Source organism: Arthrobacter sp. TJ-170 (assembly GCF_058269305.1).
The window spans coordinates 57,672-172,389 of sequence record NZ_JBZCNL010000007.1; the positions used below are offsets into that span (position 1 = coordinate 57,672).

A 114,718-nucleotide genomic window follows, 5' to 3' on the forward strand; every position below is an offset into this window, starting at 1 on the left:
GCCTCTATTCCGTCCATCACCGGCATGCGGACGTCCATGAGTACGACGTCGGGAGCCAGCCGTTCTGCCAACCGCGCCCCTTCGGCGCCGTCGGAAGCTTCCCCGACTATCCGCATGTCCTCTTCCCCTTCGAGAATGAGACGGAACCCCATGCGGAGCAGCGGCTGGTCGTCCACCAGGAGGACTCTGGTTGGTTCGCTCACGCGGATTTCTCCTGACGGTTCTCAACAGGGGTATGGAGTTCGGCCGTGACAATCCACCCACCGGACGGGCCCGGCCCGCAACTGACGGTGCCGCCGTAGATGGCGGCACGCTCGCGCATGCCGGCGATCCCCTGTCCCGTGCCCACTGACTGTACGGGCTCCATGGCTCCGCGGCCGTCGTCGGACACGCGTACTTTGACGGAGTCGCCCAGCCTGGCAATCAGGACGTCAACCGTGGTCACAGCTTTGGCATAGCGCAGGACGTTGGTGAGCGACTCCTGAACGATGCGGTAGATAGTCACCTCGAAGGCGGCGTCTTCGGGCAGCCCGGGGCCACTGAGCTGCACCCGGATGGGCAGTCCGGCGGCTCGGAACCCTTCAAGGAGGCCCGCGAGCGAACCACCGGCCGGCAACGGGGCAAGCGGTGCGGAGTCGGGCCCTTCGCGGAGGACACCGAGCACTCTCCGCATGTCCGCGAGGGCGGTTCGCCCGGTGGCGGAGAGTTCGGCCAGAACGTCCCGCGCACGGTCCTGATCGCGTTTCATGACGACGGCGGCTCCGTCCGACAGCGCGATCATTACCGACAGGGAGTGGGCAACGACGTCGTGCATTTCACGTGCAATGCGGTTCCGCTCAGTGGCGGAGGCGAGTTCGGCGTTGCGCTCAGCCCATTCGCGCAGCTCGTGTTCGTGCAGTCTCTCGCGGCGGATTGTCACGCCTACTCCGACGGCGACCACGTACCACATCACCGCGAAGCCCATGATTACCCAGATTACATACGGCGCCTCCTCCGGCATCGCGGCGGGAATGAAAGCGAGCGGGAAGACCGATGTCACCACCGCTCCCGCGAAGGCCCAGACCGCCGTGCGGACCGGGAAGGCGACGGCCACCGCGTACAGCGCGAACCAGATGCCGATGCCCACCGTTGATCGGGCGTCAGAGATCACCAGGGCAACGGGTTCAATGGCGCACAGCAGTGCGAGAACAATCAGCGGACGGCTACGCCGGAAGAAAAGGATGACGGCCGCCACGCCGATCGGCAAGAGGCTCCATGGGCCTGCAGCCCGCTCAAGGGGCAGGAGGATGTTGGGTACGCTGCTGAGCAGGAACAACAGAACGACGACGAGGTCCATCATCCGCGGGTGCGATCGGAAGTACCGGCGGATGGGGCCTAGCCGTCGTGCATTGATCTCGGTGAAGGAGACGGCAGCCGTTCGTTCCGCCGCCTCCCTCAACGAGGCTTTGTCACTCATGGAGTGAGCATATTGGGTGTGCTGATCAATCCCGCCTAAACGTCGCGCTTCTTCGTGACAACCAGCGAAACCAACAGCAGCACGAGTGCCCAAGCGCCCAGTACCAGGGCTCCCTGCCACTGGTTCAGGGCATCATCGGCAATGGAAATGGCAACCATCTGCTCGCCGGCGCTGCTCGGCAGGAACCGCGCGGCGTCGGGGATCCAGTCAGCGAGTCCGGAGAAGAGCTGGATGATGATGGGCAGCACCATCAGCAACCCGATTGCCGTCACCACACCGCCGGCGGTGTTGCGGAGCAAGGTGCCGATGGACATGGCGATGACGGCCATCAGCGCCAGCACGGAACCCGTATTGATGATGCTCAGCAACACCCCGTCCGTGGTGATGGCGAAGTCAATGTCCTCTGGCGCGAGGAAGGGCTGTGCAACGAAGTAGGAGATCAGGGCGGCCCCTGCCCCCACCACGAAGGCGACGGCTGCGATGATGAGGTTCTTTGCGAGGAGTGCGGGGATGCGCTTGGGGACCGCGACCATGGTTGAGCGGATCATCCCCGTTCCCCATTCGGACGCGATCAGCACGACGGCGAGGGAAGCGATGAGGAGCTGCCCGAAGATGATCCCGGCGCTCGGCGAGTTCAGCGCGAGTTCGCCGTAATCGGTAGCTGCGAGTTGAGCGGCAATCTCGGGATCAGAAGACGTGAATGACTCGGCCGAGGCCTGGCTGGATGCCATGGACCATGCGAAAAGCGCGGACAGGCCGATCATCACCACCAGCGTGATCGACAGCAGAATCATGGTGGAGGGGATGGTGGTTACCTTGATCCACTCTGATCTGAGGACACGGAAGAAGCTGACTCCAGGGCCGGAGGTCTCGCCCCGGCTGGTTGTGCCGGCTGGTTTCGCTGCGGTGGCTGTGTGTGCCATGGCTACTTGCCTTCCTTGAGGCCGGCCCCGGCAGGAGCCTGCGGAAGAGTTTGTGAGTGGTACTCGACCTCGTCGGTAGTGAGCTGCATGTACGCGTCCTCCAGGGATGCCTGGAGCGGCGTCAGTTCATACACGAGGATGCCGCCGGCGAGTGCAACTTCGGCGATACGGCGGGAGTCTGCGCCGGTGATTTCGAGAAGCTCCGGCTCGAGGTGCTGGCTGGAAACACCATCCGCGGCCAGGGCCCTTACCAGGTCGGCCGGACGGTCGGTGCGCACGCGTGCCCGGGTCTGGCCGTGTCCGTCAAGGATCTCGCGGATCGGAGCGTCGGCGATGATACGGCCGCGGCCGATCACTATGAGGTGGTCCGCGGTGAGCGCCATTTCCGACATCAGATGCGAGGAGAGGAAGACGGTGCGGCCCTCGGACGCCAGGCCCTTGGCGAGGTGCCGTACCCACTGCACACCTTCCGGGTCCAGCCCATTGACGGGTTCGTCCAGGATGACGGTGTGCGGGTCTCCCAGCAGCGCACACGCAATGCCGAGCCGCTGGCCCATTCCGAGGGAGAACCCCCCGACGCGCTTCTTGGCGACCGGCCCCAGGCCGGTCATCTCGATGACTTCCTTGACCCGACTGTTGGGGATGCCATGGGTGGCGGCCATCGCCCGGAGGTGGCTATAGGCGGTGCGCTTGGTGTGGACAGCTTTCGCATCGAGCAGCGCACCCACTTCACGCAGCGGCGCGGAATGCTGTGCGTAGTGCTTGCCGTTGACTCGGACGTCGCCGCCCGACGGATTATCGAGTCCGACGATCATGCGCATGGTGGTGGACTTGCCGGCGCCGTTGGGTCCGAGGAACCCGGTGACGCGGCCTGGTTTCACGCTGAACGAAATCCGGTCTACCGCCGCTTTGGCGCCGTAACGCTTGGACAGATCCGTTGCCTCAATCATGATGGGCGTCCTTGGGGAAGGGAGTTCTTGGGATACCTCAACACTACGGAGCAACTGCCTGCGCGGCGCCGACCGGCGGGATGATCTTGCCCCTGCCCCCGTACGTCAAAAGGATGATGCCTTCCAGGGTCCATCAGCCGGCACGACGGCGCGGCGGCTGATGGTGACTCCCCCCCCCCCGCGGGATGACGACGGCAGCCACACGGGCCGCCGCCGTCGTCTTCTGTTGCTAGCGGGAGCTGACGGACTTGAACTTCTTCACCGAGAGCGGCACGAAGATCACAAGCATCACGATGATTCCGAGGATCACGGTGATGATGGGATTCTGCAGTGTCCAGGCCGTGGGCTCCGGGAAATCGGGGTTGGTGTTCCCGAACAGCAACCTCGCCGACTCCACGAGGGCGGACACCGGGTTCCACTCCGCAATGTTCTTCAGCACCTCCGGCAGGGTATGGATCGGGACAAACGCGTTCGAGATGAAGGTCAGCGGGAACAGGATCATGAAGGACGCGTTGTTGATGACCTCCGGACTACGGACACTCATCCCAAGGAGGGCCATGACCCAGCTGAAGGAGTAGGAGAACAGAAGTAGAACCGCGACTCCGCCGAGGAAGCCCCAGAACGACGTGGTCACGCGCCAACCGACCAGCCAGCCGGTGCCCATCATGATCATCATCGAGATGCTGTTGATCACGAGGTCGCCGTTGGTACGCCCGATCAGCACCGCCGCCGAGCTCATGGGAAGGGTGCGGAACCGATCAATGATGCCGTCCTTCAGGTCCTGTGCCATTGCAGCTCCCGAAAAGGTGGAGCCGAAGATGACTGTCTGGGCAAAAATGCCGGCCATCAGGAAGTTCACGTAGTCAGGAACGTTCATTGCACCGGCATAGACCTGGCTGAACAGGAGTACGAACATGATGGGCTGAAGGATGGTGAAGACAAGTATCTCCGGGACCCGCTTGATCTTGATCAGGTTGCGGCGGGTCGCGATCCAGCCATCTGAAAGCAGCTGAGCGAACGGTGAACCTACGCTCTCGTAGGCGGGTTGGCTGACCGCGGTCATTGGGCTTTCTCCATCTCGGCATCGCTCTTGCTGGTCTCATCCTCGGCTTTGTGGCCGGTGAGCTTGAGGAACACGTCATCAAGGGTTGGTCGGCGCATGCCGGCGTCGTGGAGCTGGATCCCCGCCTGTCCCAGGTCTGAAAGCACATACTGCAGCGCCCGCGGACCTTCGACGACGGACACCTCCACGGTGCGGTCGTTCACCGCAGGAGCACCGTCCCCGTGGCGTGCGAGGATCTCGCGTGCCGCCCCGGCATCGGCCTGGTGCACCAGCGTGACAACCACCCGGTGGCCACCGATCTGCGCCTTCAGCTCATCCGAGGTGCCCTCGGCGATCACCTTGCCGCCGTCGATCACCGCAATGTCATCCGACAAGTGGTCCGCCTCTTCCAGGTACTGGGTGGTCAGGAGGAGCGTGGTGCCGTCGTTGACCAGCTGTTTGATGATTTCCCATAGGGCGAGCCTGCTGCGCGGATCCAGTCCGGTGGTCGGTTCGTCGAGGAACAGGATCTTGGGGTTGATCACCAAGGCACCGGCAAGGTCAATACGACGGCGCATGCCACCGGAGAAGCCCTTGACCGGGCGGTTGCCGGCTTCCGTCAACTCGAACTGATCAATCAGTTCCTGTGCACGCTTTCGCGCCCTCTTCGCACCCAGGTGATAGAGCCTGCCCACCATCTCCAGGTTCTCGAATCCGGTCAGATTCTCATCGACCGCCGCATACTGGCCGGATGCGCCGATGATCCGCCGGGCTGCCTTCGGGTTGCGGATCACGTCGATTCCGTCGATGTGGGCCGTACCCTCGTCCGGCTTGATGAGGGTGGTGAGGACCTTGACTGCCGTCGTCTTACCCGCCCCGTTGGGACCCAGCAGTGCCTTCACGGTCCCCTGGGGAACGGAAAGGTTGAGGCCCGCGAGTGCATGCACCGGGCCGCTCTTCGATGTGTATGTTTTCTTCAGACCTTCGGCCTGGATGATCGTCATGGGTCAACCCTAGGTTTGGCAAGTTGTGGGATGAAGGGCATTGCGGACAGATTGGGTCCGCTAATCACCGGGGTGTTCCGCGTAGGACGGGAGCCGTGGACGGACGGTCCAAGTGCGCGGCTTTATGTATGTAGACACCGTATACATCATTGTCCGTCAGGGCAATGGTTTTGTGCGGCCCAGCCCCCTACCGGGACTGCAAGGCGTCCAGTGCCACCGCCATCGCTGCAGCCACCCGCCAGTCGATACGTGCCCCCGGGACAGTGACGTCATAACGGTCGCGCAGGGACCGCCGCCGTTCCGAGGTCAAGACTACCTGGCCGGACGGGTCGCGAAAGTCGAAGTGGAACAGGAAGGGCACCGGTATGGCGTCGAGGAATGGGACGAACTCCCAGATACGGCGGGCGATCGCAACAGCCTGGCTGCGTTCACTGCCAACCGCCTGGATCCCCGGCGCATCCAGTTGCCAGGTTGAGCGCAGCAGTGAAGCACCGAAGTTCTTCCGAAAGCTGCCGATTGAATTTCCCTGGGCGTCGCGCACGTCGTAGGTGGCCCCCAGGTCCAGCCTCTGACGTGCCTTGAAGGAGAAGATCACCGTCTTCTTCGATTCATCAGAGAAGAAGCGGACCTCTTCCTTGAAGGCAGCCCGCTTCTGCTGGGCGAGGGCCAAGAGCTCTCCCGGCTCCCCGTCGGAGTCAACTGAGCGCACTTCATACCGGTTCACCATCATGGTGATCTTCTGCGTCACCGAGAACTGTTCGATCGGTCGGGTATGCTCCACTGGTTTTCCTCCGGCTTTCCTCGCACCCGGATCCGGGCAGCATTTCCGAGCCTAGCGACCCGGCCGGCGGCCGGCGTCGTCCTAAAGGACGATCTCCGCAAGGGACGGCACACAAGAGCGGCAGGCGCGGGCAGCCAGGCGGGCTGCCCGCCCCCTGCCGGCGTCCGCTAACCCCAAATAACGACGGCGTCAGGACGGAACGCGGGTGCCTTCCGACTCTTCCGCTCGGCGCTCCGCAGCAGCCGGTGCCACGATGAAGGAAGCCAATACGGCCACACCAACAGCCAGCAGGGCGTTACGGATGCCCACCTGGTCGCCGAGGAAGCCCAGCAGCGGTGGTCCCGCCAAAAACGCCGTGTAGCCGATGGTCGAGACAACCGATACGCGCGCGGCCGCGAACCGCGGCTCATCGGCGGCGGCGGACATGCCCATCGGGAAGCCGAGGGCTGCACCTGTCCCCCACAGGACCGCTCCGACACCTGCGAGAAACACGGTGGGCGCGAAGACGAAGAGCACCAGGCCGGCAAGGGAGGACGCGAGGCTCACCTGCAGCACCCGCACCCGGCCGAACCGGTCGATGAAGCCGCCGCCGATGAACCGGAAAATCGTCATCGAGGCAACGAACACACCGAACATCAAGGCACCGACGGCCTCACTGGCACCGAGACCGTCGACGGTGGCCTTCGCTACCCAGTCATTGGCTGCGCCTTCGGTGAGCGCGGCACCAAGGACCACCAATCCGATGAGGAGAGTGCGAGGCTCCTTCCAGGCGGCGAATCCGCCCCGGCGCGGGGCGGCGTCGTCGTACGTTTCGGCGTGAGGTTGCTCCGGCAGGAAGTAGCGCGGAATCCACAGTGAAATGACCAGCACCAGGGCGGCCACCACCACCAGGTGTGTCGAGAGCGCTACACCGCCGGCGGCCAGGGCGGCGCCGGCAACCGCACCGACAAAGGCACCGCCGCTGAAGGCTGCATGGAACTTCGGCATAATGGTGCGCAGGAGCCGGCGTTCGACGTCGGCTCCTTCAAGATTCTGCGCAACATCCCACAGGCCGATGCCCAGGCCGAAGATGAACAGGCCTGCCGCGGCGAGAGTTACCGATTGAGTCATGAGGCCACCGGCAATGACGGATGCTGCGATTGCGGAAGCAACCCCACCAACCCTCACGGTGTTCGCGGTGCCGATCCGGGCCGCGATTCCTCCGGACAACGGCAGGGAAATCATGGAGCCGATGGCCGCGACCAGCAGCAGCGCACCCGTCTGACCGTCGCTCAGTCCCAGCACGTCCGACGCGGACGGAATCCGCGCCGCCCAGCTGGCGAAGATGAGGCCATTGAGCCCGAAGATTGCGAAGGTAGCCCACATGGCCGGATTGACTTTGCTCTGCACCCATAAACCCTATGCGCAGGTTCAGGCCGGGTCTACACGCGGCGCCAAGTGTGATGGAACCGACAGTGAAGCTGAGAGTCAACCCCACCCCACCGGGGACTTAGCGCGCCCGCTGCACCCTGCCCTCGTCCCAGACGGGAGTCTCGGACTCGTACACCTTGCCGTCCTCGCCGAAGACCAGGAACCGGTCGAAGCCGCGTGCGAACCAGCGGTCGTGGGTCACTGCGAGTACGGTGCCCTCAAATGCGTCGATGGCGCGTTCCAATGCCTCGGCTGAATGCAGATCGAGGTTGTCCGTGGGCTCATCCAGCAGCAGCAGCGTGGCGCCGGAAAGCTCGAGCAGGAGGATCTGCAGCCGTGCCTGCTGTCCGCCGGAAAGCGAGTCATACAGCTGCTCCGACTGGCCAGCGAGCCCGTAGCGGTCCAGCACAGCGGACGCCGCTTCCCGCCCGAGACCGGACCGGTGGTCATCCCCGCGGTGCAGGATGTCGAGGAGCGTCCGGCCCAACAGATCCGGGCGGCTATGCGTCTGGGCGAAGAATCCGGGCCGGATGCGGGCACCCAACTTCACGACGCCGGTGTGCGGCACCGGATCGATGCTCACCTCGGACACGGGTTCGTGTTCCTTCTCCGGGTCCGTACCGCCGGCTGCGAGCAAGCGGAGAAAGTGGGACTTGCCGGATCCGTTGGAACCGAGCACCCCCACCCGGTCACCGAACCAGATCTCGGTGCTGAACGGCTTCATCAGTCCTGTGAGTTCGAGCTTCTGGGCAACGACGGCCCGCTTCGCTGTGCGGCCGCCCTTGAGCCGCATGTTCACGTTCTGCTCAATCGGTATCGCTTCGGGCGGTCCTGCTTCCAGGAATTTCGCCAGCCGCGTCTGGGCGGCGTGGTACCGGTTCGCCATGTCCGAGCGGAACGCCGCCTTGTTCTTGTACATGTTCACGAGCTCTTTGAGCTTGATGTGCTCCTCGTCCCAGCGGCGCCGCAGTTCCTCGAACCGCGCGTTCCGGTCGGTCCGCGCCTGCAGGTAGGTGCTGAAGCCTCCCCCGTGCACCCAGCTCGACGCACCAAGGGCGCCGGGCTCAAGCGTGACGATCCGGGTGGCCGCGTTGTCGAGAAGCTCCCGGTCGTGACTGACGAACAGCACAGACTTGCTGGATTCATTGAGCTTTGCTTCCAGCCAGCGCTTGCCGGGGACGTCGAGGTAGTTGTCGGGCTCGTCGAGGAGGAGCAGTTCGTCAGATCCCGAAAACAGCGCTTCCAGCACCAGCCGCTTCTGCTCGCCTCCGGACAACGACGACGCCGCGCGGTACTGGGCGCGGTCATAGGGCACGCCGAGCGCCGCCATCGTCACTTCGTCCCAGGTGGTTTCCAGCTCGTACCCGCCGACGTCTCCCCAGTCGGCAATGGCTTGTGCATACCGCATCTGGGTGGGTTCGTCGTCGTGCTCCATCATGGCCAGCTCGGCGTCATCGATGCGCTTCGCGGCTGCGGCGAGCGCCGGCGGAGCGGCGGAGACGAGGAGATCACGAACGGTGGTGTCGTCACGGACCTGGCCGACGAACTGGCGCATGATGCCCATGCTGCCGGACCGGGTGACGGCTCCCTCGTCCGCGGTGATGTCACCGGCGACAATGCGCAGGAGGGTGGTCTTTCCGGTTCCGTTGGGCCCGATCAGCGCGGTCTTGTGGCCCTCACCGACTTTGAAGGTGACGCCGTTGAGCAATTGACGGCCGTCGGAGAGGAAGTAGTCAATGTTGGATACGTCAAGATGTGCCACCGCTCAAGTCTTTCACGGTTGAAGACAGTAACCGTGCCGCTACTCCATACCTCGATAGGCTCGCTCCCGTAAATCCTCCCGCTGCTGGTTCGTTAGGATGAGCCACTCCGCCGTCGTGAGTTTCAGCAGGTGCAGCAGGCGCCGATCCTCAGCCGATAGCAGCGTCCCGGCGGGGATGCCACGTGGTCGTTCCTGTGTGTCGAGCCGGACCGCCACTACCACCAGAGTCAGGACCGCCGCCATCACGACGGCGGCGATGATTTCCACGCCCATCAATCCTCCTGCACACGGTTGCCTCGCCGGCCGCTGCCGGGAAGGAATGCTTGATGATTGCCTCCCCGCCTTGGGGAAAAGTTGGTTGATGCGCCCGTATCTGTGCAGGAGGATGAGACGACCATGGAAAAGGTCAGCCCCACCTACATAAACTTCGCGAGCATTCTGGATCCCAGGACGCGCGAGCAGAATCTGAAGACCGCGTCTATGCCGTTCATTTATCCACATCTCGCGAGCATGCCTGACGCCCACCTGGGCAAGGGGGCTGCGGTCGGTTCCGTCATCCCCACCCTGGGCGCCATCATCCCGGCGGCGGTGGGCGTGGATATTGGCTGCGGGATGATCGCCGTGCGCACCCAGCACAGGGCCGGTGACCTGCAGAGGCTGGACCGCAAGACTCTTCGCCAGTCGATCGAGCGGGCGATTCCCCTCTCGGCCGGGCACAGCAACAAGAAAATCCTCGAGTCGGCGGAGCCACGCGTCGAGCGGCTGGCACGGGATGCTGACAACGCAGGGTTTGATCCGTCGTCGTACTCGAAACACTGGGCGCTGCAACTGGGATCACTCGGATCCGGCAACCACTTCATCGAGGTGAGCCTCGACGAGAACGACGACGTGTGGCTCTTCCTCCACAGCGGATCACGCGGTGTGGGGAACCGGATCGCGCAGCATCACATCCGTGTGGCTCTGGATCTGTGCGACAAACGCCGCATCGCCCTTCCGGACAACGACCTCGCCTACCTCAACGAAGGTGATGACGAGTTCGAGAAATACATCCGCGAGCTGCGATGGGCTCAGGACTTCGCCCTGCTCAACCGGGAGGAGATGATGGACCGCGTGATCGGGTGCTTCGCCCGGTGGACGGGCGACGAGGTGCAGGAACTGGAACGCATCAACTGTCACCACAACTACACAGCCCAGGAAACCCACTTCGGCAAACAGGTCTGGCTCAGCCGCAAGGGTGCGATCGACGCCTCCCCCGGCCGGCCGGGGCTCATCCCGGGGTCAATGGGGACGGCGTCCTACGTGGTCGAGGGGTTGGGCTACCCGCCGTCGCTGAACTCCGCTCCGCACGGTGCGGGCCGGGAGTACAGCAGAACCGCCGCGCGGCGCACCTTCACCCGCGACGAACTGAGGCGGGCAATGCGCGGCATCGAGTACCGCGACACCGACGCCTTCATCGATGAAATCCCGGCAGCCTACAAGGACATCGACGTCGTGATGGAAGACGCCCGCGACCTGGTCCGCATCCGGCACACGCTGCGCCAGATCGTAAACGTCAAGGGCGACTAGCTTGAAGCCTCGGCGAGGGAGGCTTGAGGTCCAAGCCGGCGAGCAGCGGCGAGGTAGGGCGCCGTCCGGCTCTCGTTGGAGCGCGCAACTTCGGCAGGGGTGCCTACGGCGATGATCTGTCCGCCGCCGTCGCCACCGGCGGGACCCAGATCGATCACCCAGTCAGCGGAGGCCACGACATCCATCTTGTGTTCAACCACGATCACTGTGTTGCCGGCATCGACCAACCCGTGCAGCTGCGCCATTAGAAGCTTGACGTCGGCCGGGTGTAGCCCCGTCGTCGGCTCATCCAGCACGTACAGGGTATGGCCACGGTGGGCGCGCTGCATTTCGGTGGCCAGCTTGATGCGCTGGGCCTCGCCTCCGGAGAGTTCGGTGGCGGGCTGGCCGAGCCGGAGGTAGCCAAGGCCCACTTCCAGCAACGTTTGGAGGCTGCGCGCTGCTGCAGGTACGTCGGAGAGGAACTCTGCGGCAACGCTCACCGTCATTCCCAAAACGTCAGCGACATTCCGTCCGCGGTACTCAACTTCAAGAGTTTCGGGGTTGAACCGCGAACCATGACACTCAGGGCAGGGCCCATAACTGCCGGGCAAAAACAGCAGTTCCACCGCTACGAAGCCTTCCCCCTGGCAGGTCTCGCAGCGGCCGCCTGCCACATTGAAGGAGAACCGTCCGGCGCCGAAGCCCCGCGACCGGGCTTCGTCTGTGGCGGCGAACGCCTTGCGGACGGCGTCGAAGAGTCCGGTGTAGGTTGCGAGGTTGGAGCGCGGAGTTCGGCCGATCGGCTTCTGGTCGACTTTCACCAGCCGGTCAAGCTGGTTCAGCCCGGGAAAGGACCCCACGCTCAGTGCTCCGGCCTGGGAGGCGGCGGTGCCATCCTGGATTTCCGGGATCGGCTCTTCCGGCGCCTCGCTCCTAGGGTGCAGCCGTTCACTGACGACCTCGGCAAGAACCTGGCTGACCAGAGTTGATTTGCCTGAGCCGGATACGCCGGTGACTGCCGTCAGCACACCCAGAGGGAAGTCCACATCGAGCCTGCGCAGGTTATGCCGGCTGATATCCCTTATTTCGAGCCAACCGGCGGCTTCCCTGCCGGAATCGCCACGGGCATCTTTGCTGCCATCATCCTCGATGTTTGAATTGCCGCTGTCCGGCCCGCCGGAATGCTCTGGAAACAGGAAAGGCCTCGTAACCGAAGCGGCAACCTCGCGGAGGCCGTCCACCGGTCCGCTGTAGAGCACCTCTCCTCCACCCTCACCGGCGCGCGGTCCCACGTCCACTATCCAGTCCGCGCGATGCACCACGTCCATGTTGTGTTCCACGACGAACACCGAATTGCCGGACACCCTGAGTTGGTCCAGCACTGCGAGGAGAGGTTCGGCGTCGGCTGGGTGTAGCCCAGCCGAGGGTTCGTCGAGCACGTAAATCACACCGAACAGCCCGGACCGAAGTTGAGTGGCAATCCGGAGTCGCTGCAGTTCACCCGGGGACAGCGTGGGTGTGGATCGCCCGAGGGCGAGGTAACCCAGCCCCAGGTCCAGGAGCACGGTGATCCGAAGCAGTAGATCCCTGGTCAGGGCGACGGCCACCTCATCATTCTCGCCTGAAGTCCGCCCGCGCGAGGCGGTCCCGGGTGACGTGAGTTCTGCGGTGGGCCGGATGATTTCGGCCAGATCGTTCAACGGTAGGGCGTTGAATTCGGCGATGGTCTTACCGGCGAACGTCACGGCGATGGCTTCGGGCCTCAGCCCGCTGCCACCGCAGCGTGAGCATGGGCCAGTATGCATGAACTGCAACACCCGGTTACGCATGGCGGTACTTTTTGAGTCGGCCAGGGTGTGCAGAACGTAGCTCCGGGCGCTCCAGAACCGTCCCTTGTACGGCTTGGCAACGCGGTCGCGCTGGGGCGTTACTTCCACCACGGGCTGCTCTTCGGTGAAAAGAATCCAGTCCCGGTCCTTCTTCGGCAGCTTCTGCCAGGGAGTTTCGACGTCGTAGCCGAGGTGCGTGAGGATGTCACGCAGGTTCTTGCCCTGCCAGGCGCCCGGCCATGCGGCGATGGCTCCATCGCGGATGCTGAGGGAGGGATCCGGTACCAGGGAGTCCTCACTGACGGTGTGCGCTATGCCCAGGCCATGGCACTCCCGGCAGGCGCCTGCCGCGGTGTTCGGGGAAAAGGCATCCGAATCAAGTTGCTCGGCGCCCTCCGGGTAACTGCCGGCGCGGGAAAAGAGCATACGCACGGAGTTCGACAGGGTGGTGACCGTGCCGACAGTGGAGCGGCTGCTCTGCGCGCCGCGTCGCTGTTGAAGGGCTACGGCTGGAGGCAGACCGGTAATCTGTTCCACTTTGGGGTTGTGCCCCTGCTGAATGAGCCGGCGGGCGTACGGTGCCACCGATTCGAAATAGCGTCGCTGGGCTTCGGCATAGATGGTCCCGAAGGCCAGCGAGGATTTGCCCGAGCCGGATACTCCGGTGAACGCCACGATCGCATCACGCGGGACGTCCACATCCACGTTGCGCAGGTTGTTTTCACGAGCGCCCCGAACACGCACAAAGCCATCAGTAAGATGAGAGGGGTCAGGCGCCGGCAGGATGTGCTCCGGGAGATCGGAAGCATGCTGTTGATGTTGCATTACTCCGACCCTATCGCCGGACAGGATTTCGGCCACCATTCCGAGAAGGAGTGCGACTCGGTCTGAGCCGCAACAGTTAGCGGCCCTCGATCCCTCGGAAGTCGTTGAAGCTGTAGATATGCATCCCGGCGAATGCGTTGGTTTTCTCTATGGAGCGCACCAACCGCGAAGGATCGTACGACGACGGCGCCAGCATCGTGCGCAGCAGCGTACCGCTGCGCCTGGCGAACTTGAGCGATGGGCCCACGCCGATGCGTCCGGCGAGCGAGACGAGGCGGGTGCGCCGGACCCTCCCGGGGACACCGGCCCACACGGGCACCGTCAAGCCGTGGGACCTCAGCCGGGTGACGTAGTCGCCAAGCACCTGCCCGGAGAAGCACATCTGCGTGACTGCCCAACCACCGAGTTGCTGCTTCTTCAGCAGCAGCTCTGTGAGCTCGGGTTCAGGAACGGTGGGATGGCCTTCGGGGTAGGCGGCGAAGCCCGTCTCAAACCCGCCGATGTCGGCAATATCCTCCATGAGCGGCAGGCTCCAGGCGTACGGCCCTTCTGCCTCGCGGGCATCCCCGGCGATCACGAAAATATCGCGCACGCCGGCATCGGCGAGACGCGAAGTGAATTCCGCGAGTTGCTGCCTGGAGCCAATCGATCGTGCGGCCAGATGCGGGATCGCGCGGTACCCGAGCCCGGCAAGCTCAACCGAGACCTCCACCGTCTTCGCCGCACCGTGGTGCGGAAGGCACGTCACGGCTACCGTGGCCGGCGGGGCAAGATGGCGTTGCAGCCGGACGACGACGTCGCCGCCCGGCACGATCTCAACCCGGCTCGGGAAGCCCACTCAGCATTCCACGACGTTCAAGGCAAGCCCGCCCCGGGCCGTTTCCTTGTACTTGTCCATCATGTCCGCGCCGGTCTCGCGCATCGTCTTGATCGCGGCGTCGAGCGAGACGAAGTGCTGCCCGTCGCCGCGGACGGCCATCCGGGCGGCCGTGATCGCTTTGATGGCTCCCACCGCATTGCGCTCGATGCACGGAATCTGGACCAGACCGCCGACGGGGTCGCAGGTCAAACCCAGATTGTGTTCAATGCCGATCTCCGCGGCGTTCTCCACCTGTTCAGGAGTACCGCCCAGCACCTCGGCCAGCCCGGCGGCCGCCATTGCGCAGGCTGAGCCCACTTCGCCCTGGCAGCCTACTTCGGCTCCGGAGATCGATGCATTCTTCTTGAACAGGGCACCGACGGCAGTGGCGGCAAGCAGGAAACGGATGACGCCGTCGTCGTCGGCTCCTGGAACAAAGTCCGTGTAGTACTTCAGGACGGCCGGGATGATGCCGGCCGCACCGTTGGTGGGAGCCGTAACCACCCGGCCACCGGCTGCGTTCTCCTCGTTCACCGCGAGCGCGAACAGCGTCACCCATTCCATGGTGCTCAGGTGGTCGTCGGGGTCTGCTTCCTTGCGGAGCAGTTCGAGCTGCCGGGCAGCGCGGCGACGGACATGCAGTCCGCCGGGAAGGATGCCGCTGTTGGTGGATCCGCGCCGAATGGTGTCCTGCATGACGTCCCAGATTTCGAGGAGGCCGGTGCGAACCTCCTCCTCAGACCGGACTGCCAGTTCATTCGCAAGCACTATCTCCGAGAAGGACTTTCCGGTGCCGGCCGCAATCCCGAGCAGCTGCTCGCCCGACTCGAACGCATAGGGAACAGCGACGGCGGGGCCACCGGAGAGGTCCGCGCCGATCTGGTCCTGATCCAGCACGAATCCGCCGCCCACCGAGTAGTACTCCCGCGCACAGACGAGTATTCCATCAGCGTTATATGTCGAGAAGCGCATACCATTCGTATGGTAATCGAGCCTCTGTTTGCGGTGCAGGATCAGGTCCTCCGTGACATCGAAGGCGACCTCGTGCGTCCCAGCCAGTCGGAGGACCTTGGACTCACCGATCTCCTCGACGCGCGGTTCGGCGCGTTCCGGATCGGTGAGGTGCGGCTGCTCACCCTCGAGACCGAGGATCACGGCCTTGACGGTACCGTGCCCATGACCGGTCACGCCGAGCGAACCGAACAACTCCGCCTCGACGCGGCTCACCTGTTCGAGCAGACCCTGCTCGGCCAATATCCGGGTGAACAGGTACGCGGCTGTCATCGGTCCGCCTGTGTGCGAACTCGACGGACCTATTCCGATCTTGAACAGGTCGAAGGCGCTGATTGTCATGATCGGCCCGGACGCTTGTAGAACGGCAGTCCGACCACGGTGAACCCCTCAGGACGACCCCGCAGATCCACCTGAAGTTCGGTGCCGGGTTCGCTCAGCTCCGTCTCGACGTACGCGAGCGCAACCGGGTACCCGAGGGTTGGGCTTGGGAGGCCGGACGTGACGGTACCGACGGTCCGTCCGTCCCGGACGACGTCGTAACCGGCGCGGGCTGATCGCCGTCCCGCACCGCGCAAGCCGACAAGCTTCCGGGCAGGGGCTTCCCCCTTGAGCGGCTCAAGCGCCGAGCGGCCCACGAAGTCCCCGGTCTTTTTCAGGCTCACCACACCCCCCAGACCGGCTTCGAAGGGATTGGTGTCCAGGCCAAGCTCGTGTCCGTAGAGCGGCATACCCGCTTCGAGGCGTAGCGAATCCCTGGAGGCCAGGCCGCACGGCGCCAGGCCGTGTTCTGCACCGGCCTCGGTTGCGGCCTTCCACAGCTGCACGGCCTGGCCGTTCTCGATGAAGAGTTCGAAACCGTCCTCTCCGGTGTAGCCCGTGCGGGCCAGGAGAACGGACTGCCCGGCGAGGTCCACGTGGACAGCCGAGTAGTACTTCAGCGAGGTGATGGCCCCCCGGCCCGTGCCACCGCTCATCCCCAGCAGGATCGCCTCGGCGTTCGGTCCCTGGACCGCAATGAGCGCCGTGTCCTGGGACTGGTCCTCGACCTTTACAGTGAAGTTCCCGGCACGCCGCTGAAGTTCAGCGGCGACGGTGTCGGAATTCGAGGCGTTGGGAACCACAAGGAAACGGTCCCCGGCGAGGCGGTAGATGATGAGGTCATCGATCACTCCACCGTCTTCGTTGCAGATGAGGGAGTACTTCGCCTTGCCTACCGCCGTTGATGCGAGGTCGCTCACGAGCGCGTAGTTGAGGAAGTCCGCTGCCTGCGGTCCGCTGACCGTCACCTCCCCCATGTGGGATAGGTCGAAAATACCGGCCGCCCGGCGGACGGTGTGGTGCTCCTCCAGCTCGCTGCGGTACTTCAGGGGCATCTGCCACCCGCCGAAGTCGGTGAAGGCGGCGCCGAGTTCCTGGTGCTGCGCATAGAGCGCTGTCTGCTTTGTCATGGCGGCTTCCTTAGGCGTTGACATCGGCTGTGGTGTCCTCGACGGATGCCGCGCTTTCCTCGAAGGCTTCAAGGGGAGGGCACGAACACACAAGATTCCGGTCTCCGTGCGCGCCGTCGATCCGGCGAACCGGCGGGAAATACTTGTCGTGGCGCAGCGTGCGCAGCGGGAAAGCCGCCAGTTCGCGGGAGTAGGCGAAGGACCACTCGTCGCTGATGAGTGCCTGGGCGGTGTGAGGAGCCTGGCGGAGCGGGCTATCCTCGAGTTGCCACTCACCGGAGCCGACACGGTCGATCTCGCTCTTGATGGCGATCATCGCGTCCACGAAACGGTCCAGTTCCCCGAGATCCTCCGACTCAGTGGGCTCAACCATCAGCGTGCCCGCAACCGGGAAGCTCAGGGTGGGAGCGTGGAAGCCGTAGTCGATGAGGCGCTTGGCGACGTCCTCAGCGGTAACCCCGGTCTTGGCCGTCAGTGCGCGAAGGTCGAGGATGCATTCGTGGGCGACGAGTCCGTTCTCGCCCGAGTAGAGCACCGGGAAGTGCTCGTTCAAGCGGGCGGCCACGTAATTGGCGGCCAGCAGCGCGGACTTGGTTGCCGCCGTCAGGCCCTCACTGCCCATCAGGGCGATGTACGCCCAGGAAATCGGCAGCACACCTGCTGAACCGAAGCGGGAGGCGGAAATGGGGACGCCAGTATGGATGTCGCTCTTCGACACGTCATTCGCGTCTCCTGGCAGGAACGGCACGAGGTGCTGCGCCACCGCAACCGGGCCAACGCCTGGCCCGCCGCCGCCGTGCGGGATGCAGAAGGTCTTGTGAAGGTTCAGGTGGGAGACGTCGCCGCCGAACTCACCCGGCTTGGCGAGCCCAACGAGGGCATTGAGGTTGGCGCCGTCGATATAGACCTGGCCACCGGCCGCATGTACCTGGTCGCAGACCCAGCGCACATCTTCCTCGAAGACGCCGTGCGTGGATGGGTAGGTGATCATGATCGCGGACAGCGAGTCCCTGTTCGCCTCAATTTTGGCCTGCAGGTCGTCGTGGTCGATGTAACCGTTCTCGGCGGTCTTCACAACCACCACTTTCATGCCGGCGAGCACGGCCGACGCGGCATTGGTGCCGTGCGCTGAAGACGGGATGAGGCACATTTTGCGCGCCTCATCGCCGCGTGACAGGTGGTAGTTCCGGATTGCCAGGAGCCCGGCGAGTTCACCCTGCGACCCTGCGTTGGGCTGGATCGAAACCTTGGCATAGCCGGTGATTTCAGCGAGGCGGTCTTCAAGGTCGCCGATCAACTGGCGCCACCCCTCGGTCTGATGGTCAGGAGCAAACGGGTGGATGGTTGCAAACTCCGGCCAGGAGATCGGCTCCATCTCAACGGTGGCATTGAGTTTCATGGTGCAGGAGCCCAGCGGGATCATCGTGCGGTCCAACGCCAGGTCGCGGTCGGACAGGCTGCGCAGGTAACGCATCATCTGGGTCTCGGAGCGGTGCAGCGAGAAGACGGGGTGGGTCATGTACGACGACGAACGCTGCAGTTCGGCGGGTATCGTCGTCTCAACATCCGCTTCGTCCGGAAGGCCGGCGCCAAAAACCTCTGCGATCGTCTCAAGATGAGCGTCCGTGGTGGTTTCGTCGCAGGAAATGCCTACGTGATCCTCGTCGACCAGGCGCAGGTTGATGCCGCACTCTTCGGCCTTGCTGACGAGGTCCGCGGCCGCGCCGTCCGCCTTCACGAGGAGAGTGTCGAAGAACTGGCCGTGGACGGTTCCGGGAAGAGCCGCGGCGAGCTTCGCGGCCTTGCCGTGGACGCGTTCAGCGATAGCCCTCAGTCCGTCCGGCCCGTGGTACACGCCGTACATGCTGGCCACGATCGCGAGTAGCGCCTGCGCGGTGCAGATATTCGACGTCGCCTTCTCACGGCGGATGTGCTGCTCACGGGTCTGCAGCGCAAGCCGGTAGGCGGGAGCGCCGTCTGAATCCTTTGACACACCGACCAGGCGGCCGGGAAGCATCCGCTCCAGCCCCTTGCGGACGGCCATGTACGCGGCGTGAGGTCCACCGAAGAACAGCGGCACACCGAAACGCTGGACGGAGCCGACGGCGATATCCGCGCCCTGCTCACCGGGCGGGGTGATCAGGGTCAGCGCCAGCAGGTCGGCCGCGACCGTGACCAGCGCGCCGGCGTCGTGCGCTTTGGCGATGAGGTCGGTGGAGTTGCGCAGGACGCCGGACGTGCCGGGCTGCTGGAGGACGACGCCGTTGATGTCGCCGTCGGGCAAACCGTTGGAAAGGTCAGCAATCTCGATGTCGAAACCGAGCGCTTCGGCGCGGCCCGTGACGACGGCGATGGTCTGGGGCAGGCAGTCGGCGTCCAGGACGGTGCGGCCCTTGTTCTTGCCGGAGCGTCGCATCAGCAGGACCGCTTCGGCCACGGCGGAAGCTTCGTCGAGCAGGGACGCGTTGGCAATCGGCAGTGCGGTGAGATCCTGGACCATCGTCTGGAAGTTCAGCAGTGCTTCCAGCCGGCCCTGGGAGATCTCCGGCTGGTACGGCGTGTAGGCGGTGTACCAGCCGGGAGATTCGAGGACGTTGCGGCGGATCACCGGGGGCGTAACGGTGTCGTAGTAGCCCTGACCGATCATCTGGACGGCGGCCTTGTTCTTCGCCGCGATGCTGCGCAGTTCTGCGAGAACCTCCGACTCGCTCAGCGCAGACGGAAGGTCGAGACCTTCTTCAATGCGGATGCTCTCCGGCACCGCTACGTCGACGAGCTTGTCCAGGCTTGGGTATCCGAGGACCTTGAGCATCCGCTCCGCGTCATTCGAGCGCGGACCGATGTGGCGGTCGGAGAAGGTTGATTCCGTCTGGTGGGTCATGGGAACTCCGTAGATCGGGCCCGCTCGGGGTGTGCGGACGATTATCGGGTTCCTCCCCACTCTGTATTGGACCTGAGAGATTTTGCGGACGAGACGCTCGCATTGCACCGTCGGTGAGCACAACCACGCTGTGGTTGTACTGCTTTCCAGAGTTGCCTTTCCGCTGCGGTGCTGGGCCTGAGAGATTCCTGGGGAGGGTTTGCTCCTACGGCGCCTGCCGGACGTGAGTCAACGGCAGAACTCTCCCGCTGCGGGTCATTGGCTGGTTATGGCTATTCAATTGTGTGATCGTGAGCAATCTTACTCTTCGGCAACGCACGCCGGAAATGGTTGACGTCAGCCCGCGAGTTCTTCCTGCTGATCCACGATTCTGAGCTGCCTCACTGCCTGAATCGCTGCCGCCCGTCCGGCCCTGGTGGCTCCGAGGGTTGATGCTGATGCGCCATAGCCCACCAGCAGCACGCGATCATCCTTCAGGACCTTCACGCCGTCCATCCGGATGCCGCCCCCCGGCTCCCGCAGCTTCAGCGGTTTCAGGTGGTCGAGTGCGGCACGGAACCCGGTGGCCCACAGGATGGCGTCGGCTGCGACCGTCCTGCCGTCGGCGAGCTCTATGCCGGTTTGTGTGATCCTCCTGAGCGGCCCCTCCGACCGGAGGATGCCTGCGTCAATGCCCGCCCTGTATTGGGGTGTCAGCGGAAGTCCGGTCACCGACACAACGCTCGACGGCGGAAGCCCGGCCTTGGTGCGCTCGTGCACCCTGCGCTCGACGTCGCGGCCCCACTCGGAGTCGAACGTCCGGTCGGTGAAGAGAGGTGGGCGGCGGGTCACCCAGGTGGTTCTCGCGCCGGCTTCGTGGAGCTGGAGAAGGAACTGGACGGCCGAAGTTCCCGCACCGACCACCACAACGCTCCTGTCGCGGAACTCCTCCGCGCTGACGAAGTCGTGGGTATGCAGCTGCCGGCCGCGGAACTGTTCCCGGCCTGGATAGTAGGGCCAGTACGGGCGGTCCCACGTGCCCGTGGCGTTGATGAGGAGGCGGGTCTCCCATGTTCCTGCGTCAGTGTGGACGGTGAGCGTTCCCGATGTTTCCTCGGTGACCTTTTCGACCCTGACTGGGCGGCGAACTCTGAGCTCGAACTCCCGCTCGTAGGAGCCGTAGTAGCGGGCAACAACGGACGAGGACGGCTCGGTCGGGTCAGGTGTGCCCAGTTCCATGGCGGGCAGATCATGAATGTTGTGCGCTGCGCCGAAGGTCAGTGAGTCCCAGCGGTGCCGCCACGCGCCACCGGGGCCCCCGTTCGCGTCGAGGACCAGGAAGTCACGTTCCGGTCGGAGACCCTGCCGCTGCAGGTGGTACGCCGCGGAAAGCCCGGCCTGCCCCGCACCAATGACTATTACTTGCAGCACCCGCGCATCTCCTTGCTTCCGTTCCTCGTGATGGAACGCGATTCGCGGTTCTGATGTTCCTTCTAGGAGGCCGGAGACAGATCCGGTACCGACAGACCGAACACATCCTTCAACGCCAGCTTCGCAGCGTGATACCCGCCCATGCCGTGAACGCCCGGCCCCGGCGGAGTGGACGCCGAGCACAGGTACAGACCCTTCGCAGGCATCCGCCACGGGTTCGGCCCGAACGTGGGACGCGCCAGCAATTGCGGGATGGTGACAGCACCGCCGCCGAAGTCTCCCCCCACGTAGTTGGCGTTGTACTGTTCCAGATCGGCCGCCGTCATTGTGTGTGAACGTACGACGACGTCACGGAAGCCGGGCGCGAAACGCTCGATCTGCCGCACTATGGCCTCGGTCATATCTTTCGTGGATCCGTTGGGTACATGACAGTACGTCCAGAGGATGTGCCGTCCGTGCGGGGCACGGGAGGAATCGAACAGTGAAGGCTGCGAGATCAGGACGTAGGGCTTGTCCGGATGCTGTCCCGCCGCCACTTCGGCTTCGGAAGCCGCTACTTCCGCCCGTGTACCACCCGCGTGGACAGTGCCCGCGGTCCGTACTTCCTCGTTCACCCAGGGCACCGGCCCTGAGAGGATGAAGTCGACCTTGCAGGCGCCGCCGCCGTACCGGAAACCCTCCAGCGCCGAAAGGTATCCCGGAGGCAGACGATGGCCCGCAAGGCTTCCGACAGCGCTAGGGGAAACGTCGAGCAGGACTGCACGGGCGTCGTCGAACTCGGCGATCGACTCGATCCGGCGAGCAGTGTGGATCACTCCTCCGTGCGCCCGGATGTCCTCCGCCATGGCATTTGCCAGTGCCTGCGACCCTCCCAGTGGAATGGGCCATCCCACCGCGTGGGCCAACGCACCAAGGGTAAGTCCGGCACCGGCAGCAGCGAGGGTCGGCAATGGAGATACCGCGTGCGCGGCAACGCCGGTGAACAACGCTGCCGCCTCTTCCGTTGAAAAGCGCAGGTTCCACAGCGGCGAACCCTGCTCCAGGGTCCCCAGACCCAGCCGGGCCGCAGCCACAGGGCGGCGAGGGATACGAAGGAATTGGTTCAGCCCGGTGTCCACCACACCGTCAATATGTTGCACGAGCGGACGCATCAGTCGTCGCCAGGCTTGTCCGTCCTTGCCGAGACTCATAGCCGTGCGCCCGAGGTCCCGGTAGGCAAGGCCGGCCCGCCCGTCGTCGAGCGGGTTCGCATAGGACAGCTCAGGCACCGCGAACGGGACCCGCTCGGAGAGGCCGAACTCCCGGAAGAACGGCGAGGCCAACGCCATCGGGTGAACTGCAGAGCAGGTGTCATGGAGATGGTCCGGTTCGAGCAGCTCCATGGTGCGCGATCCGCCGCCGACAGTCTTCCCGGCCTCGAAAACCTCGACGCTCAGTCCTGCACGTGCCATCACGACGCCGGCCGCCAGCCCGTTGGGCCCGGCACCGACAATCGCGACGTCGGCCATGACTAGTTCCTGACCTCGGTGCGACCGGCCCGCAGCTTCGACAACCGCGCCGCCGCCCCCATCAGCAGCGCACGGCCCTTCGCCGGTGCCGTCCTGCGGAACGACAGCAATCCGGCCACTACCCGATACTTTCCGGGGTTCAGCGGGATGTCGTACGTGGTTGGGATGTCCACGACGTTCTTCGAGAAGTTCCGTTTGAACGTTGTCACGTTGACCAGTTGCGGGTAGTTCTCGCTGACGATCCCGGTGAGACCGCAGGCTGTGTTTCCCGCAGCCTTGAGCTGTTTGAACGCTTCCCACAGCAGCAGGTAGGGGGCGAAGGTCTTACGGGCATCGAGTGTGCTGCCCGCGAAGTAGTAAACCGAATACCCGCGGTACTCCGTGGTGATAAGCCAGCTCACCGCCCGGTTGTCCACGTAAGCCACCATGAGCCGGAGGTAGTCCCCCAGCTCCGAGAGGAGTTTTTCGTAGTAGTCGGTGCTGAAGCTTGAGAAGCCATCGCGTTCGGCTGTTTCCTGCAGGATGGGATAAAGGTCCTGACGGAAAACATCAACCCAATCGGCCCGTTCGATGGCTCGGACCTCTACGCCTGAGCGTTCCGCACGCCGGATGCTGTTGCGGGCGTTCGGCCGGAAGGACTTGAAGATGGCGTCCTCGCTGGGCGTCAGGTCCACGACGATCTCGCGCTCATACCAGCCATGCTCAATCGGACCATCAGCCGGAGGCTGGGGAGTCCTGACCTGCATACGGACGTAGAGCGGATCCGCGCCCGGGTCTTCGGCGAATTGCTCCTGAACCGTCCGCATCAGGCGAAGTTCAGCGGCAGGTGAACGGTCGGCGAACCAGACGGGCCCATTGATTGCTACCAGCGATTCACGGAACTTTCGCCGCACCCGCAGGAGGCTCATCAACACAACGGGCGCGCCGCCGTCGTCGTAGTAGGCCCACAGGCCATAGGGCTCCCGGCCCAGGCTCCGCTCGAAAAGTGCCCACTGCGGCGTCTGCTCGAGGGGGATGATGACGTCGGGATGAGCCGACGCCAAGGCCTCGAAAGCTTTAGGCGTAAGGCGCTCGCTGCGGAAGACGGATTCTGTCACTGGGAGTCTTTCGGTGCGGGGATTTTCGGGCCCGGACGGGGCTCGCTCAAGCCTACCGGAGCGTAAGCCTTTCGATCAGGAGCGCCGTTGAAAGGACCGCCCGCAGGGTCATCGATGTCCAGACGCCGTACCGGATCATATGCCGGTTCAAGTACATGTTGTGCGACCCGGTAGAGGAGATAACCCGTGACTAACAGTCGAACAACGGTTGCGGCCACATAGTAGACGGCGTCGATGTTGTTCTCAACCACGCCCGCTGAAACCTCCCGGGCGACGAACATCCAGTACGCCCACCAGTGAAGGACTTCTACGAGCTGCCAGGTGAGAAATATTCTCCAATCGACATATGAAAGCGCCAGGAACGGCAGCAGCCACAGACTGAATTCCGGCCGGTAGTCCGGAACAACGAGCACCAGCGCCCCAATCAGGAGAAACACCACCTGCGGAAGCCTCGGCCGTCGAGGTGCCCGCAACACCAGCAGAACGATGAGCGCCGTCAGTATCCCGAAGCCGGTTAGCGCCGCAATCCCCGTTGCGTTGGGTGTGAGGCTCGGCAGGCCCGCCTGCTGTGCGATGAGATTGTAACCGGCCCAGAGCGACGATGAAACCTCGAGGCGCGCCGGATCGTACTCCCACGGAAGGGCCATTCCCCGTCCCGGACCGAACGGAAGAACGGTGAGAACCCACACCGCGGCCAATGAACTACCCGTCATGAGCGCGGCGCGAAAACGGCCGGTGCGCAGGGCCAGCAGAATCACGGCACCGAAGACCAGGAGCACATGGATGCTGAACCATGCGCCTAGCCCCAGCAGGACACCGGACACCACATAGCGCTGGTGCGCGAATCCCCATACGGCGAAGACACTGAGCAGAACGGACAGCAGGGCCCAGCTTGAGGTCACGGTCAGGACGGCGATCGGCGCCATAGCAACGATTGCCGCATCCCAGGGCCGCCGGCTGGCCAGCCGCATCGTCGCGACAACCGTTCCGATCCAGGCAGCTGCGATCAACACGGCGTTGACATCGAAATACTGCACCACGGACTGCGTCTGGATTATCCCGGCTTCCGACGTCGGCACCAGGAACGCAACCAGGCCCGCGAACACTCCAACCAGCACCGGACCGTCAAAAGTGGAACCCTCCGCAAAGGGGAAAAGTCCGCTTCCAAGGCCCTGGAACTGGAACGCTTCCGTCCAGTCGGAATAGCAGGCCCGATAGAACTGGACGGGCCGCACCCACCCGTCAACCCGGCAGGGAGCCTTGATCAGCACCGCGAGAACGGCAGCCGCCGTCGTCATGAGAATCAGAACCCGCTCCACGGTGAAAACCGCCGGGCGGACAATCCCTGGGGCAGCATGTCGGCCCAGCGGGCCTCCCACGACCTCAGTCAGATGCCTCAGCAAAGAGTCCTTGCGGGTGGGCACGGAGATGCTCGCGGGGCGGCGCGGGCTCTCTTCGTGCTCCATGTGTCGAAGCCTAGCGAAAGGGCACGACGGCGGTACCCCTCCTCTGCTGATGCGTCCGGGAATCGAACTTTCAGGGGAGTACAAGGAATGTGTGGGCAATAATGTGTGTTCCCATTAAGAAGTAGACTGTGTGAGCTGTGGATTTGGCCGTGGACATAAGGCGAACAGAGACCTCAGTCCGAGCGGTTACAAAAGCGCGTAAAGAGGAGAACAGTGGGAACTAACCCCATTCGGGTAGCAATTGTCGGTGTCGGAAACTGTGCCGCGTCGCTGGTACAGGGCGTTCAGTACTACAAGGATGCGGACGCAACGGCGACCATCCCCGGCCTGATGCACGTGCAATTCGGCAAGTACCACGTCAATGACGTGCAGTTTGTTACGGCGTTCGACGTTGACGGCAAGAAGGTCGGCTTGGACCTTGCAGAGGCCATCGGCGCCAGCGAGAACAACACCATCAAGATCGCCGACGTTCCGGTCACCGGCGTAAAGGTCCAGCGCGGCCACACCCTCGACGGCCTGGGCAAGTACTACCGCGAAACCATCGTCGAGTCGGACGCTGAGCCGGTTGACGTCGTGGCAGAGCTCAAGGCCTCACAGGTCGACGTCATGGTCTGCTACCTGCCCGTCGGTTCCGAAGCCGCTGCCAAGTTCTACGCCCAGTGCGCAATCGACGCCGGAGTCGCATTCGTCAACGCCCTTCCCGTCTTCATTGCGGGCACCAAGGAGTGGGCTGACAAGTTCACCGCGGCCGGCGTCCCGATCGTGGGGGATGACATCAAGAGCCAGATCGGCGCAACCATTACGCACCGCGTCATGGCCAAGCTGTTCGAAGACCGCGGCGTCACGCTGGACCGCACCTACCAGCTGAACGTGGGCGGCAACATGGACTTCAAGAACATGCTTGAGCGGGATCGCCTTGAGTCCAAGAAAATCTCCAAGACCCAGGCTGTTACGTCCAACGTTGAGGCTGAAATGCACGCCGACGACGTCCACATCGGCCCCTCGGACTACGTCGCCTGGCTCGATGACCGCAAGTGGGCGTTTGTCCGCCTCGAAGGCCGCAACTTCGGCGATGCCCCCGTCTCTCTTGAGTACAAGCTCGAGGTGTGGGACTCCCCGAACTCGGCCGGCGTAATCATCGACGCCATCCGTGCCGCAAAGATCGCCTCGGACCGCGGCATCGGCGGTCCGATCCTCTCGGCATCGAGCTACTTTATGAAGTCGCCGCCGGAGCAGTACAACGACGACATCGCCCGCGACAAGGTCGAGGCCTTCATCCGCGGTGACATTGAGCGCTAGACACGTTCATTTTCACGAAACGCCCCTGGCTCTGCCGGGGGCGTTTCGTTTCTGGCGGACACGCCGGCTGCCGCTGGTCCCTCCTACCGCCCGGCCATGACGGAACGACCCTTCGGCCGAATCCTGCCGATCCTTCCCGGGCTGGGCGTTTGCCTCGCCGCTGCGACGCTGGCCTGGCTCGTGAGCCGCGTGCTCCCGGGAGCGAGTCCGCTGCTGATAGCTATCCTGCTGGGAGCGGTATGGGGAAACCTGTGGCCGATCCCCACCCGCTTTTTCGGAGGTATCGCGGTCTCCTCCAGAAACCTGTTGCGGGCCGGGATCGTACTGCTCGGTCTCCAGCTCTCACTGTCGGCAGTCCTCGAACTGGGGCCCGGTGTACTGCTGATTGTCCTGCTGTCGGTTGGCCTTACCTTCGCTGCGACGCTCTGGCTCGGCAAGCTCCTGGGCGTCAGCCTTGCGCAGCGCCTCCTCATAGCGTCCGGGTTCTCGATCTGTGGCGCCGCGGCGGTGGCCGCGATGGAGAGCGCAGCCGGAGCCAAGAAAACTGAAGTTGCCACAGCCATCGGACTGGTGGTGCTCTTCGGAACCCTGATGATTCCGGCCGTCCCCTTCTTCGGTGAGCTCCTGGGACTTCCCGAGGGGACACTGGGGATATGGATCGGGGCTTCGACTCACGAGGTAGCACAGGTCGTTGCGGCGGGTGAAGCGGTGGGCGGGTCCGCGCTTGCCGTGGCTGTCACGGTCAAGCTCGCCAGAGTTCTCACCCTGGCCCCCATCACCGCGGGCATTGTGATGCATATGCGCCGCACCCGGCCGAGGGCCGGCGGGAAGATGCCGCCGGTGGTCCCCCTCTTCATTGTGGGGTTCGTAGGAGCGATGCTCGTGCGTACCTCGAACCTGCTGCCTCAGGACATTCTGGAACTGGCACAGGTCCTACAGACACTGCTGCTCTCAGCAGCGATGTTCGCGCTCGGGCTCGGCGTCCAACTGAGAAGCCTGTTGAGGGTAGGCAGGCGCCCGATTCTGCTCGGTCTGCTCTCCACGCTGGTCATTCTCGCGGTATCCCTGGTCGGTACGATGGTCCTGCCGCTGTCCTGAGGAACCGAACGGCCCACCGAACCTACTCCTCGTCCGCATCACGTAGGCGCCGGATACTCTGTGACGCCTGCGCAAGCGCCACCAGGCTCAGGAGCAGCTTGCTATAGGCGCGGACGCCCACTGCCACGGCCAGCACCGCCCGGTCCCGCGAGTGAGCGTCGAACACGGTGCCCAGATCCTGCCGGGCCACCAGATCGGCCGCACGCGCATACCCGAGGACGACGTCGGCACTCACCGAAAGGCCCATCGCCTCCATATCCTCCAGAGTCCTGTTGAGCAGCGCACGTGCATCGGAGGAAGTATCCGGCCAATCCTGGGCTTCCATTAGTTCGGCCACAAGCGGGTGATCCGGTACGTTCTGCTCCGAGGCCCCGAGCACCATCGCCTGGGTCCTGCCGAGCAGCTCCAGCCGGGAGACGCCACGATCCTCAACCAGCCCTATCAGGGTGCGAATCTGGTCAATGCGTAGCCCCACAACGGAGCGCAGCCCCGCAATCAGCTCGAGGCGTTCGACGTGTCTGGCACCGTACTCTGCTCGCGTGGGGTGGATCTCATCACCGCGCTGAAGGATGCCCTCGCGCAGGTAGAACTTGATGCTGGCCGCGCTTATCCCCGTTGCCGCGCTCAGTTCCTTCAGCTGCATCGGGAACTCCTCATCGGATAGTAGAACAGCGGCAACTATCCTGATGTACACCATGGGATAGTAGGCCTATCTTATAGACATGGACTGGAGCCCGCTCTTAGCCGCCCACGTAATCGCCGCACTGTACGTGCTTGTGCTGGGACCCCTCAATATCTTCCGACGCCGCCGTGATCGGGCTCATCGGATCATTGGCTATACGTGGGTGGGCGCCATGTACTTCGTCTGCGTCAGCAGCTTCTGGATTGTCACCGACGGACACTACAGCTGGCTGCACGGCCTCTCAGCCTTCACGATCATCACCGTGACGCTCGGCCTCGTGTCCGCCATCCGGCGCAACATCACAGCGCACCGGGCGAACATGATCGGCAGCTACATCGGCATCTCGATAGCGTTCGTGTTCGCCGCCACCGCACCCGGGCGGGCAATACCAAGACTGTTGGCTGACGACCCGGCTACCGCCGTCGTCGTTACTGTGCCGGTGCTGCTGACAGCAGCCGGTCTGTACCTTGCGGTCAGACCGGCACCGCGAAAGGTGCCGACCAGAACCATCCGGACAACCAGGACTCCGGTCTAACCCCTAGCGTTGCTACCAGCGTCACACGGGCAACTCCAGCGGAATGAAGCTGGTCTCGAGTAGTGGCACGGCTGCAGCGAGGCCCTGGCCGGTGGCGGCGGCGGGCTGGTTCCCGTGGGCGATGATGATGTCACCGTTTTGCGCCCGTGTGATCTCCTGGGTCACGATGTGTGCCGGGTAAGTTGCGCCGGCATCGCCGTTGATGCTGAAGCCGGTCGGCGTCTGACCGAGGGCAAGGCAGATCTGGGACGCCAGCTCGTCGAGGTGCGCCGTGCCGGACCGGAAGAAGCGTGGCGGTTTCCCTGTGAGCTCCGCGATCATGTCCGTGTTAACCATGATCTCGTCATACACCTCTCCCGGCCCGGTTGTGCCCGGTATGCCGTACGCGCTTTGCCCCATCACGCTCAACGGCAGATGTTGAGTCCCGTGGTTGGCGATCTCGAAGAGCGGGTCTTCTGCCAGTTCCTTCGCAAGTCCCCGGTTACTGGCGATCCACCGGGAATTGAGGAACAGGGTCGCGGGCATCCTGTGCTCACGCAGGAGGTCCAGGATTGTATGGTCAGTCTGACTCCCACCTGGCCCGCCGCAATAGTCAAGGGTCAGTACGGTGCCGCCGGCAGTAGCAGGCAGTTGGCTGACAACACCGGGAACGTCCAGTCCCCAGTGTTGTGGGACGTGCCCGGTGAACCTATCGATGATTTCGTCCCGGGTAGGCAGCACCGGCGGCTGGAAGGACGGCGAACCGGTCGGGGCGGGCTCCGACGTAGGCGACGGCGTTCCTGAAGGCCGCGGGCTGGGAACCGGCCTCTCGGCCGGCCTTGTTTGCGGCGTCGCCGCCGCGCACCCGGTCAGGGTTATCCCCAGGCCCGCCAGAATGAGTGCCCTGCGGCCGGCATCGAATTGCACGCGTCCCCCTACGACGTACGTACGTCCCCACGCCGGACCTACGTCGCCCAGTGTAGACGGCAACGCACCCGTAGCGGCCATCCGGGCGTCCAGGGCCGCCATGTGTCGACGGAGTGAGCAGCCGCCGCGGGTAGGGTTACGCCACAGAATCGCGGGCCGTGACGAAAGCCCCCACACACGCCTCGATGTCCTCTGCACTGTGCGCTGCCGACAGCTGTACACGGATCCGCGCGGCGCCTTTGGGAACCACGGGGTAGCTGAAGGCAATCACGTAAACGCCGTGCTCCAGCATGCTGTCAGCCACCCGGGCAGCCAGGGCGGCGTCACCGAACATCACCGGGATGATCGGGTGCTCTCCCTTCAGCAGGTCGAATCCTTCCTCGGTCATGCGGCGCCGGAAGAGGGAGGCATTCTCAGCCAGCCGGGCACGGAGCTCAGCGCTGTTCTGAACAAGGTCCAGCGCCGTGAGGGTCGCCGCGACAATCGACGGCGCGAGGGAATTCGAAAACAGGTAGGGGCGCGCACGCTGCCGCAACAGCTCCACAATCTCCCGCCGCCCCGACACATAGCCGCCCGATGCACCACCCAGCGCCTTGCCGAACGTTCCCGTGTAGATGTCAACGCGGTCGGAAACCCCGGCGTGCTCAGGCGTTCCGGCGCCTGTCGCTCCCATGAATCCCACGGCATGAGAATCATCCACCATCACCATGGCGTCATACCGTTCGGCGAGGTCGCAGATCTCCTTCAGGGGAGCGAGATAGCCGTCCATCGAGAAGACGCCGTCAGTGACAACCAAACGCCGGCGAGCGCCGGAGGCTTCCTGCAGCCTGGCCTCAAGATCCGCCATGTCCCGGTTCGTGTAGCGGAACCGCTGCGCCTTGCTGAGCCGGATGCCGTCAATGATCGAGGCGTGATTCAGCGCGTCGGAGATAACGGCATCGTCGGCGTTCAGCAGTGATTCGAACACTCCACCGTTTGCGTCGAAGCACGAGGAGAAAAGGATGGTGTCCTCAGTTCCCAGGAACTGCGACACACGCTGTTCGAGCTGCAGGTGGAGGTCCTGGGTTCCGCAGATGAACCGGACGGACGCCATTCCGAAACCGCGATCGTCCAGTGCCCCCTTCGCCGCGTCGATGATCGAGGGGTGGTCCGCGAGGCCTAGATAGTTGTTGGCGCAGAAGTTCAGGACCTGCGCTCCCTCCGCGTTTCCCAGCGCCGCACGAATGGTGTTGGACTGCGGCGACGAGATGGTCCGTTCGCGCTTGTACAGGCCGTCGTCCCGGATTTCCTGCAATTCGGACTGAAGCTGATCCCTCACCGATACAAACATTTCAACTCCTCTAGATCGCCGACCAGTCGAGCACTACCTTGCCGCTGCGCCCGTTGCGCGCAATGGTGAAACCTTCCTGCCAGTCCGACGCCGGCAGCACGTCGGTCACCACACTCGCCACAGCGTCACGCAACCGGTGATTGGACTGCAGCATGGCGCTCATGGCGTACCACGTCTCGAACATTTCGCGCCCGTACACGCCCTTCAGGGTGAGCATGTGCGTCACGACCTTCCCCCAGTCGATCGTGATGTCCTGGGACGGCAGGCCGAGCATCGCAATCCGGCCGCCGTGATTCATGTTGTCGATCATTTCGGGCAGCGCGGTGGGATATCCGGACATCTCAAGTCCAATGTCGAAGCCTTCCACCATGTGCAGTTCGCGCTGCGCCTCCGTGATCCTCATCCTGCTCACGTCAACGGCGAGATCCACTCCGATGGCACGGGCAAGGTCCAGCCGAGGTTCGGAAACGTCCGTGATGGCGATGTTCCGCGCACCGGCGTGACGGGCGACGGCGATCGCCATCAGCCCGATCGGGCCTGCTCCGGTGATGAGCACGTCCTCGCCCACAAGCGGGAAACTCAGTGCCGTGTGAACGGCGTTTCCGAACGGATCGAACACTGCTCCAAGCTCCGGAGTCACACCGTCATGGTGCACCCACACGTTGGTCTCGGGAACCACAATGAACTCAGCGAAGGCCCCGTCGCGCTGAACACCGACGCTGACGGTCCGGATGCACATCTGGCGGCGCCCGGCACGGCAGTTGCGGCAGATGCCGCACACAATGTGACCCTCGCCGGAGACCCGGTCTCCCACCCGGACGTCATGCACGCCGTCACCGAGCTCAACCACCTCGCCGTAGAACTCGTGCCCGGGAATCAGCGGTGCCTCGATGATGCTCGCCGCCCAGGCATCCCATGACTCAATGTGCAGGTCCGTCCCGCAGATGCCGGTTGTGATTACGCGGATCTTCACGTCGCCGAGCCCCACGGTGGGCTCGGGCCGGTCCACGAACTCGAATCCGGCCATGGCTCCGGGTTTATAGAGCGCCTTCACTCAGGTGTCCTCTCGTTGGAATCGCCGGACGGTGCTCAGAAAAGTCCTACGGCGCCGCCGTCGTCGTCCACGTCCATGCGCAGGGCTCCCGGCTCCTTGGGCAGGCCGGGCATAGTCATGACGGCGCCCGTCAGGGCGACTATGAAGCCTGCCCCGGTCTTTGGAATCAGGTCGCGCACATGGAGGGTGAAGCCCTCGGGCGCACCGAGCCTGGTGGCGTCGTCGGAGAACGAGTACTGCGTCTTCGCCATGCACACCGGCAGCTGATCCCACCCGTTCGCCTCGATTTCCGTCAGCCGGCGCAGGGCAGCCGGAGAGAAGTCGACGTCGGAAGCTCCGTAGATCTCCTGAGCGACCATCCGGATCTTTTCCTCCACCGGCAGCTCCAAGGGGTACAGGTGCCGGAAAGAACGGGGTGCCTCAAGCGCGGCCATGACTTTCGCAGCAAGCTCGTCACCGCCCGGTCCGCCGCCGCCCTCACCCCAGATATCCGCGACGGCGGCGCTGATGCCTTTGGAGGCGCACCACTGCAGCAGCCAGGCGAGTTCTTCATCCGTGTCTGTGGCGAACTTGTTGATCGCCACCACGGGCGTGATTCCGAACTTCTTCACGTTCTCCACGTGCCGCTGGAGATTCACGACGCCGCGTTCCACCGCCGACACATCCGGCTGCCGTAAACCCTCTTTCCCCACTCCGCCGTGCATTTTGAGCGCGCGGATGGTGGCAACCAGTACGACGGCGTCAGGCGCCACCTCCGCTGCCCTCGCCTTGATGTCCATGAACTTCTCGGCGCCAAGGTCCGCACCGAAACCGGCCTCGGTCACCACGATGTCAGCGAGGCTCTGCGCTGTCCTTGTGGCAATGACCGAGTTACAGCCGTGAGCGATGTTGGCGAACGGACCACCGTGCACCAGGGCGGGCGTGCCGGCGATGGTCTGCACCAGGTTAGGCTTGACCGCATCTTTCAACAGAAGCGTGAGCGCTCCCTCGACCCCGAGATCCGCAACGGTGACGGGCTTCCGGTCGTAGGTGTAGCCGACGGTCATTGCGGCAAGCCGCCGCCTGAGATCAGCGAGATCGGTTGCAAGGCAGAAGACGGCCATCACTTCCGAGGCGACCGTGATGTCGAACCCGTCCTGGCGTGGAATGCCCTGGGTCAGTCCGCCCAGACCGATCACTACTTCCCGCAGCGCCCGATCGTTTACGTCGAGCACACGCCGGAACGTAATCCTGCGTGGATCGAGGTTGAGGGGATTGCCCTGATACATGGAGTTGTCCACCAGGGCCATCAACGTGTTGTTCGCACTCGTGATTGCGTGGAAGTCACCGGTGAAGTGGAGGTTGATGTCCTCCATCGGCAGCACCTGCGAGTAGCCGCCCCCCGTGGCACCGCCCTTCATGCCCATTACCGGGCCCAGGGAGGGTTCGCGCAGTGCAACCATCACCTTCTGACCGGCGCGGGCCAGCGAATCCGACAGCCCCACCGTGCAGGTGGATTTGCCCTCGCCGGCAGGCGTGGGGCTCATGGCGCTTACCAGCACCACCTTTCCGGGCTTCTTGCCCGGGACGTGAGGCAGCCGCGCAGTATCGATCTTTGCCTTGTACCGCCCGTACAGTTCCAGCGCCTCGGGTGGGATTCCCGCAGCGGCCGCGATCTCCCCGATGGGACGGATGCGGGCTGCTCGAGCGATGTCGAGGTCGGACACAGGGGCGTGGATAGACGTCATCGTCTGAATCCCTCCGGGGTGCTGGCTGGACTACGGTGGCTCGGGTGTGAGCTCAGGTCCAATCTACCAGCGCAGGCGACGGCAGCTCCGCCGGCAATTCCAGCTGTTCAGGACAGTCCTGCACGCTCGAGAATGTAGCGTGTCATCGGCTCGTACAGGCCCGGACACAGGTTGTCATCCAGCGGCACCGCGACCTCCAGATGGCCCTGGGCCTCGGAGACAAACAAACCGGGGTCATTGCAGTCCGCGAAGCCCAGTGAAGGGATTCCTTCCGATGCGGCATGCCCTGCCCAGCCGTGATCGGCCACCACCAGCTGCGGAGGCAGGGCGCCCTGCGATGCGAGGAGCTCGAGGCTGAGCCGCATCGGCTCGGGGTAATGCGTGTGGACCAGGCCGCCGTACTGGTGCCACGCGAGGACGCCGAAAAGCTGCCGGATGTCACCGTCCCTGAAGGGTTGCCCCTCCGGGACCTTGACCAGAGTGGCCCCACCCCGCTCGGCGGCGGCGGCGAGAGCGGCGTGGACGGGCAGCAGCCCGGCGGGATGACCCGTGGCGAAGAGTATGCGGTGTCCGGCACGAACAGCCTCACCCAACCGGTCGGCGAACCTGTCCAGCGCGGCAACGCACTTGGCGGCATCGATCGTGTCCTGGCCCTCGAGGTGGTCCCGGTCGGCGCTGGTGCCCACACGCTCATGCATCAGGTCGAAAACCTCGTCGAACGTCCATTCCCGCGTGAGACGAACCCCGAACTCAAGGTGCTCGTTGCCTTCGAGGAACAGCCGCATGTGCCTCAGGTTGTCCTGCCGCGGCGTGGCAACCTTCCCGGTGATACCCACGGAGTCGAGATAGCTGGCAAGTTCTTCGGCTGCGTCCACCCAACCATCCTAGGCGCACCGCCCTGAGGATCCGGAAAGCCCGCCAGGGGTCAGGGTACCGGCGCACCCTCATACTGCTCGACGGCGGTGCGGTAGCTCTGCGCAGTAAACAGCGCGGTCCGCTGCCAGCCGAAGGCCAGCGCATGCACCGCGGCATTGGCGCCCAGCGTGCGCCGCATGCCGCCGTCGTCGTGCAGGGCTTCCAGAGCTGCCGACCACAGGGCGGCACTGTGCCCGTTCACCAGCACGCCGGTCCGGCCGTCGCTGATTGCCTGCGGCAGTCCGCCGACATTCGCGGCCAGCACCGGAGTACCGCAGGCCTGGGCCTCCAGGGCCACGAGACCGAAGGATTCACTGTAGGAGGGCATGGCTACGACGTCGGCGGCACGGAACCAGTGTGCAAGCTGCTTGGCCAGGACGGGCGGATAAAGCCGAGCCACATCATGCAACCCGAGCCGATTGATAAGGGGCTGCAGTTCCAGCGCTTCGGCTCCGCTGCCGGACCCGATGATGCTGACCTGCAGCGGAATGTCGGGGCGACGTGCCCGGAGGTCCGCGGCGGCCTCAACAAGCAGGTGCGGGCCCTTCAGTTTCTGGATCCGGCCGGCGAAGACCACGTGGAATACATCAGACGGGAAGTGGAGCCTCTCCCGCGAGGTGGATCGGTCAACTGCGTTGAAGACGTCAAGGTCCACTCCCGGAGCGACGATGTCGACTTTCTCGGCGCCTGCTCCGTAGAGGGACTCGAGCTCGGCGGCTTCGGTGCTCGTGTTGGCGATAAGCCGATCAGCGTCGTCAACGATCGTTTGCTCACCGACGATCCGCTCCTCGGGTTCCATCACACCGCCTGCGTGGAGGCGAAGGTTCTTCACCCTGGCCATGGTGTGCATCGAATGAACCAGCGGCAGATTGAGGGATCTGGAGACCATCAGGCCTACGATTCCGGAAACCCAGTAGTGGGAGTGGATGACGTCGAAGTGTCCGTCTGCCAGCAGGTCTGTTGCATCCGAAATAGCGTCCGCCATGTCATCGGAGAGCTGCGGCAGTACTTCCTTGGGGACCTTGCGGGTCGGCCCCGCGATAAGGTGGCGCACCAGAACGCCCGGCCCGAGTTCCTCGACATGCGGTTTTCCGTCGGCGGCCGCCCGCGTGAAGATTTCGACGTCGATACCAACCTTGGCCAGTTCCAGCGCGACTGAGCGGACGTACACATTCATGCCGCCGGCGTCTCCGCCGCCTGGCTGGTCGAAAGGCGACGTGTGAAGCGACAGCATCGCGACGCGCTTCACGGGGGTCACGAGCCCTCCTTCGCCATCCATGTTGTGGGCTTCACCGCATGTGCCCGTTAACCATGTTTGACCATATAACGCGCATACAAGCCGCTACATTCCGTGACCGTCCGACAACTCGTAATGGAATATGCCAACCGTTAAAGGCGGAAACCCGCGCTGGGAAGCGCGGGCTTCTCTATTGGTAGGACCGATGACTTGCATCAGTGCTCCTTCGCGGATTGACAGGGAGCGACCACACAGCCGCACGGACGTACCTGCTATTTGATGTACAGGTGATGCTGCGGCAGTGCATAGGACTGGGCGTTGTCCCAGGCGTTATCTACGGACGTTTCCTGTATTCGCTTCCAGAAAGACACACTTTCACGGAGTTTCCTGATCACGGCGTTCACCTCCTCCCGCTGCGTGAAGTCAGGCATCACCGCTGCAGAATCAACAGCTTCGATGGGCAGTTGGCCGACCGTACTGTCGAGGCGGGTGAGTTTGCCGGACATGATGAATTCCCCCTGCGAACGCGGCTGTACAGCGACTTGAGTCGTGGTGCGCTCGGTGGAAATGAGGGCGGAATGGACCTGTAAATCAGGCATGGATATCTCCTGGATATGTGGTGCATGAATTGGAAGTACGCCGGGGCAGGCGCGGAATTCGTGAAAAGGACACGAAAAAGAGAGGCGGATTCCGCCTGACACGCAACGGGTGAAAGAGAGACTTCTCCCAGAAAGGAATTAGGAGAGAAGTGCCGGTTTCAGCAGGAGATCAGTGCGCAGCGACGGCGGAGGCTGGGCGGGTTCGCGCGGCCATCATGCCGCCGAGAAAATTAATCACCGATCCCACCTCCACTTCTGTCTAGCGCTTACCTGACAGTGCAAAACAAGGGAAGATTGACATCTCCCAATGGCACTCCTCAAAGTTACCCCACGCGAACCACCTCCGCCTAGGTCTTTCTGAGAATTCCCTCAAAAATTTTCCGCGGCGGGAATAGCGGCTATATCGAGCGTGAATCGGACACGCACGGCGTTAGGCTGACCGGGGACTGGACGAGAGGAAACAGGTGGGATCAGAACGCTTCAGGGAGGTTGATGCGCTGCGCAGTTTCGCGCTCGGCGGCATCCTCATGGTCAACATCTGGTACTTCGCCGACCCTCTCACACTCGTCGGCGAGATCAGCCCGAATCACTCCACAGCCGCGGACCTCGCAGTCCGCTTCGCCGTTGCCGCGCTTTTCGAAGCGAAGTTCTACCTGCTCTTTTCCTTTCTGTTCGGCTACAGCTACGTTCTGCAGTGGCGAGCCGCGGTAGCAGCGAACGTATCCCCTGTTCAAAGGATGCGGCGCCGCCTGACGGCGCTATTTGTCCTCGGCCTGTTGCACGGCGTTCTTCTGTTCTTCGGTGACATCCTGCTGACGTACTCACTCATGGGGCTCATCCTGCTCGCTACGCACTCGATCCGTACATCCACGGCGACCATTGCGGGCAGCGCGCTGATCGGCGTCCTTGGATCACTGATTCTCGCGGTGGGCCTTTTCATTGCCGTCGCTCCGACGGGCATCCCGCCCTCCGGAATCACTGTGGACGCCGGCGCTCTTGTCGAGAGCCCAGGATCCGCGTTCTCCTCCAACGCCGGCAACTTCCTGGACACCGTTACCGGGGTGGTGTTTCTTCAGGGACCCCTCTCCCTGGCCATGTTCTACCTCGGCCTTGCAGCCGGGAGATCGCGGCTTATGGAGCGGCGGCTCTCCGCCCGTGCACTGACGACGACGGCGGCCGCCTGTCTGCCCATCGGACTCATCGCCGGCATCGTCCAGGCATATCTGACCACCTACGTGGATGGTGCCCGGTTCAGCGTTCTCGCGTTTGGCATTTCCACCCTCACGGCACCCCTGCTGACCGCTGGATATGTCAGCCTTCTCCTGCTGTTTTTCCGTACGACGGCGGGAGGTCACCTTTGCGGATTGCTCGCACCTGCCGGCCGCATTGCGCTCACCAACTATCTGATGCAGTCGGTGATCATGGCGCTCGTCTTCACCGCCTACGGGCTACGGCTCTCCGACCAGCTGCCGGCCGCCGCGGTGGCGGGCACCGCCGTCGTCATTTTCCTGGCTCAGCTGATTTTCAGCAGGATTCTGCTCTCGCGCGTCCGGGTAGGACCGGCCGAATGGCTGCTGCGCCGGATCACCTACGGCGGGCGGCGTCAGAAGTTACGGCTTAACTAGATGTTCCAGCGAAGGATTGCCGGGGTGCGCTTGTCCCAGCCAAGTGCGCACACCGCAGCCGTACCGAGGATGAAGCGCCGCCCTTCGTTTGGGTCGAACTCCAGCCAGCGTGCCGTGAGGATCCGCAGGAAATGGCCGTGTGCCACAAGCAGGGCGTTCCGGATGGGAGCCGCGTCGGGGTCCTGATCTGCGGGTGTTCCGCAACCGGCCTGAACACGGGAAATGATCTGGTCTGCGCGGGCGCCGACCTGGGCCAGTGTTTCTCCGTTCGGTGCGCCGTCCTTCCAGATCAGGTAGCCCGGGTTTTCCTCGCGGACCGTGGCGCTGTTGCGGCCTTCGTTGTCGCCGTAATCCCACTCGTGCGCGTGAGGGATTACTTCGGCGTCAGGGAACCCAACCAATTCAGCGGTGCGCCGGGCTCGCTGCAGCGGGGAGGTGAACACCAGATCGAACTCGACACCGGCCAGCCGGCTCGCCGCCTCCCGTGCCTGTTGCTCACCCGCCGTGGTCAGGGCGAGGTCAGTGAGTCCGGTGTAATTACCGTCCCTCGACCACTCGGTCTCACCGTGGCGCAGAAGCCAGAGGTGAGGCAGCGGCGTACCGGCGGCGGTCAGGTCTGCGGCAGCCGCACCCGACTGGCTCATGAGGCACCCCCGGCAGCTTCGGGCTGACTGGACCACCAGGTACGCAGCTTTGCTTCAGCTTCCTCCGGCGTATGCGGACCGTACTCCATGCGTTCCTCCAATAAGAAGCGGTAGGCCCGCCCCACAACCGGCCCCGGCCCGATACCGAGCAGCGCCATGATTTGTTGTCCGTCGAGATCCGGCCTTATCGACGCAAGCTCTTCCTGCTCGGCCAGCGCAGCGATGCGCGCCTCCAAATCGTCATACGCGAAGGCCAGCCGTTCGGCCTTCCGGCGGTTGCGTGTGGTCACGTCCGACCGGGTCAGACGGTGCAGCCGCTCCAGCTGCGGGCCGGCGTCCGTGACGTAGCGGCGGACGGCCGAATCACTCCAGCCGGCCTCGCCATATCCATAGAAGCGCATGTGCAGTTCCACCAGCCGGGCCACAGCCTTGATGGTGTCGTTGTCAAAACGGAGCGCCTTCATCCGCTTTGCCGTGAGCTTCGCGCCCACGACGTCGTGATGGCGGAAGCTGACCGCCCCCGTCGGTTCGAATCGCCGCGTTGCCGGCTTCCCGACGTCGTGCATGAGGGCAGCGAACCGCAGGACGAAGTCCGGGGACGGCACCGCGCCGTCGTCGTCCGTTTCCAGTTCACAAGCCTGCTCCAGCACTGTCAACGAGTGCTGGTAGACATCCTTGTGCCGGTGGTGCTCGTCCATCTCCAAGCGCAGCGCCGGCACCTCCGGGAGGATGTGGTCGGCCAGCCCGGTAGAGACCATCAGGTCCACCCCACGTCGCGGGTGCGCCCCGTTGATCAATTTAGTGAGCTCGTCGCGGACCCGCTCGGCGGAGATAATGGTGATTCGCTCCGCCATCGCTGTCATTGCCTCCCGGACTTCCGGGGCCACCTCCACTCCCAACTGGGAGGCGAATCTCGCCGCCCGCATCATGCGGAGCGGATCGTCAGAGAACGACGACGACGGCGCGCCCGGAGTGCGTAGCAGGCCGGTGTGGAGGTCCTTCACCCCGCCGTACGGGTCCACGAGCTCCATCGAAGGAAGGCGCAGGGCCATAGCGTTGATCGTGAAGTCGCGGCGGAGGAGGTCATCCTCCAGGTTGGTGCCGAACGCGACCACCGGCTTACGGGAAGACGGATCGTAAGCCTCGGCCCGATAGGTGGTGACCTCGATGGTGAACGACCCCTTGCGCAGGCCGATTGTGCCGAACTCCCGGCCAATCTCCCAGAAAGCATCGGCCCAGCGACGGATGACCGCGAGTGTCTGATCCGGGTCTGCGTCCGTTGTGAAGTCGAGGTCCGGGGAAGATCGTCCGAGGAAAAGGTCCCTCACCGGGCCGCCGACCAGGGAAAGTTCATGGCCGGCCTCAGCGAAGAGCCGACCGAGCTCAGTAACCACCGCCGGAAGCGGGGCGGTCAGCGGGGAGTTTTCCAACAGGTGCACCATAGTTCTTTAAGCGTGCCAGAGATCAGCCCAAACACCATTACGGGTTGTGTTGTGCGGGGCGAACAGCGCAGTCGCAGCCGTTCCCGCATGCAACACGCCGAACGTCCTGCATGGAGACGTCGAAGCCAGGTGCCTCGTCATCATCCCACCTCAAAGGTAGTTAGAGTGGGGTCATGGACCGTCCCGTTCCGAGCGCCCCAAAGCGCACCCCATTGACAGCGTCACTGGGCAGGACAGGCGCGCCCCTGATCCACCAGACGCTTCCCACTGTGGAGGAAGTATCGGCCGGTGGGATCGTCGTCGACGCCTCGACAGACCTGCTCAATGTGGCGATCATCGCGCGCCTGAACCGCGGTGGGCGTCTCGAATGGTGCCTGCCCAAGGGTCATCCGGAAAACCAGGAGAACAACGAGCAGGCCGCAGTGCGGGAGATCGAAGAGGAAACCGGCATCCGCGGCCGCGTGCTCACCGCACTGGGCAGCATCGACTACTGGTTCACCGTCAGCGGGCACCGCGTCCACAAGACGGTCCACCACTTCCTGCTTGTATCGACGGGCGGGCATCTCACCATTGAGAATGACCCGGATCACGAGGCTGTCGATGTGGCATGGGTGCCGCTCGCAGACCTCGGCCGCAAGCTTTCCTTCCCCAATGAGCGCCGCATCGCTGACCTCGCCCGGGAAGTACTGCCGCAGTACCTCTGATCCGGCACCCCCGTTGCGCAGCTGTGACCACCCGTTACCGGCGTCCGCAGGTATTGGTGAGACGATAAGTGACGATGTCTGATACCAATACCGCCTCAATACCGGTCCAGGATGCGGGCGTGGTGCCCGGCCGCCGTCCCACCCCAGCGGGCAACGTCCCGCCCACCGATTCAACAGCACGCTCCAGCGCAATCATGGCTGCGGGCACCCTGGTATCCCGCATACTCGGACTCGTCCGGGTTGCCCTCCTCGCGACGGCAATCGGAACAGTCGGTGCTGTATCTGACCTCTTCCCGGCAGCGAACAACCTGCCGACCTACATCTTCCTGATGATCGCGGGCGGCGTGTTCAACGCCGTGCTGGTACCGCAGATCATCCGGGCAAGCCAGCAGGAGGACCGGGGCGCGGACTTCGTCAGCCGCCTCATGACGCTCTCCGCGATTGTCCTGTTCATCCTTACGGTACTGATCACGCTGGCGGCCCCGTTCCTCGCGGATCTGCTCACGAACGTGACAGGGGACGCGCTGGCCCTGACCACAGTCTTTGCGTACTGGTGTCTGCCGCAGATCTTCTTCTACGGCCTCTACTCGATCATCGGCCAGGTCCTCAACGCCAACGGATCCTTCGGTCCGTATATGTGGGCTCCGGTAGTGAACAACATCGTTTCCATCGGTTTCCTGATCGCCTTCATCACCATGATGGGCGCTGAACGGACCACCAACCACACTCCGGACACCTGGACCGTCACCCACACACTCCTGCTCGCGGGTGGAACCACGCTCGGGATCGTCGTCCAGGCGCTGGTCCTGTTCGTGCCCCTACGCCGTTTGCGCCTTGGTCTCCGGCCACGCTTCGGCTGGCGCGGCGTCGGTCTCGGGAAAACCGGGCGCCTGGCTTCCATCACTATCGTGACCATGCTGATCGGGAACGGCCTCTACATGGTCAACCAGTGGGTGGCCACGATCGCCACCGAGGCACGTACCGAGCTTCCGGACGATGTCTACATCGCCGGTCTCACCAACCTGGACATCGGCTCGCTGGTTTACGTTCTCCCGCACTCGGTGATCGCGTTGTCGGTGGCCACCGTGATGTTCAACCGCCTCGCGGCCGCGCATTCCCAGGACGACATGAAGACCACCAAGGAGACACTGTCGCTTGGCCTGCGCACAATCGGCGTCGCGACCGTCTTCGGTGCAGCTGCCCTTCTTACGTTGGCGCCGCCGCTCGGCATGGTCTTCTCGGGCGGTATCCGTGAAGGCGGTGCCCTCAACGCCGTCGTCATCACCCTGCTTGCGGTCGGCGCACCCTTCCTGAGCGCGAACTTCTTCCTCAACCGGGTCTTCTACGCCGCGGAAGATGCGATCACTCCGCTGAAGGTTCAGCTGATCCTTTCCGTTGCGGGAGTCGCGCTCGCTCTCACCGCAAGTCTGTTCGAGCCGTCCCTGATCGTGCCGATGCTTGCCCTGAGCTTCACGATCGGCAACATTGTGGCCGTCATCGTCAGCCATCTATTCCTTGTCCGAAAGATCGGTGGATACGGCGCCGGGCATATCTATGACGTCCATGTCCGGCTCACCGTCGCAGGCCTCATTGCAGCAGCCGCAGGCGCAGGCCTGATGTGGTTCTTCGGCGCGTACCGGCCGGACGGGTTCGTCTGGCAGTCGGTGGCGAGCGCCGCCGTCGTACTTTTGATTACCGGACCCCTGATGGCCGTGGTGTACATCGGAATGCTGAAGGTCCTGCGGGTCACCGAGTTGAGCGACTTCCTCGCTCCACTGTTGTCCCGCTTTCGGCGCCGGTCCGCGCGTACACGCCAGTGAGCCCGGAAGTGACCGGTAGCATTGGTACAAATTATCCACATCCGGGAGGAATTCGTGCCTGAAGCAGTAGACGTCGGTTCAGTACTGGGCGGCCGATACAAGGTCACCGCCTACGTACTGGCCTCTGCTGAGAAGGACCTGGTGCTGGACGGTGTCGATCAGGTGCTGAATCGGCCGGTCAGCATTCTGATGGCATCACCTTCCAACGCCAGCCAGGTTGCTACGAGTGCGCGTGAAGTGGCCACCGGTGAGCGAGCCGGCCACATCCAGGTCCTTGACCTTGGAATCACCGACGCCGGCACTTACCTTGTCACTAATCGCGCTCCTGCAGCGGACCTCCTCGACCTGGTCATCCAGCAGGACGCCCCCTTCATCGAACCGTTCTTCACGGACACCCTCGGTTCGGAGATTTTCGGCGTTGCCCGTTCCACGGAACCGGAAACCTACGAGGACGAGTACTACGATCACGACGAGCCTGAGCGGCGGCCTTCGCGCCTCCCGAAGGCACGGATGCCGCGATTCGGACGTGCTGCCTCAGGCGGTGCCGCCGCGGGTGGTGCCGCCGGCGTAACGGCAGCATCCGCGCCCTCGGACCCGGGTACTGAACCGCAGGAGATCTCAGCGACGCGCGCGGCCGGTGACAGTGCGAATGTGCCGCCGCCGCCGAGTGCCCCTCCCCGTGTAGTTGCAGCTGACGAACGGAACGGGCACCCCAAAGCCTCGGCACCTGAAGATAACGACCGCCCAGAGGACACTTCGGCGTCCCAACGGCCGCCTTCGCGTTTTCCCGCCGCAGCCGCCGCTGGTGGAGCCACCGCTGCCGACACCCAATTCAACGATGACGATCCCTACGACGACTATGCCGATGACGAGGACCGCGAAAATAACCCGCGCTTCACCCGGCTGCTCGTGGGTATCGTCCTCGCCCTCGTCATCGTCGGCGCGGTCGTATTCGCTGTGAGCCAGCTGCGGCCCATCTTCGATCAGCCTGTCGCCAATGAGACCACGGCGGCGGAGAGCACCGTTGAGCCGACTGCCAGCCCGGACGCCTCGCCGTCACCTGCCGATGATGCAACGCCGGAGCCTGAGCTTGTCGAACCCGTGGCGACAAACGTCATTCGCCTCGTACCCGACAACCCGGAGCTCAACTCACAGACCGATGGCGACCTCGGGGCGATCATCGATGACAACCCCGCAAGTTTCTGGGGCAGTCTCGTGTACGCGAACGAAACATTCGGTGGGCTGGCCCAAAATCTTGCCCTGGTGGTCGAACTGGAGGAGCCGTCGAACGTCTCCGAGATCCAGATTGAGCAGCTCAATAGCTCCGGCGGCAGTTTCACTGTCCTCCTGAATGATGAGCCCACCCTTGAGGGCGCCACCCAGGTGGCGCAGTCAGGGTTCACTGGCCCCTCTGTGACGTTCAACGTCCCCGAGGTCGACGGCGCTCCTCCCACGGCGCAGTATGTAATCGTCAACTTCACCCAACTACCCCGTCTCTCCAACGTTCAGGCGCAGTACCCCTGGGGTATGCGGATCGCAGAGATTAACGTCTCCTAGTGTCTGAGGCGGCTCTGTCGCACGGAATAACAACCGTTGGAAGGTCGTTGTTGCAATTGATCGTCATCGGACTGGATGGTTCGGGCGTTCTCACCGATAGAAAGGTTCATTCAACCCGTGAGCACTGAGACAGAAGTCGGCAGCAATGCATCCGGCGATATCCGCGACGTCATCATCGTCGGGTCCGGTCCGGCCGGCTACACAGCCGCCGTCTACGCCGCCCGCGCCAACCTTTCACCTCTGCTGATCGCCAGCTCCGTCACCGCGGGCGGAGAACTGATGAACACCACTGACGTCGAGAACTATCCCGGATTCCCTGAGGGAGTCATGGGTCCGGACCTCATGGAGAACTTCGAGAAGCAGGCCGCCCGTTTCGGCACAGAGATCCTCTTTGAAGACGTTACTTCCGTGGACCTCGCTGGAGACGTCAAGACCGTCACCATCGGAACCGGTCAGACGTTCCAGGCACGCGCAGTCATCATTTCCACAGGGTCGGCTTACCGCGAGCTCGGTCTCGAAGATGAGAAGAGGCTTTCCGGGCATGGAGTAAGTTGGTGCGCCACGTGTGACGGCTTCTTCTTCAAGGACCAGGACATTGCTGTTGTCGGCGGGGGTGACTCCGCGATGGAAGAGGCGCTTTTCCTGACCAAGTTCGCCCGCTCCGTCACTGTTGTGCACCGCCGGGATTCACTTCGTGCCTCGCGCATCATGCAGGACCGCGCACTGGCCCATGAGAAGGTTCGGTTCGAATGGAATGCTGAGGTGACCGCCATCCACGGCGCAGACAGGGTCACCGGGCTCACCCTTGCCAGCACGGTCGACGGCTCCACCAGAGAGCTCCCAGTCACTGGCGTATTTGTGGCTATCGGAAACGATCCCCGGATCGACCTTGTGAAGGAACAATTGAAGCTCACTGAGGAGGGGACCATCGCCGTCCTCGGTCGGACTTCCAAGACATCCCTGCCGGGCGTCTTCGCTGCCGGCGACGTCATTGACCCGACCTACCGCCAAGCCATTACCGCGGCCGGCTCGGGCTGCGTTGCCGCTATCGATGTAGAGCACTACCTTGCCGACCTCGGGGATGCTGTAAACACGGCCGCTGAAGTACCAACTCCAGCGTCTGAAGAAGTTTCCGAGACGGCTGCCGTATAACCCTCGAGAAGGAGCAGACAGATATGAGCAACGCTAAGGAAGTAACGGATACAACGTTCGAAGCGGACGTACTCAACGCTTCGAAACCCGTAATGGTAGATTTCTGGGCTGAGTGGTGCGGACCGTGCCGTAAGCTTTCGCCAATCCTGGATGACATCGCCTCTGAGCACTCGGAGAAGATTGATGTCGTAAAGCTGAATGTCGATGACAATCCAGCTACTGCCGCGAAGTACGGCATTACTTCTATTCCGGCCGTCTACGTCTTCAAGGACGGCGAAGTGGCTGCGACTTCAATTGGCGCAAAGCCGAAGCAGGTGCTGGAGCAGGAGTTCGCTCAGTTCCTCTAAAGCACGAACGTAGATCGACAAAGGCCGGGTCGCGCTATAGGCGGCCCGGCCTTCTCATGCCCTGGAGCAGACCGTTTCACGTGAAACACGCGCATGGGTGCCGAGAATTGCACCTTCCGACCTATCGGAAAGGTCTTGATCACGTTCGTCGCGATGACATCTTGCGCCCTTATATGATCCTCGGGATGCCCCGGGGACGCGCTCAGGTCGCCGGGGCATCCCGAAGCGCCCGAGCATTCCGGGCCGGTAGGGCTGTCAGTTTACTCAACGGCTGCTGCAGCAACTTCCGAAATCGCTGATCCAAACGCTGGCCTCCGACCGAGAAACAACTGCCAAACTGTATTCGAAAGGTCGATGATCAAGAGAAAACCTTAGGATTCGGGAATCAACTTTTCCGACAGCGGCCATAGAGAGGCCGAGCCGCCCGGCAGTTCGTCGCCGTTTCACGTGAAACGCCTCAACTGCGCGACGGCGGAGGAGGGAGGAGTCCTGAATCTGACGCACCGTGGTTACTAAGGCGCCCCTCCTTCCCACCCTCGTAACCTTGCAACCGAACACCCGTGCCTACCGAGAGCGTGTCAATAGGTGCCTGCGTTCGAGCTGCCTCACCTCATCTGCTAAGTAGACAGGCCGGCTTATACGGCGTGTTTCACGTGGAGCATGTCTGATAGGCGGCCGAAACTGCAGCTACGAGTAGGTGCAGCCCTACATCCAACTAGACCCTCCTTCAGAGTGGTCAACCCTGCGCCGCCGCACGGGAACCAGCACCCGCCAGGATAGTCAACTCTCTACCTAGGCCAATGGAAACGCAGGGAGAGCATCGAATTACGCAGAGCGGGTACGTTCTCGCACAACGCATCGGAATCGGCCCAGACTGCGGATCCAAAGGCACGACCTAGCCGTCGATTTGCTCTGCTAGTGCACAGCCCCATCCGCCAGGCCCGCGACGGGCCTTGGGAACCTTGGCCGGGCGCGCGCGTCACTGCACGGCAGGAACCACCCTGATCCATCCACCACCACCACCACCATTGCAAGCGTTTCACGTAAAACCGACCCCGCAAGGGTGCAATGGTCTATCGTCGACCAAGTCATGAAGTTTGTCGGGTCCGCAGCCCGGCCCGTGAGTCCTCGTCTTCCCACTCTGCCCTCCCGCGCACAGTGCCAAGAGGGCGGGAAGTGTCCCGTACAACGAAACCCGGCGAACGAGCGCCATGCTCGTGGGTCGAATTGGTCGCCGAGCCCGGGTTTCCGGCGGTTTCACGTGAAACGTGCCGTCAAGCTTTCCGTCTGAACCAAACCCGTCCGAAGCGCAAGGCCCGCAACTGTTTTGCGTGGGTACGGTACCTCCCAAGATTGCGGACCCGTCTGGCCCTTCCGCCCGCTGGCTCGCTGGGGTGTGCGGCCCGCTGGGGACGCCCTCCATGATGACCCCTCCGTGATGCGCAGAGCGCTAGACCCTAACTGTTCCAAGAAGTTGGCGTAGTGCCGTAGCGTTCACGTGAAACGCTACGCCACACATCGCTATCCGTTGAGGCAACGCAGCCTCGATCGAGCTTTATACCTTGAGAACCTGCGACCCGGTCAGAGAAGCAAGCCTCGAAGTACAGAGATCATGACAACTGGTCGGCGGACCACGAGAACGGCCCCGCTATTAGAGCACCGAAAGCATGTGCTGAGACAGATCAGGCCTCCCGCACGCACGGTTCGCGATAGAGGCCAGCGTTTCACGTGAAACGCCACAACCAAGTAGCGGCGGCCCGTTCTTTCGCACAACCGATGCCGGGTTCAAAACGCCAGGATGACGCTGCCCGCAATTCTCCTTGCTGGCCTCTGTCGCCAGCCTGCAAGCCTGCGAGCCTGCGAGCCTGCAAGACCGCAACACCGCCGGTCAGCATGCAAAGACGCTTCGCGCCTGAAGTCGCACATATTGATGGTGGGCATGAGACGTTTTTGATGGTTGAGACCCGCACCCCGCTCAAATGCACGTCCTTGCCCCTGAAAAGGTTCGTACCGCGCTTAGTTTCACGTGAAACATGGTGCTGGGCCAAGCACCATGACGGGGACGCCAAGTACGCTCCTGAAAAGACAACGTTACCTGCCCCACCACGGATGGAGTCGAGCCTGCAGCGATCCATATGGCTCAGTAAATCGCAGCCCGTCGAGTCGGTAAGCGGCTCGAGTGAACCTGGAGGCCTTTCCCTGTCCACGTACCCTCAGCGCGGTCGAGAAGCTGCCAGTCAGAGCCGCCGCAACAGACGTCCGCAGGCTATCTTCTCCGGTGCATAGTGCTCGCGCACTACCTGCAAGAAGATCGCACTCGGGCACTAAGCTGGCCGGCCAGCGCGTCTTCAATGCCGTTTCACGTGAAACAGGCAGGGCGCCCGCCGGAGCTCCATACGCGCAGAAGAGTCGAAGTCGAATCGGCGAGGATGAGGCACGGGAGAATGGGCCTCTTCCCTGCGGGCTCAATCACTCAGGCCCTCTACCGTAGAAGCAGGCGACGGCTTGCCTTGGAGGTGGACTGCGGGGTAGCGCTCACCTCACGGCACAAGTGGCTGTCGATAACAGGGGCTACGGCCGTATTTGCGACCTCTTATGCTCGGCCAGCGCTGTCGGGGGATGAGTGATGGAACAAGGGTGTTTAGGCCGTGGTCGTATCCGTTCCACGTGAAACGTCCGACGACGTCGCCCTTGCCTGTTCCCGATGGAGGGAGCATACGATTCCTTTTGCAGCGACTATGGAACCTCGCATGGTTGATCGCCCCAGTCATGGATGGCAAGCGACACCGTCCGAGCGATGAAGAGAGGGGCGTAAATTCTCAACTGCCGTGAACGGTGGTCCCTGGTGAGTTAGCCCCAGCAGCGAGGGTCGAGGGCAATTGAGCTCAGCGACTATAGCAAGTGGGGCTGCGGCCAACTAGATTCTTTTCAGAAGCTATCACGGAGAGGAGTGTGTCGTTTCACGTGAAACGGCACCTCTGAGACCTAGGAGGTGGGGGCAAGCACTCCCATGATGCGATTCAGATCATCGACGCTCGCAAACTCAATGCTCACTCGTCCCTTCTTTGCGCCGAGCGTGATCTTGACATTCGTATCCAAACGATCTGACAGCGAAGTAGCAAGGTAGTCCAACCGCTCGTGTCGCGCTCCCGCGCGGGGTGTCGTTGGCTTCCCAGGTCGACGCAAGCCATCGCTCATGGCTACGATCTCTTCGGTCGACCGAACAGAAAGTCCTTCCGCGACAATCCGCTGCGCGAGCTTCTCCATCTCGGCCGGAACGGACAGGCCCAGCAGGGAGCGGGCATGCCCGGCACTCAGAACCCCTGCCGCAAGCCGCCGCTGTACCAGAGGAGGCAGCTTCATCAGCCTCAAAGTATTGGAGATCTGCGGACGCGATCTGCCAATTCGCACAGCCAGTTCCTCCTGCGAACACCCGAAATCATCTAGGAGTTGTTGATAAGCGGCAGCTTCTTCCAGTGGATTCAACTGACTACGGTGAAGGTTCTCGAGGAGCGCGTCCCTGAGGAGATCGTCATCCGTGGTATCGCGGATGATGGCCGGAACGGTCTCTAAGCCGGCTTCCCGGGACGCACGCCACCGGCGCTCACCCATGACCAGTTCGTAGCCCTGTTCGCCGCCCTCTGAAGAGGCCCGAACGACCACGGGCTGCAGCACGCCGATTTCGCGAACCGAATGGACCAGCTCGGCCATCTCGTCCTCGTCAAAGACGGTACGAGGCTGCTTGCGATTGGGATGTATCGATCCGATAGGGAGTTCCGCAAAGCGTGCGCCGGGTACCTCCTGCAGCGTTTCACGTGAAACTTGCACATCCGCATCGTCAATCGGATCCTCGTTGCTAGCGGGCTCCGCTGCTCCATCCGGTTCAATCCCATTCGAGTCAGACACCTCATCCTCGGCGGAATCTTCACCTGGGACCTCCACAGTCGCGGGACCTTGGATCTCCTCTACCGACGGGGTAACGCCTACAGGCGGATACTTCTCGAGCTCCAAAGCCGCTTCTACCACAGTCGCATCGGCGGTCGCGTCAGCCTTCAGCTTTTGAGCCCTGGCTGCCGTCGCCCGCTTCGTCGCCGCCTGGTTTCGCCCGTTCGTCCTCTTCGCAGGCGCGGTAAGCGCCTCCTTATTGATCGAAGACTTCTTTGTTGAGCGCGAGGATGGGCCCGACTGGTCCCCCCCAATTCCCTCTGAGGTACCGCCATTGGATCCGGCCGCCGGGAAGAAGAGGTCTACTGGACGACCCCTCTCCGCGACCCTGGTACCGACGTTGTTCGTGGATTCATCCTGCTGCTCCGCGCTGCTCGGGATGAGCGCGCCAAGTCCTCGACCTAGACCTCTACGCTTCTCAGGCATGAAACGGTTCCTCTCGAAGGAGCGCAGACAAACTGCAGCGATTGATATCGCGACCAGTCTACTGTGGGCGGTACCGACAACCGCGCAGGCGCTCTAGGAGCGTTCAGCGATTTCTGCGGCAGCCTCAAGATACGAGAGCGCGCCGCTCGACGAAGGGTCGTAAGTGAGAACCGTCTGCTGGTAGCTCGGCGCCTCCGATATGCGGACTGACCGCGGCACGACCGCTTTCAGCACCTGATCAGGGAAGTGTTCACGGACTTCGGCGGCGACCTGGGCAGCAAGGTTGGTTCGACCGTCATACATCGTAAGCAGAATAGTGGAAACGACGAGATCGGCGTTGAGATGCTTCTGGATCATTTCGATATTCTTCAGAAGCTGACTGAGGCCTTCGAGAGCGTAGTATTCGCACTGAATCGGAATAAGCACCTCGCGAGCGGCAACAAAGGCATTCACGGTGAGCAGACCGAGACTCGGCGGGCAGTCGATGAAAATGTAATCCAGGCGCTCTTCTTCGTTCGTTGCACGATCCTTTGCGTACAGATCGATCGCACGCCGGAGCCGTTGCTCCCGGGCGACCAGCGAGACCAACTCGATCTCAGCGCCGGCCAGATGAATGGTGGCCGGGGCACAGATCAGGTTGGGTACGTCCGGGCAAGCCGCCACAACACTGGACAGTGGGAGATCATCGATCAGTACGTCATAAATACTGTCCACTTCGGCGTGGTGGGGAATGCCCAACGCAGTGGAGGCATTGCCCTGAGGATCGATATCAATGACCAACACGTTCAGGCCGGCGGACGCCAAAGCCGCCGCAAGGTTCACCGTGGTGGTGGTTTTGCCGACGCCACCTTTTTGGTTACTGACCGTCAGGACGCGAGTGCCAGCAGGGCGAGGCAGTTTGCGCCCAAATAACTTCTCTCGGCGTCGCGTCTCCGACGCCAGCTCTCGGGCTAGCGGTGTGCTGTCGTCCAGAACGTCCATCACGTTCTTGGTGCTTCCATTCGATTTCACGCTTACGGCCTGACTTGAGTCATTTACCCCGGCTGCACCACTCGTTTCACGTGAAACGATGCCTGTGTTAATTGGGTTTGAAAACACTTCTGGTTGAATATCAGCGATTGTGATAGCCAAAGACGAACCCATCGTCGACGTAGGCTGCTCGCGTCGCGTGGCAGAATCTTTCGTCACAAGCGTCTCGCTCACTTTCAGGTGCCGGGTGGGTCCCCTCTAGGTTATCCGGTGCGGCGGAAATACCCGGGCAGACAGCCCGCAGGGTACGGAACTTGCATCCAAGAAATGCAGTCAGCCGGCCACCACGATGCGCACAACGGTTGTCGGTTCGTCCAGCAGGGCGCCACCAGCAGTCTCAACAGTGGTGCTTTTCCCACCCAGGCGCCGAATGATCTTGGACGCCTTCTCCACTTCTTCAGCGGCACTCCGGCCCTTGATGGCCAGGACCTCTCCCGGTCCCTTCAGGAGCGGCATAGTCATCGTGGCAAGACCCGATAGAGCGGAGACGGCGCGCGCCGTCACCACATTCACATCAAACTTGCCCACCGCCTGTTCAGCCCGGCCACGGAAGATCTCTACATTGTTCAGTTCAAGATCCTGGGTTACTTCTCGCAGCCAGTTCACTCTTCTCTCGAGCGGCTCAATCAGGACGAACGATGCGTCCGGCCGCGCAACGGCAAGTGCCAGCCCGGGCAGGCCCGCACCGCTACCCACGTCAGCTACGCGCGCCTCCGGCGAAATCAACTCACCAACAACTGCACAGTTCAGGACGTGCCGGTCCCACAAACGGGGAAGTTCCCGTGGTCCGAGCAGTCCGCGCTCAATCCCTGACGTAGCGAGATGCTCGACGAACCGCTCTGCGAGAGTCAACCGCTCACCGAATATGCTCTGAGCCGCCTGGAGCTCCTTCATGCCGATCTCAATCGTCAAGACAACCCCTCCTTCGGAACAGGCAAACCGACGTCAGGATCCAGCCGACACAACGATGTGGCGCCGCGAACCTTCACCCTCGGACTCGCTGACCATGCCGAGCTCAGCCACGATGTCATGAACGATCTTGCGTTCGTACGCGGACATCGGAACCAGCGCCACCTCTTTACCGGCTTCCTTCACTTCGCTAACTGCTCGCTCTGCGATTTCGCGGAGCTCTTTGTTCCGGCCTTCACGGAACCCGTCGATATCCAGGACCAGCCGCGAACGATGCTCAGTAGAGGTAAGTACGGAGAGACGAGCCAGTTCCTGCAGTGCTTCCAACACCTCACCGTCCCGGCCTACGAGAGCCTGCAATCCCTGTGCATCGTTATCCTCGGACACGATGGAGATGTAGGTACGACCGTTCCGCACTTCAATATCGATATCGCCGTCTATATCGGCAATATCCAGGAGCTCCTCGAGGTAGTCTGCAGCCACATCGCCTTCGTCTTCCACGGAGCCCCCTCCATCCTGGTCAACTGCATCTTCGTTCACAGTCTCAAGCGTTTCTTCCTGCATATTGTCAGTGCTCATTTACGTTTCCTGTTCTTGCGCTGAGGCTGTACTCGTTGAGCTTTGGGTGGCGCAACTGCTTCAACCACAGGCTCCGGCTTCTTCTCCCCAAGCAGCGGAACCATCGGCAACCCCTTCTTCGCACGGCGCTCAGCGAGGGCCTTAGCTGCGGGGGATCCGGGCGTCGGCATCCGTCGAATCACGTAGAACTGCTGCACCATGGTCCAGATGTTGGTGGTAGTCCAGTAGATCAGTACGCCAATTGGGAAGTTGATGCCACCAACGCCGAATACGAGCGGCAAGATGTAGAGCATCATTTTCTGCTGACGCATGAATGGACTCTGCATGGCCTCTTCAGACATGTTCTTCGCCATGATCTGCTTCTGCGTGATGAACTGCGACGCAGTCATAGCAATGATCATGATGATCGAAAGAACTATCACGGAGCCGTGGCCCGGAGTGCCCCAGCCGTGAAGCAGCGAAGAGGAGAGTGGGGCGCCGAAGATTTCAGCCAGGTCGAACTGTCGGACGTCCTCGACAGTGAGGGCCCCGATACCTTCGCCTCGATCGCTTGCCGATGACACACCGTTAAGAACGGTGAACAGCGCGAAGAAGAACGGCATCTGGATCAGGATCGGCAAACATGCCGCGAAGGGGTTGGTTCCGTGCTTCTTGTACAGAGCCATCTGCTCCTGCGTCATGGCCTGACGCGAGAGTTGATCCGTTTTGCCCTTGTACTTCTGCTGCAGTTTCCGCAGGTCAGGCTGGAGAGCCTGCATCCCACGCTGGGCCTTAATCTGCTTGACGAAGACTGGAATCAGCGCAGCACGGATTACCACGACGAGACCGACGATCGACAAAGTCCAGGTCCATCCGGAGGCGGAATCCATACCGAGGAAGGTGAATCCCTCGTGGAAGGCCCGCATGACCCAGGACACCAGCCACCGGAAGGGCAGGAGAATCGTCTCGAAGAAATCCATAATCTGTTGCTCCTCAGGCCGCGGGGCGGCTTTCCTCATCTGCAGGAATCACCGGGTGATTCAGCACTACAATCTGTGGCTCTTCACCAGGCTCGAAACGTCTTCCTCCGACTGGCACATGATCCACGCCGCCGTCATTCCAGGGATGACAGCGACACAGCCGTCTGGCAGCGAACCATGATCCTTTCAGCGCGCCGTGCACGATCACTGCCTCGAGCGCGTAGGCCGAACAAGAGGGGAAGAAACGGCACACCGGACCGTAAAGAGGTGAAATCAGTCGGCGATAGATCACCAGAATACCGATAAGGACGGCGCGGGGTAGCAGAACCAGTCGTGAGATATTCGACGGCGAATGATCCGCTGTCATTTGCCGTCTCCCTTTCCGCCGCCAGACTTCCCGATTCGCTTCACACTCGATGCCAGGCACCGTTCGAAGTCGGCACTTAGTTGAGGCCAATTGGCCGCAGCTGCTGGGGGCAGTGCGCGCACAACGACATCAAGTCCATCTGGTCGCTGAACCAGCGCTGATGCTGCTGCTTCTCTCAGTCTCCTCTTAACGAGGTTTCGCGTAACGGCGTTCCCCACATTTTTCGACACAATGAAGCCGAACCGCGAGGGCATACCTGTTTCGGTTCCGACGGCATATAACACCAAGTTCCGGCACCCGGATCGGGCACCGGAACGGACGGTATATGAAAAATCTGTGGCCGTCCGAACTCGGTGGGCGATAGACAGCACCTTGAGCTCCGGGACGGTCAGGGCGCTATCGGTCAGAAAACGCCGGCGGACGGATTAACTGATGCTAAGCCGAAAGCTCGGTGCGTCCCTTGCTGCGGCGCGCAGACAGGATGGCGCGACCGGCACGTGTCCGCATGCGAAGACGGAAACCGTGCTTTTTGGCACGACGGCGGTTATTCGGCTGAAAGGTCCGCTTGCTCACTGTGATACTCCAGAACGTTCTTGGCATGCGCTGCCGTTGCAACAGGGGGGAAGAACGGGCTGGCGCAATGAAGTTGTAGTACATCCGCCCTGCCGGCCTACGGCATACTACTCAGCCTTGGCTGGCGGTATGGAGGCATGCGAAATGCAGACATAAAGGACTACATAACGTTAGGGCACCAGATACAGCAGGGTCAAACCGACGGCACCATGGGCAGACGTGTCATCCAGCCGAATGCATGTGGACAACTGCGGTCCCGGACCACACTTCTTCGGCTCCTCAGCTGATCCTCAAGTGATCTTATCCACAGGGCCGGTCTGAGCTATCCCCGGTACTTTTCATCGTCTACTGTTGCCGGGTGGCGCATTTATCCACGGCCTGTGCATAAGTCTGTGGATTAATGCCCGTCTATGGGCCTGAAACGGCTCTCTGAACTTACAACTGAGGACGCGATTGAGTACCGACGAGATCAATGATGTAGGCAGCTCCTGGCGCAAGGTCATCCGCACGCTCGAACAGGACGAACGGATCTCCCCGCGCCAGCGTGGTTTCGTGGTGCTGGCTCAGGCGCAGGGACTGATTGGTACAACGCTGCTCGTCGCGGTTCCCAACGACCTGACCCGCGAGGTTCTCCAGAGCCAGCTCAGGAGCCCACTCAACGACGCCCTCCGCGATGTCTTCCGCGAAGAGATTCAGTGCGCTTTCGTCATTGACCCTGATCTCACGCCCATTGTCGAAGAGGAACCGGAAGAGGTGCCGGAGGAGATCGCGCAGCGGGAACAGGCGCCGTCGCCCACTCCGCCAAGCAACTCCCACGAATTCGGGCGCCTGAATCCCAAATACATCTTCGACACGTTCGTCATCGGCTCATCCAACCGGTTTGCCCATGCTGCCGCGGTCGCGGTTGCAGAAGCGCCGGCCAAGGCCTACAACCCGCTGTTCATCTACGGTGACTCGGGGTTGGGTAAGACCCACCTATTGCATGCCATCGGACACTATGCACGGCACCTCTATACCGGGATCCGGGTTCGATACGTCAACTCCGAGGAGTTCACGAACGACTTCATCAATTCGATCAGGGACGACGAAGGCACCAGCTTCAAACAGACCTATCGAAACGTTGACATCCTCCTGATTGACGACATCCAGTTCCTCTCCGGCAAGGACAGGACGCAGGAAGAGTTCTTTCATACCTTCAACGCACTGCACAACCACAACAAGCAAGTGGTCATCACCTCGGATCTTCCGCCCAAGCAGTTGTCGGGCTTCGAAGAACGGATGCGTTCACGCTTCGAGTGGGGACTGCTGACCGACATCCAGCCTCCGGAACTCGAAACCAGGATCGCCATCCTTCGCAAGAAAGCGATCAGCGAAGGGTTGAGCGCACCGGATGAAGTGCTTGAGTACATCGCGTCGAAGATCTCAACCAACATCCGTGAGTTGGAAGGCGCCCTGATCCGTGTCACCGCGTTCGCGAGCCTGAACCGTCAAGCCGTTGATGAGAATCTGGCCGAGATAGTGCTCAAGGACCTGATTTCGGACGACGGTGCGCAGGAGATCACCTCTTCGCTGATCATGGCGCAGACAGCCGAGTACTTCAACATCACCCTGGATGACCTGTGCAGCAAATCCCGGACGCGAACGCTCGTCACGGCCAGGCAGATCGCCATGTACCTCTGCCGGGAACTAACGGATATGTCCCTGCCGAAGATCGGACAGGAACTCGGCGGGCGAGACCACACCACGGTCATCCACGCTGATCGGAAGATCCGCGAACTGATGGCTGAACGCAGGGCGATCTACAACCAGGTGACTGAACTGACTAACCGCATCAAACACCATCGGAAGGACTCGTAGGTGCCAGCGGGTGCCAGGGACAGCTGAATTAACAGCTGTGGAAAGAATTGTGGATAACTACATGTTTCCGGTGGACGTTAATGAGGACAAGCATCGCCCGGGCTGTGGACCCGCGGAATCACAGGCTTTCCGTACACAGCGGCGCTAGTCCTCAACTGGTGTGAGTGCACATACTGTCAACAGGGCAAGTCCCGGGATGGCGCCGATAGTCTCGGTTATCCACAGTATCCACAGGAGTTATTAACACTACTGATCCTTAATCCGCGAGCTCTTCTAAATAACATTTCCCCTCCGGACCACCCACGAAATTCGGTCCGACGGGGACACCGCATCGCGCTAAGCTGTGACTCAGTAGAGTTCACCCTTTGCTCGCCCGTCCTCCTTTGCCGGAATGGTCGAGGATGAGCGACTTCCCCGATGTACCTCGCGAAAGGCGGCACCCTTCAGTGAAATTCCGAGTCGAGCGCGATGTCCTGGCTGAGGCCGTAACGTGGACGGCGCGATCGCTGTCACCGCGCCCTCCCGTCCCGGTGCTTTCGGGCTTGCTGATCAAGGCGGGTGCCGGCAGCTTGAGTCTGGCGAGCTTCGACTATGAGATCTCGGCCCGGCTTGAGATCCCTGCGGATGTAGCTGAAGAAGGAACCATCCTTGTCTCCGGACGGCTGCTCGCCGATATCTGCCGCAGTCTTCCCTCGGCGCCCGTCGAAGTGGAAACAGACGGGTCCAAGGTCACATTGACCTGCCGCAACAGCCGTTTCAACCTCGCGACTATGCCCGAAGCCGAATACCCGGAACTCCCTGCTCTACCTGATGTCAGCGGCGTCGTCGATGGCGATGCATTCGCTGAAGCAGTCTCCCAGGTCATCATTGCGGCCAGCCGTGACGACACTCTGCCAATTCTCACCGGTGTGCGGATGGAGATTGAGGAAGACCTCATCACGTTCCTGGCGACAGACCGCTACCGCCTTGCACTCCGCGAACTCTCCTGGAAGCCTGCCAACCCGGGCATCTCCACCAGCGCACTGGTAAAAGCGAAGACCTTGAGCGAGGTGGCGAAAACCCTTGGCGGCTCCGGGGACCTAAAGATCGCCCTTTCCGACAACAGCGAACTCATCGGGTTCGAGAGCGGCGGCAGGCGGACGACCTCTCTGCTCGTTGACGGTGACTACCCCAAGATCCGTTCCCTTTTCCCAGAGAACACGCCCATTCATGCCACAGTTGAAACCAGTCAGCTGGCCGAAGCTGTAAGGCGCGTGGCACTGGTCGCCGAGCGGAACACGCCGGTTCGGCTCGCTTTCAGCACAGGTCAGGTAGTGCTCGACGCCGGAACGGGTGAGGATGCCCAGGCATCCGAAGCCATCGAGGCGACGCTGGACGGAGATGACATCACCGTTGCGTTCAATCCGCATTACCTGAGTGAAGGCCTGAGTGCTTTCAGCAGCCGTTTCGTGCGATTCTCCTTCACCACACCGCCGAAACCCGCGGTCATCTCAGCGCAGGAAGAAGCCACCGGCGAAGACCGCGAAGACTACCGGTACCTGTTGATGCCCGTGAGGTTGCCCAACCAATAGCAGCGGTACCATCCATCCCCGCCGACCCCCATGGAGGACACTATGCATATCGGTCTGATCGGACTCGGAAAGATGGGATACAACATGAGGGAACGGTTGCGTTCCCGAGGTATCGAGGTGACCGGCTACGACCGTAATCCCGAAGTGTCCGATGTCATGACCGTCGATGAACTAATCGCTCGAATTCCCACACCGCGAGTGGTCTGGGTCATGGTGCCGGCCGGCGAGATTACCCACCAGGTCATCACTGAGCTCGGAGAGAAGTTGTCCGAAGGCGATCTCGTAATCGACGGAGGAAACACCAAGTTCAGCACCGACCAGGAACACAGCGCGTCCATGGCTGTGAACGGTATCGGTTTTCTTGACTGCGGAGTTTCCGGTGGCGTTTGGGGGCTGGAAAACGGGTACGGCCTCATGGTCGGAGGCTCGGAGGCCGACGTCGAACGTGTCATGCCGGTGTTCGATGCGCTGCGGCCGGAAGGCAACCGGGAGGAAAGTTTTGTGCATGTGGGCGAAACCGGGGCGGGGCACTACGCCAAAATGGTGCACAACGGAATTGAATATGGGCTGATGCAGGCCTATGCCGAGGGTTATGAACTGCTCGAGGCGAAGGACATCATCAAGGATGTTCCTGGCACTTTCCGGGCATGGCAGAAGGGCACCGTTGTCCGATCCTGGCTGCTGGATTTGCTCATCAAGGCGCTTGAGGAAGATCCCAAGCTCAGCAATGTGGGCGGGTACATCGAGGACTCCGGTGAGGGGCGCTGGACCGTCGAACAGGCAATTGCCAACGAAGTGGCAGCACCGGCAATAACCGCTGCGCTCTTCGCACGATTCAGCTCGCGGCAGGAGGACGCGCCGTCGCTGAAGATGGTCGCCGCCTTGCGTAACCAGTTCGGTGGACATGCCGTACGCCCACCCCGCAATTCCGCATGATCGAGCAGCGGTGTACGTTCAACATCTCTCACTGACCGATTTCCGCAGCTATTCCCAGCTTGATGTGGCGCTCGAGCCCGGGGTAACCGTATTTGTTGGCCCAAATGGGGTCGGCAAGACCAATATCGTCGAGGCAATAGGATACCTCGGCTCCCTGTCATCGCATCGCGTGAGTACGGACAAGCCGTTGATTGCCTTCGACGCGGATAAGGCCCTGGTCCGTGGCCGCCTTGTCCGCGGAGCACAAGCTACAAGCGTGGAGCTCGAAATTAATGGCGACCGCGCCAACCGGGCGCGAATCAACAGGGCGAACCCGGTACGAGCCCGGGATGCCGCGGGAATACTGCGAACTGTCCTGTTTGCGCCTGAAGACCTGGCGCTTGTGAAAGGCGACCCCTCGAACCGGCGTCGGTTCCTTGATGACCTCATGGTTCAGTTGGTGCCGCACCATGCGGGCGTCCGCGCCGATTATGAGCGCGTACTGAAACAGCGCAACGCCCTGCTCAAGTCGCTGCGGGGCGGTAGGCTGACCACTGCACACGAGGCCACGCTCGAGGTATGGGACCAGCACTTGGCGGCGATCGGATCGCAACTCCTTCATGCTCGCCTCGCTGTTCTCACCCGGCTGCTGCCGCACGTGCAGAAGGCTTATCGCGAGTTGACCGACGGTACAAAAATCGCTGCCGCGGCGTACCGCTCCTCTTTGGTGAGTTCCGTCGGCGATGACGACGACCGTCCGGCGTCCAACGCCGAGGATCTCAGCACCCTTTCGATCGAAGAACTCACCGACAGGTTCCTGACGGTGATCGCGGAGCAGCGCCGGCGCGAGATCGAACGTGGCATTTCCCTTGTGGGACCGCATCGGGACGAAGTCGAGCTGATGCTCGGTCGTGCCCTGGTGAAGGGATACGCGTCGCATGGCGAAACCTGGTCCATGGCACTCGCGCTGCGCCTCGGGTCGTACTATCTGCTCACCGACGATGACCATACTCCCGGCTCCACTCCCGTGCTCATCCTCGACGATGTGTTCGCCGAACTGGACGCTGAGCGGCGCGAGCGGCTGGCATCGGTCGTTGCCGGTGCCGAGCAGGTACTCGTCACTGCCGCAGTCGGAGATGACGTGCCGGACGCACTGGACGGCCGCCAGTTCCTGGTGGTTCCGGGAGGCTTCAGTGAAGTACCGGCCTGAGGATGAATCAGCAGCGGCCGCTGCCAAAGAATCAAACGACGACGGCGGCGCTGCGCCTTTTCCACCGGACGCCGAGGACGCCCCGGCTGGAGATGCGCCGCGGCTGCTCTTGAATCGCCTGCGGGATGCGTCCGCAGCGCGTGGTGATTTTCGCGCGCCGGCCGCCCGCCGTCGTCGTTCTGGTACCAGCGCAGGGCGCCCCAAACTTCAGGAATCGTATTCCGGGAGGGATCCGCAGGGAGTGGGCGCAGTCTTTGGGCGCTTGCTCAGCGAGCGTGGCTGGAATTCGCCGGTAGCAGTGGGTTCGGTCATGGCGCGATGGGCCGAGCTCGTCGGCCCCGAAATCGCGACGCACTGCACTCCGGAGAGTTTCCACGAGACCACGGTGCTCGTGCGGTGTGATTCCACAGCGTGGGCAACGCAGCTCAGATTGATCAGCCCTGACCTCCTCCGGCGGTTCGAACACGAGTTGGGCTCCGGTGTTGTCACGGCCATGAAAGTTGTCGGCCCGTCCGCTCCGTCCTGGCGTAAGGGAGGCCGATCAGTTCGCGGTCGCGGCCCCCGGGATACTTACGGGTAGCTTTCTGCCGATCTGGCCGTGACCTCTTCGACGAGCGGCGTGCAGCGTCGAGCGGACCCCAGCGGACGTATACGCCCCCACGCGGCCCCCTGCTGTGAGCTTAAATCCCGGTTTATTCGGCGCTAGAGGGCAATTGAGGCGGAGTTGTAGGGGGCCGCACGGTAGAATAAGACGCGTAGGCATTCCTTACGGGGATGCCTTCATTTTGAGACTAGGCAAAACTAGGACAACAAGGAGTCGACAGCGTCCGTGGCTAACGACAACGAAGTGGAATCTGCCGGAATGCCGGAGAGCGGCGCCGGTGCACCCAAGGGTTACGGCGCGAGTGACATCACGGTCCTCGAAGGACTCGAAGCGGTTCGCAAGCGACCCGGTATGTATATCGGGTCCACGGGTCCGCGCGGCCTGCATCACCTCGTGTACGAGGTTGTGGATAACTCTGTGGATGAGGCCCTTGCGGGATACTGCGACCACATCAAGGTGACATTACTTGCCGATGGCGGCGTGCGGGTTATCGACAACGGTCGAGGCATCCCCGTCGACATGCACCCGACCGAGGGTAAACCCACCGTTGAAGTGGTCATGACCATCCTGCATGCGGGCGGAAAGTTCGGCGGCGGCGGTTATGCCGTCTCCGGTGGCCTTCACGGCGTTGGTATCTCCGTTGTGAATGCGCTTTCCTCCAGAGTTGACACGGAAATTCGCCGCCAGGGCCACGTATGGCGGCAGTCGTTTGAGGACGGCGGCAAGCCCGTCGGCCAGCTCGAAAAGGGTGAGGAAACCTCCGGGACCGGCACCACCCAGACGTTTTACCCGGATGATTCCATCTTCGAGTCGGTGGAGTTCGATTTCGAGACCCTCCGTGCACGCTTCCAGCAGATGGCATTTCTCAATAAGGGTTTGCGGATCAGCCTTGTGGACGAACGCGTGCCTGAGGTGGAAACCGAGGAGATCACGGACGCCGCACACGCCGCGGCTGAACAGTCGGAAGAGAACAAGCACCGACATGTGGAATACCTCTACGAGAATGGCCTGCTGGACTACGTCAAGCACCTGAACTCGTCGAAGCGTGTCGATGTTATACACGAAGACGTCATTGCTTTTGAGACCGAAGATTCCGACAGGTCCATCGCAGTTGAAGTGGCCATGCAATGGACAACGGCGTATTCCGAAAGCGTGCACACCTACGCCAACACGATCAACACTCACGAGGGCGGAACCCATGAAGAGGGTTTCCGCGCCGCAATGACCTCCTTGATCAACCGCTACGCGCGGGAGAAGAACATCATCAAGGAGAAGGACGACAACCTCACGGGTGATGACATCCGGGAGGGCCTTACCGCCGTCATCTCGGTGAAGTTGTCAGAGCCCCAGTTTGAAGGACAGACCAAGACCAAGCTGGGTAATTCCGAAGCGAAGGGCTTTGTGCAGCGCGTCGTCACCAATCAACTGGGTGACTGGCTGGAACGTAACCCCGGCCCGGCCCGCGATGTTATCCGGAAGTCCATCCAGGCGGCCCAGGCCCGGTTGGCTGCACGAAAGGCTCGCGAATCCACCCGGCGGAAGGGCTTGCTGGAGTCCGGCGGTATGCCGGGCAAACTGAAGGACTGTCAGTCGAAGGACCCTTCGAAATCCGAGATCTACATTGTGGAGGGTGACTCCGCAGGTGGTTCGGCAGTTCGCGGTCGGAACCCCGAAACGCAGGCGATCCTGCCGCTGCGAGGGAAGATCCTCAACGTCGAACGAGCTCGGCTCGACCGTGCGCTCGGCAACGCTGAAGTCCAGGCCATGATCACCGCTTTCGGAGCCGGAATCGGCGAGGATTTCGATGTTAATAAGGCCCGGTACCACAAGATCGTCCTCATGGCGGATGCCGACGTCGACGGCCAGCACATCACCACGCTGCTGCTCACACTGCTTTTCCGCTACATGCGGCCACTGATCGAGAACGGCTATGTGTATTTGGCACAGCCGCCTCTCTATCGCATCAAGTGGTCCAATGCGGCCCACTCCTACGTCTTCAGCGACCGTGAGCGGGATGAAACCATCAAAATTGGCCTGGCCAACAACCAGCGTCTCCCCAAGGAGAACGGGATTCAGCGCTATAAGGGTCTCGGAGAGATGGACTACACCGAGCTGTGGGAAACCACCATGGATCCGGACAACCGGACACTCCTGCAGGTCACCATGGACGATGCCGCGGCAGCAGACCAGATCTTCTCCGTCCTGATGGGCGAGGACGTGGAATCACGCCGCAACTTCATTCAGCAGAACGCCAAAGACGTACGGTTCCTCGACATCTGATCGATGTTGAGCAAACCCGGCCGGTTGTGCGAGTCTCAGCGACCGGTTCCTCACACGCATTCACGAAATGGAACGAACTAGATGAGTGACGAAGTAACGCCTGAGGTTCCCAGCGACGAGACACCCGTCGAAGGGACCGTGCTGACCGACCGAATCGAGCAGGTGGACCTGCAGACGGAGATGCAGCGGTCGTACCTGGACTACGCAATGGCGGTCATTGTCGGTCGAGCGTTGCCTGATGTCAGGGACGGTCTCAAACCGGTCCACCGCCGCGTCCTGTATGCCATGTTCGACGGCGGCTATCGCCCGGACCGCTCATTCAACAAGTGCGCGCGCGTCGTCGGCGAAGTCATGGGCCAGTACCACCCGCACGGTGACAGCGCGATCTACGACGCCCTGGTCCGCCTCATCCAGGACTGGACCATGCGGTACCCACTGGCTCTCGGCCAGGGAAACTTCGGATCTCCCGGTAACGACGGCGCGGCCGCCCCGCGATACACCGAGACCAAAATGGCCCCGCTGGCCATGGAGATGGTCCGGGATATCGACGAGGAGACAGTCGATTTCCAGGACAACTACGACGGCAAGAACCAGGAACCCACGATCCTGCCGTCCCGTTTCCCGAACCTGTTGGTGAACGGCTCCTCCGGCATCGCTGTCGGTATGGCCACCAACATCCCGCCGCATAATCTACGCGAGGTCGCCGACGGTGTGCAGTGGTACCTGCAGAATCCGGAAGCCAGCAAGGAAGAGTTGCTAGAGGCCCTCATCCAGCGCATCAAAGGCCCTGATTTCCCCACCGGCGCTCAGATTCTCGGCCATAAGGGTATCGAAGATGCCTACCGTTCCGGCCGTGGATCGATCACCATGCGCGCCGTGGTCAACGTCGAAGAAATCCAGGGACGTACCTGTCTGGTCGTGACCGAACTGCCCTACCAGGCAAACCCGGACAACCTGGCGATCAAGATTGCCGACCTCGTCAAGGACGGCAAGGTTTCGGGTATCGCGGACCTCCGGGATGAAACGTCCGGGCGCACGGGCCAGCGATTGGTTGTCGTGCTGAAGCGTGACGCAGTAGCCAAGGTGGTGCTGAACAACCTCTACAAGCACACCCAGCTGCAGGAAAATTTCAGTGCGAACATGCTCGCGATCGTCGACGAGGTGCCGCGCACTCTCAGCCTCGATGCTTTCATCCGCCACTGGGTGACGCACCAGCTCGAGGTAATCGTCCGCAGGACCCAGTACCGTCTCCGCAAGGCCGAAGAAGCCGCCCACATCCTGCGCGGACTGCTCAAGGCCCTCGATGCGCTGGATGAAGTCATCGCCCTCATTCGCCGGTCCTCGACCGTGGAGGATGCACGTAACGGCCTCATGGGGCTCCTGGACATTGATGAAATTCAGGCGCAGGCGATCCTCGACATGCAGCTGCGGCGGCTCGCGGCTCTTGAGCGGCAGAAGATCCAGGACCAGCACGCCAAACTTGAGTCTGAGATCACCGAGTACAAGAAGATCCTTGCCTCCGAGGTCCAGCAGCGCGAGATCGTCTCGACGGAGTTGCAGGAAATCGTCGACAAGCATGGCGACAACCGGCGCACCGAGATCCTCATGGGTTACGACTCCGACATGAGCATGGAAGACCTCATCCCCGAAGAGGAGATGGTGGTCACCATTACCCGCGGCGGGTACGTGAAGCGGACCCGTAGCGACAACTACCGCCAGCAGGCCCGCGGCGGCAAGGGCATCCGCGGGGCGCAGCTGCGCGGCGACGACGTCGTTGAACACTTCTTCGTGACTACTACACACCACTGGTTACTGTTCTTCACCAACCTGGGACGTGTATACCGTGCGAAGGCTTACGAGCTGGTCGAAGCTGCGCGGGATGCGAAGGGTCAGCATGTCGCCAATCTGCTCGCGTTCCAGCCGGACGAGACTATTGCACAGGTTCTCGACCTGCGGGACTACCAGCAGTCCCCGTACCTGGTACTCGCTACCAAGCGCGGTCTGGTCAAGAAGACCCGCCTTGAGGACTACGACACAAACCGCTCGGCGGGTGTGATTGCCATTAACCTGCGCGACGGTGATGAGCTCGTGTCAGCCCAACTCGTTTCCGAAACCGATGACATGATGCTCGTTTCGCGGAAGGGCCAGTCGCTCCGATTCAGCGCCACAGATGAAGCGCTACGCCCGATGGGAAGGGCTACCTCGGGGGTTACCGGCATGAAGTTCCGCGACGAGGATGAATTACTGGCAGCGAACGTGGTCAGCGACGACTCCTATGTCTTCATCGTGACCGAAGGCGGTTTCGCAAAGCGGACCAAAGCCGATGAATATCGTGTGCAGGGCCGCGGTGGACTCGGCATCAAAGTAGCGAAGCTTGCCGAAGTGCGTGGTGATCTCGTTGGCGCTCTCATCGTGCAGGAAGAGGATGAGGTGCTCGTGGTCATGGGCGGGGGCAAGGTGGTCCGCTCGGCGGTTGCCGGCGTTCCCGCAAAGGGCCGCGACACCATGGGTGTTATTTTTGCCAAGCCGGACAAGTCCGACAGGATCATCGCCGTGGCCCGTAACACCGAACGGGGATTGACAGCTGATGATGACATCCCCGTGATGGGCCTGGATGACGCTGAACCTGCGCCGGGCGCGGGAGATGAAGTACCGTTATCGACAGAAGAGACGGCTGAGCCGGAGGCTGAGTCAAGCGATATTGGAGGTTCCGAGTGAGTTCTGCCAACTCAAATCCGCGCGCGACTGCGGGCAGCGCCGTGCGGTCGTCAGGCGGAGGACCTCGGGTCAATCCACCCGCGCGGCCAACGCAACGCCCTGCCTCATCAGGGCAGAGGCCTACCGTAAGCCGTCCTGGACTGGTCAAGCCCGCGCCCAAGGCCAAGGCACGTAAAGCTCGCCTGCTGGTCAGTAAGATCGACCCCTGGTCGGTTCTGAAAATGGCCTTCCTGCTCTCCGTAGCGCTCGGTATCGTGACCGTTGTCGCGGCCATCGTGATCTGGACTGTGCTTGACCTCACCGGCATCTTCGACCGGGTGAACCAGTTGCTGGGCGAGATTGCCGGATCCGAGGGAGCGGGCTTCGACCTCCGCCAGTTCGCATCCCTGGGCCAGGTTGTGTCTTTCGCAACGATTATCGCTGTCGTGAATGTGGTATTGCTGACCGCACTGGCAATGCTTTCGGCCGTTCTGTATAACATCTCATCCACTCTGGTGGGCGGAATCGGTGTGACGCTCACGGACGACTGACCTGCGGCGGTCCTCAATTTGTGGATCGCTGAGGGCCTGCTGTAAAGTCGTATCTCGGCCCGATGAGGTACGGGGGCGTATAGCTCAGGCGGTTAGAGCGCTTCGCTGATAACGAAGAGGTCCCAGGTTCAAGTCCTGGTACGCCCACGGATCCTGAAACCGGCAGGAAACTGCAAGGAAGGAGCACTGTGAAGAAGTTGCTGGTAGCGGCAGCTGCAGTCGCAGGACTCTTTGCCTATAAACGGTGGCAGGAGTCCGAGAAGGAGAAAGAAGTGTGGAGTAACGCGACCGATTCGGTCGAGTAAAACTTCACTCAATGATCGGGGTATACTGATCAGGTTCCGTTTTACGGGGGCATGGCGCAATTGGTAGCGCACCTGCTTTGCAAGCAGGGGGTTCGGGGTTCGAGTCCCCGTGCCTCCACCGTAAAATGAAGGGTTCCCGCGATTATGGCTGGAACCCTTCGTTGTTTTAAGGCTGCGTTAGCGGCGCGATGCTGTGGTCCGGGAAGAACGCGCGGTGTGTACGGCGCGCAGGACTTTCGCAGGGTAGTAAATGGACATGAAGATGAGCATGGGAATCTTCAGGACCCGCTTGTCGATCTGGTGAGCCCGGTAGGTGCGGTCAAACCGCGTCACGTAGTAGCGATAATCCTTGGGTGAGTTCTCAAGGCGTCGGGCTGACATTCCACTGACCATGGTGGGGATGTAGCGGATTACCAGGTCCTGTTCAGCGAGATGCAGGGAGATGTCGATGTCTTCATGCATTTCATCCTTCTCATCGCGGCAGGTGTTCTCACGGATCTGCTCCCATGCTGTCCTGCGTAGCGCCATGTTGGAACCGAACAGGAAGTGGTACTGGTTGCGTGCGAGCTTGAGGACCAGCTGGCGCATTTTGTCGTCAGCTTTCAGACCCCAGCGTCGCATCGGCATGTCGTAGTAAACGACCGGGCCCGTGGCTGCGGCGACCTCCGGGTCGCTGAAGCCGGCCTGGACCGTCTCGACCCAGTCCGGCTCCAGGACGGAGTCCGCATCAATTCTTCCCAGGACATCGCCCGAGGCACGGTCCAGGCCGTAATTTCGGGTGGGTATGAGCCCCTGCACGTCATTCTGTTCGAGCAGATGAATCGGGCTCTCTGGGTACTCAAGCTGCATCTGGCGGACGATGTCCGCCGTACGGTCGGTGGAGCGGTTACTGACGACCAGGATCTCGTGGGCCGGCATGGACTGGTAGATGGCGGCGATGAGACATTGGCGGATGACGACTTCTTCGTTGTACGCCGGAATCACGATCGACACGGACGGCTTCACGGGGTGCACGGCGGTAAATCTATCATCAGCCGGTGACGCTCACGCTGGAGAAATCGAAAAAGCGGGAAAGATCCACCCATGTGAGGATCTTTCCCGCTTTGAAGAGGGATGGGAAGCGAGTTAGACGGCGGGCCCCTTCGGCGCGGTGTCATCGTTCGACTTCTCCGCCGCGCGGTCCGCGGCTTCGCTGATGTCGGTGAGAGCCTCCGTGCTCTCGTCCTTCTGCGTCGCGTCGAAAGTCGGCTTCGGTTCCACTGGAGCCGGGGTTTTCCACGGATCTTCGACAGGCTGGGAAGCGCGCCAGATGGCGATACCGGCGGTCACAGCTGCAGCGACAATGCCGGCGATGAGCCAGCCCTTGTTACCTTTGCTTCGCTTGCTGCGCTTGAGATCCTTTGCGGCACGCTGAGCTGCCTCAACCGCGGCCTTCTGGTACTTCTTCACGGCCTTCTTGTCACCGGTCACTTTCGTGACGACACCGGCAACACCGGCTGGGACGGTAACAGCGGCGAGGGTGCGTGACGCTGAATCGGCGGCGTCACCAAGACGGTAGGACACGGCGGGGATGTACTCGCCCACGACCCGGTCACGGGCGTTATGGATCGCCGGAGTTGCACGGTCCAAAGTACCCTGTATGCGCGGAGCGGTGTCATCGACAATCTGGTTGATACGGGGTCCCACCCTGTCCAGGCTCTCCTGGATTCGTGGGGTGACGACGGCGATGCCTTCCGACAGACCCTGCGTTGCGCGGTTGACACCCTGCTGGATCTTCGGTGAGGCCGTTTCGATTCCTCGTTCGATGCGCGGAGCAACCCAACCCTTTGCGGCATCCACTCGTGGCGTGGCCCAACCCCGTGCAGTGCCAACGCCCATCAGAACATTGTTTTCGATGGTGCGGACAACGGTTGCGGATTTCTTCACAACTACCTCCCAAGGATAGTGACTGTTCTTAGTCAGCCTACGTGCTATCCGGAGGTCAGTGCTATCCAAAGGTTGATTTCACAGCATTTTCACTGTGCGCGGAACCCGGTGCTTCGGGGGTTTACACCGCCTCTGCGTGAAAGAATGGAGCCCATGACAGCTATCGCAACTGCAAACGCAACCATTCACACGAGCCTCGGTGACATCAAGGTGGAGCTCTACGGAAACCACGCTCCCAAGACGGTGAAGAATTTCATTGGCTTGGCTACCGGCGAAATCAAGTGGACCCACCCGGGCACGGGAGAGGAAACCAACGCGCCCCTCTACGACGGCACCGTCTTCCACCGTGTCATCCAGGACTTCATGATCCAGGGCGGCGATCCACTGGGCCAGGGGATCGGCGGCCCGGGCTACCAGTTCGACGACGAAATCAACCCCGATCTCGACTTCAGTACCCCCTACAAGCTGGCCATGGCCAACGCCGGTCTGCAGAACGGTCGCGGAACCAACGGATCACAGTTCTTCATCACCTCGGTTCCCACCACCTGGCTTCAGGGCAAGCACACCATCTTCGGTGAGGTAAAGGAGGAGGCGTCACGCGCCCTCGTCGACCAGCTCAACGCCATCCCCACCGACGGCCGTGACCGGCCGCTCGAGGACGTCGTCATCAACAGCATCACCATCGAGCAGGCCTAGCGCCCCATGACCTATGGAGTCCCGGCGGGCCAGCCGGACCAGGACGTTCCCGTATGCCCGCGTCACCCTGACCGGGTGAGTTATGTGCGGTGTCAACGATGCGGCAGGCCAGCCTGCCCGGAGTGTCAGCGTCCGGCGGCCGTCGGGATTCAGTGTGTTGACTGCGTGCGCGAGGCGCAGCGCAACGCTCCAACCACCAGGACTGTTTTCGGCGGAACGGTCCGGCAGGGTCGGCCTGTGGTGACACTTTCGCTGATTGGAGCCTGCGTGGCTCTCTTTCTCGCACAACTCGCCGTCCCTGGTGTGACCGATGCTTTGGCGTACGCGGGCATATACACCTCGGAAATAATCACTCCGGAGCCCTGGCGCATGATTACAGCCGCGTTCCTGCACTCCACCGGATTCCTGCTCCACATCGGCTTCAACATGTACGCGCTGTGGATTATAGGTCAGGCGCTGGAACCTCTGCTGGGAAGGGCAAGGTTCCTGGCTTTGTACCTGATCGCAGCCTTTGGCGGCTCGGTTGCCGTTCTCCTGCTCACCAATCCTCTCCAGGGCGTGGTTGGAGCATCAGGGGCTGTCTTCGGACTCTTCGGCGCCATGCTGATCGTGCAGCGTCGGCGCGGTGGCGACATTCGGCAGCTGGCAGTGCTGATCGCCATCAACACCGTTCTCGGTTTCGTTGTGGCGGGAATTTCCTGGCAGGCGCATCTGGGTGGCCTCCTCGCCGGGAGCGCGGCCGCGGCCATCATCGCCTACACACCGCGCGGCTCGAAGCGGCCTTTGATCCATTGGTCAGCTCTGGCAGCCCTGACGCTCGTGCTGATTGCCTTGACCTTTGTCGGAGCAAATCTGGTCGCACTGCCGGCCTAGTTATCCACAGGGTTTATCAACAACGGGGAAAACTTACACACATGTAATTCCACAGATGTGGATAAGCGAACCGTACATTCACGCGGCGAATGCTTGAAGGTCGCTCTAAGTTACACACAGCTGTGGATAACTCGGTGCACAACGTGTGTATGACGCGTTCTCCACCATTACTGCACTTACTCCGGGCTCAGGTGATGGCTTCCCGCACTTCGGCCAGCAGTTCCCGCATCGCTGCTTCAGCAGCGAGGAAATCGGCGGCGGCGATCGCGGCGGCGACGGCTTCGTGACTGGCGAGGGCATGCTCCCGCGGTTTGCGGGGCATGAGCCCCTGATTGGTCCTGCCGCGCAGGACTTCCGAGACGACGCCGTCAAGTGCAGAGAACATCTCGTTGCCGCTGGCACGCAGGAGCAACGCGTGGAACTCGACATCGACGGCGAGGAACTCCTCTAGCCGGCCCTCCTCGCCGAGCGTGCGCATCTGAGCGGCTAGATTGACGACGGCGGTACGCTGTTCCCCGGTCGCGTTGCGGGCTGCTCCTGCCGCAGCAAGCGGCTCGACGGCGCAGCGCAGTTCCGTCAGGCTCTTGAACTGCCGCGCGCGGGAAGTGCCCTCCAGCCGCCAGCGGATGATCCGCGCGTCGTACACGTTCCAGTGCCGGGGTGCCTGGACCACAATCCCGACCCTGCGCTTGCTGAAGACCAGGTTCATTGATTCGAGGATGCGCATGCAGTCCCGTATTACGGTCCGGGAAACTCCGAAGCGCTGCTGCAGCGCTTCAATCGTCAACCGTTCCCCGGTTGACAGCCCACCGCTGACGATGCTCCTTCCGAGCTCCTCGATGATGCCGCTATACATCACAGCCGCTACCGGTGCCGGGCCTTGCGAAGACAGCGCCACTGGTGGACCTTTCCGACGGTGGGGGCGAGGATGAAATCAGGATATGCCGGGAGTGCAACGGCAGTTCAAAGGTACTATCCTTTCCCTGAAAGGTGATACCTTTGTCTGAGAGGATAGATGCGGTGCATCACTAGGCCGTGCGACGAGGGGGTCGAGGAGACGACATGGAACCACCAATGCATCTCATCATCATGGGGGTGTCCGGATCGGGCAAAACGACCATCGCCACCGCCCTGTCTGAGCGCCTGGGCTGGGTCTACGCAGAAGCTGACAAATTCCACTCCGTCGAGAACATCGACAGGATGAGCCAAGGCATAGCCCTGACCGATGAAGACCGGGCACCATGGCTTGAAGCGATCGCTCGGTGGATCAGCGACAAGACCGCGAAACGTGAGTCCACCATCGTTACCTGCTCGGCCCTGAAGAGACGCTATCGGGACGTCCTTGCGGCCGCGGACGGGGATGTGCGATTCGTGCATCTGCTGGGAGACCTCGAAATCATCCGGTCACGGATGAAGACGCGGATCGGCCACTTCATGCCTGAATCTCTGTTGCCCTCACAGGTCAGCACCCTCGAACCTCTTCAGGAAGACGAGCAAGGGCTGATTGTCGAGAATGTCGGCACGCCTGTGGAGGTCACTGACAGCATTATGGCGAGGCTGGGTTTGAGAGCCTGAACCGGGGAGCCCGTCAGCGCCAGCGCGTGGTCATGAGGAAGCCGGCAATCGCGATTCCAAACCCGATGAGGATGTTCCATGATGCGATCTCCGGGATCGGGAAGCGTCCCTCGGAAATGTAGTACACCAGAATCCATAGCAGGCCGAGAAGCATCAGCCCGAACATCACCGGTTTGAACCAAACCGGATTGGGCTTCGGTTCCGCAGCCGCGCGCGTCCTCGACTCGACCTGCTTCTTGCGGGACTTCGACTCGGGCACGGATCCTCCTAGACGGTGCGCTGGGTTACCAGCCACTGTGTTTGCGGTCATACAGGCTCGGACTGCAGCGGTGACACCAGTTATCCTGAGACAACACGATCGTCATCGGCGCGGTTCTAGCTGCCCATTCTAGCTAATGAACCGGCGCCGCGACGCCCGGCAACATATCCGTAAGCAGGGAGAAGGCTTGAGCAACCTCGGCGGAGGCATCGCGGTGGCCCGCCGTGACCGTTCTCGGCGCCTGCCCGCTGCCCGTCGTCGTCGTAGTGTCCTTCAGATCGCTGCTCAGGTGATCGGTGAGTTGCTCATGACGGCCGGTGTGATTCTCCTGCTGTTCGTCGCCTGGCAGCTCTGGTGGACGAACGTTGAATCGAACGCCAAGCAGGACCAGGCTGTGGAGGAATTCCTCGCGGACCTCGGTGGAGAGTCCGCTCCTCCGGAGGCCGTGGATGCCCCTCAACCGTCGGCACCCAACGAGATTCCGGTGCTCGGAGAGAGGGCGGCCGGCGAGACGTTCGCGGTTATTCACATTCCTCGTTTCGGCGACGACTACACCCGACCGGTGACCAGCGGTGTAACTACGGCGGTACTCGACAACCTGGGTCTCGGGCACTACCCGGAGACCGGTATGCCGGGTGCGATCGGCAACTTCGCTCTGGCGGGCCACCGCCAAACCAACGGTGCTGTCCTCGACAATATCCACACCCTGGTGCCGGGGGACCGGATGTACGTGCAGACACAGGACGGGTACTACACCTACGTCTACCGCAACACACAGATTGTGCTGCCTGATCGTGTGGACGTTCTGGCGCCCGTTCCAACGCAACCCGGGGTTGAACCCGAACAACGGATACTCACCCTCACCAGCTGCAACCCGCGCTTCGGAGCACAGGAACGGATCATTGCCTACGCGATGATGGACTCGTTCCGGCCGTTGGACGACGGTCCGCCGGACGAGATCGCGGCGCAGGTAGCCGGCGTTATCCAGGGAGCCGCCTGATGTACGCATTCATTTTCCGTCACCTCCCGGGGCCGCTCTGGTTGCGCATAATCTGGTCAATTCTGATCGCCGCAGCAGCCGTAGCCGTCCTGGTGAGCTGGGTCTTCCCCTGGCTCTCCCAATTCAGCCCCTTGACCGATTCAACGATTGGTACCTGACCATGAGCAGCCCCACCCGCATTCTGGTTGTTGATAACTACGACAGCTTTGTGTACACCCTTGTCGGTTACCTGCAGGAACTCGGCGCGGAGACCACCGTTGTCCGAAACGACGATGTCACGCTCGCCGACGCGATCGCACTGGCGGAAGCCCGCGACGGCGTCCTCATTTCCCCCGGGCCCGGCGCTCCCGCAGAGGCAGGCGTCTGTATCGACCTGATCAAGTGGTGCGGCGAGAACGGCAAGCCGATGCTGGGCGTGTGCCTGGGCCATCAGGCACTCGCCGAGGCTTACGGTGGGTCGGTCACGCACGCGCCGGAACTGATGCACGGCAAGACGTCGCTTGTGGAGCACGACTCCACCAACGTCTTCGAGGGCCTGGACTCGCCCCTGACGGCCACCCGCTACCACTCGCTGGCTGCCGTCGGTGATGTTCCCGCTGAACTGCGTGTCACGGCGCGAACGGCCAGTGGCGTAATTATGGGCCTCGAGCACCGCTCTGCACCATTGTGCGGCGTGCAGTTCCACCCGGAATCGGTGCTTACCGAAGGAGGCTACCGCATGCTCGGCAATTGGCTGGAGCAGGTTGGTCTGGCTGGTGCCGCAGAGCGCTCAGCTATGCTGAGCCCTCTGATTCATCAGCAGTCGGGCTCCTAGTTCTTCAGCGGCTGCTACTACCCGCCGTTATTGCCCTGACCCCGACCGCGTCCCTGGTTACCGGTCTCCTCCTCTGTGGGAGGGGGCGGTGTGGTGCTGGGAGTCGCCGAGGCTTCAGGTTCTTCTTCAGCGGGTTCTTCCTCGGCGGGCGGTTCCTCTGGCGGCCTTGTGGCGACATAGATCACCACTTCGCTGCCGGGCGCAACGTCGACGTTCTCCGCCGGTTCCTGCCTTACTACAAGGCCGGGTGCGACGACGGCATTCGGCTCCTCCTGAATCCGCGGCACCAGCGCGCGGGCCGGGTCTTCAAGAATGGCCACGGCTTCTTCGCTGGGTAGCCCGACTACCCGCGGAACGGTCACCTGGCCGGTGGAGAGCACGAGGTTCACCTCCGAGTCTGCCGGCACGGATGACCCCAACGCCGGTTCGGTGGCAATCACGCGTCCAACCGGAACGGTTGCGCTGTTCGCTTCACTCACCGTGCCGCCGCGCAAACCGACCGATTGCAGCTCATCCCGTGCTGATGACTCCGTCATCTGGAAGATCTCTTCGGGGATGGTGCGGGTGGCTGGACCCTTGGAGATCTGCAGCGTGACCAGGGAATCGGGTTCCACCTCGCTGCCTGCGGTTGGATCGGTGCCGATCGCAAGGCCTGACTCCACCTCGTCGTGGAACTCGAGTTCCACCTGCGGACGGAGTCCGACGGCGGTGAGGGCGTTGCTTGCGTCGGTTTCAGTCATCGAGTCAACAGCAGGTACCGCTGTGAGGAGGGGTTCCTCAGGTTGGGAATTGAGAATTCCGAAGAGTGCGACCCCACCGGCCGACAACAGCAACGCCAGAAGCACGAGCAGCACCGCAATCCAGCTGCGCCGGCGTGAACGCCGCCGCTCTTCGGCGTCGCGGCGATTTTGCGTCGCATGCGTGACGGGAAGCGAGCCCGTCTCCTCACCTTCCTCAAGTGATCCGGCGGCCACGCTCTCGACGGCCAGCGCCCTGGCCATGGTTCTTGTCTGCGGCGCTGGGTCCTCCCTTCGCGAGGAAACGGCAGCGATGGCTTCAGTGGGAGCGTCCGGTCCGGCGGGACGGATGCCGTTGCGGGCGTCCAGCAGCGCCGACCGGAAGTCAGCCGCGCTCTGGAAGCGCTGGGCCCGGTCCTTCTCAAGGGCGATGTGAAGCACCGACTCGATCTCGGACGGGATGCTGTCGTTGAGCTCGCGCGCCGGCGTCGGAGCTTCCCGGACGTGCTGGTATGCGACTGAGACTGGACTGTCGCCGACGAAAGGCGGTCTGCCGGTAAGTAATTCGTACAGTAGGCAACCGGCTGAGTAGAGGTCGCTGCGTGCGTCCACGGTTTCGCCACGGGCCTGTTCAGGGGAGAGGTACTGGGCGGTGCCAATCACTGCCTGGGTCTGGGTCATGGTGGCTGCCGAGTCAGCGATCGCGCGCGCTATTCCAAAGTCCATCACCTTGACCTGGCCCTCAGGCGTGATCATGACGTTGGCCGGCTTGATATCCCTGTGGACTATTCCTGCGCGGTGGCTGTATTCGAGCGCGGAGAGGACGCCCAGCATGTAGTCGATCGAGGTCTCGTGAGTAAGGTCCCCCGCTTTCACAAGGTCCCGTAGGGTTCGCCCGGCGACATACTCCATGACGATGAATGGAACTCGGACGTCATCATGGTGCCGGCCCTCGACCTCCTCCTCACCGGTGTCGTAGACGGACACAATCGTGGGGTGGTTCAATCCCGCTACAGCCTGGGCTTCACGACGGAAACGGGACTGGAACAGGGGGTCTCTGGCCAGATCCTGACGCAGCACCTTGATCGCCACGGTACGGCCAAGCCGGATGTCGCGCCCAAGGTGGACGTCAGCCATCCCGCCGCGGCCGATCAGCTCGCCCAGCTCGTAGCGCCCGTTGAGAATTCTCTCGCTGCTCACCTGGTACCCCTTCACATGCCTTCTAGGGCTGGTCCTGGCCCGGCGGGGTCTGACCAGGTCCAATCGCCGGCGGTGCTTCGGTTTCTTCGGGACCCGAGGAAACGACGTAACGCACCGTACTGCCGGGCTCCACCTCGGTTCCTTCCGCCGGATCCACTGACAGGACGGTGCCTTCTTCCTGGTTGGATTCTTCAGTGCCGGAACGGACGGCACTCAACCCCAGATCGGCAAGGGTTTGCTGAAGTTCTTCTTCGGTGGCGCCCTGAAGACCCGATGGAATGGTGAGGGTTTCTGGGGCCTCCGCGAAGGTAACCGTGATTTGGGATCCGGGCGGGAGGGGACCGACGGGATTGAGGTTCAGTACTATTCCTGGCTCGAACTCATCGGTGACTTCCGGCTGCTGGTCGACGGAGAATCCGAGAGAGTTCAGCTCGGCCACCACGACTTCGATGGGCCGGCCCTGGTAGGCAGCTGCGTCCACCACGATGGCTTCCGGCGTTGTGGGCGCCTCCGTAGTCGGTTCCGGAGTGGTTTCCTCCGGCGTCGGGCTCTCACTCTCGGTCGGAGATGGCGATTGGGACGCAGAGGTGGTGGGCGCGGCGGCGGGGTCGTCGTCGTCACCCCCAGCCAACAGCGGTGCCAGCAGGAATCCGGCAAGCGCCAGCGCAGCCAGCACGAGCAGGATGATCAGCGGAATCAGCCAGGGGCTGCGCCCTCGCGATTCTTCCGCAGGTGGAACTTCCTCGTCGATGTCTTCCTCGGACCACTCGCGGGAGGCGGCTACTGCGCCGGCACCCGCGACGGTGGGTAAGGCAGACGTCGTCGTGGCAGGTACAACGCGGGTAGCACTGGTGGGCGCCGGGACCGGCGTGGTGAGCGGGCCCGTGGAGTCGGTGAACAGCAGCATGCCGGGTACGGCGGCCTCGGCCGCACGAACGTCGTTGCGGCGGATGGCTGCAACCGCTTCAGCGAGGGCTTCCGCGTTCGGCGGGCGGTCAGCAGGGTCTTTGGCCAACATGCTCGCAATGAGCGCGCGGACCGGATGAGGAATGCTCTCGGGCAGGTCAGGCGGAGCATCGTTGACCTGCGCGAGGGCGATAGCGATCTGCGATTCACCCGAGAACGGACGGCGTCCCGCGAGCAACTCGTAGCCGATGACCCCGAGCGCATAAATATCGCTGGAGCCGGTCGCGGGCTGGCCGGTTGCCTGCTCGGGTGCCAGGTACTGGGCAGTACCCATCACCTGACCTGTTGCAGTGAGCGGCACCTGGTCAGCGAGACGCGCAATTCCGAAGTCCGTGATCTTGACCCGGCCGTCCGGCATGATCAAAAGGTTCCCGGGCTTGACGTCCCTGTGCACGAGTCCTTGGCGGTGCGCGACGCTGAGCGCGGTGGCGGTCTGGCCGATGATGGAGAGCGCCCTGTCCGGTGCCAGGATCTGTTCGCGTTCGATGATGCTGGACAGCGGTTGGCCGGGAACGAGCTCCATTACGAGGTAGGCCGAGCCACCTTCCTCGCCGTAGTCGAAGACGTTTGCGATGCCCTCATGGTTAAGCAGCGCGGTGTGACGGGCTTCAGCACGAAAGCGGTTGAGGAAGCCGGGGTCACCCGTGTATTCCTCTTTCAGAATCTTTATGGCCACAAGGCGTCCGAGCACCTGGTCCCGTGCCTTCCAGACCTCCCCCATGCCTCCGATGGCGATGCGATCAGTGAGCTGGAACCTGCCGCCTAATGTGATACCTGAAGTAGGTCTCACCTATTCAACACCGCCTCTATGAGTCTCTTAGCGTTTGGACTTGTTAGCTGGGCACCTGTCGCGATGTCGACGTCCTGCATGACGATGGAGACCACTACTTCGGGATTGTCCGCCGGCGCGAAGCCGGTGAACCAGGCGTTGTCCCCCTGCTCGGCGACCTCCGCCGTGCCTGTCTTGCCGGCCACCTGCACGCCGGGAACCGCTGCGTTTCGTGCAGTACCGTTCTCCACCACGTTGACCATCCACTCGGTGATCTGATTGGCGTTCTCGGCGCTGAGTGCCTCCCGCAGCACCTCCGGCTCGGGTTCTTCGATAATGGAGAGATCCGGTCCGCGGACTGCTTTCACCAGATTTGGCTTCATCAGAACGCCGTCGTTGGCGATCGCGGCGCTCACCATGGCCATCTGGAGCGGTGTCACTGCAACGCTGAACTGGCCAATCGCTGACTGGGCGAGTTGTGCGTCGTTCAACCCAGTGGGGAACTGGCTTGCCGCGACGTCGACCGGCACGTTGAAGCTCTCTCCGAAACCGAACTTTTCCGCCTGCTCGAGCACCGCGTCCTCACCGAGTTCCCAGGCGATCTGGGCAAACGGGGTGTTACAGGACTGCTCCAACGCGAACGCGAGGTCAGCGGTGGCCCGAGCCATACAACCGCCCGTCGTGAAGTTGGGAAGCCCAACGTCGGTATCCGGCAAATCAAGCACCGGCGGATTCGGAATGGTGGACTCAGCATCGAACTGACCGCTTTCCAGTGCTGCGGCTGCCACCACCAATTTGAAAACCGAGCCGGGAGCAACCAGCGACTGGGTGGCCGGGTTGAAATAGATGGACAGGCCCGGTACCTGCGAGAGCTGCTCGATGTTCTGCACCACCACGGACGTGTCATGTGCCGCGAGCAGGTTGGGGTCGTAGGAAGGCTTGGACACCATCGCCAGGATGTTCCCGGTAGTCGGCTCCATCACCACGATCGATCCGGTCCGGCCCTCGGGGATCATCTCCCACGCCATCTGCTGCAGTTGCGGATCAATGGTCAGCTCGACGGAGGCACCCTGAGCCTGGGCACCGGAGAAGAGGCGCACCACCTGGTCAATGAAGAGATCGTCACTGCTCCCTGAGAGTTCCTCGTTCATGACGTTCTCCAACTGGGTGGACCCGTTGACCAACGAGAAGAAGCCGGTGAGATGGGCGTACATGGCCGGCTGGTTGTACACGCGCTGATAATTGAACTGGTCATTGGACGGAACCGATTCGGCGATCGGACGCCCGTCCACCAAAATCGCGCCGCGGTTCTTGCCGTAATCCTGGAGAATCTGACGTGTGTTCCAGTCATTGTTTTCCAGCGCGCTCGCTTGAAAGAACTGGACGTAGGTGAGCGAACCGAGGACCAGCGCAAACATGCTGATGGCTACGATCCAGGAGCGTCGGATGGCCTGGTTCATGCGCTGACCTCCCTGATGTTGTCCTTGGCTGGGGAATTGCGATCTTGCTTGCCCTCGGGGAACGTCTCGCGTACCGGACCTTTGATCGCCGGCCGACGGGCGGTCTCGGAAATGAGCAGGAGCAGGGCGACGATGATCCAGTTCGCGAGGAGGGAAGACCCACCGGCAGACATGAAGGGCGTGGTTAGTCCGGTGAGCGGGATCAGCCGGGTTACTCCGCCGATAACCACGAAGCACTGGAGCGCGATGGTGAACGACAGGCCGCAGGCGAGGAGCTTTCCGAAGCCGTCACGGGTGCCAAGAGCCGCACGGAAGCCCCGTGAGATGAGCAGGATGTACAGCAGCACTATGGCGAAGAGCCCGATCAGGCCCAGCTCTTCGCCGAGGGCGGCAATTATCATGTCGCTGTTGGCATAAGTCACGAGGTCGGGCCGGCCCTGGCCAAGCCCGGTACCCGCCAGCCCGCCGTTCGCAAGCCCAAAGAGACCCTGGACAACCTGTCCGCTGCCGCCGGGATTACGGTTGAACACCTCGGGTTCGAACGCGTTGATCCAGCTATCAATGCGCAGGGCGACATGGCTGAATAGCTGCAGGGCAACGAAGCCTCCCACCGCGATCATTGCGAGGCCGATCAGTACCCAGCTGACGCGCGACGTGGCGACGTAGATCATGGCCATGAAGAGACCGAAGAAAAGGATCGAAGAACCGAGGTCACGCTGGAAGATCAGGACACCGATGCTCACCAGCCAGGCGGCGACCATGGGGGCAAGGTCGCGGAACCGCGGCAACTGCAGTGGACCGAGCTTCTTCCCGGCAAGCAGAATGAGATCACGGTTGGTAGATAGATACCCCGCGAAGAATATAGCGAGCGTAATCTTGGCAACTTCGCCCGGCTGGAACGTCCCTACACCCACGTTGATCCAGATGCGGGCGCCGTTGATCTCCACACCGAGCGGGGTGAGCGGGAGCATCAGCAGCGCGGCGCTGACGATGAGGGAGATATAGGTAAATCGGCGAAGTATGCGGTGGTCGCGGATGACCAGGAGGGTTGCGATAGATGCCCCCATGGCCACGGTTGTCCAGAGAAATTGGCTTGGCGCGACCGGCTGCGAACTGGATGGAAGAGCCAGGTCCAACCGGTAGATCATCGCCAGTCCGATTCCATTGAGCGCTATCACGATCGGAAGCATTACCGGATCTGCATATTTCGCGCGGACCCGAAGCACCACATGGAAAATCAGTGCAAGCGCGGCCAGCGTTCCGCCCTGTAACCAAAAGGCGGAGTCGAATGGATTGTCCTTGTCCAGACCGACGAGCCAGTTGGCCCCGATGGCTACCGTCAGGGCCACCAGCAGCAGGAGCGCTTCGACATTGCGCCGGGATTTTGGGACTGTGAAGAGGTCACTCATGGGATTCTCTCTCCGCATAGGGCGGGTTCTCCCGGTGCGGCTTCGGCTGTGGCCGAGGTGCCCGTCGTCGGCCTAGCAGCGGGTGATGATTCCGGTGGTGCCGCTTCGGGTGATGCTGTATTCCCGGACTGGTCCGGGTCGCTCGCAGGCGGGCAAGGCAACGCACGCAGGGACTGTCTGAGGTCCTCGACGATGTCCTGCGCATGCTGTAGGTCCCTTGCAGCGAGCGTATTCTCCAGGCGGTTGCGCTGGAACTCCGGAAGGTTGGAGACGGGGATGTCGGTGGTCTGATCAAGATGGCTCAGCGGAAATGGTCCGAGGGTCTGTGCCACGCCGTTGTAGATGGCCACATTGTTGTCGAAGGTCGCGACGTAGTAGCGCGTTTGGGTCCACACGTAGCCCAGCGAGAGAACCGCGGCGAGAATAAGCGCCATCAGAGCCAGGGCGGCCGGCAGCAGCCAGCGCCGCCGGCGGCGGGGTCCAGGGTCGTCATCGGTATCGTCGTCGTCCGTGTCAGCAGGGGGCGCCTTGTGCGTGAGCATCATGGCCGCACGCCGTTCTGTGGATCTCTGGGTGACGATTGGGATCTGACCTGTTTCGGTAGCTAATGCTGCTGAACCCACCAGAGTGTGGGGTCGTGAGGACAGGTCCTCGCGGATGACGTCAGCCCTGATGGTGGCACCGGGTAATTCTTCGTCGGAGGGAGAAGCCTCACCGTCTTTTTCTCCCGCCGCTTCCCGGGCGGGCGGGAGTGCGGTGAGGGCGGCAGTGCGCAGATCCTCGGGGGTTGCAGTATCCACGTCAACTACAACGATGGTGACGTTGTCCGGGGAACCGCCAGCCAGTGTCAGGTCAACGAGGCTATTAACGCAGGCTGAGAGGTTAGGCGTTTCCCGAACGACACGTTCAATAGTGGTGTCATTCAGGACAGCGTTCAGCCCGTCAGAGCAGAGCAGCCACCGTTCACCGGGCGCCGCATCCAAGGTGGTCAGGTCCAACTCCGGACTGGCGTCGACGTCGCCTAGAACCCGCATCAAAACGTTCTTGTGCGGATGGATTTCTGCTTCCTCCGGTCTGAGCCGACCCTCCTCAATGAGTCGTTGCACGAAGGTGTGGTCGACGCTTATCTGCTCGAAGACATCATCCTTCAAGCGGTAGGCGCGAGAGTCACCGATATGAGCAAACGAGATTTTCTCACCATTGAGGAGCAGAGCGGTGACGGTTGTCCCCATCCCGGCCAGCTGGGGGTTGGTGCTCACCAATTCGGACAGGAGCGAATTGGCGGTCTGGATTTCGTCTGCTAGGTGGGTACCGGCGTCGCCGTCGTAGTCTTTCCGGTCAAGGTGCACCAGATCCAGGACGGTTGAGGCCGACGCGATGTTGCCGCCCGCGTGCCCACCCATGCCGTCAGCCACAACTGCCAGGTAGCGCCCAGCGTAGGCGGAATCGTCATTCTTGGCGCGGACCTTTCCAACATCAGAACGGGCCGCGAAACGGAAAACCAGGGCCATGTGACTATGGCCTCAATTCAATGACCGTCTTACCGATCCGAATGGGTACTCCAGGCTCCACTGGTAGTGCGCGCGTTAGCTGATTGCCTCCGAGGTAGGTTCCGTTGGTCGATCCCAGGTCCTCTATGAACCAGCGGCTGCCCTGCGGAAACAGCCGGGCATGGCGGCCTGAGGCATAGTCATCCTCCAGAACGAGCGAGGCTTCCTGCGCACGGCCGAGCAGGATGGGACTGGATGCGAGGTCAAGGGAGGTCCCCTTGAGGGGTCCTTCCGTGACAACGAGACGTCTGGCCTGCGGCTTGGCCGGTGGTTCCTCAACGAGCTCGGGATGTTTGCGGGCCTGCCGGGCCGACGGTGCACCGGTCCGGTTACGGAGCCCGACGACGAGGTCCCGCCGGAGCGCGCTGACAACGCTGAGCACGAGGATCCAGATCAGGAGGAGGAAGCCGTATCTCAGCAGCGTTACGGTCAGATCACTCATGCTTAGTGGCCGCCGTTCTGCACGGGTACAAGTCGGAAAGTCATGCGGGTGCGGCCCATTGTGATTACGGTGCCGTCCGTCAACTCAGCCTCTCCCTGCACACGCTGCCCGTTTACGTAGCTGCCGTTCGTCGAGCCGAGGTCCACAGCGCGGGACTGGCCCTGGCCGGTGTGGATCTCGAGGTGACGCCGGGATACGCCGGTGTCATCGATCAGGATGTCTGCTTCCGATGAGCGGCCCAGCAGCACGGAACCGACGTTGAGCGAGTAGCGCTGACCGTCGAGCTCAAGGACCGGCTGGTAGGGGGTTGGTTGGCGGCTTGGGGCGCTCGGAGCTGAAGGTCGCTGCGTGGGCTGCGTCTCCGTAGCGGAGTCGATTTCGAAGACGCCGGGTTTCAGGGCGGAGTCCCGGGTGAAGGACACCCGAACCGGACCCTTGAGAGTGTAGTTCTGACTGTTGACGTGTTTGATAACGACGTCGCACAGTTCCTCGGCGAGCGGAGACCCCCACTCCTGGGCGAGGGCGAAGTCGGGATCGGACAGCCGGGCGGTGAAAACATTAGGGGCAAGGGTGCGTCCCTGCGCCAGCGTCAGCGACTTGTTGTCGAGCTCCCGGCGGAGTGCGCTCGCTATTTCGACGGGTTGCACCTGGGAGCGCGAACCGGTGGAGAAGGCACCACGAACGATCTTCTCGAGTCCGCGCTCGACGTTATCCAAAATGCCCATGGTCTACCTCCTCACCTGCGTTTTTGGCTACCCGGACCTGCCCGCACGGAAGCGCGCGGAGGCATGCAGGGTCGCTGCTGTCTTGTGTCGATACTACTGGGGCGTCCCCTAAATGGCCTTAACCGGGGACGTTGCCTGTCGATAACATTCAACGTTTCCGCAGATTTCAAAGTTGCGGAACGTGGGGCAACTCATCCGTTTAGGTGTTTTTGCCAGGCCTCCGTTATGCTTGTTTCTGCTGATTCGAAGGATCTTCACTCAATTTGCGCGAGTGGCGGAACGGCAGACGCGCTGGCTTCAGGTGCCAGTATCCGAAAGGGTGTGGGGGTTCAAATCCCCCCTCGCGCACCAACTGAAATGCCCCGGCCTCAGGTCGGGGCATTTCTTTTTGTTGCAGTGCCCCCGGCGCATGGCCTCAGCGGAAGTCCCTTGATTTTGTGGTGGCCTTGAGCCGGAGGACCTCGAACTTGTCCGCGACGAGGTTCACCACCCCTTCGTTGGACCGTTCCAGTACCCCCCGCACCAGCACGCTGCTAGCCTCCCTTGCTATTCGCCGGTAGCGCTGCCACACGCCCACTGAGCAAATGACATTTACCAGACCCGTCTCATCTTCGAGGTTCATGAAGGTGATGCCGCTGGCGGTGGCAGGGCGCTGCCGGTGGGTGACTACTCCACCGACCTCAACCCGCCGGCCGGGCTCGGCGGAAAGGAGGTCTGCGGCTGTCAGCGCACCCCGGCGTCGTAATGTTGGCCGGACATGGCGCACGGGATGATCATCGGTGGTGATTCCCGTTGACCAGAGATCAGCTGCCACTCGGTCTACTTCGGTAAGGTCCGGAAACAGGGGCGGCTGGATATATACAGTGGTCCCCTTGATTTGGCCCTCACGCTCGGTAGAGGCGGGGCCGGCATGCCAGAGGGCTTCCCGCTGGGAGAGCCCCATTGAGTCAAACGCTCCGGCCGCTGCCAGTGCCTCGAGCTGATTCGAGTTCAGTTGCGTCCGGCGTGCAAGATCACCCATGTTCTCGAACGGGCCGTTAGTCCCGCGCTCCTCGACGATGGCCTGGGCAAGTTTTTTGCCGATTGACTGGATACTGTCCAGCCCTAACCGGACCGCATAGTTGCCATCCCGGCGATGAGTAGTTGAGTCGAACGGAATGGAGCGATCAAATTTCCCTACGGGGGGCTGGTGAAATGCAAGGCAGTCGGCCGAACCTGTGGGCGCCGTGGCGGCGGAGCCGTTGACCTCAAGATCCGCATGGGTTCCGGAAAGCAGGATGTCCGGACGAAGGACTATGACACCGTGTCGGCGGGCATCGGCCACCAGAGTCTGGGGAGAGTAGAAGCCCATCGGCTGTGCGCGCAGGAGCGAGGCAAGAAAAGCCCCCGGATAGTGAAGCCGTAACCAGGCACTGGCGTACACCAGCAGGGCGAAGCTGATCGAATGGCTTTCAGCAAATCCGAAGTTGGCGAACGCCTGGATTTTTCGATAGACGGAGTCGGCGACCTCCCCGGTGATCCCGTTGGACTCCATGCCCTCATACAGCTTCTCCCTGAGTGTGTCGATCCGCTCGAGGCCTCGCTTGGACCCCATCGCGCGACGCAACTGGTCCGCGTCTGCACCCGAGCAGTTACCTACCACCATGGCCATCTGCATGAGTTGTTCCTGGAAGAGCGGAACGCCGAGCGTGCGTTTGAGAACCGGTACGAGTTTGGGATGGAGGTAGCTCTCTTCCTCCTCGCCCAGTTTCCGTTTGATGTACGGGTGCACCGCTCCGCCCTGAATAGGTCCGGGACGAACCAGCGCAACCTCAATGACCAGGTCATAAAAACGTCGGGGCTGCAGGCGCGGCAGCATTCCCATCTGGGCGCGGCTCTCCACCTGGAACACTCCGATGGAATCGGCGAAACACAGCTGGTCGTAGACACCCTGTTCTTCCCGGGGCATGGTGTGCAGCGTCCATTCCTCGCCGAAGTGTTTCTTCACGAGGTCGAAGTTGTACTGGATGGCTGCCATGATGCCGAGCCCCAGCAGGTCGAACTTGACCAGGCCCATCCAGGCGCAGTCATCCTTGTCCCATTGCAGGACGGTGCGCCCGTCCATCCGTCCATGCTCTATTGGGCATACTTCTCCGATCGGGCGGTCGGTAAGCACCATTCCTCCCGAATGGATCCCCATGTGGCGCGGGAATTTCAGTACGCCCTGTGCCAATTCCACCACCGGTCCGGGAATGTCGTGATCATCGCTGGAAACCAGTGCGCCCCACCGTTCCACCTGCTTTGACCAGGCGTCCTGCTGCCCGGGGCTGTGTCCCAGCGCCTTGGCCATGTCGCGGACCGCAAACTTGGGCCGGTAGGTGATGACGTTGGCAACCTGTGCGGCATTGAATCGACCGTACTTGTTATAGACGTACTGGATGACCTCCTCGCGGCGGTCGGAATCAAAATCGACATCGATATCCGGTTCCTCATCCCGCAGGCTGGAGAGAAAGCGTTCAAAGGGGAGGTCATACAGGATGGAGTCGACGGCGGTGATTTCCAGCAGGTAGCACACCGCGGAGTTCGCTGCTGATCCGCGTCCCTGGCAGAGGATTTCCCTGCTGCGCGCAAACTGAACCAGATCATGGACGATCAGGAAGTAGCCCGGGAAGTCCTTCTCCTCGATGACGTGCAGTTCTTTCTCAATGCGCTCACATACATCGGTGCGACCGGCGTAAAACTTCGCGGCCCCTTCCCACACCAGTTTTCTCAGCCAGCTCATCTGGGTGTGGCCCTCGGGCAGGTTCAGTTTGGGCAGGCCGGGCTTGACGCTGCTGAGCCGGAACGCCAGATCATCGGCCAGTTCCACTGTCCGTTCCACCGCCCCTGGATAGGCGGCGAAGCGGGTGGCCATTTCGGCGCCGCTGCGCAGGTGGGCAGAGCCCGACGCCGGTAACCACCCGTCCATGTCATCAAGCGATCTGCGCGCCCGGACGGCCGCCACTGCGGTGGCGAGTCTGTGTTGCTCCGGAACGGCATAGTGCACATTGTTGGTGGCAACGACGGGCAGCTTCAGCCGGGAGGCGATCTCCCACAGGGCATCGTTGTGCGTACTGTCCAGGGGATTGCCGTGGTCATAAAGCTCGACGGCGACATTGCCCGCCCCGAACAGGTCAATCAGACGCCGGGTTTCCAGTTCCGCTTCCTGAAGGTCTCCGTTGAGGAGGGCATGGCGGACGGACCCTTTGCGGCATCCGGTCAGGATCATCCAGTTGTTGCCTGCCCTGGCGGCGAGCTCGGAGAGGTTGTACCGGGGCTTGCCCTTCTCGGCTTCCGGTTTCAGCTGGGCTTCAGTGATGGCCGCAGCCAGCCGATGATAGCCCTCGGCGCCGCGGGCCAAAACGAGCAGATGCCGGCCCTCGGGATCCGGTTCACCGTTTTGAGGTTTACTCAATTCCAGGGATAGCTCGGTGCCGTAGACCGTGGACAACCCGGGATGTTTTTCCGCCGCTTCAGCCAGATGGACAACCCCGTAGAGACCGTCGTGATCGGTCAGCGCCAGCCCGTGGAGATGAAGGCGGTGGGCTTCCTCAACAAGCTGTTCGGGACTGGCGGCGCCATCAAGGAAACTGAAGTTCGAATGCACGTGTAGTTCCGCGTAGGGCACCACAGGACCGACCGTGGTTGGCACCGCGTCTTCCGGCGGGGAGTACGGATGCCGCTTCAGTGACCACGCCGGGCTGTCACCACCGTCCGCACCCAGGGGAGGGGAACCGGGACGGCGCCGGTCGGAGAGGGTGCGTTCGAACTCGGACCAGGAAATAGGGGGATTGTTGAAACCCATATCAGGGCCCCGCGTCCGTGTGGAGCGGCCCGCATGCTGGGCGCTCAGTCATAGCTGGCCTCCGCCCACCAGTGGTGATCCTCAAGAAGCAGCAGCCAGGCAGTTCCCGATTCATCCACGACCTGGAACCGGTTGAGTGTGCGCCCGTTTGAATCCCACCAGCGCTCAACGATGGGCCAGGGCCCGGCCCAGGAAGAAATGGCGGATTGCCGGGGAGGCGTAGCGACAAGCAGGGCCGGAGCCGCTGTCAGCAGTCCGCGCTCATCAACGTCCACAGCGTTTCCGGTCCTGTCCAGAACCTCGACGGAACGGGGTTCATCGAAGACGGTGGCAGGAGCAGGACCGGGAAGCTGGCCGGGCCACGGGAGATCCCGGCTTTTCGCTGCATCCTCCGACGGTGGATCTCCCCAGGGAATGAAAACCCGCCGGTCGGTGAGCATCCTTCCTCCGGCCACCATGGCAGTCAGCACCGCCCCATGTCCCAGCATGCTTTGCACCCGGGCAAGGCCGTGGTGAATATTCTCGTCGGGTCCCGTTCCCCACAGGCCGTCCGCATGGTCGCTGAGATCCTCTACGGTTTCGGGCAGAAGTTGGATTCTGCTGATCCCGGAACTCAGCCCATGCTCAACGTTGCCGCTGCCCTGTAGCTGCCAGCGGACACGGTCCAGCACATCATCGGCGTCGAACCAGCGGGGATGGCGCCAGAGCCGAACTGATTCCTCACCGGATTCTGACTGCAGCCGTACCACCAGGACGGTGCACACCAGCCCTGCCTCACGCAGCCGGCCCACGAATTCTTCCGCGGACAGACGGAGGGTGAATGTGAGTTCATCAATGCGTGCCAGCGGCGGTTCACAGTGCACGACGACGTCGAGTTCCGCCGGTGGTTTTCTTTCCACCACGCTGTGGTGGTCAAATCCGGTTGCCTTGAGATGGGCCAGCGCGCCTTCCGCGCCGAACCGGTTGCGCACGTCAGTACGGGTGAGGACAGCGAAATCGCCCAGAGTGCGGATTCCGAGCCGCCGCAGGACCACCGCGAGTGCTGGTTCCTCCAGAACTTCCAGGGGGAAGCTGCTGAGAAAAGAGGCCGACTCCCCGGGTGGGATGATCCACACCGAGTCGGTCCCCGCATCATCCAGGAATTCAGTTGCCCGGGCGGCATGCTCAGCGGCAAAAGGGCTGTCTGCCACTCCCACGCGGGCGGCAGTGAGGCCAATGGTGGCGAGGGCCTTGAGCAGAACAGCCGCAGCGTGCTCTTCACTGCCGTAATACCTGGCCGGACCCTTGGCATGAAGGGCACACAATCCCGGGCGGACCAACTGCACCCCGGGCATGATTTTCTCTACCGCGGCTATGACGGGTTCAAAGGTTCTCGCATCCAGCGCAGGATCATAGGGAAGAACAGTGAGGGCGGTGCACCGGGCCTGGGCTTCCCGGAGACGAAGTCCCCGTTTGACTCCCTGTTCCCGGGCTGCGGGTGAGCAGGCGAAAACCTCGCCTTTCTCGATCAGTGCCACGGGATGTTCCGCCGGCAGGAGGTATTCCCTCAGTGCTGCAGTGATGGGCCAGTCGGGACACCAGAGAACCATGGTGCGGGTAGTGGTGGGGGAAGCCGGTGCAGCCTGGCCGGTACGGGGAAGTTTCATGATGCGCGGGCCGACCGTGAGAAGAATTCCTGCTGCCCGGACTCCGCGTGCGCAGCGGGTGTTGATGCAGCCCAGGGCCCGCGCTGGAGATCCGGAAGCCACAGGTCCGCAGTACGGGAACGGCCGGTGGAAGCGCGCGCTGTAATCCTCATCCTGCGGCTTCGAAGATGGCCGGTTCCTGAACCCAGGCCCTGCCAGTTGCTTCCGGTCACGCTGAGCGTGGCCTCACTGTGCGGCCACGGGCCCATGGTCACGAGTGCGGCACCCCGCTGACGCAGGCGGGCCATGAGGCGGGACGCATCCGACGGAGTGACTTGTTCCGGAGCACAGGTAAGGACAACCGACACCACGTCCACCATTGCTGCGGTGACTGTGAGCCATTGGTCACCGGGATTTGGCACCAAAACCAGTTTGTCCAGCGCTATGCCGAAGCCGGCGGCGGCTTCCACACTGAAGGTGGGCATGCCGATAACGCTGCACCAGGCTCCGGCACCTGATGGTCCGGCCAGCAAAGCCATGGCGAGAGTGGTGGAGTTGGTCACCGAATACGCGGTACCCGCCTGCAGGCCACCACCCGGAAGGATCCCTGCCAACACCGGCACGGTGGGCATCCGCCGGGAAGAGGGCCGGCTGTTCTGCATTCCGTTGATTCTGGATTGCAGTTCTGCCTTGAGCCTGGCCTTGGAGTTGGCTGCGGCAGCGTCATCCACCGCAGACAGTGCCCGACGGGCACCCTGCGGGGGGTGACCCGAGGGAACCGCCTGATACTGGGCTGCAGCTGGTGAACTCACACTTAATATTCGAACCTGTGTTCGATTAAGTCAATTGATCGTAGGACCTGTGGAAGAGTCTGTGGACAAGCGATACGGAGTAGCCTGTCTCCATGTGTGGACGCTTTGTTGTGGCAGGCTCAAACAAGGATCTGGTGGACCTTTTCGACGTCGAGACGGTGGGCGACGATCTCCCCGGACCCTCGTGGAATATCAGCCCCACCGACCCAATTCGCGTGGTGTTGGAGTCCCTCAAGGACGACCACGTTACCCGTCGCATGGAGGCGGCGAGATGGTGGCTGACGCCGTCGTTCTCCAAGGAACTGAAAACCAAGGGCCCCACCTTCAACGCCAGAGCAGAAACCGTGGGCAGCAAGCCCACCTTCAAGCCCTCACTGGAGAGCCGCCGTGCCCTCATTCCAGCCAGCGGCTACTATGAGTGGCTAACCGAGGGGAAAACCAAGACCCCGTTCTACATCCACCTGCCCGGTGAACCGGTGGTGTTTGCTGGACTGTATGCGTGGTGGCGCAACCGGGAACTGCCGGATGACCATCCCAACCGGTGGGTCCTTTCCTCAACCATCCTGACCCGCGAAGCAGTGGGAGGAGTGGCCGAAATCCATGACCGCACGCCCGTGACGCTGCCCCGCGAATTCTGGAGCGAGTGGCTGAACCCGACAACAAAGGGGACGCAGGAACTGGCTGACGAAGCGGTTGCCGCCGCCACTCCCGTTGCGGAACGGCTGCAGTTCCATGAGGTGGGACCCGTCCGGGATGACAGCCCCGTGCTGATCGAGCCGCTGAACCCGGCGTAGGAGCTAGTCCTTCGCGCGCCGCGCTTCCTTGGCCCGCTTCTCCTCGGCACGCACCCGCGCCATCGTTGAGCGCTCTGCCACCAGCCACTCAGGCGGTGCCTGAAGCAGCGCGGTGATCTCCGCCGTCGTCAGCGGGTCCGTAATTCCACCGCGGGCGAGGCCACTGATCGAGACGCCAAGCTTGTGCGCCACCACCGGGCGCGGGTGCGGACCGTTGCGGCGCAGCTCCGCGAGCCACTCGGGCGGGTTCTCCTGGATCTCGTTGAAGTCTCCACGGGAGATGTCGTTGTCCTGGAACTCCTGTGGTGTTGCGGGCAGGTAGATGCCAAGTTTCTTCGCGGCTGTAGCCGGTTTCATGGTCTGCGGGGACTTCGCTGGGGTCATTCTCCTAAGCGTACTGGGCGAGGGCCCCGCGCCGAGCGCCAGCGAGGAATGGGAGCCCAGAAGCGCGTACTGGGCGAGGGCCCCGCGCCGAGCGTCAGCGAACTGTGGAGGACAGGAGCGGTAGCGTCGACTGGGTTACTGTGAAGACGTGCCCGAGTTCCAGCCTTCCGCCCTGAACATCGGTTTCGTGCCCGGGGTGACGCCCGGGAAGTGGGTGGGACGCTGGCGTGAGCGGAATCCGGATCTTCCGATCGAAGCAACCGAGTACGACGACGGCGCGCTTGCCTCAGCGCTCCGGGACGGTTCTGTGGACATCGCCTTTGTTCGACTACCCGTTGACCGGGACGCGCTCAGTGTCATCCCGCTCTACGAGGAACTTGCTGTGGTGGTCGTCTCGAAGGACAACGAGCTCTCCTTGCTCGACGAGGTTCCGCTCCCCGAACTGGGCGATGAAAAGGTCCTCGACGTTCAGGAGTGCGGCGGCGCGCGAATGGCTGTCGAGGTTGTGGCGTCGGGTGCCGGCGTCGTTGTGCTTCCCATGTCCGTTGCCCGTCACTACAACCGCCGCGATGTCGTTGCCTGTGTTGTGCCGGACGCGCCCCCAACCACCATCGCCGTCGCCTGGATTGCCGATAACACCACGGATGAGATCGAGGAATTCGTCGGCATAGTCCGCGGGAGGACCGCGCGGAGTTCACGGCAGCCGTCGGCGCAGAAGGAAACGTCCAGGGAGCCCAAAAAGACGGCAAAGCCTGTGAAGGGCAAGCCCGCTCCGGGTCAGAGCAAGAACACCAAGCGCAAGCCGGGGAGCTCCAAGGGTGCACAGGGCGCTCGCGGCCGCGGGCGTCGTCGTTAGCGGTTGAACCGGGACTAGGATGCTTCGGCGGCCAGCGGCGGTTGGGCAGCATCAGCGCCGGCGCCGCTGTGCTGGGCAATGATTTCCGCGTACCGGTGGAAAGACGCCCGCGGAATGCGGTCAAGCGTGGCGGGTTCCATGCGGATCAGACCGAACTTTTTGGTGTAACCCTCCTGCCACTCCCAGTTGTCCACGAGGGTCCAGTGGAAGTAGCCGCGGACATCCACGCCTTCGGCAACGGCATCCCCGATCGCTGCCAGGTGCTTTTCCAGGAACTCGATCCGGTTGGTGTCTTCGACGTCTCTGCCCGGGCCGTCGTCATACGCGCAGCCGTTCTCGGTGATGTAGATCGGCGGGATGTTTGGGTACTGCTCCTTGAGCTGCTTGAGGATTGTGGTCAGGCCGCTGGGGATGACCGGCCAGTCGAAGTCGGTTTTCGGCACGTCGGAGTAGTCACGCGGCATGAAGGGGACCGGAAACAGTGGAGGGGCAGCCCCAACCTTCGTCGGGAAGTAATAGTTGATGCCGTAGAAATCCAGGGGTGTGGAAATGATCTCCATGTCCCCGTCCTGGATGACCTCGAAGGACATGCCCTCGATCTCCCCTAGGTCTGCAGGGTATTCACCGGTCAGCAGCGGAGCCGCGAACTGGCCGTTGTGGTAGTGGTCATAGAGAAGCGCGAGGTTGCGTTCCTTCTCCGAGTCGCCGGCGGGCTCAACGGGGGAGTGGTTGTTGACGATCCCGATGGGGGTGTCCAGGGTTTCACGCAGCACCCGCACGGCCCGTCCGTGCGCAAGCAGCAGGTGATGCGCAACCGAAAACGCGCTACCGAGCAGCATGAGCCCGGGGGCAGCCCGCCCGATCGCATGCCCGACGCCGGTGTGCACCACCGGTTCATTGACCGTCATCCAGGCGGCAACCTTGCCCCCGAATTCGTCGCGGAGGATGCGCGTGTATTGGGCGAAGGCGTCGATTGTGTCGCGGTTCTGCCAGCCGCCGGCGTCCTGTAACGCCAACGGAAGATCCCAGTGGTACAGCGTTACCCACGGTTCGATGCCGCGTTCCAGCAGCGCATCGAGAAGCCGGTGATAGAAAGCGATCCCCTCGGGATTCGCCGGGCCGAGACCGGTGGGCTGGATGCGGGGCCAGGCAATGGACATCCGGTACGCCTTGGCGCCGAGCTGCTTGAGCAGGTCGAAGTCTTCCTCGTACCGGTTGTAGTGGTCGCACGCGAGGGCGGGGCTCGAGGCATCGAGGATGTTGCTGTGCTGGCTCGCGTATTCGTCCCAGATACTGGGTCCGCGTCCACCTTCATTGACGGCACCCTCAATCTGAGCCGCAGCCGTCGAGGTCCCGAACACGAACCCTGGCGGTAATCCGAACTCGCTCATCCACACTCCCTGATCTTGATGTCCCTTCACTAAAGAACTACCCACCCCCACCCGTCAACTGCGACGCCCAGTTTCTTCCCCGAATAGACCGGTAGGGTGCTTGCATGGCCCGATCCATTCCCTCACTGATAGGGCAGCAGACGCCGCTTCGCCTGGCCAACCCCAGCCAGCTGACCGCCGAGGGACCCCTCGCACCCCGCTGGGGAGCCGGACTGGCACTGAGCGGGCTGGTGCTTGTGGTGCTGTTGCCGCTGCTCGGGACCCTCGCGCTGGCGGAGACACTGCCCTTCGGTCCCGAACTGGTCTTCGCGTCATTGCTGTTGACTTGGACGGCGATGTTCGGCGTTACCTTATATGCCTCGCGGCGTCACGGCTTCCGGTCCCTTTCGCGCGACTTCGGTCTGCGGTTCCAGTGGGTGGACGTGGCGGTTGGACTGGGAGTCGGCATAGCCGCCCGCATTGTCGTGGCGATAATCCTCATCCTTCTCACCCTTCTGTGGCCACTGCAGGACGGTGAAATTATCCAGGGCAATGCGGAACTGTTCCTAATGGGGGATACCGTCTGGTTGCTCATCAACGGTGTTCTCGGCGGTGTACTGATTGCACCCTTTCTTGAGGAGCTGTTCAACCGTGGCCTCGTGCTGCGGGGGGTCCAGAACGCGCTATGGCTCCGACGCACAGGCAACCGGCGTGACGCAGTGACACCTGCCGTGCAGAGGCGGTCCATCATGACCTCCACGGTCATTGCCCTGTTGGTGAGCTCCCTTGCCTTCGGTCTGCTGCATACCGGTGCTGTTCCGGACCTCCGTTCTTCTGTCTACCTCCTGCTCAGTACATTCACGATTGGCCTGATGTGCGGTGTGCTGACGGTTATCACCGGGAGGTTGGGCGCGGCGATTGTGACCCACATAGTGTTCAACGGCACGGGCGTAGCCTTACTGCTTCTGATTCCGCCCGAGCTGCTGCCCTAGCTATGAGCTGTCCTTGCCATCAACCAGGTCCCCCAAGGTGCCGCTGCCGAGGAAAGGCTGTGCCGCGAGGAACCGGATTTCCCACTGCTGTGGCAGGTGATTGTCCGAACCGACCATCCAGTAGACCTGCAGCGCGCTGAACCCGTTCTGGCCATATAGCTGGAAAGCATCCCGAAGTCTTCGCAGCGATGCTCGCCGCACACCGACGGTCTGCCCGTTGAACTGGCCGTGGAAAACCCGGCTCCCAGGCCGCGTGAGCTGATGAAGCGCCGGTTCAAGCAGTGACCACGCATGACGCACGTGGCCCGGGCTTTGGCCATAGAGTATGAGTTCCGGAAGGCCCTGCTCCGTCAGGCCGACGGTGTAGGCGCAGGGCAGTTCACCGGTGGTGTGGCTGAATCTCAGCAGGACTCCCTCCTGTGCCATTTGCGAATCGATCTGTTCCCGGTTGAGCGCTTCCGCCCGTCCGAGGTTCAGGAATTCCAGCGACGAGCAGGGTGGATGAAAGATGAGGTCGGTCATGGATGCGCTCCTTCGGTGTGCCTGATTCAAAGGTGTCATCCCCCTCCGACATTTCACCGGGCCGCTGCCGCACCAGACCTCGGGCTCCCTTCACCCGCTCCTAGGACTACGCTTGGGCGCATGCGTTTTCCCGTCTACGCCACGCTCCTCACCGACATCCGCGACTCGGTGCTGACCATTACGGTGAATCGGCCCGAAGCCCTCAATGCCCTCTCCTGGAGGGTGATCGAAGACCTTGAGCACTGCATCGCCGCAGTGTCGGAAGTTCTGACCAACGACGACGGCGCGTGGCCGGTTCGCGGCGTGATCATCACCGGCGCGGGAAAGGCCTTCGTCGCCGGCGCGGACATTCGTGAAATGACAGCGATGACCCCGGACGAAGCTCACGCCTACAGCTCACGCATGCACCGGGTCACCCTCGCGATAGAGCAGCTGCCGGTTCCCGTCATCGCTGCTGTAAACGGTTTTGCCCTGGGTGGAGGCTGCGAGCTGGCGATGGCGTGCGACGTCATTTATGCGGTGTCGGCGGCGTCCTTCGGGCAGCCGGAAGTCAGCCTAGGCCTCGTTCCCGGCTTCGGTGGATCCGTGCGGTTGCCACAGTATGTTGGGCCCGGTCTGGCGCGCGACCTGCTCTTCACCGGACGCCGCATGAACGCCGAGGAAGCACAGAGAGCGGGTCTGGTCACAGCGCTGTTCGACTCTGTCGAGGACCTGCTCGACGGCGCGCGCAGCACAGTCGCGCTGGTGGCACGCCAGTCTCCCGCCGCCGTTGCGCTCGTCAAGCAGACGCTGTCAGCCGCCCAGGGCAAGCCCACCGGTGAAGGCCTTGCCATTGAGGCGGAATCCTTCCGCGCCGCTTTCTCAACCGAGGACAAGGTAGAAGGAACGCGGGCCTTCCTGGAGAAGGAACGTCCCAACTTCCCCGGTCGCTAGGAACGCGAAAGGGTGGCGGTCGGACGACCGCCACCCTGCTGCCTAGGTTTTCTACTTCTGTTCGGGCTTCACCACGTTGGCCGTGGGCGTCATGTTCTCGGCGTCCACCATCCAGGCGTACTGCTCAAACTTCTCGATCATGCCGTGCAGGATATCGGCGGTGGTGGGATCTTCCTCGTCCACCTGGTCATGGACCTCACGCATCCGGCCGACAGCTGACTCCAGCATGGCAACCACCATGGTGACTGTGTCCTTGGTGTCCACCAGACCGGACGGGAAATCATTCAGCGAGGTTCCCTTGGCGACGACGGCGCTCCGCCCGTCCGGAACCGCGTGCAGGGCACGCAAGCGCTCGGCCATCTGATCAGCGAACAAACGCGCATCTACGATGATTTCGTCCAGTTGCAGGTGCATGTCACGGAAGTTCTTGCCGACGACGTTCCAGTGGGCCTGTTTGCCCTGCAGGTGCAGTTCCACCAGGTCAACCAGTACAGATTGCATGTTGTCGGTCAGGGTCTTTGACGCCTTCATTAATCCTCCACTCGTCAGGGAAATCCGGCCGCTGAACGCCGCCAGCATCGGTTCCAGCCTAGACTCGGACTTTTTGCCGAATCCAGTTGCTGGGAAAACTCTAAGTAAACTTAGCATTTTATTGATCCGTGATGAGCCGTGGGTTAGCGTGGCGATCAAGCGGTCATCAACACCGCGACTTGTTCCACGCGAGTTCCAGCACAAAGAGGAGGAACAGACAATGGCAACAGTTCAGGAATTTATTGACGTTTCAGTGCCGGTGTCCACCGCCTACAACCAGTGGACGCAGTTCGAGACCTTCCCTGAGTTCATGGGGGGAGTGGAGTCCATCACCCAGATCTCTGATACCCGAAACCACTGGGTCACCAAGATCGGCGGGGTGGAACGGGAGTTCGACACCGAGATCACCGAACAGCACCCCGATGAGCGCATTGCATGGAAGAGCACCGATGGGAAGTCCCATGCCGGCGTCGTCACCTTTCACAGGCTTGATGAGTCCACTACCCGGGTAACTGTCCAGCTGGACTGGGATCCGGAGAGTTTCACCGAGAAGGTCGGAGCAGCGGTTGGAGCCGATGACCGGCAGGTGAAGTCCGACCTCGCCCGCTTCAAGGAGTTCATCGAGAACACGGGGAATGAGACGGGTGCCTGGCGGGGCAACGTCGACGCGCCCGGTTCGGGTTCGGCTACGGTCAGCCAGACGGCCGATCCCCTGGCGGGGGGCGCAGGCCTTGCCGATCCGTCGCTGGACGATCCGGAGTCAGGTGGACCTCGAGCCTCCAACCCGGCCTAAGGCAGAACACGAAACGGAGGGTCCGCTTGCGCGAGGACCCTCCGTTTTTCACGTGTAGGTGTTTACTTCTCGACGCTGATCGTATTGATCGCTTCCGTGGCGCGCTTCGACAGGCTCTCTGAGATCGGCGCGCTGCCGGCGGCTTCGGCTGCGGCCTGTTGCCCCTCATCGCTGACCACAAAGGAGCCGAAGGTTTTGATGAGATTCGCGGTTTCCTCATCCTCGTAGGTAGCGCAATAGATGTGGTAGGACACGAGGACCAGTGGGTATGCTCCGGCCGCTGTTGTTTTCCGGTCAAGGTTCAACGCGATGTCGAATTCGGCGCGGCCTTCCACCGGCTCAGCGACGTCGACGGCGGCAGCAGCCGCTTCCGGACTGACCGAGACATACTCATCGCCCACCAGGAGCTTCGCCCTGCCGAGCGGCGGTCCCACGGCGGAGTCGTCCGCGTAGGTGACCGCTCCTTCTGTGCTGGAGACGGTGCTGACGACGCCGGCATTGCCCTTGGCGTTCTCTCCCGCCAAACCGGACGGGAAGGTGCCGTCCGCCTCGTCGGTCCAGACGTCCGGCACCACTGAGTGCAGATAATCGGTGAAGTTCTCTGTTGTTCCCGAGTCGTCCGAGCGGCTCACGGGCGTGATACGGGTATCGGGCAGGTCCACGCCCTCGTTCTGGCTCGCGATCGCGGGATCATTCCAGCTCGTGATCTCACCGTGGAAGATGCGGGCGATCGTTTCCGCGTCGAGGTTCAGCTCCTCGATTCCCGGAAGGTTGAAGGCGATGCTGATGGGGGCCACGTAAGCCGGAATGTTGAACGCGCCGTCGGGGCCGCATACTTCGCGCGACTCCTCGAGCTCTTCCTCGCTGAGGTAGGCATCCGATCCGGCAAAATCGACTGCACTGGCAAGGAGAGCACCACGGCCCGCCCCGGACCCGTCGGGAGAGTACTGCACCCGAACATCCGGGTGGATGGTGGCAAACTCCGACTGCCAGGCATTCATCGCAGGACCCTGCGCCGATGATCCGGCACCGGTAATGGTTCCACTCAGGCTGGAGGAAGCGTTCTCAGCCGCAGCTTCCTGCTCGGAGCCAAGCGGATAGTCCGAGCCGCAGGAGGCGACGGTAAGACCGGCAGCACAGCTGAGGGCGATGGTAAGAGCGCGACGAAAAATCACACGCCCACGATACAGGTGAATGCTGAGTGAACCCACGTTGAATAGCGGGTGAACTCATCCTAGGGCGCTTGAAGGTCGCGCGTGGCAGGTCCTTCCAGCCGTTCGCCGTCGTGGGTGAAGCGCGAGCCGTGCAGCGGGCAGTCCCATGATCGCTCGGCATCGTTCCAGCTCAGAACTCCGCCGAGGTGCGGACAAACCGCGGACACACGATGGGTCACGCCGTCGATCTGGCAAATCCCGACCGGCCGCGCACCGTTGCGCACGACGACGCCCTGACCCTCAGGCGGCTGAGCGTGGGAGGATCGAACCAGCCCTCCCAGCCAACCGGCGACCATTTCGCGGCCCACACCGGCATTGGTCTTCGCGGTGCTGAGTGCATCCTGTTTGCCCACGCGGATTTTGTAGAGCTCATTCGCCCAGGGCATGTTCCCACCGAGAATTTCCGCGGACAGGGCCAGGGCTGCAGCTACTCCGTTGGTGAAGCCCCACTTGTCGAAACCGGTGGCGGTGTAGATGGACTGGCCTCCCACCGGCATCTTGCCGACATAGGGAACGGACGACGCCGGTCGGTAGTCCTGCGCCGACCAATTGAATGCCGGTTGTGCAGTGGGGAAGTGCTCCTGGGTCCAGCGGATGATGTCATCGACAAGGGACTGGGTGTGCGCCTGGCGCCCGACGGCATGACCGTTGCCGCCCACGATGAGATACGGCCGGCCTTCAACCGTGGCATTGCGCAACGTCCGGGAGGGCGAATCGACCGAGAGGTACATGCCGTTGGGGATCTCATCCTGCACCGTGAAAGCGACCGCATAGGAACGGTGCGGTTGGAGGACGGAAAAGTGTCCGCCGCGGTCCAGGATCGGAGTACCCGTGGCGATGACCACGTGGGCTGCTGACACCTCACCGACGGAGGTCTGGACGGTGGTTCGTTCGCCCTTTGTACTGCCCGCCTTCACCCCCGTCACCCTTGCGCCCTCGACCAGGTGGCCGGAATGTTTCCGCAGGTCGACGGCCAGTGCCGCGAGCACCTCCATCGGGTGTACCTGCGCCTGGCCTGGTACGCGCAGGGTGCGCGTCACCGGGAAGGGCAGTTCCGAAGAGTCCCCCAGAACGGCGGTGAGTCCGGAGTTCGCGCACGCATCGCGTTCGTCACTGAGGAGGCGGGCGCCGTCGTCGGTTACCGCGTAGTTCACTGCGTCGCGCAGCTCGTGGCGAACTCCGTTCTCGTCACAGAACCGGAGCAGCCAGCTCTGGCCTTCGCGGTTTCCGGTGACGTAATGGCGAGCCAGGGCCGCGCCGTGATGCTTGATGATCGAGGACAGCCGGGTGCCCTGCAGCAGTGACACCTTCGCCGTGCTGTTTCCCGTGGTAACCGCTCCGACGGTGCGGGCTTCCAGGACCGCAACGCGCTGGCCGGACCGCGCAAGCAGCGCGGCCAGGGTGAGCCCGGTGATGCCGGCACCGACGATCACAGAGTCGTACTGGCCGCCCTCCTGGAAGGCGTCGACTGGGATGCGCGGTGACGATTCAAGCCAAAGTGATTTCACAGCCAGTTCTCCTTCTATACGGCGGTTGATCAGTTCCGCCCAATACCTCCGTGTGGCCAACGCTAGACCTCGCCGGGGATCACCTCAAGGAGTGGCCGAGCTCGAGCGGCTATCAGTCCGCGCGTTCCGTATGCGGGGGGTTCAGTAGCCTCTTGACCCGCTCAACGATCTTCGAGGTGCTGACCCCGTAGCGGTCGTTGAGGGTGGGCAGGGCGCCGGCGTCAAGGAATTCGTCGGGCAACCCAATCGGGGTGACGCGGCGATGAACGCCGTCACGCACCGCAGCGTGTGCCACTGCGTCGAAGAGGCCGCCGATGATTGTGTGGTTCTCACAGGTGAGAACCACTCGGTCCCGAGCCAGCTCGCGCAGAATGGTGGCCTCGTCCAATGGCTTCAGAGTCGGCACGTGCAAGACGGCCACGTCTACTTTGTCGAGCGCCAGCGCCTTTGCTGCTTCCAGCGCACGCTCGGTCATCAGGCCGGTGGAAATGAGCAGCACTTCTGCACCGTCACGGAGCAACTGGGCCTTACCCAGCTGGAACGTGTAGTCGTACTCGTCGAGGACCCTCGGGACCTTGCCGCGCAGAATGCGCATGTACGTCGGGCCCTCGTGTGCAGCCAGCTGGGGGACGGCCTGCTCAATATCGACCGCATCACAGGGATCAACAATGGTCAGGTTGGGCATGCCGCGGAGGATGGCAACGTCTTCCGTGGCTTGGTGGGAAGGACCATAGCCGGTGGTGAGACCGGGCAGCGCGCACACCATATTGACATTCAGGTTTGCCTCGGCGATATCCAGGCAGAGGAAGTCATAGGCGCGGCGTGTGGCAAAGACCGAGTAGGTCGAAACGAAGGGGACGAAGCCTTCCAGCGCCAGGCCTGCTGCGGCTCCGAGCAGTGCCTGCTCGGCCATGCCGATCTGGTAGAAACGATCCGGCATGGCATCGCGCAGGATATGCAGGTCGGTGTACTTGGCCAGATCGGCGGAAAGACCCACGATCCGTTCATCCTGCTCCGCCAATTGGACGAGCGCGTGGCCGAGCGGAGCGGCGGTGACGCGCTGGCCCTCATGGGCGAGGGATGCACTCATTGCATCCGAGGTCAGTCTCTTCTTCTGGGTGGTGCTCATGCTTCGAACGACTCCTTCAGCTGCTGGTGGGCCAGTTTCCATTCATCAGGGGCAACGGACATGAAGTGCAGCTTTTCCCGGTTCTCCAGGAACCGCACGCCCTTGCCGAGCTTGGTGTTCACGATCAGGCAGCGGGGTTGGGCAGCATCTGCGGCGCGCAACTCCTCCAGAGCGGTGAGGACGGCGGAGATGTCGTTGCCGTCAACGCGTCGGGTGATCCAGCCGAAAGCCTTCCATTTGCCGTCGATCGGCTCCATGCCGAGGGTCGATGAGCTCTTTCCATCGGCCTGCTGGTCATTGAAATCGACAATGGCGATGAGGTTGTCCAGCGCGTGGTGTGCGGCTACCGCAGCCGCTTCCCAGGTAGAGCCCTCGTTCAACTCGCCGTCGGACAGGATGTTGTACACAAAGGCCTGGTTCCTTTTTCGCTTGAGGCCGAGCGCCACCCCGTTTGCGATCGTGAGTCCGTGGCCCAGCGATCCACCGGAGATCTCCACGCCGGGCGTGTAGGAAGCCATCGCCGACATGGGCAGTCGCGAGTCGTCGGTTGCGTAGGTTTCTAGTTCCTCGCGCGGGAAAAACTTCGCCTCAGCCAGCGCAGCGTAGAGCGCAATGGCGTAATGGCCGATGGAGAGCAGGCATCGGTCTCTGTCCTCCCACTCAGGGTTGGCAGGATCGAGCTTGAGCTGGTCGGTGTAGAGGACGGCGAGTACGTCGGCCAGATCGAGCGCCTGTCCAATGTAACCCTGCCCCTGCACCTCGGCCTGGATGAGCGCATTGGTTCGGATGCGGTGGGCCGCTTCCTTGATTCGCTGTAGACGCTCCGCGTCAGGCGCGATCTGTTCTGTGGTCGATTCCATGGGTGTTCACCTCGTGTGGATTTCTCCGGTTTCGGCGAAACGCGCTCCTTAGCGGTCACGACCGCCGACGACGGCATTGTGTCAGGACTCACATTAGTCGCTCGACTGTTAACAGTCAACAAATAGGCCGAGGAGGCCCAGTTGTTTGCCCTTGTCTTGTATGCAGCCACCCCGCCGCACGGGTGGAACGTAAGTATGCTGGCTAAATGGTCGCAATGGACCCGCAACAGGGAAGGAAGAGACATGACGGCTGCGCTGCTGATTATCGATATGCAGAAGGCGTTCTTCGAGGATGAAACCCTCGGACGGCAGCAGGATCCGCTGGTCAAGGCATGTAACTCGGCCATCGCGGATGCCCGTGAAGCCGGTATTTCGGTCTATGTAATCCGCACGGAGCATCAGCGGGACAAATCGACGTGGACCCTGAGCATGCTCGACGACGACCAGGGATTCCTTTTCAGCGGCACGGAGCAGGCGGAGCCCGTTGACGGGCTGGACATCGACGGACTTCCGGAATTGGTGAAGACACGGGACAGCGCCTTCTTCGGTACCGATCTACTGCAGCGTCTACGCAATCTCAGCGTGGATACGGTTGTCCTCGCCGGCGTAGCGACACACAACTGCATAGCTCAGACTGCGGCGGATGCGTACGCCAACAACGTACGGGTGGCGTACGCGAAGGAGGCGATCGCCTCCACCAATGAAGAGTATGCGGAGAACGTCCTTGGTGTGCTGATGGACGAATACCGCCAGCGGTCCCTCAATGCAGAAGACGTCCGGAAGCTCTTCGCCGTGGGTCGGGCCTGAGCGGGGGAGCGCCTGGGCACCGGTGCCCTGAGGGTGATGCAGTCAAAACCCGATGCTGTATCCGTCCTCGCGGTGGAAGAGGCGCCGTCCCGCACCGTCGTCAAGACGGACCCAGACTACTGAGGAATCGTCTGCGCGATCGTCCAATACTCCGGTGTATTGGTTGCCGGACTGGTGGCGCAAGGTGACCTGCTGGCCACGCTTCAAAGCGGAAAAGTCGGTCAGGGACTGGTGCTGCGAAGTGGTCATGGAAGAGCCTCTCTGAAGTGTGACTGACGCCACACTATTGGGCCTTCCTGAATGTTTGGTGAATGGAGTCTGGACAGAAACTAGGCAAACAAGCAAAAAACTAGTGACAGCAAAACGACCTCAGCCCTTCCGCCACGCGTGGTCGTGAAGATGCGAGCCGGCCTGCGGTCCCATCTGCAGCATCCCGCCGTCAACGGCCCACGACGCGCCGTTGACGTAACTGGCCGCCGGCGTTGCGAGGAAGGCGATCACTGATGCGACTTCAATGGCAGCACCTGGACGGCCGATCGGGATGCCGGGGCGGTCGACCTCTTTCGGGTCCTCATCCTCGGCATCATTCATTGGTGTGGAGATCTCACCAGGGAGGACCGCATTCACGGTCACGCCGAGATGGCTCAGTTCAAGCGCCATGGTACGCACAAGCCCGCCGAGCGCGTGTTTGGAAGCGTCGTATGCAGTGGAGCCGACGCGTGGCTGTTCCTGGTGCACGCTGGTGACGGCGATGATCCGTCCGCCGTTGCCGGCTTCGACCATTCTCTGCGCCGCGCGCTGCATGCAGATGAACGCGCCGTCGAGGTTGACCGTCAGGATGGACCGCCAGGTGTCGAAATCTGTTTCGAGGAAGGGCATCGGCTTGTTCATGCCCGCGTTGTTGACGAAGACGTCGAGCCCGCCGAGCTCTTCTGCGAGGTGATCTACCACAGCTGCCCCCGCCTCGGGGTCGGAGGTGTCCAGCTGAGCGATCACCGCCCGGCGTCCGCGCTGCTCTACTTCCCGCGCGGTTTGCTTCGCCCCCTCTTCTCCGGAATGCCACGTGATGCCGACGTCCATTCCGGCCTCGGCGAGGGCCACCGCAGTCGCCCGTCCAATACCCGAGTTGGATCCCGTCACTATTGCAGTCTTTGGTGAGAAGGTCATGCATCATCCTCCCCAGGGTCCGGCAGGCACCGCAAGGGTCGATAACCAGACAAAGGGTTATCGAAAAGTTAACTAAGCATGCTTTCTATTTCCACTTCATTGTGTCAGTCTGGCATTACCAGTGGCGGGAAGTGCTGTTCATCATCTCGCAAAATCAAACGCCGACCCCCCGTCACGCCGGCAACTTAGAGGGGATAAAGCAATGGCATCCACACACTCATCGGACCCGGGAGTTACAACCCGAAGCAACATCCAGAAAGCCGCGCTCGCAGTCGGAATAGTCTTCCTGCTTATCGGTATCCTCGGATTCATTCCGGGCATCACCAGCAACTACGATCAGTTTTCCATTGCGGGTCCTGGCTCGGAAGCGTTCCTGCTCGGGATCTTCCAGGTCTCCGTCCTGCACAATATCGTTCACCTCCTGTTCGGCGTAGCTGGTGTGGTAATGGCGAAATCGGCGACCGGCGCCTATAACTTCCTCCTGTGGGGAGGCGTTATCTATGCCGTTCTGTTCATCTATGGGCTGATTGTCCCGCATGACTCAGATGCCAACTTTGTCCCCTTCAACGCAGGGGACAACATCCTGCACCTGGTCCTCGCTATCGCCATGATTGCTCTCGCGCTTGCGCTGCGGGACAAGCACCGCACGGTTCGAGGCCGGTAACCTTCCAGAGGAAAAAGAACGACGACGACGGGTCGCAGCCCGTCGTCGTCATTCTTTTTGCTGTGGTTCGGTGAAGGCGGATTAGGCTTCCACAGCCTTGTCGCCCCGTACCGACTGGGCGTCCTCGCCTGAGACCACCTCGATCTTGCGGGGCTTCGCGCGCTCGCTGACCGGGATGGTGACGCTGAGGACACCGTTCTCATACCGTGCGGAGATGGCGTCAATGTCGATACCCTGACCAAGGTTCAGCTGCCGGAGGAAGGATCCGCTGTCACGTTCGCGGGTGAGCCACTTGACCCCCTCAACGTTGCGCAGCGTGCGCTCGGCGCGGATGGTGAGCAGCTGCCCGTCGACGTCAATATCAACTGACCCCGGGTCAATGCCGGGAAGGTCAGCGCTGAGGATGTAGTGGTCGCCCTCGCGGTAGAGGTCCATCGGCATCAGGCGCAGGCCCTGGCGGGTATCCAGAAGTGCGCCGGCCACGCGGTCCAGTTCGCGAAATGGGTCGAATTTCATAGCCATGATGGTTCACTCCCTGAGGATATCTAGTGTGCTGGGGGTTGAGCCTTGTTCGCTCAACCTGTAGGTAGATTAGCACTCCGCCACATGGAGTGCTAACTCCTTTTTGTTCGCTCATAACGAACGCAAGCCCCCGAAAAAACCCGTCCCGCGGGTGGCGGGACGGGCTACGAACCGTGCCTGCGCGGGGCCTCGATCCCCGGGCCTTCCGCGTGTGAAGCGGATGCTCTACCAGACTGAGCTACACAGGCAAATAGTTCCCAGTCAGTTTAGGGCATCGATGGAGTGATCACGCAAACGCCCCTTTCGGTGGATATTCGGGCGGACACTAAGTACCCTGTCTATCCCGGCCTGTCTCGGGACATCCCAGCGGGCGAGCACTTCTCGAAGCCAGCGAAGGAGTTTGTCATGAATGATCAGGACATTTTGGCGCGTATTCAGTCCCTTGTCGATGAGGAGCACGGACTGCGCGATTCCTCCCCCGATGAGAGTGACTCCGCCGAAGACCGGCGGGTCCGCCTGCGGCGGGTCGAGGAGGAACTCGATCAGTGCTGGGATCTGCTCCGCCAGAGGCGGGCAAAGCAGGATGCGGGGGAGAGTCCCCAGGAGGCAGAGGCCCGGCCGATCGACCAGGTGGAGGGGTACCGCCAGTAAGCTGTCCCGTCCACGACGGGAACGGCGACGAAGATCGTGTACAGAGTGGAAGGAACCCCCATGGAAAACCTGAAAGCATTTGCGCTGATCTGCACGCTCAGCCCCTCACCCGCTGAATCGAGCTCTGACCTTATGGCCAGCCGCATTCTCAGCAAGCTGGAGGAGCAGGGTGTAACGACGTCGTCGGTCCGGGTCGTGGACTACAACGTGGCTCCCGGCGTGGAAATCGACATGGGTGAGGGGGACCAGTGGCCGCAGCTCCGGCGGCAGATCCTGGACGCGGACATTTTCCTCCTCGCCGCTCCAATCTGGGTGGGCCACATGAGCAGCATTGGGCAGCGCGTGTTTGAGCGGCTGGATGCGGATCTGTCCTCCACCGATGATGACGGCAGGCCTATCATGTACAACAGGGTGGCACTCACCGCCGTCGTCGGGAACGAGGACGGCGCCCACCACGTCACCGCGGAGATGCATCAGGGTTTGAACGACATCGGCTTCACGGTTCCTGCCCAGGGCGGCGTGTACTGGGTGGGAGAGGCGATGCAGACGGTGGATTTCAAGGACCTCGACCAGGTGCCTGATCCGGTTGCCTCGACCATTTCCGCTATGACTGCCAACGCGGTTCACCTCGCGAAGTCGTTGAAATCGGCGCCCTACCCTGCGCCGTAGCATCGAGTTGGCAGGCAAGGCGGTGAAGAGCCCCCAGGAGGGTTAAGTCCTGCCCGATCGCGAATACTTCAACGGAAAATAGGCGAGGCGCTTGGAGAATCACCAGAACGACCGCGACGCGCGACGGCGGGAACTCGGCAACACACCCGGCCCGGTCGAGGATGAGATCGAGGAGTCGTTCGACCGAACCGTCGACGAAGGTGCCCAGCGCCTGCACCGCACTTTCCCCGATGTCCTCATCACAGGGCTGTTCGGTGGTTTTGAAATAGGCATCGGCGTCATGGCCTACCTGGCGGTACTCCATCAGACGGATAGTCATCTGCTGGCTGGAGTCGCATTCAGCGCCGGTCTGATAGCGCTTCTCCTCGCGAAAAGTGAGCTCTTCACTGAGGGTTTCCTCGTCCCGATTGCTGCCGTCACTGCCAAGCAAGCCACTATTGGCCAACTCGGCAAACTGTGGGCTGGCACATTGTTCGCTAACCTCGCGGGCGGCTGGCTCTTCATGGCGTTGGTGATGACAGCCTTCCCGCAGTGGACCCCGACCGTCGTCACTGCGGCCGAACACTACGTCGGCGCCGGCTTCAGCTGGCAGACAGTGTGCCTGGCCGTGCTTGGCGGCAGCACCATCACGCTCATGACGCGGATGCAGCACGGGACCGAGGCGATGAGCGGCAAGCTGGCCGCCGCCGTCGTCGGAGGCTTCCTGCTGTCAGGGTTGCAACTCTTCCACTCGATCCTCGACTCGCTGCTGATCTTCGGCGCCATTCAGACCGGTGCCGATATCAGTTACCAGGACTGGCTGGGCTGGTTCAGTTACACCGTGGTGTTCAACGTCGTCGGGGGCATCCTGCTGGTCACAGCGCTCCGGCTGGTACGGGACCGAAAACTCCTGGAGAAGGAACGCGAAGAAGCGCCCGAAGACCCACTGGTCGGGGGCCAGGCGTCCTGACTAACGATTACGGGCCAGCCAGCCCAAGGTCAGGCTGCCCATGGTCCGGCGGAAGCCGCTCTCTCCCTGCGTCACTTCCAGCGCCGCCCAGAGCATTAGGCACCCCTTACTGGCTGCCGAGAGCGCCTGCCGGTTCTTTTCCTCAAGCGCCATCATGGATGCCGCGCCCAGGAGCGCCCATCCAATGATGGGAGCGTTGGGCGGGCGCACCACTGTCTGCTGCCCCAGATCATTCCGTATGAATCCCATCATGCGCCTTTCTTTGATGCTGCTTTCGATGTTTTCTTAGTACCCGCCGCGGTCTTCTTTTCGCGGTTCTTCTCGACGCTGCGGCGGAGTGCTTCCATGAGGTCGAGCACGTTCCCTGACCCGTCGCCCTCTTCACCTTCCCCGAACGTTTCCTCGGTATCGAGAGCTTCGCCCTTTTCGAGCTTCGCCTCGATCAGGGTACGCAGCTGTTCCTGGTACTCGTCCTTGAAATTCTCGGGATCGAAGTCGGAGGAGAACGACTCGACCAGGGCCGCGGACATTTCCTTCTCCTTGGAGGAGATACGCACCTTCTCGTCGAGGGACGGGAAGGTGGCCTCCCGTACCTCGTCCTGCCAGAGGAGCGTCTGAATCATCAGTACGTCACCGCGCACGCGCAGCGCCGCGAGCCGTGACTTCTGTCGGAGAGAGAACTGCACGATCGCAGTCCGGTCAGTTTCTTCCAGCGTGCGCCGGAGCAGGACGTACGCCTTCGTCGATTTTGAATCGGGCTCAAGGTAGTAGGCGCGGTCGAGCATGATCGGGTCGATCTGGTCGCTGGGAACGAACTCGACCACCTCGATCTCGCGGCTCTTTTCCACGGGGAGCGACGCAAGGTCTTCGCTGGTGAGGACGACGGTGCGCTCGCCGTCGTCGTACGCCTTGTCGATGTTCTTGTACTCGACGATTTCTCCGCAGATTTCGCATCGGCGCTGGTAGCGGATTCGGCCGCCGTCCTTGTCATGGACCTGATGGAGGCTGATGTCATGGTCCTCCGTGGCGCTGTAAACCTTCACAGGGACGTTGACCAGCCCAAACGCTACTGCGCCTTTCCAGATCGCTCTCATGTTCCTAGTGAACCAGTGTTGCCCGTGCCGGTCTACGATTGCTTAGGTGAACTCCGAACCGATGGTTACCAAGACGCTTGCCGATGGAGAACCCGCCCTCTGGTTCGAAATGCGCTTCAACGCACCGGCCAGGGTGCTCTGGAAGCACCTCACCGAGCCCGAGAAACTCAAGTACTGGTTCCCGTGCCAGCTGGATATCCTGCCGCGGCCGGGTGCCGTGGTCACCTTCAAATTCCCCGGCCAGAAGGCCATGGAGGGCACCGTCCTGGAGGCGGAAAAGCCCCGGTTGCTCGCCTACACCTGGGATGAGGAAGTCCTGCGCTGGGAAATTGAGGACGACGACGACGGCGGCAGCCTCCTCACGCTCACCAACACCATTCAGGAGGGCCAGGACATCGCCCGGTCGGCGGCAGGCTGGCACCTGACGTTGATGGGCCTGGACGATTACCTGAATGAACGCTCCCTCGGGCAGGACCCTGCGCTGTGGGATCAGTACGTGGCCCGGTACGAGGAGCAGTTCGGCGACTGACCGGGCGGTTGTGCCCGCTGCCGCCACTGGCGAAAACGGCGCATCCCTACAAGACTGGGGAAATGGCCACCGGCAACGCGCAGCAGACGGTTACCGTCGATGGGCGCCGCCTGAAGCTGACCAGCCTGGACCGGGTGATGTATCCCGAAACCGGCACCACGAAGGCCGACGTCCTGGCCTATTACGCCGCCGTCGCTGATTGCCTTATTCCTCACGCCCGTAACCGCCCGGTGACCCGCAAGCGGTGGGTCAACGGCGTTGGAACCGAGGACAAGCCGGGGGAAGTGTTCTTCCAGAAGAACCTGGACAAGTCGGCGCCGTCGTGGGTGGAGCGGCGCGGTATTGAGCACAGTGACCACACCAACGTGTATCCGATGCTCAACAATCTGGCGACGCTGACGTGGCTGGGACAGATTTCCGCCCTCGAAATCCACGTCCCGCAGTGGCAGTTCGGGCCCAACGGCGAAATTAACAACCCGGACCGGATGGTGCTGGACCTGGATCCTGGCCCGGGCGCTTCGCTTCTTGAATGCGCGGAGGCGGCGCGGCTGGCCCGGGAGATCCTCAACGACATGGGCCTGGATCCCCGGCCGGTTACCAGTGGGTCGAAGGGTATCCACCTATACGCCGCGCTCGACCGTAAGCAGACCTCGGATCAGGTATCCGCCGTCGCGAAGGAACTGGCGCGGGTCCTTGAAGCTGACCATCCGGATCTGGTGGTCAGCGACATGAAGAAGTCGCTGCGCGGTGGAAAGGTGCTGCTGGACTGGAGCCAGAACAACCGCAACAAGACCACGATCACGCCCTACTCCCTCCGTGGGAAGGTGCGCCCGATGGTGGCGGCGCCGCGGACCTGGGAGGAACTCGACGATCCTGATCTTGCCCACGTCGACTTCGAGCAGGTCGTTGAGCGCATCCGGGAGTACGGGGACCTGCTGGCCGACATGTATCCCGGACAGGCCGACGGGGCGGCTGTTGCCTTGGGCTCACACGACGACGGCGGCCCGGACCGGCTGCACACGTACCGTTCCATGCGGGACGCCTCCAAGACGCCCGAGCCTGTCCCGGACAAGGTGGGGGAGTCCGGCGGCAACACTTTCGTCATCCAGGAACACCACGCGCGGCGCCTGCACTACGACTTCCGGCTGGAGCGCGACGGCGTCCTGGTCTCCTGGGCCATCCCGAAAGGGCCGCCGACCTCCACCGGTGAGAATCACCTCGCCGTCCAGACCGAGGACCACCCGCTGGACTACGCGTCCTTCGAAGGCACCATCCCCAAAGGTGAGTACGGCGGCGGCGAGGTCCACATCTGGGACTCCGGCACCTATGAAGCCGAGAAATGGCGGCCCGGCAAGGAAGTCATCTGCACCCTGCACGGCCGCGAGGATGGCGGCCTTGCCAAGGGCGGCAACGCTGTGCGCAGGTACGCCCTCATTCACACCGGCGGCTCCACCGACTCCGCCGAGAAGAACTGGCTGATCCACCTCATGAAGGAACAGCCCGGTCAGGCGTCACCACCGGCGTTCACGCCCCGGCCGGCAGAGGACCTGCCTCAGCTGAAGCCCATGTTGGCGACCACGGGGTCTCCGGGGCTGCTGCGTTCCGAGGACGACTGGGCCTTCGAGATGAAGTGGGACGGTATCCGGGCCCTCGCGACCGTCACGCCGGACGGAACCCGGCTCCTGAGCCGGAACGGCAACGACCTGACCAACGCCTACCCTGAACTGGCCGACCTAGGCAGCTACGTCAACGGAGAACAGGCAGTGCTCGACGGCGAAATCGTCGCCATCAACAAAGCCGGCAGGCCCGATTTCGGGATGCTCCAGGGGCGCATGAACCTGACCAAGAAGTCGGACATCGATGCGGCACGGAAGCGGACGCCGGTTCACTTCCTGCTTTTCGACCTGCTGCACCTCGACGGCAACTCGCTGCTTGACCTCGGGTACTCCCAACGCCGCGAAGTCCTCGAACAGGCAGTCGACGCACTCGGGGACGGCCACATCCAGGTACCGCCTGCCCTGGATGCGACCCTGGACGAAGCCATTGACGCGAGCAAGGAACTTGGCCTTGAAGGGATCATGGCCAAGCGGGTGAACAGTCCCTACTCGCCGGGCCGCCGCTCCGAATCGTGGGTCAAGATCAAGCACTCACTGACCCAGGAGGTCGTCGTCGTAGGTTGGCGGCCGGGCAAGGGCAGCCGTGCGCACAAGGTCGGTTCACTGCTGGTGGCGATCCCCGACGGTGTGGAGCTGAAGTACATCGGGCGGGTCGGCTCCGGCCTGACGGAGCGGGAACTGGCCGAGATCGGTTCGCGGCTGAAAAAGATGGGCCGCAAGACTCCACCACTCGATGACGTTCCGGCGCCTGACGCGTCGGATGCCCGGTGGGTACGCCCGGCGCTCGTAGGCGAGGTCCAGTTCAGCGAACGCACACAGGGCGGCAAGCTGCGCCACCCGGTATGGCGGGGGTGGCGACCGGACAAGCGACCGTCCGACGTCGTTGTCGAAATCTGAACACGCGGGACGCAGGCAAGGACATCGGCGTCGTGACCGATTGGCAGCTCGCACCACCCGACGTCTAAATTCGTTGCAGGATACACAGTCCTAAGACCGCGCAGGTACGAATAAGGGTCATGAGCATCAACCAGGCAACACAGAGCACTTCGGCGGAGGAGTCCATTACTCTGGCCGCCGCGCGCCGCGCCGTTGCCGAGGCGCTCTTCGACCTTGAGCAGGCATGGCGGAACCCTCGGCCCGACGCCGTGGTGGCAGCCGCCCGACGGCATCTCGCTGCTGTGGAAAGCTGGGCTGACGCCCGGCGCGAAGGCGCCTGAGAAACCGGGGCGACGACGGCGCACGAGGCTCCCTTTCCCCATCGTGTAGCGTCGGTGTCGGCGAGTAACCGCCGTCACTAGTCAGTCTCATAAATGGGGGAAATTGTGGACATTGGTCTGTTAATCACGCTTGGGGTGATTGCCGGCGTCGTTGTTGTTCTTGCTCTGATCGCCGTCATCGTCGCCCGTATGGCCCTGCGGATCGCGAGCCCGTCGGAAGCGCTCATCATCACCGGGAAGGGTGCCCAGGAAAGTCAGCGGGTGGTCTTCGGGCGAACCTTCATCAACCCGTTCACGCAACGGGCGTTCTCCATCTCGCTGGCCTCCCGGCAGGTCACCCTCCAGATCGAGGGCATTTCCAAAAACGGCATCAAGCTCCACCTGACCGGCGTGGCCCAGATCAAGGTCGGCGGCGACGAAGAAGCCGTCCGCCGCGCGGCCCAGCGCTTCCTCAACCAGCAGGAGCAGATCGACCACTACACGCAGGAAACGTTGTCCGGTTCACTGCGCTCGATCGTGGGCACGCTCTCCGTCGACTCCATCATCAAGGACCGTGCTTCCTTCGCCAAGAGCGTGAAGGAAGAGGCGGAGCACTCGATGCACAATCAGGGCCTGGTCATCGACACGTTCCAGATCCAGTCCGTGAATGACGATTCCAGCTACCTGACGAATCTCGGACGTCCCGAGGCCGCCCTGGCCGAAAAGCTGGCCAAAATCGCCGAGGCCAACGCCGCACAGGAAGCCGCAGAAGCTGCCGCGATCGCCGACGAGCAGGTAGCGCTGGCCGAACAGCGCCTTGCTATCCGCCGCGCCGAGCTGAAGGAAGTCGCCGACGCACGCCAGGCGCAGGCCGACGCTGCGGGCCCCCTTGCCGCTGCCGAGCAGAAGGAGGCGATCCTGCTCAAGGAGCAGCAGGTGACCTCCCGCCAGGCGGAACTGCGCGAGCGGGAACTCGACATCGAGATCCGCAAGCCCGCCGACGCCGAAAAGTACCGTGTGGAACAGGAAGCGGCCGGTAAACTCGAGCAGCGCAAACGCCAGTCGGAGGCAGACCAGGTTGAAGCCGAGGTCCTGCTGACCAAGCGCCGGCTGACCGCAGAGGGCGACAGGGTCGCCGCCGAAGCCGAGGCCGCCGCCAGCACCGCCCGGGGTAACGCTGCCGCAGCGGTCACCCGTGCCAACGGTGCAGCCGAGGCAGAGGTCATCCAGGTCCGGGGTGTCGCCGAGGCCGACGTCGTTCGTCAGAAGGGCATCGCCGAAGCGCAGGGTATCGAGGCCCAGGCCCGCGCCTACGAGCAGTTCAACGACGCCGCCGTCCTCAACAAGGTCATGGAGATGCTGCCGTTGGTGGCGCGCGAAATTGCCGCACCGATGTCCTCGATCGACAACATGACGGTCATCTCCACAGACGGCGCCAGCCAGCTCAGCAAGAACGTCAGCGGCGGTTTGCAGCAGACCCTCCAGTTGTTGAAGGACACCACCGGGCTCGACGCTGTCGGGATGCTGCGCAACTGGGGAAGCGACGGCACGAAGCCTTCACCTGCTGCGCCCTCGGAAACCCACGCCTAGCCGGTCTCGCGGTATCCTCTGTGCAGACGGTTTCGGTTAACGCTCCTTCACTTAAGTGGTCGAGGTGCTGCGGGAATGCGTCAGACACTTAGGAGGGTCAATGAAGATCGTCGTTCTCATGAAAGAGGTGCCGGACACCTACGGGGAACGGAAGCTGCATCTCGAGACGGGACTCGCTGAGCGGGGCGCCAGCGAGACCGTCCTCGACGAGATTGGTGAGCGCGCACTCGAGTTGGCACTGTCGCAGACGGGCTCGATCGACAACGTGGAAATTACCGTCGTCTCCATGGCTCCTGAAACAGCAACGTCAACGCTGCGCAAGGCTTTGGCGATGGGCGCGGACAAGCTGGTCCACATCGCCGATGAGAAACTCGTGGGTGCCGACCTGGGCCTCACTGCCGAGGTGCTTGCAGCGGCGATTCGCCGTACCGGGTTCGATCTTGTGATCGCCGGAAACCTGTCCACTGACGGTTACGGCGGGGTGCTCCCGGCAATGATCGCCGAACTGCTCGGCGTACCGCATGCGAGCACCCTGGCCACGATGGAACTATCGGCTGATGCCGCACGCGGAACACGGGAGACGGACGGCGGGATCATGACAGTCTCGGCTCCTCTGCCGGCGGTCATCTCGATTACGGAGCGTTTCCCCACCGGGCGGTTCCCCAACTTCAAGGGCATCATGGCGGCGAAGAAGAAGCCGGTCGAGACCCTGACGGCCTCCGACCTCGACATCGATCCGGAAGCCCTGGACACTCCCCGGTCCATCATGCTTGCAGTCTCCGAACGGCCCGCCCGATCAGCCGGAACAAAGATCATCGACGAGGGCGACGGCGGGGAGAAGCTCGCCGAGTTCCTGATTCAGAACCGACTCGCCTAAGGAACAACCATGACCACATTCCCTGACAACTCAATTCTCGTCCTCCTCGAAACGACGCCCTCGGGAGAGCTGGCCAGGAGCGCGGCGGGACTGCTCGGTGCAGCCGCTCAGGTCGGCACGCCGGTTGTGCTTCTTGTGACCGGGGCCGGCAAGGGAGCTGAGGCGGGACAGGCTGCGGGCTCCCTCGGGGCACAGTATGTGCTGGTAGCAGAGCCTGAAGCAGCGTCCTCCTTGCTTGCAGTGCCCACGGTCGATGCACTGGCCGCCGCCGCGGATCTCGTTCGGCCGGACGCCATCCTGATCTCCAACTCCATCGACGGGCGTGACGTAGCTGGACGATTCACCGCTCGCACGCGTTCCGCGCTCGCCGTGGACGCTGTAGGGGTTGCGCGTGACGAAGAGGGCATCGTAGCCCGCCATTCTGTGTACGGGGGCGCCTACAACGTCGACAGCGCGCCCACCTTCGGTGCGCCGGTGATCACCATCCGCGAAGGTGCAGTCGATGCCCGAGCGGAGGCTGCAAGCCCCGCAGTCGAGTCGCTTGACGTCCCGCCGTCCGGAGCTGCCGCAGCCTCGATCGAGTCGTTTGAGGAGCGGACGATGACGTCCACCCGCCCGGAACTGCGCGGCGCCGCCAGAGTGGTGGCGGGCGGTCGCGGGCTCACCTCCAAGGAGCAGTTCGCCCTCGTTGAGCAGCTGGCCGATGTCCTGGGCGCAGCCGTCGGTGCTTCCCGTGCTGCGGTCGACGCCGGGTACGTGCCGAACAGCTACCAGATCGGGCAGACCGGCGTCTCGATCTCCCCGGAACTGTACGTGGGCCTCGGTATCTCGGGCGCCATCCAGCACCGGGCGGGCATGCAGACGGCAAAGACCATCGTCGCCATCAACAAGGACCCGAACGCGCCGATCTTCGAAATCGCTGACTTCGGTGTCGTCGGAGACGTCTTTGAGGTCGTGCCGCAGCTGATCAAGTCGCTCTCGGCGCGGAAGGAGTAGGGCATGGCGACGCACGGTCGCACAATGCGCCGGGGATTGCCCCGGCAGAGCGGCGGGGAACCGTGGCCTCCTGCGGATGCCATGCCCGCCGAGCTGCACGACAGCGTCACCCGGGATCCCGCTGCCGATCCGGCCACTGTTGCTGGCAACGGTAACGGCGCCGGCGCGGACACAACGACGG

General features: G+C 62.5%; 106 protein-coding genes, 4 tRNA genes and 2 riboswitches (2 of these 112 only partly in view). Of the genes, 45 read left to right on the top strand and 65 right to left on the bottom strand.

Annotated features, from left to right (window positions below):
* The 10 genes from AC4D1W_RS13290 to AC4D1W_RS13335 all read right to left on the bottom strand — a co-directional run.
* A protein-coding gene (locus tag AC4D1W_RS13290; protein WP_490899146.1) for a response regulator crosses the window boundary here: on the bottom strand, window positions 1–209 show its 5' portion. Its footprint begins 481 nt before the window's first position; only the first 209 of its 690 coding nucleotides appear in the window; it begins with the start codon at window positions 207–209; its stop codon lies beyond the left edge, outside the window.
* Window positions 200–1,456: a sensor histidine kinase gene (locus AC4D1W_RS13295; protein WP_490899058.1), complete on the bottom strand. Its 1,257-nt coding sequence runs from the start codon at window positions 1,454–1,456 to the stop codon at window positions 200–202. Before AC4D1W_RS13295 ends, AC4D1W_RS13290 begins: the two co-directional genes overlap by 10 nt.
* Window positions 1,457–1,491: 35 nt before the next feature.
* Window positions 1,492–2,379 carry an ABC transporter permease gene (locus AC4D1W_RS13300; RefSeq protein ID WP_490899059.1) on the bottom strand — a complete coding sequence of 296 codons (888 nt, stop codon included), beginning with the start codon at window positions 2,377–2,379 and terminating at the stop codon, window positions 1,492–1,494.
* Between the two features lie 2 nt (window positions 2,380–2,381).
* Complete coding sequence (locus AC4D1W_RS13305; protein WP_490899060.1) at window positions 2,382–3,329, bottom strand: ABC transporter ATP-binding protein; 948 nt, start codon at window positions 3,327–3,329, stop codon at window positions 2,382–2,384.
* Window positions 3,330–3,558: 229 nt separating this feature from the next.
* Window positions 3,559–4,392: an ABC transporter permease gene (locus AC4D1W_RS13310; RefSeq protein ID WP_490899061.1), complete on the bottom strand. Its 834-nt coding sequence runs from the start codon at window positions 4,390–4,392 to the stop codon at window positions 3,559–3,561.
* A complete protein-coding gene (locus AC4D1W_RS13315) occupies window positions 4,389–5,375 on the bottom strand; it encodes an ATP-binding cassette domain-containing protein (RefSeq protein WP_490899062.1) in 987 nt (328 codons plus the stop codon). Before AC4D1W_RS13315 ends, AC4D1W_RS13310 begins: the two co-directional genes overlap by 4 nt.
* A 187-nt stretch (window positions 5,376–5,562) precedes the next feature.
* Window positions 5,563–6,156, bottom strand: coding sequence for an LURP-one-related family protein (locus tag AC4D1W_RS13320; RefSeq protein WP_490899063.1), 594 nt, complete (start codon window positions 6,154–6,156; stop codon window positions 5,563–5,565).
* 189 nt (window positions 6,157–6,345) lie between these two features.
* Window positions 6,346–7,545 (bottom strand): MFS transporter, encoded by a 1,200-nt coding sequence (locus tag AC4D1W_RS13325; RefSeq protein WP_490890977.1) that lies wholly within the window; start codon window positions 7,543–7,545, stop codon window positions 6,346–6,348.
* 100 nt (window positions 7,546–7,645) lie between these two features.
* Window positions 7,646–9,328, bottom strand: coding sequence for an ABC-F family ATP-binding cassette domain-containing protein (locus tag AC4D1W_RS13330; protein ID WP_490899064.1), 1,683 nt, complete (start codon window positions 9,326–9,328; stop codon window positions 7,646–7,648).
* Window positions 9,329–9,367: 39 nt separating this feature from the next.
* On the bottom strand, window positions 9,368–9,601 hold the full coding sequence (locus AC4D1W_RS13335) for a hypothetical protein (protein ID WP_490899065.1): 234 nt from the start codon (window positions 9,599–9,601) through the stop codon (window positions 9,368–9,370).
* A gap of 123 nt (window positions 9,602–9,724) precedes the next feature.
* On the opposite strand from AC4D1W_RS13335, the gene AC4D1W_RS13340 reads away from it, so the two are divergent.
* Complete coding sequence (locus AC4D1W_RS13340; RefSeq protein ID WP_490899066.1) at window positions 9,725–10,894, top strand: RtcB family protein; 1,170 nt, start codon at window positions 9,725–9,727, stop codon at window positions 10,892–10,894.
* On the opposite strand, the gene uvrA is transcribed toward AC4D1W_RS13340, so the two are convergent.
* The 9 genes from uvrA to AC4D1W_RS13385 form a co-directional block, all read right to left on the bottom strand.
* Complete coding sequence (uvrA, locus tag AC4D1W_RS13345; RefSeq protein WP_490899067.1) at window positions 10,891–13,530, bottom strand: excinuclease ABC subunit UvrA; 2,640 nt, start codon at window positions 13,528–13,530, stop codon at window positions 10,891–10,893. The genes AC4D1W_RS13340 and uvrA overlap by 4 nt on opposite strands.
* A 76-nt stretch (window positions 13,531–13,606) precedes the next feature.
* The gene (locus tag AC4D1W_RS13350; RefSeq protein ID WP_490890982.1) at window positions 13,607–14,368 is read right to left on the bottom strand and encodes a methylenetetrahydrofolate reductase; all 762 of its coding nucleotides are present in this window, start codon (window positions 14,366–14,368) and stop codon (window positions 13,607–13,609) included.
* Window positions 14,369–15,742: an L-serine ammonia-lyase gene (locus AC4D1W_RS13355; protein ID WP_490899068.1), complete on the bottom strand. Its 1,374-nt coding sequence runs from the start codon at window positions 15,740–15,742 to the stop codon at window positions 14,369–14,371.
* Window positions 15,739–16,851 (bottom strand): glycine cleavage system aminomethyltransferase GcvT, encoded by a 1,113-nt coding sequence (gene gcvT, locus AC4D1W_RS13360; RefSeq protein WP_490899069.1) that lies wholly within the window; start codon window positions 16,849–16,851, stop codon window positions 15,739–15,741. Before gcvT ends, AC4D1W_RS13355 begins: the two co-directional genes overlap by 4 nt.
* A gap of 10 nt (window positions 16,852–16,861) precedes the next feature.
* Window positions 16,862–19,732, bottom strand: coding sequence for an aminomethyl-transferring glycine dehydrogenase (gene gcvP, locus AC4D1W_RS13365; protein WP_490899070.1), 2,871 nt, complete (start codon window positions 19,730–19,732; stop codon window positions 16,862–16,864).
* Between the two features lie 51 nt (window positions 19,733–19,783).
* Window positions 19,784–19,887, bottom strand: a riboswitch (glycine riboswitch).
* Window position 19,888: 1 nt separating this feature from the next.
* Window positions 19,889–19,990, bottom strand: a riboswitch (glycine riboswitch).
* Between the two features lie 78 nt (window positions 19,991–20,068).
* A complete protein-coding gene (locus AC4D1W_RS13370) occupies window positions 20,069–21,142 on the bottom strand; it encodes an FAD-dependent oxidoreductase (RefSeq protein WP_490899071.1) in 1,074 nt (357 codons plus the stop codon).
* Between the two features lie 62 nt (window positions 21,143–21,204).
* Complete coding sequence (locus tag AC4D1W_RS13375; RefSeq protein ID WP_490899072.1) at window positions 21,205–22,650, bottom strand: phytoene desaturase family protein; 1,446 nt, start codon at window positions 22,648–22,650, stop codon at window positions 21,205–21,207.
* 2 nt (window positions 22,651–22,652) lie between these two features.
* Complete coding sequence (locus tag AC4D1W_RS13380; protein WP_490899073.1) at window positions 22,653–23,747, bottom strand: lipid II:glycine glycyltransferase FemX; 1,095 nt, start codon at window positions 23,745–23,747, stop codon at window positions 22,653–22,655.
* Window positions 23,744–25,213, bottom strand: a complete 1,470-nt coding sequence (locus tag AC4D1W_RS13385; protein WP_490899074.1) for a glycosyltransferase family 87 protein — start codon at window positions 25,211–25,213, stop codon at window positions 23,744–23,746. Before AC4D1W_RS13385 ends, AC4D1W_RS13380 begins: the two co-directional genes overlap by 4 nt.
* Before the next feature lie 213 nt (window positions 25,214–25,426).
* Here AC4D1W_RS13385 and AC4D1W_RS13390 point away from each other — a divergent pair, with 213 nt between their 5' ends.
* Together AC4D1W_RS13390 and AC4D1W_RS13395 are read left to right on the top strand one after the other, a co-directional pair.
* Window positions 25,427–26,512, top strand: a complete 1,086-nt coding sequence (locus AC4D1W_RS13390; RefSeq protein WP_490890991.1) for an inositol-3-phosphate synthase — start codon at window positions 25,427–25,429, stop codon at window positions 26,510–26,512.
* Window positions 26,513–26,608: 96 nt separating this feature from the next.
* A complete protein-coding gene (locus AC4D1W_RS13395) occupies window positions 26,609–27,610 on the top strand; it encodes a YeiH family protein (protein ID WP_490899075.1) in 1,002 nt (333 codons plus the stop codon).
* A 22-nt stretch (window positions 27,611–27,632) separates the two neighbouring features.
* Here AC4D1W_RS13395 and AC4D1W_RS13400 read toward each other — a convergent pair whose 3' ends face one another.
* Window positions 27,633–28,253: a MerR family transcriptional regulator gene (locus AC4D1W_RS13400; RefSeq protein ID WP_490899076.1), complete on the bottom strand. Its 621-nt coding sequence runs from the start codon at window positions 28,251–28,253 to the stop codon at window positions 27,633–27,635.
* A 79-nt stretch (window positions 28,254–28,332) separates the two neighbouring features.
* On the opposite strand from AC4D1W_RS13400, the gene AC4D1W_RS13405 reads away from it, so the two are divergent.
* Entirely contained in the window at window positions 28,333–28,827 is a 495-nt protein-coding gene (locus AC4D1W_RS13405; RefSeq protein WP_490899077.1) for a DUF2306 domain-containing protein, read from the top strand.
* 21 nt (window positions 28,828–28,848) lie between these two features.
* Here the strand turns inward: AC4D1W_RS13405 and AC4D1W_RS13410 are convergent, their stop codons facing one another.
* The 7 genes from AC4D1W_RS13410 to AC4D1W_RS13440 all read right to left on the bottom strand — a co-directional run bounded on the left by AC4D1W_RS13410 (window position 28,849) and on the right by AC4D1W_RS13440 (window position 36,595).
* Window positions 28,849–29,835 (bottom strand): polysaccharide deacetylase family protein, encoded by a 987-nt coding sequence (locus tag AC4D1W_RS13410; RefSeq protein ID WP_490899078.1) that lies wholly within the window; start codon window positions 29,833–29,835, stop codon window positions 28,849–28,851.
* Between the two features lie 34 nt (window positions 29,836–29,869).
* The gene (locus AC4D1W_RS13415) at window positions 29,870–31,063 is read right to left on the bottom strand and encodes a glycine C-acetyltransferase (protein ID WP_490899079.1); all 1,194 of its coding nucleotides are present in this window, start codon (window positions 31,061–31,063) and stop codon (window positions 29,870–29,872) included.
* Between the two features lie 10 nt (window positions 31,064–31,073).
* Window positions 31,074–32,117 carry an L-threonine 3-dehydrogenase gene (gene tdh / locus AC4D1W_RS13420; RefSeq protein WP_490899080.1) on the bottom strand — a complete coding sequence of 348 codons (1,044 nt, stop codon included), beginning with the start codon at window positions 32,115–32,117 and terminating at the stop codon, window positions 31,074–31,076.
* Between the two features lie 35 nt (window positions 32,118–32,152).
* Complete coding sequence (locus AC4D1W_RS13425) at window positions 32,153–33,844, bottom strand: formate--tetrahydrofolate ligase (protein WP_490899081.1); 1,692 nt, start codon at window positions 33,842–33,844, stop codon at window positions 32,153–32,155.
* Window positions 33,845–33,951: 107 nt separating this feature from the next.
* Window positions 33,952–34,719, bottom strand: coding sequence for a phosphatase (locus AC4D1W_RS13430; protein WP_490891003.1), 768 nt, complete (start codon window positions 34,717–34,719; stop codon window positions 33,952–33,954).
* A 50-nt stretch (window positions 34,720–34,769) separates the two neighbouring features.
* A complete protein-coding gene (mshA, locus tag AC4D1W_RS13435) occupies window positions 34,770–36,017 on the bottom strand; it encodes a D-inositol-3-phosphate glycosyltransferase (protein ID WP_490899082.1) in 1,248 nt (415 codons plus the stop codon).
* A gap of 251 nt (window positions 36,018–36,268) precedes the next feature.
* Complete coding sequence (locus AC4D1W_RS13440; RefSeq protein ID WP_490899083.1) at window positions 36,269–36,595, bottom strand: hypothetical protein; 327 nt, start codon at window positions 36,593–36,595, stop codon at window positions 36,269–36,271.
* Window positions 36,596–37,059: 464 nt separating this feature from the next.
* On the opposite strand from AC4D1W_RS13440, the gene AC4D1W_RS13445 reads away from it, so the two are divergent.
* The gene (locus AC4D1W_RS13445; protein WP_490899084.1) at window positions 37,060–38,220 is read left to right on the top strand and encodes a DUF418 domain-containing protein; all 1,161 of its coding nucleotides are present in this window, start codon (window positions 37,060–37,062) and stop codon (window positions 38,218–38,220) included.
* On the opposite strand, the gene AC4D1W_RS13450 is transcribed toward AC4D1W_RS13445, so the two are convergent.
* Together AC4D1W_RS13450 and AC4D1W_RS13455 are read right to left on the bottom strand one after the other, a co-directional pair.
* Window positions 38,217–38,864, bottom strand: coding sequence for a histidine phosphatase family protein (locus AC4D1W_RS13450; RefSeq protein WP_490899085.1), 648 nt, complete (start codon window positions 38,862–38,864; stop codon window positions 38,217–38,219). The genes AC4D1W_RS13445 and AC4D1W_RS13450 overlap by 4 nt on opposite strands.
* Window positions 38,861–40,306 (bottom strand): CCA tRNA nucleotidyltransferase, encoded by a 1,446-nt coding sequence (locus AC4D1W_RS13455; RefSeq protein ID WP_490899086.1) that lies wholly within the window; start codon window positions 40,304–40,306, stop codon window positions 38,861–38,863. The genes AC4D1W_RS13450 and AC4D1W_RS13455 overlap by 4 nt, the downstream gene beginning before the upstream one ends.
* Before the next feature lie 173 nt (window positions 40,307–40,479).
* On the opposite strand from AC4D1W_RS13455, the gene AC4D1W_RS13460 reads away from it, so the two are divergent.
* The 5 genes from AC4D1W_RS13460 to trxA all read left to right on the top strand — a co-directional run bounded on the left by AC4D1W_RS13460 (window position 40,480) and on the right by trxA (window position 45,886).
* The gene (locus tag AC4D1W_RS13460) at window positions 40,480–41,010 is read left to right on the top strand and encodes an NUDIX hydrolase (protein ID WP_490891010.1); all 531 of its coding nucleotides are present in this window, start codon (window positions 40,480–40,482) and stop codon (window positions 41,008–41,010) included.
* Window positions 41,011–41,084: 74 nt separating this feature from the next.
* On the top strand, window positions 41,085–42,830 hold the full coding sequence (gene murJ, locus AC4D1W_RS13465) for a murein biosynthesis integral membrane protein MurJ (RefSeq protein ID WP_490899087.1): 1,746 nt from the start codon (window positions 41,085–41,087) through the stop codon (window positions 42,828–42,830).
* A 54-nt stretch (window positions 42,831–42,884) separates the two neighbouring features.
* On the top strand, window positions 42,885–44,387 hold the full coding sequence (locus tag AC4D1W_RS13470; protein ID WP_490899088.1) for an ABC transporter substrate-binding protein: 1,503 nt from the start codon (window positions 42,885–42,887) through the stop codon (window positions 44,385–44,387).
* A 159-nt stretch (window positions 44,388–44,546) separates the two neighbouring features.
* The gene (gene trxB, locus AC4D1W_RS13475; RefSeq protein WP_490899147.1) at window positions 44,547–45,539 is read left to right on the top strand and encodes a thioredoxin-disulfide reductase; all 993 of its coding nucleotides are present in this window, start codon (window positions 44,547–44,549) and stop codon (window positions 45,537–45,539) included.
* A gap of 23 nt (window positions 45,540–45,562) precedes the next feature.
* Window positions 45,563–45,886, top strand: a complete 324-nt coding sequence (gene trxA / locus AC4D1W_RS13480; RefSeq protein WP_490891015.1) for a thioredoxin — start codon at window positions 45,563–45,565, stop codon at window positions 45,884–45,886.
* 2,985 nt (window positions 45,887–48,871) lie between these two features.
* Here the strand turns inward: trxA and AC4D1W_RS13485 are convergent.
* The 8 genes from AC4D1W_RS13485 to rpmH all read right to left on the bottom strand — a co-directional run bounded on the left by AC4D1W_RS13485 (window position 48,872) and on the right by rpmH (window position 54,673).
* On the bottom strand, window positions 48,872–50,257 hold the full coding sequence (locus tag AC4D1W_RS13485) for a ParB/RepB/Spo0J family partition protein (protein WP_490899089.1): 1,386 nt from the start codon (window positions 50,255–50,257) through the stop codon (window positions 48,872–48,874).
* Between the two features lie 93 nt (window positions 50,258–50,350).
* Window positions 50,351–51,460 (bottom strand): ParA family protein, encoded by a 1,110-nt coding sequence (locus AC4D1W_RS13490; RefSeq protein WP_490899090.1) that lies wholly within the window; start codon window positions 51,458–51,460, stop codon window positions 50,351–50,353.
* Window positions 51,461–51,559: 99 nt separating this feature from the next.
* Window positions 51,560–52,180: a 16S rRNA (guanine(527)-N(7))-methyltransferase RsmG gene (rsmG, locus tag AC4D1W_RS13495; RefSeq protein ID WP_490899148.1), complete on the bottom strand. Its 621-nt coding sequence runs from the start codon at window positions 52,178–52,180 to the stop codon at window positions 51,560–51,562.
* Between the two features lie 51 nt (window positions 52,181–52,231).
* Window positions 52,232–52,774, bottom strand: coding sequence for a Jag family protein (locus tag AC4D1W_RS13500; RefSeq protein ID WP_490891018.1), 543 nt, complete (start codon window positions 52,772–52,774; stop codon window positions 52,232–52,234).
* A complete protein-coding gene (gene yidC, locus AC4D1W_RS13505; RefSeq protein ID WP_490891019.1) occupies window positions 52,771–53,733 on the bottom strand; it encodes a membrane protein insertase YidC in 963 nt (320 codons plus the stop codon). The genes AC4D1W_RS13500 and yidC overlap by 4 nt, the downstream gene beginning before the upstream one ends.
* Before the next feature lie 13 nt (window positions 53,734–53,746).
* Window positions 53,747–54,100, bottom strand: coding sequence for a membrane protein insertion efficiency factor YidD (gene yidD / locus AC4D1W_RS13510; protein WP_490891020.1), 354 nt, complete (start codon window positions 54,098–54,100; stop codon window positions 53,747–53,749).
* Window positions 54,097–54,471: a ribonuclease P protein component gene (gene rnpA / locus AC4D1W_RS13515; protein WP_490891021.1), complete on the bottom strand. Its 375-nt coding sequence runs from the start codon at window positions 54,469–54,471 to the stop codon at window positions 54,097–54,099. Before rnpA ends, yidD begins: the two co-directional genes overlap by 4 nt.
* 64 nt (window positions 54,472–54,535) lie before the next feature.
* Window positions 54,536–54,673 (bottom strand): 50S ribosomal protein L34, encoded by a 138-nt coding sequence (gene rpmH / locus AC4D1W_RS13520; protein WP_055854070.1) that lies wholly within the window; start codon window positions 54,671–54,673, stop codon window positions 54,536–54,538.
* Window positions 54,674–55,126: 453 nt separating this feature from the next.
* Between rpmH and dnaA the strand changes: the two genes are divergently transcribed.
* The 11 genes from dnaA (at window position 55,127) to AC4D1W_RS13575 (ending at window position 66,781) form a co-directional block, all read left to right on the top strand.
* A complete protein-coding gene (dnaA, locus tag AC4D1W_RS13525) occupies window positions 55,127–56,530 on the top strand; it encodes a chromosomal replication initiator protein DnaA (protein ID WP_490891022.1) in 1,404 nt (467 codons plus the stop codon).
* Window positions 56,531–56,976: 446 nt separating this feature from the next.
* The gene (gene dnaN / locus AC4D1W_RS13530; protein WP_490891023.1) at window positions 56,977–58,101 is read left to right on the top strand and encodes a DNA polymerase III subunit beta; all 1,125 of its coding nucleotides are present in this window, start codon (window positions 56,977–56,979) and stop codon (window positions 58,099–58,101) included.
* Window positions 58,102–58,143: 42 nt separating this feature from the next.
* Complete coding sequence (gene gnd / locus AC4D1W_RS13535; RefSeq protein WP_490899091.1) at window positions 58,144–59,037, top strand: phosphogluconate dehydrogenase (NAD(+)-dependent, decarboxylating); 894 nt, start codon at window positions 58,144–58,146, stop codon at window positions 59,035–59,037.
* A 10-nt stretch (window positions 59,038–59,047) separates the two neighbouring features.
* Window positions 59,048–60,226, top strand: a complete 1,179-nt coding sequence (gene recF / locus AC4D1W_RS13540) for a DNA replication/repair protein RecF (protein ID WP_490899149.1) — start codon at window positions 59,048–59,050, stop codon at window positions 60,224–60,226.
* Window positions 60,210–60,806 carry a DciA family protein gene (locus tag AC4D1W_RS13545; RefSeq protein ID WP_490891026.1) on the top strand — a complete coding sequence of 199 codons (597 nt, stop codon included), beginning with the start codon at window positions 60,210–60,212 and terminating at the stop codon, window positions 60,804–60,806. The genes recF and AC4D1W_RS13545 overlap by 17 nt, the downstream gene beginning before the upstream one ends.
* A 249-nt stretch (window positions 60,807–61,055) precedes the next feature.
* Window positions 61,056–63,110 carry a DNA topoisomerase (ATP-hydrolyzing) subunit B gene (gyrB, locus tag AC4D1W_RS13550; RefSeq protein WP_490891027.1) on the top strand — a complete coding sequence of 685 codons (2,055 nt, stop codon included), beginning with the start codon at window positions 61,056–61,058 and terminating at the stop codon, window positions 63,108–63,110.
* Window positions 63,111–63,191: 81 nt separating this feature from the next.
* Window positions 63,192–65,828: a DNA gyrase subunit A gene (gyrA, locus tag AC4D1W_RS13555; RefSeq protein WP_490891028.1), complete on the top strand. Its 2,637-nt coding sequence runs from the start codon at window positions 63,192–63,194 to the stop codon at window positions 65,826–65,828.
* Window positions 65,825–66,358, top strand: coding sequence for a DUF3566 domain-containing protein (locus AC4D1W_RS13560; protein ID WP_490891029.1), 534 nt, complete (start codon window positions 65,825–65,827; stop codon window positions 66,356–66,358). Before gyrA ends, AC4D1W_RS13560 begins: the two co-directional genes overlap by 4 nt.
* A gap of 73 nt (window positions 66,359–66,431) precedes the next feature.
* Window positions 66,432–66,505 (top strand) — tRNA-Ile (locus tag AC4D1W_RS13565).
* A gap of 41 nt (window positions 66,506–66,546) precedes the next feature.
* A complete protein-coding gene (locus AC4D1W_RS13570; protein ID WP_490891030.1) occupies window positions 66,547–66,663 on the top strand; it encodes a DLW-39 family protein in 117 nt (38 codons plus the stop codon).
* A gap of 45 nt (window positions 66,664–66,708) precedes the next feature.
* Window positions 66,709–66,781: transfer RNA gene (locus tag AC4D1W_RS13575), tRNA-Ala, on the top strand.
* A gap of 59 nt (window positions 66,782–66,840) precedes the next feature.
* Here AC4D1W_RS13575 and AC4D1W_RS13580 read toward each other — a convergent pair.
* Both AC4D1W_RS13580 and AC4D1W_RS13585 read right to left on the bottom strand, forming a co-directional pair.
* Window positions 66,841–67,677: a glycosyltransferase family 2 protein gene (locus AC4D1W_RS13580; protein WP_490891032.1), complete on the bottom strand. Its 837-nt coding sequence runs from the start codon at window positions 67,675–67,677 to the stop codon at window positions 66,841–66,843.
* A gap of 111 nt (window positions 67,678–67,788) precedes the next feature.
* Complete coding sequence (locus AC4D1W_RS13585) at window positions 67,789–68,589, bottom strand: hypothetical protein (protein ID WP_490891034.1); 801 nt, start codon at window positions 68,587–68,589, stop codon at window positions 67,789–67,791.
* A gap of 153 nt (window positions 68,590–68,742) precedes the next feature.
* Between AC4D1W_RS13585 and AC4D1W_RS13590 the strand changes: the two genes are divergently transcribed.
* Complete coding sequence (locus tag AC4D1W_RS13590; protein WP_490891035.1) at window positions 68,743–69,285, top strand: peptidylprolyl isomerase; 543 nt, start codon at window positions 68,743–68,745, stop codon at window positions 69,283–69,285.
* 267 nt (window positions 69,286–69,552) lie between these two features.
* Window positions 69,553–70,158: a rhomboid family intramembrane serine protease gene (locus AC4D1W_RS13595; protein ID WP_490891037.1), complete on the top strand. Its 606-nt coding sequence runs from the start codon at window positions 69,553–69,555 to the stop codon at window positions 70,156–70,158.
* 187 nt (window positions 70,159–70,345) lie between these two features.
* Here the strand turns inward: AC4D1W_RS13595 and AC4D1W_RS13600 are convergent, their stop codons facing one another.
* A complete protein-coding gene (locus AC4D1W_RS13600; protein ID WP_490891038.1) occupies window positions 70,346–71,056 on the bottom strand; it encodes a FadR/GntR family transcriptional regulator in 711 nt (236 codons plus the stop codon).
* 164 nt (window positions 71,057–71,220) lie between these two features.
* Here AC4D1W_RS13600 and AC4D1W_RS13605 point away from each other — a divergent pair, with 164 nt between their 5' ends.
* Window positions 71,221–71,733 carry a gluconokinase gene (locus tag AC4D1W_RS13605; protein WP_490891039.1) on the top strand — a complete coding sequence of 171 codons (513 nt, stop codon included), beginning with the start codon at window positions 71,221–71,223 and terminating at the stop codon, window positions 71,731–71,733.
* Between the two features lie 13 nt (window positions 71,734–71,746).
* Here the strand turns inward: AC4D1W_RS13605 and AC4D1W_RS13610 are convergent, their stop codons facing one another.
* Complete coding sequence (locus AC4D1W_RS13610) at window positions 71,747–71,992, bottom strand: cell division protein CrgA (protein WP_490891040.1); 246 nt, start codon at window positions 71,990–71,992, stop codon at window positions 71,747–71,749.
* Window positions 71,993–72,233: 241 nt separating this feature from the next.
* On the opposite strand from AC4D1W_RS13610, the gene AC4D1W_RS13615 reads away from it, so the two are divergent.
* The 3 genes from AC4D1W_RS13615 to AC4D1W_RS13625 are packed head-to-tail and all read left to right on the top strand — an operon-like array spanning window position 72,234 to window position 73,806.
* Window positions 72,234–72,992, top strand: coding sequence for a class E sortase (locus AC4D1W_RS13615; RefSeq protein ID WP_490899150.1), 759 nt, complete (start codon window positions 72,234–72,236; stop codon window positions 72,990–72,992).
* On the top strand, window positions 72,992–73,150 hold the full coding sequence (locus AC4D1W_RS13620; RefSeq protein ID WP_490899092.1) for a hypothetical protein: 159 nt from the start codon (window positions 72,992–72,994) through the stop codon (window positions 73,148–73,150). The genes AC4D1W_RS13615 and AC4D1W_RS13620 overlap by 1 nt, the downstream gene beginning before the upstream one ends.
* Before the next feature lie 2 nt (window positions 73,151–73,152).
* Window positions 73,153–73,806, top strand: coding sequence for an anthranilate synthase component II (locus AC4D1W_RS13625; RefSeq protein WP_490891041.1), 654 nt, complete (start codon window positions 73,153–73,155; stop codon window positions 73,804–73,806).
* A gap of 17 nt (window positions 73,807–73,823) precedes the next feature.
* Here AC4D1W_RS13625 and pknB read toward each other — a convergent pair whose 3' ends face one another.
* From pknB to AC4D1W_RS13660, 7 genes are read right to left on the bottom strand one after another with little or no spacing between them, the layout of a single operon-like run.
* Entirely contained in the window at window positions 73,824–75,743 is a 1,920-nt protein-coding gene (gene pknB, locus AC4D1W_RS13630; RefSeq protein ID WP_490891042.1) for a Stk1 family PASTA domain-containing Ser/Thr kinase, read from the bottom strand.
* Window positions 75,744–75,765: 22 nt separating this feature from the next.
* Window positions 75,766–77,499: a protein kinase domain-containing protein gene (locus tag AC4D1W_RS13635; RefSeq protein ID WP_490891043.1), complete on the bottom strand. Its 1,734-nt coding sequence runs from the start codon at window positions 77,497–77,499 to the stop codon at window positions 75,766–75,768.
* The gene (locus tag AC4D1W_RS13640; RefSeq protein ID WP_490899093.1) at window positions 77,496–78,938 is read right to left on the bottom strand and encodes a peptidoglycan D,D-transpeptidase FtsI family protein; all 1,443 of its coding nucleotides are present in this window, start codon (window positions 78,936–78,938) and stop codon (window positions 77,496–77,498) included. Before AC4D1W_RS13640 ends, AC4D1W_RS13635 begins: the two co-directional genes overlap by 4 nt.
* Window positions 78,935–80,347, bottom strand: a complete 1,413-nt coding sequence (locus AC4D1W_RS13645) for an FtsW/RodA/SpoVE family cell cycle protein (protein WP_490899094.1) — start codon at window positions 80,345–80,347, stop codon at window positions 78,935–78,937. Before AC4D1W_RS13645 ends, AC4D1W_RS13640 begins: the two co-directional genes overlap by 4 nt.
* Window positions 80,344–81,858, bottom strand: coding sequence for a PP2C family protein-serine/threonine phosphatase (locus AC4D1W_RS13650; protein WP_490899096.1), 1,515 nt, complete (start codon window positions 81,856–81,858; stop codon window positions 80,344–80,346). The genes AC4D1W_RS13645 and AC4D1W_RS13650 overlap by 4 nt, the downstream gene beginning before the upstream one ends.
* Before the next feature lie 4 nt (window positions 81,859–81,862).
* Window positions 81,863–82,339, bottom strand: coding sequence for an FHA domain-containing protein FhaB/FipA (locus AC4D1W_RS13655; protein WP_490891047.1), 477 nt, complete (start codon window positions 82,337–82,339; stop codon window positions 81,863–81,865).
* 2 nt (window positions 82,340–82,341) lie between these two features.
* Window positions 82,342–83,064: an FHA domain-containing protein gene (locus AC4D1W_RS13660; RefSeq protein ID WP_490891048.1), complete on the bottom strand. Its 723-nt coding sequence runs from the start codon at window positions 83,062–83,064 to the stop codon at window positions 82,342–82,344.
* Window positions 83,065–83,329: 265 nt separating this feature from the next.
* Between AC4D1W_RS13660 and AC4D1W_RS13665 the strand changes: the two genes are divergently transcribed.
* Window positions 83,330–83,415: transfer RNA gene (locus AC4D1W_RS13665), tRNA-Leu, on the top strand.
* Between the two features lie 64 nt (window positions 83,416–83,479).
* Here the strand turns inward: AC4D1W_RS13665 and AC4D1W_RS13670 are convergent.
* Genes AC4D1W_RS13670 through imuA' form a run of 3 tightly spaced genes read right to left on the bottom strand, consistent with a single transcriptional unit; the run spans window position 83,480 to window position 89,324 of the window.
* Entirely contained in the window at window positions 83,480–86,887 is a 3,408-nt protein-coding gene (locus AC4D1W_RS13670) for an error-prone DNA polymerase (protein ID WP_490899097.1), read from the bottom strand.
* A gap of 44 nt (window positions 86,888–86,931) precedes the next feature.
* Window positions 86,932–88,533 (bottom strand): DNA polymerase Y family protein, encoded by a 1,602-nt coding sequence (locus AC4D1W_RS13675; protein ID WP_490891050.1) that lies wholly within the window; start codon window positions 88,531–88,533, stop codon window positions 86,932–86,934.
* A complete protein-coding gene (gene imuA' / locus AC4D1W_RS13680) occupies window positions 88,530–89,324 on the bottom strand; it encodes a DnaE2-dependent mutagenesis accessory factor ImuA' (protein WP_490899098.1) in 795 nt (264 codons plus the stop codon). Before imuA' ends, AC4D1W_RS13675 begins: the two co-directional genes overlap by 4 nt.
* A gap of 92 nt (window positions 89,325–89,416) precedes the next feature.
* Here imuA' and AC4D1W_RS13685 point away from each other — a divergent pair, with 92 nt between their 5' ends.
* The gene (locus tag AC4D1W_RS13685; protein WP_490891052.1) at window positions 89,417–90,118 is read left to right on the top strand and encodes an SOS response-associated peptidase; all 702 of its coding nucleotides are present in this window, start codon (window positions 89,417–89,419) and stop codon (window positions 90,116–90,118) included.
* Window positions 90,119–90,121: 3 nt separating this feature from the next.
* Here AC4D1W_RS13685 and AC4D1W_RS13690 read toward each other — a convergent pair whose 3' ends face one another.
* On the bottom strand, window positions 90,122–90,502 hold the full coding sequence (locus tag AC4D1W_RS13690; protein ID WP_490891053.1) for a DUF5997 family protein: 381 nt from the start codon (window positions 90,500–90,502) through the stop codon (window positions 90,122–90,124).
* A gap of 148 nt (window positions 90,503–90,650) precedes the next feature.
* Here AC4D1W_RS13690 and AC4D1W_RS13695 point away from each other — a divergent pair, with 148 nt between their 5' ends.
* Window positions 90,651–91,358 carry a LysR family transcriptional regulator substrate-binding protein gene (locus AC4D1W_RS13695; protein WP_490899099.1) on the top strand — a complete coding sequence of 236 codons (708 nt, stop codon included), beginning with the start codon at window positions 90,651–90,653 and terminating at the stop codon, window positions 91,356–91,358.
* A gap of 14 nt (window positions 91,359–91,372) precedes the next feature.
* Here AC4D1W_RS13695 and AC4D1W_RS13700 read toward each other — a convergent pair whose 3' ends face one another.
* Complete coding sequence (locus tag AC4D1W_RS13700) at window positions 91,373–92,749, bottom strand: GH1 family beta-glucosidase (protein ID WP_490891055.1); 1,377 nt, start codon at window positions 92,747–92,749, stop codon at window positions 91,373–91,375.
* 104 nt (window positions 92,750–92,853) lie between these two features.
* Between AC4D1W_RS13700 and AC4D1W_RS13705 the strand changes: the two genes are divergently transcribed.
* Complete coding sequence (locus AC4D1W_RS13705; protein WP_490899100.1) at window positions 92,854–93,720, top strand: CPBP family intramembrane glutamic endopeptidase; 867 nt, start codon at window positions 92,854–92,856, stop codon at window positions 93,718–93,720.
* On the opposite strand, the gene AC4D1W_RS13710 is transcribed toward AC4D1W_RS13705, so the two are convergent.
* Complete coding sequence (locus tag AC4D1W_RS13710; RefSeq protein WP_490899101.1) at window positions 93,721–94,242, bottom strand: DUF4262 domain-containing protein; 522 nt, start codon at window positions 94,240–94,242, stop codon at window positions 93,721–93,723. It lies immediately after the preceding gene.
* Window positions 94,243–94,362: 120 nt separating this feature from the next.
* Between AC4D1W_RS13710 and AC4D1W_RS13715 the strand changes: the two genes are divergently transcribed.
* Window positions 94,363–95,175 carry an enoyl-CoA hydratase/isomerase family protein gene (locus AC4D1W_RS13715; protein ID WP_490891059.1) on the top strand — a complete coding sequence of 271 codons (813 nt, stop codon included), beginning with the start codon at window positions 94,363–94,365 and terminating at the stop codon, window positions 95,173–95,175.
* Window positions 95,176–95,226: 51 nt separating this feature from the next.
* Here AC4D1W_RS13715 and AC4D1W_RS13720 read toward each other — a convergent pair whose 3' ends face one another.
* On the bottom strand, window positions 95,227–95,706 hold the full coding sequence (locus AC4D1W_RS13720; protein ID WP_490899102.1) for a Dps family protein: 480 nt from the start codon (window positions 95,704–95,706) through the stop codon (window positions 95,227–95,229).
* Window positions 95,707–95,926: 220 nt separating this feature from the next.
* Between AC4D1W_RS13720 and AC4D1W_RS13725 the strand changes: the two genes are divergently transcribed.
* On the top strand, window positions 95,927–96,499 hold the full coding sequence (locus AC4D1W_RS13725) for an SRPBCC family protein (protein WP_490891062.1): 573 nt from the start codon (window positions 95,927–95,929) through the stop codon (window positions 96,497–96,499).
* A gap of 62 nt (window positions 96,500–96,561) precedes the next feature.
* On the opposite strand, the gene pstS is transcribed toward AC4D1W_RS13725, so the two are convergent.
* From pstS to AC4D1W_RS13745, 4 genes are all read right to left on the bottom strand, one after another.
* Complete coding sequence (gene pstS, locus AC4D1W_RS13730) at window positions 96,562–97,674, bottom strand: phosphate ABC transporter substrate-binding protein PstS (RefSeq protein WP_490899103.1); 1,113 nt, start codon at window positions 97,672–97,674, stop codon at window positions 96,562–96,564.
* 59 nt (window positions 97,675–97,733) lie between these two features.
* Window positions 97,734–99,221 (bottom strand): FAD-dependent oxidoreductase, encoded by a 1,488-nt coding sequence (locus AC4D1W_RS13735; RefSeq protein WP_490891065.1) that lies wholly within the window; start codon window positions 99,219–99,221, stop codon window positions 97,734–97,736.
* 112 nt (window positions 99,222–99,333) lie between these two features.
* Window positions 99,334–100,350 carry a transketolase family protein gene (locus tag AC4D1W_RS13740; protein ID WP_490891066.1) on the bottom strand — a complete coding sequence of 339 codons (1,017 nt, stop codon included), beginning with the start codon at window positions 100,348–100,350 and terminating at the stop codon, window positions 99,334–99,336.
* The gene (locus AC4D1W_RS13745) at window positions 100,347–101,210 is read right to left on the bottom strand and encodes a transketolase (RefSeq protein ID WP_490899104.1); all 864 of its coding nucleotides are present in this window, start codon (window positions 101,208–101,210) and stop codon (window positions 100,347–100,349) included. Before AC4D1W_RS13745 ends, AC4D1W_RS13740 begins: the two co-directional genes overlap by 4 nt.
* A gap of 243 nt (window positions 101,211–101,453) precedes the next feature.
* Between AC4D1W_RS13745 and AC4D1W_RS13750 the strand changes: the two genes are divergently transcribed.
* Complete coding sequence (locus AC4D1W_RS13750) at window positions 101,454–102,017, top strand: cysteine hydrolase family protein (protein ID WP_490899105.1); 564 nt, start codon at window positions 101,454–101,456, stop codon at window positions 102,015–102,017.
* A gap of 42 nt (window positions 102,018–102,059) precedes the next feature.
* Here AC4D1W_RS13750 and AC4D1W_RS13755 read toward each other — a convergent pair whose 3' ends face one another.
* Window positions 102,060–102,266, bottom strand: coding sequence for a hypothetical protein (locus tag AC4D1W_RS13755; protein WP_490899106.1), 207 nt, complete (start codon window positions 102,264–102,266; stop codon window positions 102,060–102,062).
* A 120-nt stretch (window positions 102,267–102,386) separates the two neighbouring features.
* Window positions 102,387–103,184, bottom strand: coding sequence for an SDR family oxidoreductase (locus AC4D1W_RS13760; RefSeq protein WP_490899107.1), 798 nt, complete (start codon window positions 103,182–103,184; stop codon window positions 102,387–102,389).
* 202 nt (window positions 103,185–103,386) lie between these two features.
* Between AC4D1W_RS13760 and AC4D1W_RS13765 the strand changes: the two genes are divergently transcribed.
* Window positions 103,387–103,848 carry a DUF4383 domain-containing protein gene (locus tag AC4D1W_RS13765; protein WP_490891073.1) on the top strand — a complete coding sequence of 154 codons (462 nt, stop codon included), beginning with the start codon at window positions 103,387–103,389 and terminating at the stop codon, window positions 103,846–103,848.
* Between the two features lie 81 nt (window positions 103,849–103,929).
* On the opposite strand, the gene AC4D1W_RS13770 is transcribed toward AC4D1W_RS13765, so the two are convergent.
* On the bottom strand, window positions 103,930–104,370 hold the full coding sequence (locus AC4D1W_RS13770) for an Hsp20/alpha crystallin family protein (protein ID WP_490899108.1): 441 nt from the start codon (window positions 104,368–104,370) through the stop codon (window positions 103,930–103,932).
* A gap of 174 nt (window positions 104,371–104,544) precedes the next feature.
* A tRNA-Val gene (locus AC4D1W_RS13775) sits at window positions 104,545–104,618 on the bottom strand.
* Window positions 104,619–104,775: 157 nt separating this feature from the next.
* On the opposite strand from AC4D1W_RS13775, the gene AC4D1W_RS13780 reads away from it, so the two are divergent.
* The 3 genes from AC4D1W_RS13780 (at window position 104,776) to AC4D1W_RS13790 (ending at window position 106,639) form a co-directional block, all read left to right on the top strand.
* Window positions 104,776–105,021, top strand: a complete 246-nt coding sequence (locus tag AC4D1W_RS13780) for a DUF2630 family protein (protein WP_490899109.1) — start codon at window positions 104,776–104,778, stop codon at window positions 105,019–105,021.
* A gap of 60 nt (window positions 105,022–105,081) precedes the next feature.
* On the top strand, window positions 105,082–105,690 hold the full coding sequence (locus AC4D1W_RS13785; RefSeq protein WP_490899110.1) for a flavodoxin family protein: 609 nt from the start codon (window positions 105,082–105,084) through the stop codon (window positions 105,688–105,690).
* Window positions 105,691–105,781: 91 nt separating this feature from the next.
* The gene (locus tag AC4D1W_RS13790; protein ID WP_490891078.1) at window positions 105,782–106,639 is read left to right on the top strand and encodes a formate/nitrite transporter family protein; all 858 of its coding nucleotides are present in this window, start codon (window positions 105,782–105,784) and stop codon (window positions 106,637–106,639) included.
* Here the strand turns inward: AC4D1W_RS13790 and AC4D1W_RS13795 are convergent, their stop codons facing one another.
* Together AC4D1W_RS13795 and ku are read right to left on the bottom strand one after the other, a co-directional pair.
* Window positions 106,640–106,891, bottom strand: coding sequence for a hypothetical protein (locus tag AC4D1W_RS13795; RefSeq protein WP_490891080.1), 252 nt, complete (start codon window positions 106,889–106,891; stop codon window positions 106,640–106,642).
* Window positions 106,888–107,733 (bottom strand): non-homologous end joining protein Ku, encoded by an 846-nt coding sequence (gene ku, locus AC4D1W_RS13800; protein WP_490899111.1) that lies wholly within the window; start codon window positions 107,731–107,733, stop codon window positions 106,888–106,890. The genes AC4D1W_RS13795 and ku overlap by 4 nt, the downstream gene beginning before the upstream one ends.
* Before the next feature lie 46 nt (window positions 107,734–107,779).
* On the opposite strand from ku, the gene AC4D1W_RS13805 reads away from it, so the two are divergent.
* The 7 genes from AC4D1W_RS13805 to AC4D1W_RS13835 all read left to right on the top strand — a co-directional run.
* Window positions 107,780–108,262, top strand: a complete 483-nt coding sequence (locus AC4D1W_RS13805) for an SRPBCC domain-containing protein (RefSeq protein ID WP_490891084.1) — start codon at window positions 107,780–107,782, stop codon at window positions 108,260–108,262.
* A gap of 62 nt (window positions 108,263–108,324) precedes the next feature.
* Window positions 108,325–110,775: an ATP-dependent DNA ligase gene (locus AC4D1W_RS13810; protein ID WP_490899112.1), complete on the top strand. Its 2,451-nt coding sequence runs from the start codon at window positions 108,325–108,327 to the stop codon at window positions 110,773–110,775.
* Window positions 110,776–110,894: 119 nt separating this feature from the next.
* Window positions 110,895–111,095 (top strand): hypothetical protein, encoded by a 201-nt coding sequence (locus AC4D1W_RS13815; RefSeq protein WP_490891087.1) that lies wholly within the window; start codon window positions 110,895–110,897, stop codon window positions 111,093–111,095.
* 93 nt (window positions 111,096–111,188) lie between these two features.
* Window positions 111,189–112,664 (top strand): flotillin family protein, encoded by a 1,476-nt coding sequence (locus AC4D1W_RS13820; protein ID WP_490891089.1) that lies wholly within the window; start codon window positions 111,189–111,191, stop codon window positions 112,662–112,664.
* A 100-nt stretch (window positions 112,665–112,764) separates the two neighbouring features.
* The gene (locus tag AC4D1W_RS13825; protein WP_490899113.1) at window positions 112,765–113,541 is read left to right on the top strand and encodes an electron transfer flavoprotein subunit beta/FixA family protein; all 777 of its coding nucleotides are present in this window, start codon (window positions 112,765–112,767) and stop codon (window positions 113,539–113,541) included.
* A gap of 9 nt (window positions 113,542–113,550) precedes the next feature.
* Complete coding sequence (locus AC4D1W_RS13830) at window positions 113,551–114,537, top strand: electron transfer flavoprotein subunit alpha/FixB family protein (protein ID WP_490899114.1); 987 nt, start codon at window positions 113,551–113,553, stop codon at window positions 114,535–114,537.
* Window positions 114,538–114,540: 3 nt separating this feature from the next.
* Window positions 114,541–114,718 carry the 5' end (the start) of a cytochrome b/b6 domain-containing protein gene (locus AC4D1W_RS13835; RefSeq protein WP_490899115.1) on the top strand. 1,595 nt of this gene lie beyond the right edge of the window, so only the first 178 of its 1,773 coding nucleotides appear in the window; the start codon lies at window positions 114,541–114,543; its stop codon lies beyond the right edge, outside the window.

Excerpts from the sequence above, each read along its gene's own strand:
- AC4D1W_RS13295 (WP_490899058.1), bottom strand. The coding sequence starts at position 1,456 with ATGAGTGACAAAGCCTCGTTGAGGGAGGCGGCGGAACGAACGGCTGCC.
- AC4D1W_RS13300 (WP_490899059.1), bottom strand. The coding sequence starts at position 2,379 with ATGGCACACACAGCCACCGCAGCGAAACCAGCCGGCACAACCAGCCGG.
- AC4D1W_RS13305 (WP_490899060.1), bottom strand. The coding sequence starts at position 3,329 with ATGATTGAGGCAACGGATCTGTCCAAGCGTTACGGCGCCAAAGCGGCG.
- AC4D1W_RS13310 (WP_490899061.1), bottom strand. The coding sequence starts at position 4,392 with ATGACCGCGGTCAGCCAACCCGCCTACGAGAGCGTAGGTTCACCGTTC.
- AC4D1W_RS13315 (WP_490899062.1), bottom strand. The coding sequence starts at position 5,375 with ATGACGATCATCCAGGCCGAAGGTCTGAAGAAAACATACACATCGAAG.
- AC4D1W_RS13335 (WP_490899065.1), bottom strand. The coding sequence starts at position 9,601 with ATGGGCGTGGAAATCATCGCCGCCGTCGTGATGGCGGCGGTCCTGACT.
- AC4D1W_RS13340 (WP_490899066.1), top strand. The coding sequence starts at position 9,725 with ATGGAAAAGGTCAGCCCCACCTACATAAACTTCGCGAGCATTCTGGAT.
- uvrA (WP_490899067.1), bottom strand. The coding sequence starts at position 13,530 with ATGCAACATCAACAGCATGCTTCCGATCTCCCGGAGCACATCCTGCCG.
- AC4D1W_RS13355 (WP_490899068.1), bottom strand. The coding sequence starts at position 15,742 with ATGACAATCAGCGCCTTCGACCTGTTCAAGATCGGAATAGGTCCGTCG.
- gcvT (WP_490899069.1), bottom strand. The coding sequence starts at position 16,851 with ATGACAAAGCAGACAGCGCTCTATGCGCAGCACCAGGAACTCGGCGCC.
- gcvP (WP_490899070.1), bottom strand. The coding sequence starts at position 19,732 with ATGACCCACCAGACGGAATCAACCTTCTCCGACCGCCACATCGGTCCG.
- AC4D1W_RS13375 (WP_490899072.1), bottom strand. The coding sequence starts at position 22,650 with ATGGCCGACGTCGCGATTGTCGGTGCCGGGCCCAACGGGCTGGCGGCC.
- AC4D1W_RS13385 (WP_490899074.1), bottom strand. The coding sequence starts at position 25,213 with ATGGAGCACGAAGAGAGCCCGCGCCGCCCCGCGAGCATCTCCGTGCCC.
- AC4D1W_RS13395 (WP_490899075.1), top strand. The coding sequence starts at position 26,609 with ATGACGGAACGACCCTTCGGCCGAATCCTGCCGATCCTTCCCGGGCTG.
- AC4D1W_RS13400 (WP_490899076.1), bottom strand. The coding sequence starts at position 28,253 with ATGCAGCTGAAGGAACTGAGCGCGGCAACGGGGATAAGCGCGGCCAGC.
- AC4D1W_RS13405 (WP_490899077.1), top strand. The coding sequence starts at position 28,333 with ATGGACTGGAGCCCGCTCTTAGCCGCCCACGTAATCGCCGCACTGTAC.
- AC4D1W_RS13410 (WP_490899078.1), bottom strand. The coding sequence starts at position 29,835 with ATGGCGGCCCTGGACGCCCGGATGGCCGCTACGGGTGCGTTGCCGTCT.
- AC4D1W_RS13415 (WP_490899079.1), bottom strand. The coding sequence starts at position 31,063 with ATGTTTGTATCGGTGAGGGATCAGCTTCAGTCCGAATTGCAGGAAATC.
- AC4D1W_RS13425 (WP_490899081.1), bottom strand. The coding sequence starts at position 33,844 with ATGACGTCTATCCACGCCCCTGTGTCCGACCTCGACATCGCTCGAGCA.
- AC4D1W_RS13440 (WP_490899083.1), bottom strand. The coding sequence starts at position 36,595 with ATGCCTGATTTACAGGTCCATTCCGCCCTCATTTCCACCGAGCGCACC.
- AC4D1W_RS13450 (WP_490899085.1), bottom strand. The coding sequence starts at position 38,864 with ATGAGCCAGTCGGGTGCGGCTGCCGCAGACCTGACCGCCGCCGGTACG.
- AC4D1W_RS13455 (WP_490899086.1), bottom strand. The coding sequence starts at position 40,306 with ATGGTGCACCTGTTGGAAAACTCCCCGCTGACCGCCCCGCTTCCGGCG.
- AC4D1W_RS13460 (WP_490891010.1), top strand. The coding sequence starts at position 40,480 with ATGGACCGTCCCGTTCCGAGCGCCCCAAAGCGCACCCCATTGACAGCG.
- murJ (WP_490899087.1), top strand. The coding sequence starts at position 41,085 with ATGTCTGATACCAATACCGCCTCAATACCGGTCCAGGATGCGGGCGTG.
- trxA (WP_490891015.1), top strand. The coding sequence starts at position 45,563 with ATGAGCAACGCTAAGGAAGTAACGGATACAACGTTCGAAGCGGACGTA.
- AC4D1W_RS13485 (WP_490899089.1), bottom strand. The coding sequence starts at position 50,257 with ATGCCTGAGAAGCGTAGAGGTCTAGGTCGAGGACTTGGCGCGCTCATC.
- rsmG (WP_490899148.1), bottom strand. The coding sequence starts at position 52,180 with ATGAAGGAGCTCCAGGCGGCTCAGAGCATATTCGGTGAGCGGTTGACT.
- AC4D1W_RS13500 (WP_490891018.1), bottom strand. The coding sequence starts at position 52,774 with ATGAGCACTGACAATATGCAGGAAGAAACGCTTGAGACTGTGAACGAA.
- yidC (WP_490891019.1), bottom strand. The coding sequence starts at position 53,733 with ATGGATTTCTTCGAGACGATTCTCCTGCCCTTCCGGTGGCTGGTGTCC.
- yidD (WP_490891020.1), bottom strand. The coding sequence starts at position 54,100 with ATGACAGCGGATCATTCGCCGTCGAATATCTCACGACTGGTTCTGCTA.
- gnd (WP_490899091.1), top strand. The coding sequence starts at position 58,144 with ATGCATATCGGTCTGATCGGACTCGGAAAGATGGGATACAACATGAGG.
- gyrA (WP_490891028.1), top strand. The coding sequence starts at position 63,192 with ATGAGTGACGAAGTAACGCCTGAGGTTCCCAGCGACGAGACACCCGTC.
- AC4D1W_RS13590 (WP_490891035.1), top strand. The coding sequence starts at position 68,743 with ATGACAGCTATCGCAACTGCAAACGCAACCATTCACACGAGCCTCGGT.
- AC4D1W_RS13605 (WP_490891039.1), top strand. The coding sequence starts at position 71,221 with ATGGAACCACCAATGCATCTCATCATCATGGGGGTGTCCGGATCGGGC.
- AC4D1W_RS13620 (WP_490899092.1), top strand. The coding sequence starts at position 72,992 with ATGTACGCATTCATTTTCCGTCACCTCCCGGGGCCGCTCTGGTTGCGC.
- AC4D1W_RS13625 (WP_490891041.1), top strand. The coding sequence starts at position 73,153 with ATGAGCAGCCCCACCCGCATTCTGGTTGTTGATAACTACGACAGCTTT.
- AC4D1W_RS13640 (WP_490899093.1), bottom strand. The coding sequence starts at position 78,938 with ATGAACCAGGCCATCCGACGCTCCTGGATCGTAGCCATCAGCATGTTT.
- AC4D1W_RS13645 (WP_490899094.1), bottom strand. The coding sequence starts at position 80,347 with ATGAGTGACCTCTTCACAGTCCCAAAATCCCGGCGCAATGTCGAAGCG.
- AC4D1W_RS13650 (WP_490899096.1), bottom strand. The coding sequence starts at position 81,858 with ATGGCCCTGGTTTTCCGTTTCGCGGCCCGTTCTGATGTTGGAAAGGTC.
- AC4D1W_RS13655 (WP_490891047.1), bottom strand. The coding sequence starts at position 82,339 with ATGAGTGATCTGACCGTAACGCTGCTGAGATACGGCTTCCTCCTCCTG.
- AC4D1W_RS13660 (WP_490891048.1), bottom strand. The coding sequence starts at position 83,064 with ATGGGCATTTTGGATAACGTCGAGCGCGGACTCGAGAAGATCGTTCGT.
- AC4D1W_RS13670 (WP_490899097.1), bottom strand. The coding sequence starts at position 86,887 with ATGGGTTTCAACAATCCCCCTATTTCCTGGTCCGAGTTCGAACGCACC.
- AC4D1W_RS13675 (WP_490891050.1), bottom strand. The coding sequence starts at position 88,533 with ATGAAACTTCCCCGTACCGGCCAGGCTGCACCGGCTTCCCCCACCACT.
- AC4D1W_RS13685 (WP_490891052.1), top strand. The coding sequence starts at position 89,417 with ATGTGTGGACGCTTTGTTGTGGCAGGCTCAAACAAGGATCTGGTGGAC.
- AC4D1W_RS13690 (WP_490891053.1), bottom strand. The coding sequence starts at position 90,502 with ATGACCCCAGCGAAGTCCCCGCAGACCATGAAACCGGCTACAGCCGCG.
- AC4D1W_RS13700 (WP_490891055.1), bottom strand. The coding sequence starts at position 92,749 with ATGAGCGAGTTCGGATTACCGCCAGGGTTCGTGTTCGGGACCTCGACG.
- AC4D1W_RS13705 (WP_490899100.1), top strand. The coding sequence starts at position 92,854 with ATGGCCCGATCCATTCCCTCACTGATAGGGCAGCAGACGCCGCTTCGC.
- AC4D1W_RS13710 (WP_490899101.1), bottom strand. The coding sequence starts at position 94,242 with ATGACCGACCTCATCTTTCATCCACCCTGCTCGTCGCTGGAATTCCTG.
- AC4D1W_RS13715 (WP_490891059.1), top strand. The coding sequence starts at position 94,363 with ATGCGTTTTCCCGTCTACGCCACGCTCCTCACCGACATCCGCGACTCG.
- AC4D1W_RS13720 (WP_490899102.1), bottom strand. The coding sequence starts at position 95,706 with ATGAAGGCGTCAAAGACCCTGACCGACAACATGCAATCTGTACTGGTT.
- AC4D1W_RS13725 (WP_490891062.1), top strand. The coding sequence starts at position 95,927 with ATGGCAACAGTTCAGGAATTTATTGACGTTTCAGTGCCGGTGTCCACC.
- AC4D1W_RS13740 (WP_490891066.1), bottom strand. The coding sequence starts at position 100,350 with ATGAGCACCACCCAGAAGAAGAGACTGACCTCGGATGCAATGAGTGCA.
- AC4D1W_RS13745 (WP_490899104.1), bottom strand. The coding sequence starts at position 101,210 with ATGGAATCGACCACAGAACAGATCGCGCCTGACGCGGAGCGTCTACAG.
- AC4D1W_RS13750 (WP_490899105.1), top strand. The coding sequence starts at position 101,454 with ATGACGGCTGCGCTGCTGATTATCGATATGCAGAAGGCGTTCTTCGAG.
- AC4D1W_RS13755 (WP_490899106.1), bottom strand. The coding sequence starts at position 102,266 with ATGACCACTTCGCAGCACCAGTCCCTGACCGACTTTTCCGCTTTGAAG.
- AC4D1W_RS13760 (WP_490899107.1), bottom strand. The coding sequence starts at position 103,184 with ATGACCTTCTCACCAAAGACTGCAATAGTGACGGGATCCAACTCGGGT.
- AC4D1W_RS13765 (WP_490891073.1), top strand. The coding sequence starts at position 103,387 with ATGGCATCCACACACTCATCGGACCCGGGAGTTACAACCCGAAGCAAC.
- AC4D1W_RS13770 (WP_490899108.1), bottom strand. The coding sequence starts at position 104,370 with ATGGCTATGAAATTCGACCCATTTCGCGAACTGGACCGCGTGGCCGGC.
- AC4D1W_RS13780 (WP_490899109.1), top strand. The coding sequence starts at position 104,776 with ATGAATGATCAGGACATTTTGGCGCGTATTCAGTCCCTTGTCGATGAG.
- AC4D1W_RS13785 (WP_490899110.1), top strand. The coding sequence starts at position 105,082 with ATGGAAAACCTGAAAGCATTTGCGCTGATCTGCACGCTCAGCCCCTCA.
- AC4D1W_RS13795 (WP_490891080.1), bottom strand. The coding sequence starts at position 106,891 with ATGATGGGATTCATACGGAATGATCTGGGGCAGCAGACAGTGGTGCGC.
- ku (WP_490899111.1), bottom strand. The coding sequence starts at position 107,733 with ATGAGAGCGATCTGGAAAGGCGCAGTAGCGTTTGGGCTGGTCAACGTC.
- AC4D1W_RS13810 (WP_490899112.1), top strand. The coding sequence starts at position 108,325 with ATGGCCACCGGCAACGCGCAGCAGACGGTTACCGTCGATGGGCGCCGC.
- AC4D1W_RS13815 (WP_490891087.1), top strand. The coding sequence starts at position 110,895 with ATGAGCATCAACCAGGCAACACAGAGCACTTCGGCGGAGGAGTCCATT.
- AC4D1W_RS13820 (WP_490891089.1), top strand. The coding sequence starts at position 111,189 with ATGGGGGAAATTGTGGACATTGGTCTGTTAATCACGCTTGGGGTGATT.
- AC4D1W_RS13825 (WP_490899113.1), top strand. The coding sequence starts at position 112,765 with ATGAAGATCGTCGTTCTCATGAAAGAGGTGCCGGACACCTACGGGGAA.
- AC4D1W_RS13830 (WP_490899114.1), top strand. The coding sequence starts at position 113,551 with ATGACCACATTCCCTGACAACTCAATTCTCGTCCTCCTCGAAACGACG.